This is a genomic window from Ensifer sp. CCNWLY38 (genome assembly GCF_037120565.1).
GTDB classification, from domain to species: domain Bacteria; phylum Pseudomonadota; class Alphaproteobacteria; order Rhizobiales; family Rhizobiaceae; genus Ensifer; species Ensifer adhaerens_H.
The window spans coordinates 402,292-516,153 of sequence record NZ_JBBBBO010000003.1 but is presented as its reverse complement, the minus strand read 5'-3'; the positions used below and the strand labels follow the sequence as shown (position 1 = coordinate 516,153).

Annotated in this window: 105 protein-coding genes and 1 pseudogene (1 of these 106 only partly in view); 39 read left to right on the top strand and 67 right to left on the bottom strand. The window is 62.9% G+C overall.

Annotation, left to right across the window (positions count from 1 at the left end; genetic code table 11):
• Positions 1-35: 35 nt before the first annotated feature.
• From V7S54_RS09460 to V7S54_RS09435, 6 genes are all read right to left on the bottom strand, one after another.
• Positions 36-1,754 carry a dihydroxyacetone kinase family protein gene (locus tag V7S54_RS09460; RefSeq protein ID WP_065376868.1) on the bottom strand — a complete coding sequence of 573 codons (1,719 nt, stop codon included), beginning with the start codon at positions 1,752-1,754 and terminating at the stop codon, positions 36-38.
• 13 nt (positions 1,755-1,767) lie between these two features.
• Positions 1,768-2,706: a sugar phosphate isomerase/epimerase family protein gene (locus tag V7S54_RS09455; protein WP_065376867.1), complete on the bottom strand. Its 939-nt coding sequence runs from the start codon at positions 2,704-2,706 to the stop codon at positions 1,768-1,770.
• A gap of 43 nt (positions 2,707-2,749) precedes the next feature.
• Positions 2,750-4,288 carry a tripartite tricarboxylate transporter permease gene (locus V7S54_RS09450; RefSeq protein WP_065376866.1) on the bottom strand — a complete coding sequence of 513 codons (1,539 nt, stop codon included), beginning with the start codon at positions 4,286-4,288 and terminating at the stop codon, positions 2,750-2,752.
• A gap of 135 nt (positions 4,289-4,423) precedes the next feature.
• A complete protein-coding gene (locus V7S54_RS09445) occupies positions 4,424-4,924 on the bottom strand; it encodes a tripartite tricarboxylate transporter TctB family protein (protein ID WP_065376865.1) in 501 nt (166 codons plus the stop codon).
• 61 nt (positions 4,925-4,985) lie between these two features.
• Positions 4,986-5,972 (bottom strand): Bug family tripartite tricarboxylate transporter substrate binding protein, encoded by a 987-nt coding sequence (locus tag V7S54_RS09440; RefSeq protein ID WP_336408317.1) that lies wholly within the window; start codon positions 5,970-5,972, stop codon positions 4,986-4,988.
• A 75-nt stretch (positions 5,973-6,047) separates the two neighbouring features.
• On the bottom strand, positions 6,048-7,091 hold the full coding sequence (locus V7S54_RS09435) for a 4-hydroxythreonine-4-phosphate dehydrogenase PdxA (protein WP_336408316.1): 1,044 nt from the start codon (positions 7,089-7,091) through the stop codon (positions 6,048-6,050).
• 204 nt (positions 7,092-7,295) lie between these two features.
• Between V7S54_RS09435 and V7S54_RS09430 the strand changes: the two genes are divergently transcribed.
• Positions 7,296-7,982 (top strand): GntR family transcriptional regulator, encoded by a 687-nt coding sequence (locus V7S54_RS09430; protein ID WP_065376862.1) that lies wholly within the window; start codon positions 7,296-7,298, stop codon positions 7,980-7,982.
• Between the two features lie 51 nt (positions 7,983-8,033).
• On the opposite strand, the gene V7S54_RS09425 is transcribed toward V7S54_RS09430, so the two are convergent.
• The 7 genes from V7S54_RS09425 to V7S54_RS09395 form a co-directional block, all read right to left on the bottom strand.
• On the bottom strand, positions 8,034-8,327 hold the full coding sequence (locus V7S54_RS09425) for a hypothetical protein (RefSeq protein ID WP_336408315.1): 294 nt from the start codon (positions 8,325-8,327) through the stop codon (positions 8,034-8,036).
• 202 nt (positions 8,328-8,529) lie between these two features.
• A complete protein-coding gene (locus V7S54_RS09420; RefSeq protein WP_336408314.1) occupies positions 8,530-9,246 on the bottom strand; it encodes an ABC transporter ATP-binding protein in 717 nt (238 codons plus the stop codon).
• Positions 9,227-9,991, bottom strand: coding sequence for an ABC transporter ATP-binding protein (locus V7S54_RS09415; protein ID WP_336408313.1), 765 nt, complete (start codon positions 9,989-9,991; stop codon positions 9,227-9,229). Before V7S54_RS09415 ends, V7S54_RS09420 begins: the two co-directional genes overlap by 20 nt.
• Positions 9,991-10,995 (bottom strand): branched-chain amino acid ABC transporter permease, encoded by a 1,005-nt coding sequence (locus V7S54_RS09410; RefSeq protein WP_442892547.1) that lies wholly within the window; start codon positions 10,993-10,995, stop codon positions 9,991-9,993. The genes V7S54_RS09415 and V7S54_RS09410 overlap by 1 nt, the downstream gene beginning before the upstream one ends.
• On the bottom strand, positions 10,992-11,858 hold the full coding sequence (locus V7S54_RS09405; protein ID WP_065376858.1) for a branched-chain amino acid ABC transporter permease: 867 nt from the start codon (positions 11,856-11,858) through the stop codon (positions 10,992-10,994). The genes V7S54_RS09410 and V7S54_RS09405 overlap by 4 nt, the downstream gene beginning before the upstream one ends.
• Positions 11,859-12,049: 191 nt before the next feature.
• Entirely contained in the window at positions 12,050-13,222 is a 1,173-nt protein-coding gene (locus V7S54_RS09400; RefSeq protein WP_065376857.1) for an ABC transporter substrate-binding protein, read from the bottom strand.
• 364 nt (positions 13,223-13,586) lie between these two features.
• Positions 13,587-14,897 carry an aspartate aminotransferase family protein gene (locus V7S54_RS09395; RefSeq protein WP_336408312.1) on the bottom strand — a complete coding sequence of 437 codons (1,311 nt, stop codon included), beginning with the start codon at positions 14,895-14,897 and terminating at the stop codon, positions 13,587-13,589.
• 97 nt (positions 14,898-14,994) lie between these two features.
• Between V7S54_RS09395 and V7S54_RS09390 the strand changes: the two genes are divergently transcribed.
• Positions 14,995-15,843: a LysR family transcriptional regulator gene (locus tag V7S54_RS09390; protein ID WP_065376896.1), complete on the top strand. Its 849-nt coding sequence runs from the start codon at positions 14,995-14,997 to the stop codon at positions 15,841-15,843.
• A gap of 18 nt (positions 15,844-15,861) precedes the next feature.
• Here the strand turns inward: V7S54_RS09390 and pdxR are convergent, their stop codons facing one another.
• On the bottom strand, positions 15,862-17,295 hold the full coding sequence (gene pdxR / locus V7S54_RS09385) for a MocR-like pyridoxine biosynthesis transcription factor PdxR (RefSeq protein WP_065376855.1): 1,434 nt from the start codon (positions 17,293-17,295) through the stop codon (positions 15,862-15,864).
• A 79-nt stretch (positions 17,296-17,374) separates the two neighbouring features.
• Here pdxR and V7S54_RS09380 point away from each other — a divergent pair, with 79 nt between their 5' ends.
• Entirely contained in the window at positions 17,375-18,106 is a 732-nt protein-coding gene (locus V7S54_RS09380; protein ID WP_065376854.1) for a pyridoxamine 5'-phosphate oxidase family protein, read from the top strand.
• Between the two features lie 38 nt (positions 18,107-18,144).
• Here V7S54_RS09380 and V7S54_RS09375 read toward each other — a convergent pair whose 3' ends face one another.
• The gene (locus tag V7S54_RS09375) at positions 18,145-18,585 is read right to left on the bottom strand and encodes a substrate-binding domain-containing protein (protein WP_327078090.1); all 441 of its coding nucleotides are present in this window, start codon (positions 18,583-18,585) and stop codon (positions 18,145-18,147) included.
• On the opposite strand from V7S54_RS09375, the pseudogene V7S54_RS09370 reads away from it, so the two are divergent.
• Together V7S54_RS09370 and V7S54_RS09365 are read left to right on the top strand one after the other, a co-directional pair.
• Positions 18,493-19,089: pseudogene (locus V7S54_RS09370) on the top strand (ABC transporter permease); the annotation flags it as partial. The gene V7S54_RS09375 and the pseudogene V7S54_RS09370 sit on opposite strands and share 93 nt — an antisense overlap.
• A 197-nt stretch (positions 19,090-19,286) precedes the next feature.
• Positions 19,287-20,771, top strand: coding sequence for an MDR family MFS transporter (locus V7S54_RS09365; RefSeq protein WP_065376853.1), 1,485 nt, complete (start codon positions 19,287-19,289; stop codon positions 20,769-20,771).
• Positions 20,772-20,952: 181 nt separating this feature from the next.
• Here the strand turns inward: V7S54_RS09365 and V7S54_RS09360 are convergent, their stop codons facing one another.
• Positions 20,953-21,939 carry a cyclase family protein gene (locus V7S54_RS09360; protein WP_336408311.1) on the bottom strand — a complete coding sequence of 329 codons (987 nt, stop codon included), beginning with the start codon at positions 21,937-21,939 and terminating at the stop codon, positions 20,953-20,955.
• A gap of 114 nt (positions 21,940-22,053) precedes the next feature.
• On the opposite strand from V7S54_RS09360, the gene V7S54_RS09355 reads away from it, so the two are divergent.
• The 7 genes from V7S54_RS09355 to V7S54_RS09325 all read left to right on the top strand — a co-directional run bounded on the left by V7S54_RS09355 (position 22,054) and on the right by V7S54_RS09325 (position 28,260).
• Complete coding sequence (locus tag V7S54_RS09355; RefSeq protein WP_065376852.1) at positions 22,054-22,950, top strand: LysR family transcriptional regulator; 897 nt, start codon at positions 22,054-22,056, stop codon at positions 22,948-22,950.
• A gap of 182 nt (positions 22,951-23,132) precedes the next feature.
• Complete coding sequence (locus V7S54_RS09350; RefSeq protein ID WP_336408310.1) at positions 23,133-23,921, top strand: DUF899 domain-containing protein; 789 nt, start codon at positions 23,133-23,135, stop codon at positions 23,919-23,921.
• Entirely contained in the window at positions 23,918-24,187 is a 270-nt protein-coding gene (locus tag V7S54_RS09345) for a hypothetical protein (protein ID WP_065376850.1), read from the top strand. Before V7S54_RS09350 ends, V7S54_RS09345 begins: the two co-directional genes overlap by 4 nt.
• 302 nt (positions 24,188-24,489) lie before the next feature.
• The gene (locus V7S54_RS09340) at positions 24,490-24,846 is read left to right on the top strand and encodes a hypothetical protein (RefSeq protein ID WP_065376849.1); all 357 of its coding nucleotides are present in this window, start codon (positions 24,490-24,492) and stop codon (positions 24,844-24,846) included.
• Positions 24,847-25,001: 155 nt separating this feature from the next.
• Entirely contained in the window at positions 25,002-25,322 is a 321-nt protein-coding gene (locus V7S54_RS09335) for a FliM/FliN family flagellar motor switch protein (protein WP_057251683.1), read from the top strand.
• Positions 25,323-25,590: 268 nt separating this feature from the next.
• Positions 25,591-27,357: a peptidoglycan D,D-transpeptidase FtsI family protein gene (locus tag V7S54_RS09330; protein ID WP_065376894.1), complete on the top strand. Its 1,767-nt coding sequence runs from the start codon at positions 25,591-25,593 to the stop codon at positions 27,355-27,357.
• A 135-nt stretch (positions 27,358-27,492) separates the two neighbouring features.
• Positions 27,493-28,260 (top strand): 3-hydroxyacyl-CoA dehydrogenase, encoded by a 768-nt coding sequence (locus V7S54_RS09325; protein ID WP_065376848.1) that lies wholly within the window; start codon positions 27,493-27,495, stop codon positions 28,258-28,260.
• 66 nt (positions 28,261-28,326) lie between these two features.
• Here V7S54_RS09325 and V7S54_RS09320 read toward each other — a convergent pair whose 3' ends face one another.
• Positions 28,327-28,938 carry a helix-turn-helix transcriptional regulator gene (locus tag V7S54_RS09320; RefSeq protein WP_065376847.1) on the bottom strand — a complete coding sequence of 204 codons (612 nt, stop codon included), beginning with the start codon at positions 28,936-28,938 and terminating at the stop codon, positions 28,327-28,329.
• A gap of 167 nt (positions 28,939-29,105) precedes the next feature.
• Here V7S54_RS09320 and V7S54_RS09315 point away from each other — a divergent pair, with 167 nt between their 5' ends.
• From V7S54_RS09315 to V7S54_RS09305, 3 genes are all read left to right on the top strand, one after another.
• On the top strand, positions 29,106-29,714 hold the full coding sequence (locus V7S54_RS09315; protein ID WP_065376846.1) for a superoxide dismutase: 609 nt from the start codon (positions 29,106-29,108) through the stop codon (positions 29,712-29,714).
• Positions 29,715-29,867: 153 nt separating this feature from the next.
• A complete protein-coding gene (locus V7S54_RS09310) occupies positions 29,868-30,464 on the top strand; it encodes a flavin reductase family protein (protein WP_065376845.1) in 597 nt (198 codons plus the stop codon).
• Between the two features lie 30 nt (positions 30,465-30,494).
• Positions 30,495-30,827 (top strand): tetratricopeptide repeat protein, encoded by a 333-nt coding sequence (locus V7S54_RS09305; RefSeq protein WP_336408309.1) that lies wholly within the window; start codon positions 30,495-30,497, stop codon positions 30,825-30,827.
• A gap of 69 nt (positions 30,828-30,896) precedes the next feature.
• Here V7S54_RS09305 and V7S54_RS09300 read toward each other — a convergent pair whose 3' ends face one another.
• From V7S54_RS09300 to kdgD, 6 genes are all read right to left on the bottom strand, one after another.
• Positions 30,897-32,177, bottom strand: coding sequence for a TRAP transporter large permease (locus V7S54_RS09300; protein ID WP_065376843.1), 1,281 nt, complete (start codon positions 32,175-32,177; stop codon positions 30,897-30,899).
• Positions 32,178-32,699, bottom strand: a complete 522-nt coding sequence (locus tag V7S54_RS09295; RefSeq protein WP_065376842.1) for a TRAP transporter small permease — start codon at positions 32,697-32,699, stop codon at positions 32,178-32,180.
• Positions 32,700-32,781: 82 nt separating this feature from the next.
• On the bottom strand, positions 32,782-33,759 hold the full coding sequence (locus V7S54_RS09290) for a TRAP transporter substrate-binding protein (protein WP_065376841.1): 978 nt from the start codon (positions 33,757-33,759) through the stop codon (positions 32,782-32,784).
• A gap of 129 nt (positions 33,760-33,888) precedes the next feature.
• Positions 33,889-34,761 carry an amidohydrolase family protein gene (locus tag V7S54_RS09285; protein ID WP_176707619.1) on the bottom strand — a complete coding sequence of 291 codons (873 nt, stop codon included), beginning with the start codon at positions 34,759-34,761 and terminating at the stop codon, positions 33,889-33,891.
• A 1-nt stretch (position 34,762) separates the two neighbouring features.
• Positions 34,763-35,899: a mandelate racemase/muconate lactonizing enzyme family protein gene (locus tag V7S54_RS09280; protein WP_336408308.1), complete on the bottom strand. Its 1,137-nt coding sequence runs from the start codon at positions 35,897-35,899 to the stop codon at positions 34,763-34,765.
• 20 nt (positions 35,900-35,919) lie between these two features.
• Complete coding sequence (kdgD, locus tag V7S54_RS09275; RefSeq protein ID WP_336408307.1) at positions 35,920-36,831, bottom strand: 5-dehydro-4-deoxyglucarate dehydratase; 912 nt, start codon at positions 36,829-36,831, stop codon at positions 35,920-35,922.
• 298 nt (positions 36,832-37,129) lie between these two features.
• Here kdgD and V7S54_RS09270 point away from each other — a divergent pair, with 298 nt between their 5' ends.
• Together V7S54_RS09270 and V7S54_RS09265 are read left to right on the top strand one after the other, a co-directional pair.
• Positions 37,130-37,924, top strand: coding sequence for an NAD-dependent epimerase/dehydratase family protein (locus V7S54_RS09270; protein WP_065373181.1), 795 nt, complete (start codon positions 37,130-37,132; stop codon positions 37,922-37,924).
• A gap of 86 nt (positions 37,925-38,010) precedes the next feature.
• Positions 38,011-38,748 (top strand): FadR/GntR family transcriptional regulator, encoded by a 738-nt coding sequence (locus V7S54_RS09265; RefSeq protein WP_065373444.1) that lies wholly within the window; start codon positions 38,011-38,013, stop codon positions 38,746-38,748.
• A gap of 121 nt (positions 38,749-38,869) precedes the next feature.
• Here V7S54_RS09265 and V7S54_RS09260 read toward each other — a convergent pair whose 3' ends face one another.
• From V7S54_RS09260 to pcaD, 5 genes are all read right to left on the bottom strand, one after another.
• Positions 38,870-39,925, bottom strand: a complete 1,056-nt coding sequence (locus V7S54_RS09260) for a 3-carboxy-cis,cis-muconate cycloisomerase (protein ID WP_065373182.1) — start codon at positions 39,923-39,925, stop codon at positions 38,870-38,872.
• 89 nt (positions 39,926-40,014) lie between these two features.
• Positions 40,015-40,629 carry a protocatechuate 3,4-dioxygenase subunit alpha gene (gene pcaG / locus V7S54_RS09255; protein ID WP_065373183.1) on the bottom strand — a complete coding sequence of 205 codons (615 nt, stop codon included), beginning with the start codon at positions 40,627-40,629 and terminating at the stop codon, positions 40,015-40,017.
• Positions 40,629-41,378 (bottom strand): protocatechuate 3,4-dioxygenase subunit beta, encoded by a 750-nt coding sequence (pcaH, locus tag V7S54_RS09250; protein WP_065373184.1) that lies wholly within the window; start codon positions 41,376-41,378, stop codon positions 40,629-40,631. The genes pcaG and pcaH overlap by 1 nt, the downstream gene beginning before the upstream one ends.
• Before the next feature lie 12 nt (positions 41,379-41,390).
• A complete protein-coding gene (gene pcaC, locus V7S54_RS09245; protein ID WP_065373185.1) occupies positions 41,391-41,795 on the bottom strand; it encodes a 4-carboxymuconolactone decarboxylase in 405 nt (134 codons plus the stop codon).
• Positions 41,788-42,600: a 3-oxoadipate enol-lactonase gene (gene pcaD / locus V7S54_RS09240; RefSeq protein ID WP_065373186.1), complete on the bottom strand. Its 813-nt coding sequence runs from the start codon at positions 42,598-42,600 to the stop codon at positions 41,788-41,790. The genes pcaC and pcaD overlap by 8 nt, the downstream gene beginning before the upstream one ends.
• A gap of 93 nt (positions 42,601-42,693) precedes the next feature.
• On the opposite strand from pcaD, the gene pcaQ reads away from it, so the two are divergent.
• Positions 42,694-43,620 carry a pca operon transcription factor PcaQ gene (gene pcaQ / locus V7S54_RS09235; RefSeq protein ID WP_336408306.1) on the top strand — a complete coding sequence of 309 codons (927 nt, stop codon included), beginning with the start codon at positions 42,694-42,696 and terminating at the stop codon, positions 43,618-43,620.
• Between the two features lie 79 nt (positions 43,621-43,699).
• A complete protein-coding gene (locus tag V7S54_RS09230; RefSeq protein ID WP_065373187.1) occupies positions 43,700-44,221 on the top strand; it encodes a GNAT family N-acetyltransferase in 522 nt (173 codons plus the stop codon).
• A 13-nt stretch (positions 44,222-44,234) separates the two neighbouring features.
• Here the strand turns inward: V7S54_RS09230 and pobA are convergent, their stop codons facing one another.
• Positions 44,235-45,407, bottom strand: a complete 1,173-nt coding sequence (pobA, locus tag V7S54_RS09225) for a 4-hydroxybenzoate 3-monooxygenase (protein WP_065373188.1) — start codon at positions 45,405-45,407, stop codon at positions 44,235-44,237.
• A 112-nt stretch (positions 45,408-45,519) separates the two neighbouring features.
• Here pobA and V7S54_RS09220 point away from each other — a divergent pair, with 112 nt between their 5' ends.
• Together V7S54_RS09220 and V7S54_RS09215 are read left to right on the top strand one after the other, a co-directional pair.
• Positions 45,520-46,407, top strand: a complete 888-nt coding sequence (locus V7S54_RS09220; RefSeq protein ID WP_065373189.1) for a helix-turn-helix domain-containing protein — start codon at positions 45,520-45,522, stop codon at positions 46,405-46,407.
• A gap of 154 nt (positions 46,408-46,561) precedes the next feature.
• On the top strand, positions 46,562-48,010 hold the full coding sequence (locus V7S54_RS09215; protein WP_065373190.1) for an NCS1 family nucleobase:cation symporter-1: 1,449 nt from the start codon (positions 46,562-46,564) through the stop codon (positions 48,008-48,010).
• 153 nt (positions 48,011-48,163) lie between these two features.
• On the opposite strand, the gene V7S54_RS09210 is transcribed toward V7S54_RS09215, so the two are convergent.
• Positions 48,164-49,105, bottom strand: a complete 942-nt coding sequence (locus V7S54_RS09210; protein ID WP_065373191.1) for a sterol desaturase family protein — start codon at positions 49,103-49,105, stop codon at positions 48,164-48,166.
• Positions 49,105-49,416 carry a hypothetical protein gene (locus V7S54_RS09205; RefSeq protein WP_065373192.1) on the bottom strand — a complete coding sequence of 104 codons (312 nt, stop codon included), beginning with the start codon at positions 49,414-49,416 and terminating at the stop codon, positions 49,105-49,107. Before V7S54_RS09205 ends, V7S54_RS09210 begins: the two co-directional genes overlap by 1 nt.
• Before the next feature lie 326 nt (positions 49,417-49,742).
• Between V7S54_RS09205 and V7S54_RS09200 the strand changes: the two genes are divergently transcribed.
• A complete protein-coding gene (locus V7S54_RS09200; RefSeq protein ID WP_336556960.1) occupies positions 49,743-49,892 on the top strand; it encodes a hypothetical protein in 150 nt (49 codons plus the stop codon).
• Between the two features lie 20 nt (positions 49,893-49,912).
• On the opposite strand, the gene V7S54_RS09195 is transcribed toward V7S54_RS09200, so the two are convergent.
• Positions 49,913-50,575, bottom strand: a complete 663-nt coding sequence (locus tag V7S54_RS09195; RefSeq protein ID WP_065373194.1) for a sulfite oxidase-like oxidoreductase — start codon at positions 50,573-50,575, stop codon at positions 49,913-49,915.
• Between the two features lie 89 nt (positions 50,576-50,664).
• Positions 50,665-51,420, bottom strand: coding sequence for an IclR family transcriptional regulator (locus V7S54_RS09190; RefSeq protein ID WP_336408305.1), 756 nt, complete (start codon positions 51,418-51,420; stop codon positions 50,665-50,667).
• Positions 51,421-51,596: 176 nt separating this feature from the next.
• On the opposite strand from V7S54_RS09190, the gene V7S54_RS09185 reads away from it, so the two are divergent.
• Genes V7S54_RS09185 through pcaF form a run of 3 tightly spaced genes read left to right on the top strand, consistent with a single transcriptional unit; the run spans position 51,597 to position 54,455 of the window.
• Positions 51,597-52,457, top strand: coding sequence for a CoA transferase subunit A (locus V7S54_RS09185; RefSeq protein WP_065373196.1), 861 nt, complete (start codon positions 51,597-51,599; stop codon positions 52,455-52,457).
• A gap of 10 nt (positions 52,458-52,467) precedes the next feature.
• Positions 52,468-53,250: a CoA-transferase subunit beta gene (locus V7S54_RS09180; RefSeq protein WP_065373197.1), complete on the top strand. Its 783-nt coding sequence runs from the start codon at positions 52,468-52,470 to the stop codon at positions 53,248-53,250.
• On the top strand, positions 53,250-54,455 hold the full coding sequence (pcaF, locus tag V7S54_RS09175; RefSeq protein ID WP_065373198.1) for a 3-oxoadipyl-CoA thiolase: 1,206 nt from the start codon (positions 53,250-53,252) through the stop codon (positions 54,453-54,455). The genes V7S54_RS09180 and pcaF overlap by 1 nt, the downstream gene beginning before the upstream one ends.
• Before the next feature lie 106 nt (positions 54,456-54,561).
• Here the strand turns inward: pcaF and V7S54_RS09170 are convergent, their stop codons facing one another.
• From V7S54_RS09170 to V7S54_RS09110, 13 genes are all read right to left on the bottom strand, one after another.
• A complete protein-coding gene (locus V7S54_RS09170; protein WP_336556959.1) occupies positions 54,562-56,574 on the bottom strand; it encodes a beta-galactosidase in 2,013 nt (670 codons plus the stop codon).
• A gap of 126 nt (positions 56,575-56,700) precedes the next feature.
• Positions 56,701-57,735, bottom strand: a complete 1,035-nt coding sequence (locus V7S54_RS09165) for a LacI family DNA-binding transcriptional regulator (protein ID WP_336408303.1) — start codon at positions 57,733-57,735, stop codon at positions 56,701-56,703.
• A 29-nt stretch (positions 57,736-57,764) separates the two neighbouring features.
• On the bottom strand, positions 57,765-59,471 hold the full coding sequence (locus V7S54_RS09160) for an amylo-alpha-1,6-glucosidase (RefSeq protein ID WP_336408302.1): 1,707 nt from the start codon (positions 59,469-59,471) through the stop codon (positions 57,765-57,767).
• A 4-nt stretch (positions 59,472-59,475) separates the two neighbouring features.
• Positions 59,476-60,288: a carbohydrate ABC transporter permease gene (locus V7S54_RS09155; RefSeq protein ID WP_043625687.1), complete on the bottom strand. Its 813-nt coding sequence runs from the start codon at positions 60,286-60,288 to the stop codon at positions 59,476-59,478.
• Entirely contained in the window at positions 60,281-61,237 is a 957-nt protein-coding gene (locus tag V7S54_RS09150) for a carbohydrate ABC transporter permease (protein ID WP_336408301.1), read from the bottom strand. The genes V7S54_RS09155 and V7S54_RS09150 overlap by 8 nt, the downstream gene beginning before the upstream one ends.
• 19 nt (positions 61,238-61,256) lie before the next feature.
• Positions 61,257-62,486, bottom strand: coding sequence for an ABC transporter substrate-binding protein (locus V7S54_RS09145; protein ID WP_065373203.1), 1,230 nt, complete (start codon positions 62,484-62,486; stop codon positions 61,257-61,259).
• 20 nt (positions 62,487-62,506) lie between these two features.
• A complete protein-coding gene (locus tag V7S54_RS09140) occupies positions 62,507-63,655 on the bottom strand; it encodes an ABC transporter ATP-binding protein (protein ID WP_065373204.1) in 1,149 nt (382 codons plus the stop codon).
• Between the two features lie 197 nt (positions 63,656-63,852).
• On the bottom strand, positions 63,853-66,885 hold the full coding sequence (locus V7S54_RS09135) for an aminotransferase class III-fold pyridoxal phosphate-dependent enzyme (RefSeq protein WP_336408300.1): 3,033 nt from the start codon (positions 66,883-66,885) through the stop codon (positions 63,853-63,855).
• A 17-nt stretch (positions 66,886-66,902) separates the two neighbouring features.
• Positions 66,903-67,565: an SDR family oxidoreductase gene (locus tag V7S54_RS09130; protein ID WP_336408342.1), complete on the bottom strand. Its 663-nt coding sequence runs from the start codon at positions 67,563-67,565 to the stop codon at positions 66,903-66,905.
• A 10-nt stretch (positions 67,566-67,575) separates the two neighbouring features.
• Complete coding sequence (locus V7S54_RS09125) at positions 67,576-69,231, bottom strand: amino acid ABC transporter permease (protein ID WP_065373207.1); 1,656 nt, start codon at positions 69,229-69,231, stop codon at positions 67,576-67,578.
• 79 nt (positions 69,232-69,310) lie between these two features.
• Complete coding sequence (locus V7S54_RS09120; protein ID WP_057251726.1) at positions 69,311-70,057, bottom strand: transporter substrate-binding domain-containing protein; 747 nt, start codon at positions 70,055-70,057, stop codon at positions 69,311-69,313.
• 19 nt (positions 70,058-70,076) lie between these two features.
• The gene (locus V7S54_RS09115; RefSeq protein WP_065373208.1) at positions 70,077-71,150 is read right to left on the bottom strand and encodes a LacI family DNA-binding transcriptional regulator; all 1,074 of its coding nucleotides are present in this window, start codon (positions 71,148-71,150) and stop codon (positions 70,077-70,079) included.
• A 186-nt stretch (positions 71,151-71,336) separates the two neighbouring features.
• The gene (locus V7S54_RS09110; protein ID WP_058322621.1) at positions 71,337-72,092 is read right to left on the bottom strand and encodes an SDR family NAD(P)-dependent oxidoreductase; all 756 of its coding nucleotides are present in this window, start codon (positions 72,090-72,092) and stop codon (positions 71,337-71,339) included.
• Positions 72,093-72,423: 331 nt separating this feature from the next.
• Here V7S54_RS09110 and V7S54_RS09105 point away from each other — a divergent pair, with 331 nt between their 5' ends.
• From V7S54_RS09105 to V7S54_RS09080, 6 genes are all read left to right on the top strand, one after another.
• Positions 72,424-73,011 carry a L,D-transpeptidase gene (locus tag V7S54_RS09105; protein ID WP_058322622.1) on the top strand — a complete coding sequence of 196 codons (588 nt, stop codon included), beginning with the start codon at positions 72,424-72,426 and terminating at the stop codon, positions 73,009-73,011.
• A 186-nt stretch (positions 73,012-73,197) separates the two neighbouring features.
• Complete coding sequence (locus V7S54_RS09100) at positions 73,198-73,329, top strand: ABC transporter (RefSeq protein ID WP_082640836.1); 132 nt, start codon at positions 73,198-73,200, stop codon at positions 73,327-73,329.
• A 147-nt stretch (positions 73,330-73,476) separates the two neighbouring features.
• Entirely contained in the window at positions 73,477-74,049 is a 573-nt protein-coding gene (locus V7S54_RS09095; RefSeq protein ID WP_058322623.1) for a hypothetical protein, read from the top strand.
• Positions 74,050-74,265: 216 nt separating this feature from the next.
• A complete protein-coding gene (locus V7S54_RS09090) occupies positions 74,266-74,853 on the top strand; it encodes a protein-S-isoprenylcysteine O-methyltransferase (RefSeq protein ID WP_065373209.1) in 588 nt (195 codons plus the stop codon).
• Between the two features lie 10 nt (positions 74,854-74,863).
• On the top strand, positions 74,864-75,646 hold the full coding sequence (locus V7S54_RS09085) for a hypothetical protein (RefSeq protein WP_065373446.1): 783 nt from the start codon (positions 74,864-74,866) through the stop codon (positions 75,644-75,646).
• Positions 75,643-76,521 carry an SDR family NAD(P)-dependent oxidoreductase gene (locus tag V7S54_RS09080; RefSeq protein ID WP_336408299.1) on the top strand — a complete coding sequence of 293 codons (879 nt, stop codon included), beginning with the start codon at positions 75,643-75,645 and terminating at the stop codon, positions 76,519-76,521. Before V7S54_RS09085 ends, V7S54_RS09080 begins: the two co-directional genes overlap by 4 nt.
• A 76-nt stretch (positions 76,522-76,597) precedes the next feature.
• Here V7S54_RS09080 and V7S54_RS09075 read toward each other — a convergent pair whose 3' ends face one another.
• The 12 genes from V7S54_RS09075 to V7S54_RS09020 all read right to left on the bottom strand — a co-directional run bounded on the left by V7S54_RS09075 (position 76,598) and on the right by V7S54_RS09020 (position 92,297).
• Positions 76,598-77,167, bottom strand: coding sequence for a DUF930 domain-containing protein (locus V7S54_RS09075; protein WP_141679315.1), 570 nt, complete (start codon positions 77,165-77,167; stop codon positions 76,598-76,600).
• Positions 77,168-77,467: 300 nt separating this feature from the next.
• Positions 77,468-80,326 carry a DNA translocase FtsK gene (locus V7S54_RS09070; protein ID WP_065373212.1) on the bottom strand — a complete coding sequence of 953 codons (2,859 nt, stop codon included), beginning with the start codon at positions 80,324-80,326 and terminating at the stop codon, positions 77,468-77,470.
• A 334-nt stretch (positions 80,327-80,660) separates the two neighbouring features.
• Positions 80,661-81,728 (bottom strand): plasmid partitioning protein RepB, encoded by a 1,068-nt coding sequence (repB, locus tag V7S54_RS09065; protein ID WP_065373213.1) that lies wholly within the window; start codon positions 81,726-81,728, stop codon positions 80,661-80,663.
• Between the two features lie 4 nt (positions 81,729-81,732).
• Positions 81,733-82,992, bottom strand: coding sequence for a plasmid partitioning protein RepA (repA, locus tag V7S54_RS09060; RefSeq protein ID WP_065373214.1), 1,260 nt, complete (start codon positions 82,990-82,992; stop codon positions 81,733-81,735).
• Between the two features lie 251 nt (positions 82,993-83,243).
• On the bottom strand, positions 83,244-84,683 hold the full coding sequence (locus V7S54_RS09055) for a M20 family metallopeptidase (protein ID WP_336408298.1): 1,440 nt from the start codon (positions 84,681-84,683) through the stop codon (positions 83,244-83,246).
• Between the two features lie 114 nt (positions 84,684-84,797).
• Complete coding sequence (locus V7S54_RS09050) at positions 84,798-86,342, bottom strand: ABC transporter substrate-binding protein (protein ID WP_336408297.1); 1,545 nt, start codon at positions 86,340-86,342, stop codon at positions 84,798-84,800.
• A 31-nt stretch (positions 86,343-86,373) separates the two neighbouring features.
• On the bottom strand, positions 86,374-87,231 hold the full coding sequence (locus V7S54_RS09045; protein WP_336408296.1) for a serine hydrolase: 858 nt from the start codon (positions 87,229-87,231) through the stop codon (positions 86,374-86,376).
• Between the two features lies 1 nt (position 87,232).
• Positions 87,233-88,861, bottom strand: a complete 1,629-nt coding sequence (locus V7S54_RS09040; protein ID WP_336408295.1) for an ABC transporter ATP-binding protein — start codon at positions 88,859-88,861, stop codon at positions 87,233-87,235.
• Complete coding sequence (locus tag V7S54_RS09035) at positions 88,858-89,676, bottom strand: ABC transporter permease (RefSeq protein ID WP_336408294.1); 819 nt, start codon at positions 89,674-89,676, stop codon at positions 88,858-88,860. The genes V7S54_RS09040 and V7S54_RS09035 overlap by 4 nt, the downstream gene beginning before the upstream one ends.
• The gene (locus V7S54_RS09030; RefSeq protein WP_336408293.1) at positions 89,673-90,617 is read right to left on the bottom strand and encodes an ABC transporter permease; all 945 of its coding nucleotides are present in this window, start codon (positions 90,615-90,617) and stop codon (positions 89,673-89,675) included. The genes V7S54_RS09035 and V7S54_RS09030 overlap by 4 nt, the downstream gene beginning before the upstream one ends.
• Before the next feature lie 234 nt (positions 90,618-90,851).
• Positions 90,852-91,754: a LysR family transcriptional regulator gene (locus V7S54_RS09025; RefSeq protein ID WP_065373447.1), complete on the bottom strand. Its 903-nt coding sequence runs from the start codon at positions 91,752-91,754 to the stop codon at positions 90,852-90,854.
• Positions 91,755-91,910: 156 nt separating this feature from the next.
• Positions 91,911-92,297 carry a hypothetical protein gene (locus tag V7S54_RS09020; RefSeq protein WP_065373221.1) on the bottom strand — a complete coding sequence of 129 codons (387 nt, stop codon included), beginning with the start codon at positions 92,295-92,297 and terminating at the stop codon, positions 91,911-91,913.
• Positions 92,298-92,692: 395 nt separating this feature from the next.
• On the opposite strand from V7S54_RS09020, the gene V7S54_RS09015 reads away from it, so the two are divergent.
• On the top strand, positions 92,693-93,910 hold the full coding sequence (locus V7S54_RS09015; RefSeq protein WP_065373222.1) for an SfnB family sulfur acquisition oxidoreductase: 1,218 nt from the start codon (positions 92,693-92,695) through the stop codon (positions 93,908-93,910).
• Between the two features lie 79 nt (positions 93,911-93,989).
• A complete protein-coding gene (locus V7S54_RS09010) occupies positions 93,990-95,387 on the top strand; it encodes an LLM class flavin-dependent oxidoreductase (RefSeq protein ID WP_065373223.1) in 1,398 nt (465 codons plus the stop codon).
• 87 nt (positions 95,388-95,474) lie between these two features.
• Here V7S54_RS09010 and V7S54_RS09005 read toward each other — a convergent pair whose 3' ends face one another.
• The 7 genes from V7S54_RS09005 to urtA form a co-directional block, all read right to left on the bottom strand.
• Positions 95,475-96,704: an acyl-CoA dehydrogenase family protein gene (locus tag V7S54_RS09005; protein ID WP_083203519.1), complete on the bottom strand. Its 1,230-nt coding sequence runs from the start codon at positions 96,702-96,704 to the stop codon at positions 95,475-95,477.
• Positions 96,705-96,816: 112 nt separating this feature from the next.
• Positions 96,817-97,275 (bottom strand): RrF2 family transcriptional regulator, encoded by a 459-nt coding sequence (locus V7S54_RS09000; RefSeq protein WP_336408292.1) that lies wholly within the window; start codon positions 97,273-97,275, stop codon positions 96,817-96,819.
• A 312-nt stretch (positions 97,276-97,587) separates the two neighbouring features.
• Positions 97,588-98,283 carry an urea ABC transporter ATP-binding subunit UrtE gene (gene urtE, locus V7S54_RS08995; RefSeq protein ID WP_336408291.1) on the bottom strand — a complete coding sequence of 232 codons (696 nt, stop codon included), beginning with the start codon at positions 98,281-98,283 and terminating at the stop codon, positions 97,588-97,590.
• Between the two features lie 35 nt (positions 98,284-98,318).
• Positions 98,319-99,083 carry an urea ABC transporter ATP-binding protein UrtD gene (gene urtD, locus V7S54_RS08990; protein ID WP_065373225.1) on the bottom strand — a complete coding sequence of 255 codons (765 nt, stop codon included), beginning with the start codon at positions 99,081-99,083 and terminating at the stop codon, positions 98,319-98,321.
• A 5-nt stretch (positions 99,084-99,088) separates the two neighbouring features.
• Positions 99,089-100,249 (bottom strand): urea ABC transporter permease subunit UrtC, encoded by a 1,161-nt coding sequence (gene urtC / locus V7S54_RS08985; RefSeq protein WP_065373226.1) that lies wholly within the window; start codon positions 100,247-100,249, stop codon positions 99,089-99,091.
• On the bottom strand, positions 100,246-101,862 hold the full coding sequence (gene urtB / locus V7S54_RS08980) for an urea ABC transporter permease subunit UrtB (protein ID WP_336408290.1): 1,617 nt from the start codon (positions 101,860-101,862) through the stop codon (positions 100,246-100,248). Before urtB ends, urtC begins: the two co-directional genes overlap by 4 nt.
• 179 nt (positions 101,863-102,041) lie before the next feature.
• Complete coding sequence (urtA, locus tag V7S54_RS08975; protein ID WP_336408289.1) at positions 102,042-103,334, bottom strand: urea ABC transporter substrate-binding protein; 1,293 nt, start codon at positions 103,332-103,334, stop codon at positions 102,042-102,044.
• 341 nt (positions 103,335-103,675) lie between these two features.
• On the opposite strand from urtA, the gene V7S54_RS08970 reads away from it, so the two are divergent.
• On the top strand, positions 103,676-105,025 hold the full coding sequence (locus tag V7S54_RS08970; RefSeq protein WP_336408288.1) for an adenylate/guanylate cyclase domain-containing protein: 1,350 nt from the start codon (positions 103,676-103,678) through the stop codon (positions 105,023-105,025).
• Between the two features lie 71 nt (positions 105,026-105,096).
• Here the strand turns inward: V7S54_RS08970 and V7S54_RS08965 are convergent, their stop codons facing one another.
• Positions 105,097-107,031 carry a DUF5054 domain-containing protein gene (locus tag V7S54_RS08965; RefSeq protein ID WP_336408287.1) on the bottom strand — a complete coding sequence of 645 codons (1,935 nt, stop codon included), beginning with the start codon at positions 107,029-107,031 and terminating at the stop codon, positions 105,097-105,099.
• A gap of 11 nt (positions 107,032-107,042) precedes the next feature.
• A complete protein-coding gene (locus V7S54_RS08960) occupies positions 107,043-108,083 on the bottom strand; it encodes a LacI family DNA-binding transcriptional regulator (protein ID WP_065373230.1) in 1,041 nt (346 codons plus the stop codon).
• Positions 108,084-108,315: 232 nt separating this feature from the next.
• On the opposite strand from V7S54_RS08960, the gene V7S54_RS08955 reads away from it, so the two are divergent.
• The 5 genes from V7S54_RS08955 to V7S54_RS08935 form a co-directional block, all read left to right on the top strand.
• Entirely contained in the window at positions 108,316-109,677 is a 1,362-nt protein-coding gene (locus tag V7S54_RS08955) for an extracellular solute-binding protein (protein WP_065373231.1), read from the top strand.
• A 109-nt stretch (positions 109,678-109,786) separates the two neighbouring features.
• The gene (locus V7S54_RS08950; protein ID WP_065373232.1) at positions 109,787-110,695 is read left to right on the top strand and encodes a carbohydrate ABC transporter permease; all 909 of its coding nucleotides are present in this window, start codon (positions 109,787-109,789) and stop codon (positions 110,693-110,695) included.
• Positions 110,695-111,525: a carbohydrate ABC transporter permease gene (locus tag V7S54_RS08945; protein WP_065373233.1), complete on the top strand. Its 831-nt coding sequence runs from the start codon at positions 110,695-110,697 to the stop codon at positions 111,523-111,525. The genes V7S54_RS08950 and V7S54_RS08945 overlap by 1 nt, the downstream gene beginning before the upstream one ends.
• 13 nt (positions 111,526-111,538) lie before the next feature.
• A complete protein-coding gene (locus V7S54_RS08940; protein WP_336408286.1) occupies positions 111,539-112,642 on the top strand; it encodes an ABC transporter ATP-binding protein in 1,104 nt (367 codons plus the stop codon).
• Positions 112,643-112,649: 7 nt separating this feature from the next.
• Positions 112,650-113,862, top strand: partial view of a CehA/McbA family metallohydrolase gene (locus V7S54_RS08935; RefSeq protein WP_065373235.1) — the 5' portion only. The gene runs 191 nt beyond the window's last position; 1,213 of the gene's 1,404 nt are visible here — the first part of the coding sequence; its start codon is at positions 112,650-112,652; the stop codon falls past the right edge of the window.

Below are 113,862 nucleotides of genomic sequence, written 5' to 3'. Positions count from 1 at the left end.
GGCACTGCGGCCACCCGATCGAAAGGTTGAGCGCCTCAGGCCTTCGCCGATTGCAGCAGGAATCCGCCGGCAACACGGGCCGTCAACGCCAGCGACACTGCGCCGGCGTCCGGATGGCCGATGCTCTTTTCGGCGAGCGGGCGCGCGCGGCCGAGCTTCGGCGTCAGGCCGGACGTTGCTTCGGCCGCTTCGGTAGCGGCCCTGGCACCAGCCTGCCACGCCTCGATCAGACGCTTGCCGGCGGCAAACTCACGCTCCAGGGTTTCGACAAAGGGCACCAGCGCATCGACGAGCGTCTTGTCGCCGACGCGCGCACGGCCGAGGCGCGTAACGCCGTCCAGTGCACGGCGTGCGCCATCGACGATCGCTGCGTCCGGGGGCGCAGACTCGTCGTCGAAGGCATTGCTCCACGAGCGCAGCAGTAAGCCCCAGATCGCACCCGACGTGCCGCCAGCGCGATCCGCCCAGGCATCGCCGGCAGCCGCCAGGACGCTTTCAGCGCCGGCGCCGGCAGCAACCGCCGTCTTTGCCGCCTCCTCGGCCGCCGCCGAACCACGGCGCATGCCTTGACCGTGGTCGCCATCACCGGCGAAGGCGTCGATACGGCCGAGTTCGTCTTCAGCCTGCCTCAACGCTTCGGCGATCTCGCCGATCAGTCGGGCAATGCACTTGCCGCTTTCCTTCGAAGCATCGGATGCGGGAGCGAACACGAGCACGCCGTCTTCATCCTTCAGGTCATCGGCGGCGGGCTCGGTCGCGATGATCGGGCCCTTGCGCAGGACCGGCGCATCGCACGGCGCGCGCCAGTAGGTTTCGAGCTCATCGTTCAGCCACATCAGCGTCAGCGAGCAGCCCTGCATGTCCAGGCTGGTGACGAATTCGCCGCATTCGGGATCGACGATCTCGAGGCCGGCCGCCTTCAGTTCCTTCTCGACCGCGACCCAAAGGACGAAGAGTTCCTCGTACTTCGTCGAACCGAGACCGTTCAGGACAGGCGCAACCTTGCGGACATCCGCCGGCCGTTCGGCCAGCAGCTTGCCGACCAGAAGCTTGGCGAACTCGCTCGCCGAGATCATCTTCTCCTCGCGGATGCCCGGCTCGCCGTGAATGCCGAGACCAAGCGCCATCTCGCCCTTAGGCACGGCAAAAAGCGGTGCCTTGGCACCCGGAAGCGTACAGCCGCCAAAGGCGACGCCGAAAGAAACGGTGCGGTCGTTGGCAAGGCGGGTGACGCGTTCGACCTCATCAAGCGCCAGGCCTGCTTCCGCGGCAGCGCCCGCGATCTTGAAGACCACGAGGTCGCCGGCAATGCCGCGGCGCTTGGCCGGCGTTTCAGTCGGAGCGCTCGCGACGTCATCAGTGACCGGAACGATACGCACATCGATGCCTTCAGCGCGCAGGCGCTCTGCGGCAACGCCGAAGTTTAGGACGTCGCCGGCATAGTTGCCGAAGCCGAGCAGCACGCCGCCGCCCTGATCGGCCTGGCGGCAGACGCGGGCAACGGCCGCGGTCGAGGGCGAGGCGAAGACATCGCCGGCAACGGCTGCATCCGCCAGGCCCGGACCGACATAACCTGCGAAGGCCGGATAGTGGCCGGAGCCGCCGCCGATAACCACGGCAACCTTGCCCTTCGGCACCTTGGTCGAGCGGACGACGCCGCCCTTCACGAGACGGACGTTGCGCGCGTAAATCGAACTGAAGCCGGCAAGCGCGGTCGTGGCGAACTCTTCCGGTGCGTCAAAGATTGTGGTCATCGCGTCTCTTCCCTTATTCGCGAGGCAGGATGCGCCTCAGATAGTCCCGGTTGGCAGCGCTGACGGCGAGGCCGTCGCCGCCGTAATGTTCGCAGAGGAACGGGCTGTCGAAGCCGTGGGCAAGCGCCATTCGGATCGCGGCGCGGTAGTTGATCACACCGAACTCCAGCGGCGCCGGATGGGTGACCACCAGGCCCGACGTCTCGTCCTCGGTGCGGTAGTAGTTCTTGACGTGCCAATACTTCGCGAAGGGAGCAACCTTGGCCATCATCTGCTGCCAGTGCTCGACCGGACGGTGCAGGCGAACAAGATTTCCGAGATCGGCATTGATGCCGACATTCGCCAAGCCGACATCGGTAACGAGGCGCACGGCACTGTCGGCCGAGCCGATATAGGTATCCTCGTACATTTCGAGCGCCAGCTCGATGCCGAGTTCCTCGGCATGGCGGCCGAGCTCGCGGATACGCTGAACCGCCTTCTGCCTAACCGCCGGGTCGTCGGGGTTCTTGACGCCATCGACCGTCCAGAACCACAGCGCCTTCTTCTGCGCGTCAGTCAGCGGGCCAAAGAAGCCGAAAGAAACGGAGCCCGCACCGATTGCCGCCGCGGTTTCGATCACCCGGTGGCCGTATTCCAGGTATTCGTCGCCATGCTCCGGGTCGATCACACTGCGTCGCGCAGTCGAGATCGCCGGCATGGTGAGGCCAAGGTCGCGCGTGAGCTTGACGAAGCTGTCGAGCCGATCCGGCGCGAGATCGGCGAGCCGGATCCAGCTGTCGGTGGGATCGAGTTCGGTGAAGCCTGCGTCGACGACGTCGGCCAACGTTTCGGCCCATTGTTCGACCGACTGATCCTGCACCGAACTGCCGTCCGCCAGCACGTTCGGATACTGGATCATGGCGGCCGCGATCGGCCAGGTTTCACGGGTCCATTTGCGCGATGTGTTCGCCATGACCTTCCTCGTCGTTTCTGGATGTTGGGGTGCGGCGGCTCCGTCAAGCCGCCGCGCTGCCGTCACCATGCGGGGCATCCGCATCGTGCTTGCGCTTGCGGACCAGGCCAATCAGTCCGAAGACAAGCGGCGACAGCAGGAGGGCAAGAGCGAGCGCCATCAGGGAAGAAACCAGCGGGTTCGACCAGAAGATATTGAGGCTGCCGCCTGAAAGCAGCATCGACTGGCGGAAGGCGTCCTCGGCCTTGTCGCCGAGCACCATGGCGAGAACCAGCGGCGCCAGCGGGTACTCGAGCTTCTTGAAGACATAACCGAGCACACCGAAGCCGATGACCAGGAAGATGTCGGAGACCGAGTTGGCCACCTGGTAGGCGCCGGAGAAGATGACGGCGACGATGATCGGGCCGATGATCGCAAAGGGCACGCGCAGGATCGAGGCGTAGAGCGGCACGGTGGCGATCACCAGGAACACGGCGACGACGTTGCCGAGATACATCGAGGCAATCAGGCCCCAGACGAAATCCGGACGCTCGGTAAAGAGCATCGGGCCGGGCGTCAGACCCCAGATCATCAGGCCGCCCATCATGACGGCGGCCGTCGCCGAGCCGGGGACGCCGAGCGCCAGCATCGGCAGCAGCGCCGAGGTACCGGCGGAGTGGTCGGCGGTTTCGGGTGCCACGACGCCACGCGGATCGCCCTTGCCGAACTTCGACTTGTCGCGCGCCGAGCGACGGGCAACGCCGTAGCTCATGAAAGAGGCCGCCGTCGGGCCGGCGGGCGTGATGCCCATCCAGATGCCGATGATCGTCGAGCGCAGGATCGTGAACCAGTAGCGCGGGATCTCGATCAGCGTGCGGCCGATCTCGACGAGCTTGACGCGCGCCTTGATACCCTCGAAGCGCAAGCCCTCCTCCGTGGTCAACAAAAGTTCGCCGATGCCGAAGAGGCCCATGACGGCGATCAGGAAGCTGACGCCCTTGATGAGGGTCGGGATATCGAAGGTAAGCCGCAGGTCACCAGAGATCGTGTCCATGCCGATCGAGGCGAGCGCAAAGCCGAGCATCATCGAGACGAGCGTCTTGAACGGCGATTGCGCCCCCATGGAGATGAAGCTGGCGAAGGCCAGGAAATAGACCGCGAAATATTCGGGCGAAGAGAAACGCAACGCGAAGTTCGCAACCCAGCCGGAGAGCAGCGTGATCATGACGACGCCGGCGAGCGCACCGATGCCGGCAGAGACGAAGGCAAGCGTCAGTGCGCGGCTTGCCTGGCCGGCTTTCGCCATCGGATAGCCGTCGAAGGTCGTCGCGACCGACGAGGGCTCGCCGGGAATGTTGAAGAGGATCGATGTGGTCGACCCGCCGAAGAGTGCGCCCCAATACATGCAGGAGAGCAGGATGATGGCGGAGATCGGGTCCATCGAGAAGGTCAGCGGCAACAGCAGCGACACGCCGTTCGGCGCGCCAAGGCCCGGCAGCACGCCGACGAGAATGCCGAGCGTGACGCCGACCATCATCAGCAGGATATGGTTCCAGCTGAGGATGTGGCCGAAGCCATCGATCAGAAGACCGATATTTTCCATGTCATTCCTCCCGGGGCTCAAAGCGCGTCGCGATCTTTCAGATTCGCTCTTTGCGCTTTAAGTCTTTGATTTTCTGCATGTCGTTATCGCAAAACCGCCGTACACTTTTGCGCGACATGCCCTAGGCGGTCGGGATCAGTAGATCCCGAACCAGGCCTCGACCGGTCCCTTCAGCAGGGGGACCTTGAAGCCGATCTCGAATACGATGAAGAAGAACAGCGAAACGGCGACGCCGGACGGCAACGCGATCCACCATTTGTAACGCCCCTGGAAGAGCATCGTGCCGGCGATATAGAGCGCCGTGCCGACATAGAGGCCGAGCCAGGCGGAAACGCCGGCAAAGGCGACCAGCGGCAACAGGAACGACGAGACCACCTTGGCGCGGTGACCGTCGATGAAGATCTCACCCGTGCCGCGATGCTTGACGAAAGCGTGGATCGCGTTGGCGACGCTTCCAAGAAGGATCAGCAGGCCGACATAGAAGGGAAAGTAACCGGCCTCCGGCCCGAATTCGGTCCATCCCGCACCGATATCGAGGGATCCGTAGCAGACCGCAGCGCCAAAGGCGCCGGTCAGCGCAGCAACGCCAAGCTCAACCGCGAAGCGGGAGACCCCATTCGCACCGTTCTCGCTCATGATCGTGACCTTTCAAAGCGGATGACGGGTGCCTGAAGGCACCCGCCTCAATGTCCCGCCCTTAGTTGGCGAGCCAGCCTTCGCGCTTCAGCACTTCGCCGACAGCAGCACCATCCATTTCGATGGCGGCCTTGAAGTCGTCGCCGGCGATGTAGGACGGAGACTGCGAGGTGTCGGCGAGGTACTTCGCCCATTCCGGCGTTTCCGAAACCTTGCGCATCAGGTCCGCATAGAACTTGACCACATCCTGGTCAACGCCGGCCGGCAGCCAGACGGTGCGCGGCATCGAGTAGTTGTCGATGGCGATGCCGGATTCCTTGCAGGTCGGAATATCGCTCCAGCCCTTGTCACCGGCGACCTTGGCGTCGTTTGCAAGCTTGACGCTCTTGAAGACGCAGAGCGGCTTGACCATGCCGGCCTGCCACTGGCCGAGGTTTTCGCTCGGGTTGTTGACGTTGGCGTCGAGGTGTTCGCCGGCGAGCTGGACGGCTGCTTCACCGCCGCTCTTGAACGGGATGTACTTGATCGTAGCACCAGTCGCCTCGTTGATCATCGAGGTGAGGATCTGGTCGACGTCCTTCGACTGGCTGCCACCGATCTTCAGGCCGCCTTCCTTCGCCTTGGCCGCAAAGTCGGCCGCCGTGTTGTAGGTGGCCTTGCCGTTCACCCAGAGAACGAATTCGTCGGAAGCGAGTGCTGCAACCGGCGTCAGGTCTTCAGCCTTGTAGGGAACCTTGGCGCGGACCGGCAGCAGGTAGGCGTTGTTGGTGCCGAAAGCGAGCTTGTAGGCGTCGCCCTTGTTCGTTGCCGTGTAGACGAAACCTTCGGCACCGCCGGCGCTGCCCTTGTTGGTGACGACAACAGGCGCCTTCATCAGCTCATACTTGCCGATGATCGCCTGGATCGTGCGGGCGAAGATGTCGGTGCCGCCGCCAGGACCTGCAGTGACGACGAATTCAACCGGGCGATCGGGTTCGAAGGCTGCGGCCGGAGCAGCAACGCCGAAGACGGCTGCCATGATGCATGCGATGGAGACGGTATTCTTCAAGTCGGGTCCTCCCGTTTTGTGGTTCCGCGGCGCAAGACCTCCTCCTGCGCCGTTATTGCGTGAAAGCGTGCGAAATCAGGCGGCGGCCTTGAGCGCGGCCTTTTTCTTTGCCATGCGCACGGCGAGCAGCAGCGCTTCGCGGCTGGCGCCGACGTCGGCAATGCCCTTGCCGGCGATGTCATAGGCCGTGCCATGGGCCGGCGTGCAGAGCGCGAAAGGCAAGCCGCCCATCATCGTCACGCCCTTGTCGAAGCCCATCAGCTTCATCGCGATCTGGCCCTGGTCGTGATACATGGTGAGGACGGCGTTGTAGCCTTCCTTGAGAGCCCGACCGAAGACGGTATCCGCCGGGAACGGCCCCTCGACGTTGAAGCCTAGCGACTTCGCCTTTTCAACGGCCGGCTCGATGATGTCGATCTCTTCCATGCCGAAGCTGCCACCATCGCCGGCGTGCGGATTGAGGCCGGCAACCGCGATCTTCGCCTCTTCGTAGCCCGCCTCCCTGAGGCAAGCCTGGGTCAGCTCCAGTTCGGCGATGATGCCGTCGACCGACAGGTTGTCGGCGACTTCCTTGAGCGGAATGTGCGAGGTGACGCGCGCGTTCCAGACCTTCTCGAGGACGTTGAACTCGCGAACCTTGCCGGTAAAGCCGAGGACATCCGCAACGAAGCGGATTTCGTCGTCGTAGCCCGGATAGGCAAAACGCATGGCCTTCTTGTTGAAGGGCGTGAAGCAGACGGCGTCGGCCTTGCCAGCATGCGCCAGTTCGAGCGCGGTGCGGAAGTTGCGCGTCGCAAAGGTTCCGCCCGCAAGCGTCGCTTCGCCACGCACGACGTCTGCCGGGTCGAGGTGGGCGAGATCGACGAAAACGTGACGCGACGTGCCGGCCTTTTCCAGATCCTCAAGCGTCGACGGCTCGAGATCGAGCGTCACGCCCGCAGCCTCGGCGCCTTCATCCAGGATACGGCGATCACCGATCGTGATGATGTGTGCGGCTTCGCGGATATCGGAAAGCGCCAGCAGCTTTGCCGTGAGCTCCGGGCTGATACCCGCCGGATCGCCCATCGCGAGCGCGATGACAGGACGCGCGCCGTTACCGGCAGCACCGTTGGTCGTCATGTGAGATGTCCTCCGCTTCATACTCTCGATCGCCGTCATACGTTATTCAACATTCTGCATCAAGTCTTTTGTATTCTGTATGCAGCATTTTCTATTGACGATGGAAGAGCCGGTCTCCATGCTTTAATGAGACAGCGCTGATTCAATCGGCGCGAACGGGAACAGACGGTCGACACCCAGTCGCCAGGTGCAGAAGCAAAAACGATGAATGAAATCACATCCTTGGAAAGACGGCCGGATGGCGGCCCGGGTCCGATCAGACGCACGGCGTTGCACGACACTCTGGTCAGCCACCTGCGCGACATGATCATCGAGGGCGACCTGTCGCCCGGCACCCGCCTGCACGAGGGCCAGCTCGGCGAGCAGCTCGGCGTGTCGCGCACGCCGCTACGCGAGGCCATCAAGTATCTGGCAAGCGAAGGGCTGGTGGAGCTCGTTCCGAGCCGCGGTGCCGTCGTCAAGCGCTTCAGCGCAAAGGACGTGCACGACATGCTGACGGTCCTGCAGACGCTGGAGGAACTGGCCGGCAAGCTCGCCTGCGAGGCAGCGAGTGACCAAGGTATTGCCGAGGTGCGCGCGCTGCACGACGAGATGGTGCGCCGCTACAAGGCGGGCGATCGGCTGCAATATTACAAACTCAACCAGCAGATCCACTCGGCGATCGTTCAGCTCGCAGCAAATGCTGCGCTGGCCGATATGCATTCCGTTCTGCAGACGCGGCTGAAGCGCATCCGCTTCATCGGCCACGAGGGACCGGAAAAATGGGCCGCGGCCGTCTCAGAGCATGAGGAGATGGTGGTGGCGCTCGAAGCCCGTGACAAGGCGAAGCTTTCCGAGGTGCTCGGCCGCCATCTGATGAACGCTTGGGAAAGGGTGCGCGACGCCGTGTAGCAGGCAACGCCGCCGATGCAAGAGAGCCCCGTCGGCGCTGCCTCGCGCCGGTCAGAATTTCGAGTATGCGCTGGCAACGGCCTTTGCGTTTCCGGTCCCTGCCTGCTTCTGCAGGGCCAGAAGAGCGTCTCGCAGCGCAGGGTTCGCCGTAATGTTCTTGTTTGCCAACAAATCCGCACTTGAGAACGTGGAGAGGAGACCACCCAATCCCGGCAGTCCGCTCCGGCCGGTGAGGGCGCTCGGCAGATTCTTCACGGCGTTCAACTGCGCCATGCTGATGCTCTGCAACGGGATCTTCTTCGTCACTGCGATCGAGCTGATCGCCTTACCTATGCCACCAAACATACTTCCCTCCTTGTAAAGTCCAGCCCGGCGTAGCGCATTTGGGCAATTCGCAACCATTGCGCGCACAACCTTTACAAGATGAGTCGTTGCTAAATTCACCTTTCCGGAACTGGTACTTTAGTTAAGTTTTCGACATCGCTTTTGCCTGCCCGCACCACCGCGGCGTGGACAAGCTCCGCCAGGAAAGAATCGCGTCGGACGGTCAGTGAAGGCCGCCGACCCCCAATAGCCGCTCAACCGCGCCATGATCCTTCGCCAGCGCATCCGGCGTTCCGCTCCAGGCGATGCGGCCGCGTTCGAGCACTATGACCCGGTCGGCGAAATCGAGCGCACTCTGGATGCGCTGCTCGACGAGCAGGATGGTCATGTCGCCGGTCTTTGCCAGTTCGGCGAAGGCCTTCATCAGTTCCTCGCAGATGACGGGTGCCAGCCCCTCCAGCGGTTCGTCGAGAAGCAGGATCGAAGGCCGGCCGAGGATCGAGCGCGCCGTCGACAGCATCTGTTGCTCGCCACCGGAAAGCTGGCTGCCGAGATTTCGTCGCCTTTCATGGAGACGCGGAAACATGTCGTAGGCTTCCTGGATGGCGCTCTTCGGACGGTTCTTGAGGCCGACGAAAAGGTTCTCCTCGACGGTAAGCGTCGGGAAGACGCAACGCGCCTGCGGCACAAAGCCGAGACCCTGCATGGCGCGCGAGGCGCTCGGCAGCCCGGTCACATCCGTGCCGCCCATGCGGATGCGTCCGTCATAGCGCCGCGTCTGGCCGGCAAGGGTCGCAAGCAGGGTCGTCTTGCCCATGCCGTTGCGGCCGAGCACCGCGAGGCGGGCACCCGCCGGAACGGCAAAGGACACGCCCTCTAGCACGCGCGTCGGGCCGTAGCCCGCGGACAGGTTTTCCACCTCAAGCGGCGTGGCTGGCATTCGCATAGCTCCCCAGATAGGCTTCCCGCACCCGTGCGTCCTTCGTCACGTCCGCTGGCGAGCCGTCGAAGATGATTGCACCCGCAGCCAGCACGATCACGCGCTTGGCGAAGCGGAAGACGAGATCCATGTCGTGCTCGATCATCAGCACGGCGAGATCGTCAGGCAGATCAGCCAGCGCCTGTTCGATGCGGCCAGTATCACTCTGCGGCACGCCGGCGGCGGGCTCATCGAGCAGCAACACCCTCGGCTTCAACGCCAGGGCGACGGCGATCTCCAGCAGTCGCTGCTGGCCATAGGCGATCTCGCTTACCTTGCGGTGCATCAGTTCCTTGAGGCCAAGCTTGCCGAGAAGTTCCTGTACCTCTCCCATGACATCGGACATGCCGAGAAAGTTGCCAAAGAGGCGACCTGCGCGGCCGCTCCGCTGAAGCACGGCAAGCGCAACGTGCTCAGCAGGCGTCATGTCGGCGAAAAGCCGCGTCACCTGGAACGAGCGCACAAGCCCGCGCCGAACGCGGCCAATCGCGTCGACGCCGGTCACGGGCGCGCCGGCGATGCGCACTTCGCCTGAGTCAGGCCGAAGGTTGCCGGTAACGAGATTGACGAACGTCGTCTTGCCGGCACCGTTCGGGCCGATCAGCGCCACCCGGTCTCCCGGCGCCATACTGAGGCTGACATCGTTGGTGACCGCAAGGCCACCGAAGGCGCGCTTCAAATTGCGGACTTCGAAGATCGGCTGCATCACTTGGCCTCCCGGCGGCGGGCAACGAAGGCGGCCGCGGTGCCGTAGAGGCCCTTCGGCGCGAACAAGACGACGGCGATCAACAGCGCACCGACCATGGTCAGCCAATGGAAGGGATTGGCGGCTGAGACCACGTCCTCGAAAAACATGAAGACCACCGTGCCCGTCAGCGCGCCGAACAGCGATCCCGTGCCGCCAAGCACAAGCATGACAAGACTCTCGGCAGACATCGTAAAGGAGAGGCTGTCGAGGCCGACGACCTGGGTGGAGATCGCGTTCAGCGCCCCGCCGACGCCGGCAACGGCGCCGGATATCACGTACATCTTCGTCAGCGCGATCTTCGGCGACGCGCCCATGGAGCGGATGCGGACCGGATCTTCCTTGATACCGCGGCACAGCATACCGAAGGGGGAACGCACGATCAGCCGCAACAGCACGAAGACGACGGCGAGCAGCACGACGCCGAAGACGTAGGCGGTGCGCCCCCAGAGGTCGAACTCGTAGAGCCCGAGAAGCGCCGTCGGAGCGATTCCCGAGAGGCCATCGCTGCCGCCGGTCCAGGAGGACGCCTTGTTGGCGAACTCATGGAAGAGATGGATGAGCGCGATCGACAGGACCAGTTGCGGCAGACCATGGGCGCGCAGGATGACGACGCCGCAGACGAGCCCGGCCACCGCACCGGCCACGATACCGAAGGCCAGCATGGCAAGCGGATCGCTGATGCCGTAATGCGCCGACGCGATACCCGCTGCATAGGCTCCGGCGCCGAAGAGGGCAGCGTGCCCGAGCGTCGCGACACCGCAATAGCCGGTGACGAGATCCAGCGACAGCACCAGAAGTGCGGCGGCGATGATCCGGGTCAAAAGTGCCAGATTGTTGGGAAACAGGAAATAGCCGATCACCGCGACCAGCAGGATGATCGCCAAACCGATGAGGTCTCCACCGCCGAACCGCCGGCGCACGGGTGATGCCGCAATCATGTCGTTCGTCGTCGTCATGGTCATCCCTTGGCCCTCCCGGCAAGCCCTCGAGGAAAGACGCAGATGATCGCGATCACGGCCAGATAGAAGAAGAACTCGCCGAATTCCGGCATGAGGTAGCGGCCGGTCGTATCGATCGCGCCCAGCAGCAGACAGGCGATCAGCGCGCCTGGGATCGAACCGGCACCGCCGACGGAGACCACGACGAGGAAGGTCACCATGTAGCGTAGCGCATAGTACGGCTCGACCGGAAGCAACTCCGCGCCGACGACGCCACCGAAAGCGGCGAGCCCGACGGCGACAGCAAAGCTCACGGCATAGACGATCTCCGTGCGCACCCCGAGGGCGGCGGCCATTGCCGCATTGTCGACCGAGGCGCGCAGCTTCACGCCAAAGGCGGTCTTTTCGATCGCGTACCAGAGGCCGCCGGAAACCGCGAGGCCGCAGAGGATTGCGAAGATGCGGTGCGTGGCGATCGCCCGGAAGCCAAGGTCGACCGACCCCTGCAATTCGCTCGGCAGCGGCACGGTCTTCAGGGTCGGACCGAAGACATAGTTGGCGATGCCGATGATGCAGAAGGTGATGCCGATGGTCATCAGCACCTGGGTCAGTTCCGGCGCGCCATAGATCCGCCGGTAGAGCAGCCGTTCGATCGGCACGGCAATGACGATGGTGCCGAAGATCGCAAGCAGCACGGCAAAGCCATAGGCAAGACCGAGATCCCGCGCCGCATAGGAGGCGATATAGCCGCCGATCATCGCGAAGGCGCCATGCGCCAGATTGACCACGCGCATCAGGCCCATGGTGACCGAAAGGCCGATGGAGATGACGAAGAGCACCATGCCATAGGCAAGGGCATCGATCGCAATGCTGAGGACGGTTTGCATGGGGCTATCCGTTGCCCTTTCTTCCAGTTTTTGCTGCGCCGGATTCGGGGCGACATTATATGCTCAGAGCGGCGCGCTGGCGCCATCGACTGCCGCAAGGTGCTCGGGCACATTGCGCTGCTCAGGCACGTGTTCGGCCGATCTACATACGGATCGGCACCAGGCGGGCGCATTGCGCCCGCCAAGGTTGCCTACTTCAGCGCAGCGAGACCGGGGTCGCCCTGCTTTTCGAAGGTCTGGATTTCCTTGTTGTAGTAGGTGCCGTCATCGGCCTTGGCGACTTCGCGCAGGTAGATGTTTTGCGTGATGTGGCGCGATTCCGGATCGATGGTGACCGGACCGCGCGGGCTTGTCCAGGCGAGGCCCTTCACGGCCTCCACTGCCTTGGCCGCATCCTGTTCGCCACCGGTCGCCTCGATCATCTTGTAGATGACATGCATGCCGTCATAGGCGCCGACCGACGGGAACGAGAGTTCGGCCGGGTTGCCGATCGCCTTGCCGGCGGCTTCGACGAAGGCCTTGTTCTCCGGCGAGTCGTGCGAGACCGCGTAGTGGAAGGTCGTCTGGATGCCGAGTGCCGCTTCGCCGAGCGCCGGCAGGTCGGATTCCTGCGTCAGGTCGCCGGGCGCAAAGAATTTGATGCCGCCGTCCTTCAGACCGTTCTCCTTGAAGGCCTTGACGAAACCGAGCGTCGTTGGGCCGGATGGCAGGAAGGCGAAGACGCCCTCGGCGCCGGAATCCTTGATGCGCTGCATGATCGGCGAGAAATCATTGGTGGCAAGCGGCATGCGGATCGCCTCGACCACTTGCCCGCCGGCCGCCTCGAAACCCGCCTTGAAGGCGTTCTCGGCATCAACGCCCGGGCCGTAATCGCTGACGACCGAAATGACCTTGGAAACGCCGGCGTCCTTGGCAACCTTGGCGATCGGCGTCGAGGTCTGCCAGGTGGTGAACGAGGTGCGCACGACGAGCGGGCTCTTCGTGACGATCGCCGAGGTTGCCGCATTCATGATGACGAGCGGCACGTTCGCCTGGGTAAGCAGCGGCGTTACCGCCATGGCATCCGGCGTGAAGTAGAAGCCGGCGAGATATTGCACGCCTTCCTTGACCACCAGTTCCTGTGCCAGCGCCTTCGCCTGGGCCGGATCGGCCTGCGGCACGTCGCGATAGATGATCTCGATATCGTCGTCGCCGACCTTGCTGCCGTTCAGCGCCATATAGGCATCGATCCCGGCCTTGAAGTTCTTGCCCTGAAGCGCGAACGGACCGGAGAATGGCCCGACAACACCGATCTTGATCGTGTCGGCATAGGCCGCGCCGCTCATTGCCAAAGCCGCGACCGCAGCCAGGATCATCCGTTTCATGTTTCCTCCCTGCGACGCCGATCGCTCCCGAACCCGCATCGTCCTCACAAACCCCGTTGATTTGATAGGCATCAACTTGCCATGCCAAACGGTGATGTAAAAATGAAATATGGGGCCAAAATCATAATCGAGGAGTTATGTTTCCTGCGAGATCAGCTCCAGCCGCCGGCAGCGTATTTAGCGGCGATGCGCTCCGCGTCAACGAGAACAAAATGACGGGGCGGCTCCCATCCGCCGGAGGGTCGTGTCCATGATGGTTTCGGCGCCATGCTTCAACCCGCAAGCGGGACAGGCCAACCCGCATCAGGTTTCCGATGCGGGTTGGCGGTATCCTGGGATGAAACAAAAGTCTGCGCGAGCGCGTTCAGCCGGCACGCATGGCCGCGTCGATGGAAGCCGACAGGATCTCCAGCCCAAGATCGATCTCACCGTCCGAAACGGTCAGCGGCGGAGCGATGCGAAAGACGCCGCCCATCCCAGGGAGCTTGACGATGTTCATGCTGAGACCGCGCCGCATCGCCTCCTCCATGACCCTCGCACCCAGCTCGAAACCCGGAGCCTTCGTCTGCCGGTCAGCGACAACTTCGAGCCCAAGGAGAAGGCCGCGCCCCCGGATATCGCCGACGCATTCGAACCTTTGCGGAAGCGACAGAAGACCTTTGCGCAGCCGCTCGCCGCGCGCAATCGCCTGTTCGACCAGGCCATCACGTTCGACCACGTCGAGCACCGTTACACCGACCGCCGCCGGCAGCGGATCCGAGACATGGGTGGTGTAGAAGAGGAAGCCTCTCTCATGGGCTTTTTGCTCGATTTCCGCCGTCGTCATGACGGCCGCAAGCGGCAGTCCGGCGCCCAAAGTTTTTGACAGGGTGAGAATGTCGGGCGTCACCCCGTCGCGCTGGAAGGCGAACATATGACCGGTCCGACCGATCCCCGTCTGGGCCTCATCGAGGATGAGCAGCATGCCCCGTTCCTCGCACTTGCGCTTGAGTGCTGCGAGATACCCCGGCGGAAGTTCGAGGATGCCTCCGCTCGAAAGAATCGGTTCGGCGATGAACGCCGCGAGGCTGCCGGTCGACTGTCGATCGATCAACGAGAACGCATCGTCGAGTTCCGTCTGCCAATCATTGCTGCCATCCGGGTGGGTGAACCGCGGCCGGTAGGCGTTCGGCGCCGGTATCACGAACGAGCCGGCGGCGGCAGGACCGTATCCCTTTCGGCCGGCGCTATAGGTTGCCGAGGCGGCGGCTCCCGTCATCCCGTGCCAGCTCTGCGCGAAGGCGACGACCTCATGGCCGCCGGTCACCAGCTTCGCCATACGAATGGCCGCCTCGTTCGATTCGGCGCCCGTTGTCAGCAACTGAACCCGGTCGAGCCCCGGCGCAAGCGCGGCAAGGCGCGTGGCGAGCTCGACGACGGGCCTCGATAGCATACCGCTGAAGAGATGGGCGACGGTCCGCATTTGCCGGTCGACGGTCGCAACGATGTCAGGGTGAGTATGGCCGAGAACACCGCTCATCTGTCCGGAGGTGAAATCCAGGACGGCGCGACCGTCCGCATCATAGACGAAGCTTCCTTCCGCCCGCTCCACGATGATCGCCTCGAAACCGGCCCCGTAGCGCGTGAGGTGTTTGTTGGCGGAGGCCCAGAAAGCAGGATCGGAATTCAGCGACATCAGATTGCTCCTCATTGGCGGTTCTCAATGGCTAATGGGAGCTATGGCCTCAGGCAAATTGATAGTATTCCACTCCGGTATCGAATATCTTGATATCATGAGAAATCTCGATCTTGCCTTGCTTCGAAACTTCGCCGTCATCGCGCGGACTGGGTCGATCAGCCTTGCTTCCCAGCAGGTCGGGCGAACGCAATCGACGCTTAGCATGCAAATGCAGCGGCTGGAGGACTTTCTCGAACAGGCGCTCTTCCATCGCACCGGATCGGGCGTGCGGCTGACCGCAGCCGGTGAAAAGCTGCTGGCCCATGCCGAACATCTTCTCGCCGGGCACGATGAGATCCTGGCGGAGATGGAAGGCAAGGGCCTCAAAGGTTCCGTCTCCCTCGGCTGTCCAGAGGATTATTCCATCGCTTTTCTCCCAGGGATCATCGAGCGTTTTCTCGATCAGCACCCGGAGGTCGAATTGCGCATGGTCTGCGCACCGACCACGGAATTGCGCCCAATGTTATTGCGGCGGCAAATCGACCTTGCACTCGCTTCCATCGCCGATGTTTCAAACGGCGAGGTCATTCGAACCGAAGACTTCGTTTGGGTCGGCAAGGCTGCGGAACCGGAGATCCTCGACCGTGCCGCCCTGCCCCTGGCCTTGTCAGCCCCGACGACACTCGACTACCGGGCAGCCTGCGACGCGATGGAGGCGGTCAATCGCCGGTACCGCGTCGCCTTTGCAAGCAACAGCCTCGCCGGCCTCATCGCATTTGCCCGCTCCGGCCATGCAATCAGCGTCCTGACAAGAACCGCCGTTCCCTCCGATCTGCACATCATTTCGGCCGGATTGCCCAAGCTCCCGACGATCGGCATCGCGCTCGAATTTTCCGAACCCCGCCCGTCATCCACGGTAAAGGCGCTCGCGGACCACGTACGGGCAGTGTTGCCCACCATTTGAAGGTGTCGCGTGGGTTGGTCACCGCCGAGAGCCGTCGACCAGTTTGAGCGCGGCCGTTCCCAGGCGCATGGCTGCCGCCCGCAGGGCACCGGCTTCATATCCTGAGAACCCGAGGATGAGGCCTTCGGCGTCGCTTCGCTCCATAAAGGTTTCGGACAGAAGCACCGCGTCGATTTTCGCTTCCGCCCGGATCAATTGCGACAGGCCCGGCGCGAGCCCGTCGCGCGGCCGGACGATCATGTGAAGGCCCTGTTCCGGGACATCCGGGCACAGCATCCCGCAGGACGTGGCGCTGACAATTTCAGCAAGTTCGTCGCGGGCGACACGATAGCGCGTCTGGCTCCTGCGCAGATACGACGCAACCGTTCCATCCGTCAGAAGATCGGCCACGGCGTTCTGCAGGAAAACCGGCATGAACCGGTCGAAGGCGGCGCGCCGCTTGAGGACCCGCTCCAATGCTCCCGGGGGTACCACTAGGTAACCCAGCCGCAATCCCGGAAACAGCGTCTTGGCGAAGGTCCCTAGATAGACGACGCGGTCCGGCGCAAGCCCTGCCAGCGCCGTCAGCGGGGGACCTGAATAGCGGAACTCGCTGTCATAGTCGTCCTCGAAGATCCAGGCGCCGGTCGCGTCAGCCCATTCGATCAGCGCCGCGCGTCGGTCCATCGCCATTTTCACGCCGGTTGGAAACTGGTGCGAAGGAGTGACATAGGCAGCCCTGGCGCGAGCGTTTCGCGCAAGACCCGCCGCAACATCGATCCCCGCTCCGTCGACCGGCACAGGCACAAGCTGCACACCTGCCGCCATGAGGGTTGCGCGCGACACGCCATAGCCGGGCTCCTCGACCCAAGCCCAATCTCCCGGATCAAGCAGTGCGTCGACGCAGAGCCTCAGCCCGTGCTGGGTGCCGCTGACGATCACCACACAGCCTGGATCGCAGCGGATGCCTCGGTTGACGGCCAGGAAATCTGCGATCTGTCGCCGCAAATGCAAGCTGCCACGCGGGTCACCATAGGCAAGGTCGTTGACGCTCGCCTCGGCGATATGGCGCCGGGTGGCCGCAGCCAGCCGCGCAAGAAAAGCCGGCTCCACATGCGTCTGCCCGAGCGCGAAGGGTTTCCGGCTGCCGAAGGCCAGCGGGATATCCGGCGCCGCCACAATGGACGGCGGTGTTGGCAAACTGGACGAGACATAGGTACCCGAACCGTGGCGGGCCTCGATGAGCCCGTCGCTCACCAGGTGCTCATAGGCCGCAACGATCATATTGCGGCCTATGCCAAGCTGGGCGGAAAGTTCGCGGCTCGACGGCAGACGGGATCCGGGCGCCAGCAGTCCGTCGACGATGGCGCTGCGTAATCCGCTATGCACCCGAAGCGCCTGGTTGCGGATCGAGCGATCGAGTTCGATCGGCGGGAAGGCCGATCCCTGTCTTGGAAGAGAAGTGGTTGGCATACGGCTAGCAAAAGTGGACCTATTTCAAACCAATCTGCTCATGCAAACCTTCAGGACGCAAGCCTGAAAGGAACCAGCCGTGACCGAACATTCCACGCCCGCCTACCCCGTCGATACGGTCAACCGCGTCAAGCGTCGCCATGATCGCGGCTTCTACGACCACGAGACCGTGCACAAGTTACTCGACGCGGCGGCACTCGCCCACGTCGCCTATGTCATCGACGGCCAGCCCTTCTGCACACCGACGCTCTTCTGGCGTGAAGGGCGGCGCCTCTACTGGCACGGCAGCAGCGCCAGCCGGATGCTGCGCAACCTGTCGGCGGGCGAGCCGGCCTGCCTGACCGTCACACACCTCGACAGCCTCGTGCTTGCCCGCTCCGGCTTCAACCATTCGGCCGATTACCGCTCGGTCATGGCTTTCGGAACCGCCCGCCTGGTCGAGGACCAGGAGGAGAAACTGCACGCCTTGACGATGATGGTGGATCGGTTCTTTCCGGACCGCACCGCGACGCTGCGCCCGAGCACCGCTCAGGAGATCAAGGCGACCGCTGTCATCGTCATGGAAATCGAACGCGCCTCGGCAAAGATCAGGGCCAAGGGTATCGCCGACGATGAGGAAGACTACGACCTGCCTGTTTATGCGGAGCGCCTGCCCGTGCACACGGTTCTTGGCGCGCCTGAACGCTGCCCGCGCCTGGACGTCGACTTAGTGCGGCCGGCTTCGCTTTCTCCGTATCGATCGGGTCGCCCGTTGGAAGAGGCGCTAACGGAAGCCTATCTCGCCGCCTATGCCAACGAAGCGGACGGCTAACGACGCTCTATCCTGTTTCCCGGAAGCGTTGCGCCGCTCTATCGCTTCGCCTGCGCGGCCCGGGCGGGCCAGCCGGAGGTGGTTTCGCGAACCACCAGCGGTCCGTCGACCTTTATGGTCATCGGACGCATGTGTTTTCCGTGGATCGCCATGTCAATCAGGATTTCGGCGGCCCGCTGCCCCATCTCGTAGTTCGGCAGCACGAGCGTCGAGCGCGGCGGATGGGTGTAGCGCGCCAGTTCCTGGTCGTCGTAGCCCATGACCGAAAGATCGGCGGGCACGCGCAGGCCCTTTTCTTGCGCCGCTTCCATGACACCGATCGCCATAAGATCGTTGCCGCAGAAGATGGCGGTCGGCGGATTTGGCATGGAGAGCAATTCCAGCCCGGCCTCGTAACCGCGCAATCGCAGCCAGTCGCCATCCCGCACAAGCCTCTCGTCGAAGGCGATATCGGCGGAGGCGAGCGCCTGATCGGCCAGGACGACTTCCTCGGCTTCCCGATCCCCGCCTGGATCGCGCTTGCGGCCTACGTCATCGGTTGGCTCGTGCTCGAAAAGCTCCCGATTGGCCGGCATATCCTGGCAATCGGCGACGGTGAGGCGACGGCCGGTCTGATGGGCCTGAAAGTCGAACGCGCGCTCACCGGCGTCTATCTCGCCTCGGGCACACTCGCCGGTCTTGCCGGCGTCATCCTCGCCTCGCAATTCGGCGCGGGCCAACCGACCGAAGGCGTGGGCTGGGAGCTCTTCGCCATCGCCTCCGTCGTCGTCGGCGGCACGCTGCTGTCAGGCGGTTCGGGCTCGATCGGAGCAACGCTGGCCGGCGCTCTGCTGCTCGCCATGGTGTTCAACATCCTGAACTTCGAAAACGGTCTCGGCTGGATTTCGCTCTCCGCCTACTGGCAATCGGTCATCCGCGGCGCCTTCCTGCTCGTCGTGGTCGTGCTTCAGGCCAAGCTGATGGCGCGGCACCGAAGCACCTAGCCCGGGCGCGCCGCAGAGCGCGGCGCCGACCAGAACCTGTTCGACAACGCCGCTCGGCGACCGCCGCCCCGCTTGCCCCGGCCCACGAAGGATCGACGGGTTTGGACGTCCTGATCGCCGGGACGGTTGACTATCGCGCGCCCAAGCATTCTGAATGCCTCTCGTCAAAGTGGAAATGACTGCATCGGACCGCCTGCATGAATGAGATACGTCACCCGAATGAAACGACCGCGACGGCGCCCTCTCTCTCGGAGCCGGAAAAGAACGTCATCATCGGGGGTGTCCTTCTCGCCATGCTTCTGGCCGCACTCGACCAGACGATCGTGGCCCCCGCCATGCCTACGATCGGCAAGGCGCTCGGACACAGCGACTATCTGCCCTGGGTCGTGACGGCCTATCTCCTGACCGCGACGGCCATGGCTCCCCTTTATGGCAAGATCTCCGATATTCACGGCCGGCGTCCGACGATCTTCGCTGCCGTGATCATCTTCCTTGCGGGATCCCTGATAAGCGCGCTGGCGCCGAACATGCTGACGCTGATCATCGGCCGCGCGGTCCAGGGGCTGGGCGGCGGCGGTCTCTTCGCCCTCTCGCAAACGGTGATCGGCGACCTCGTCCCGCCGCGCGAGCGCGCACGCTATGCCGCCTGGATTTCCGGAACATGGGCCGTGGCAAGCATCGCCGGACCGTTGCTGGGCGGCACTTTCGCCGAGCATCTCCACTGGTCGCTGATCTTCTGGATCAACATCCCGCTCGGGCTTGCGGCCCTGGCGATCATCAGCAATCCGTTGAAGAAACTGCCTGTCATAACCAGGGCGCACCGGATCGATGCAGCGGGCGCCACATTGCTCGTCGCTGCAACTGCGCTTCTGCTGCTGGCGCTGAATTGGGGCGGCAGCCGCTATGCATGGCTTTCGCCGGCGATCGCCGGTTTGCTCGGCTGTTCGGTGCTTCTTTGGGGCGCGTTCGCCTTGCGCCTTCGGCGCGTGACCGAACCCCTGATTTCGCTCGAAGTGCTCAGCAATCCGATCGTTCGTTTCGGAACCCTGGCGATGTTTCTGGCGCAGGGCGCCAATGTCGGCCTCTCGGTCTATCTCCCGGTCTACGCGCAGTCGTTCCACGGCCTCTCCGCCGGTGGCTCGGGGCTGATCATGCTCGGCCTGTTGCTCGGCACCGTGTTCGGAGCAACGACCAGCGCGCGGACGATACCGCGCCTCGTCCACTACAAGCGAATGGCACTCGTCGGCAGCCTCCTCAGCTTCCTCTGCCTGGCGGCGCTCGCGGCTCTCGCCGGGCGAACAACCCTATCGGTGCTGGTGCTGCTGACCTCGGGCGCGGGCTTCGGCTCCGGTATGACCTTTCCGGTCGCGACCATTTCCGTGCAAAACGCCGTCGACCAGGCACATCTCGGCGTTGCAACCGGCGTTCTGACCTTCCTGCGATCGCTCGGCGGCGCCCTTGGTGTCGCGATCCTCGGCGCGATCGCGCTCGGCAATGGCCTGCCGCTCGGTGGTGAAGCCATCCAGACGATCCGTGCCACGACCGCCTCGGCACTGCCATTCGCCTATATTTTCGCCGCCTGCACCGCGGCGATGGTGCTGTCGCTCGCGATGTTCCATCTGATGCCGGAGAAGCCGCTGCGCGGCCGCGCCGAAACGGAGATGCCCGCCGCCATCGATTAGAGGCGCCGCAGAAAGCGGCGCGGACGTTTGCCAATCGGTGAGACAGGGCCCGTTTTCAGATCGCCCAATTACAGAGCGAAGGCGCCGCGGAGTTGCCGCGGCGCCTTCGTCGTTTGATCGTTTGGGGGCTCTGCGTTAGCCTGCGCCATTCTGGCAAAGGCCGCTAACGCTCTCCCGGAGACTAGCGCAGCGGGAAGGCGACGGGACGGATCGGTGCGGCATCGGCCCCGCGGAACTTGAGCGACGCGCCAACGAAGGCGAATTCATAAATCCGGTCCTTCGACAACTCTTCGAGATTGATGAGCTCGATGATCGGCGCCCCCTGCTGGGCCAGCAGATAGGTGTGAACCGGGATGTAGTTGTTTTCAGTTTCTGCCGGAAATGCTTCGAAGCTCAGGTTGTCGGCACCGACGACCATTGCGCCGCCGTCTTCGACCAGGAACTTCGCCGCATCGATGCTCAGCCCGGGCGGGTTGCTCATGTAGGCAGACTTGTCTTCGTAGTGCTGCATGCGCCCCGTGCGGATCAGCGCCACGTCGCCTTGCTGGAGCTTGACGCCCTGGCTGTCGAGCGCCTCCTGCAGGTCCTTGCGGGTAATGCGGTAGTTCTCCGGCAGCATCTGCATGCCCTTCGCCGCCGCGACATCGATCAGGACGCCGCGCGCAACGATCGGCGGCAATTTCTCCGCGCCGGTGACGGTCCAGCCCTGGTCTCCGAGGTGATCGGCTGCCGCAAAGCCGTTCCATATCTCGCCGTTCAGGCCGAAGTGGTTCAGCGCATCGATATGCGTGCCCATATGGGCGTACATCGAAACCGCCGAGCCGGAGTAACTGACGTGCTGGTTCATCTCCTTGCCGACCTTCATCGGGTCAGAGACCATTGTGCCGTGCGGCGTGTGGGTCATCCACATCTGGTATGGCGGGTCGCCGGCCGCCTCCCAGCTTGGCATGCCGATGAAATACTCCACGGCGAGATCGTAGGACTTGGCACCCTCGATGCGCGACAGGATCGCAGCGCGCGAGGCGGGCGTAATCAGGTTGAGGCGCCCGATCTCGTCCTTCGGCCCCCAGGGGCTCTTGCCGACGTCCTGCGCGAAGGCCGCGCTCCCCAGCAATCCGGCCACGAGAGTAACCGCCACTGTGCGGCTGAGCGTTGCAGTGTTGAACATTGTGAACTCCTTTTCTGCATTGCCTGAACATCAGGAAACTGAGCTCACCTTATTGCTGGCGGCATTGCGAATAATCAGCGATATGGAGAATAGATATTTTACTCTGGAGAAATTATGGACCTGTTGGCCGCCATGCGCGCGTTTCGGCGCGTCGTCGAGCTTCAAAGCTTCAACAAGGCGGCCGAGGAGCTCAGACAATCGAACGCGTCGATCAGCAAGCAGATCCGGCAACTCGAGGAACGCCTCGGCACCGTGCTCATTCTGCGCACCACCCGGCGCATGAGCCTCTCGGAGACGGGGCGTGGTTACTTCGCCGAGTGCTGCAGGCTCCTCGACGAACTCGACCAGCTGGAGCGTTCGACATCAGGCGAGGCCGGCGAGATCAAAGGCCGGCTGCGGATCAACGCCCCCCTCTCCTTCGGGTTGACGGTGCTCGCGCCGATGCTTGCCCGCTTCATGGCGCTGCATCCGCAGTTGAAGGTCGACATGACGCTCGACGATCACGTGCTCGACGTCGTCTCGGAGGGGTTCGATGTCTCGATCCGCGTGCGCGCAGCACTTGCGGATTCATCGTTGATTGCCAAGCGGCTCGGCGAGGTCGAACAAATCATCTGCGCCGCGCCCGCCTATCTGTCGGCCAGGGGTATGCCGGCAAGCGTGAGCGAGCTCAAGAACCACGATTGCCTCAGCTACCGGCTCGCCGACCAGCCGGGAAGCTGGATCGTGGAAGGTCCCAACGGCACGGCGAGCATCGAACTGCCGGCACGCTTCGTCGTCGACAACAGCCTGATGTTGAGCGAGATGGTCCAGGCCGGCATCGGTATCGGCGCCTTGCCATCCTTCATCGCCAACCCGCTCCTGGCCCAAGGCAAGCTCGTACGGATCCTGCCGCAACACAAACTCGCTGAGCGCGGCGTCTATATCGTTTATCCAACCAATCGATTGCTGCTGCCGAAGGTAAAGGCCTTTGCCGATTTCTTCGCCGGCGAGATCCGGCTGGCCGGGCTCTAGGATTGAACGGTCGCCGGCCCACACGCCCCCATCGCGCCGCCCGAATTAATACCGTCACAGTTGTTACTCCCGCCATTTGATCCGCGGTGCCAAACTACCCTCGATGACGGCGCGATGACCTGCATCCCGGCGCTCTCGCCCGTGCGACGCAGGCATCGTCTAAAACGAGGAGATTGAAAGCCATGACCAAGACAGTCGAGAATGCAACCGACCAGCCCGCCATGCAGAAGCCGCAGGTGGTCTCGCAACAGGCCTGGGAAGAGGCACGCCAGAACCTGCTCGTCAGGGAAAAAGCACACACGCATGCTCGCGATGCGCTTGCTGCCGAACGCCGGCGCATGCCGTGGATGGCGGTCACGAAGGAATATGTCTTCGAGGGACCCGAGGGCAAGGAAAGCCTCCTCGACCTCTTCGCCGGCCGGCATCAGCTGATCGTCTACCGTGCCTTCTACGAGCCGGGTGTCTATGGCTGGCCCGAGCACGCCTGCCGCGGCTGCTCCATGGTCGCCGACCAGGTCGCGCATCTCTCCCACCTCAACGCCCGCGATACCACCTTGGTCTTCGCCTCGCGCGCGCCGCAGGCCGATATCGCCAGTCTGAAGGCGCGCATGGGCTGGACGATGCCCTGGTACACCATCACCGACAGCTTCGACCTCGATTTCGGCGTCGACGAGTGGCACGGCCACAACGTGTTCTTCCGCGACGGCGACCGGCTGTTCCGTACCTACTTCATCAACAACCGCGGCGACGAGCAGATGGGCGGCACCTGGAATTATCTCGACATCACCCCGCTCGGCCGACAGGAGGTCTGGGAAGACTCTCCCGAAGGCTATCCCCAGACCCCGACCTACAAGTGGTGGAACTGGAACGACAGCTATGTCGAAGGCGCCGCGCCCGATCGGCGCTGGGTCGAGATCTCGGACGCCGGCGAGGCAGCGATGCGAAACCAGGACGCGAGCTCGGTGCGATGAGCGCGAGCCTCTCTGCGGGCGCGCGGGAGGTCCACCGGACGGCAGCACGGAGGGCGGCCGATGGGCTCGCCCTCGCAGCGTCGCCGACCTTCGCGCTCATGGCGATTTCGACCAGCGCATGGGGCGCCGATGTCGGACAGATGTTATGTGCCGGCGAGCAGGGACTGCAGTTCGGCGGGATGACCGTGATGTACATCTTCATGAGCGTCTTCCACCTGACCCCATGGCTGCGGCTTCTCCAAACCGGCAAGCGCAAAGCAGCCTAGAGGCGGCCGGTCGACTTATCCTCCGGGCAAGGTATCTCATCGGCCCTACTTGAAGGCGAAGTGGGGCCGATGTTGCAGACACTCAAAAGGTGTGGAAACGACCAGGACCATATGTCCCTGATATCGACGAATGGGCATGCTGTTGATTCTGAGAGGTCGTGACCTCTTTGGATTGAAGCAGGGAACGGCTTCCGCAACGCAAACCCGGCCGTCCGCCAACAGCATCGTCTGTAACGGCTGCCGGGTAATGCCGCGCGAGAACGGTTCCGATAGCAGTATTTGATCGAATCGGGAAAACGAACTTGAGTGTTGCAACACCTCAGCCGACGCCAACACGTTTCAGGCTGCGCCTGGTGCCATCGCTGGTCAGCGCCCTCCTCTGCGCCGCCGCCCTTGCGTCGTCGCTATACTATCTGGTTGGTCCCCAAGGCGTTCCCTCGGAAGTGGCGGCGATCAATCCGTCAGGGGCTCCGGCAGATGCAGGCGCTTCCCCGACTAACCCGCCCAGCTTCGAGATCCTTTACAGCAACGGTGATCAGGGTCTGATGGTTTACGAGGGCTACGTCTATGTCGTGCGACTCGGCGACAAGTTGCCGAACGGTCGTCGGATGATCGGTTTCCAAAAACGGGACGGAAACTGGAACGCGGTGACGCTTTGAGGCCTTATGCCGGCCACGCGTTGTGGATGTTAACTGTTTGTTAACGCTCGCTTGCGAGGCAGCAAGAACCCCCATTTAGCCACGGTTGCCACCCAGGGCGAACTGGCGCAACTCTTTGTTAAAGAGTCGTGAATCAGTGCTTTGGATGGTGCAGAATGATTAACAAGAAGCTACAGGATGAACTGGTCGAACTCGATGAGAGACCTGCGCTCGAGAGCCGCTCGGTGATGAGCGAACGGGCGGTCCAGGGCATCCCCCTGGCGATCGAGGCGGTCATCGGTCGCGCCAGGCTGACGGTCTCTCAGATCTCGAAACTCCACCCTGACGATACGATCCATCTCGACCGCGATTTCGGCGATCCGGTCGAACTCAAGGTCAACGGCATGGTCATCGGCCGAGGGGAAATCGTCTATGACGAATCCAGCAACGCCGTCGGCATCAGGATCATTGATATATCGCCGATCGCGCAACGCTAGATTCAACGTCGCGCATTCCGCGCCGGAGAGACGCGGAGGCCCTTTTCTTCGTACGTTGATCCGGTCTCCACGCGGTTGTCCGTCGATTGCCTGTGGATCAACAACCAGGACGCGCAAGAGTTAATAGGTTGTTAGGACATACCGAACAATTTTAGCCGCACAGGCAAAGCCTATCCTCTTTTAATTCCCGTCCGAGAGCCTTGTTCGGTGTGCCGGCTGGCAGACTGATCCCATGGCTTCGGGTGGCTTAGATCTGGATGCGTTCGGAATGACATTGATCTCTCTCGCCGTCCGGCTGAAAAGCCGGGCACATTTTTCCCTGAAACGAAACGTCAGTGGCAAAAGCGGAGCGGTCGTCGGCATCACCCTGGGCCGGAGAACGCAGGCAAAGCAACGGCTTGGCATCATCATCGCCGGGTTTGCCGTGATCTTTCTGGTGATCATGGGCCGCCTGATCCAGTACGGATTGGAAAGACCAGTCGAAACGGCGTGGATCAACTATGCCAATCACGCCGTGGCCTCCCGTCCTGACATCGTCGACCGGCACGGAGAGTTGCTGGCAACAGACGTCAACATGGTGTCGCTCTATGCCGAACCGCGAAAGATCGTCGATGCGGATGAAGTCGTCGAGAAACTGGCGACCGTCATTCCCAATCTCGATTGGCGTGATACGCACCGGAAACTTCGATCCGGCACCGCCTTCCAATGGTTGCGGCGGCAGCTCACGCCGCGCCAGCAGGCGGACATACTGGCGCTTGGCATTCCAGGCATCGGCTTCCGGCCGGAAAAGCGGCGCTTTTATCCGGGCGGATCGACGGCCTCGCATATCCTCGGGCACGTCAACGTCGACAATCAGGGCCTGCAGGGCATGGAACGCTACATCGATCAGCAAGGACTTGCCGATCTCCGGGCAGCGGGATTGACCGGCAACACCCCGCTCGAGCCGGTCAAGCTCTCGATCGACCTTCGCGTTCAGAGCATCGTTCGGGAAGCGGTTGCGCGCGCCATGATCGACTACCAGGCGGAAGCCGCCGGCGCCGTGGTCCTGGATGTGGAGACCGGAGAAGTCATCGCGATGGCTTCAGTGCCCGACTACGATCCGAACCAGCCTTCGCGCACGCTGCCGGATGGCAATATCGACAAGGAATATGAAAAGGGCTGGTTCAACCGGATGAGCAACGCGACGTTCGAGATGGGCTCGACGTTCAAGAGCTTCACCCTGGCGATGGGCCTGGACGCCGGCAAGATCAGCCTCAACTCCGTGGTCGATGCATCGCGCCCCATCCGCATGGGCGGCTTCACCATCAAGGATTTTCGCGGAAAATATCGACCCCTCACCATTCCTGAGGTCTTTCAGTATTCATCCAATATCGGAACCGCCGCGGTCGCCGACATGGTCGGCATCGAGGGACATCAGGCCTTTCTCACCAAGCTTGGGCTTCTTTCCAAGATGGAGACCGAGCTGCCGGGTGTGGCAACGCCCACGCAGCCGCGGAGCTGGAAGAAGATCAACTCGGTAACGATCTCCTTCGGTCACGGCGTTGCGACCACACCGCTGCAAACCGCCGTCGCCGCTGCCGCTCTGCTGAATGGCGGCACCCTGATCTCTCCGACTTTCCTTCCGAGATCCCCCGAGACGGCGAAGGCACAGGCTCAGCAAGTCCTGCAGCCGACGACGAGCGCCGACATGCGCTACCTTTACAACCGCAACGGCCAGCTGGGCTCCGGCCGCCATGCCCAGGTGCCCGGTTTCCATGTCGGAGGAAAGACCGGCACCGCCGACAAGGTCATCAATGGCCGATACGCCACAAACCTCAATTTCAACGCCTTTCTCGCCGGCTTTCCCATGGATAGCCCGCGCTACATCGTCCTTTCGATCGTCGATGCGCCGCTGACGGGCGAGCGAGGCGGCCGTCAGGCGGCCCACACAGCGGCGCCCGTCGTCCGGGAGATCATCAGTCGCGCCGGTTCCTTCCTTGGCGTCCAACCCCGCTTTGGGCCTGAGCGCGAGCCGCACCTGGTGGCGGACTTCTAAAGCGGTTTGCGGAAAGGAGGCGGTGACGCGGACCGGGAACGGACGCATCGCCGCACCCGCCACCCTTGGCTTCATGCCTCGGCAAGGCTATGTCCATGTCCTATTCGATACGATCCGGTACGGGAGGAGCCTCAGATGCTGATCGATGGAAAAGTCTTTATCGTGACCGGTGGCGGTTCGGGCCTCGGCGCAGCCGTCGCGCGGCGGCTCCATGGCGAGGGTGCCCGTGTGGTTCTTGCCGACGTCAACGCCGAGGCCGGCCAGAAGATGGCCGGGGAACTCGGCATCAACGCCCTCTTCCAGAAAACGGATGTCACCAACGAAGCGGATGGCGCCGCCGCCGTTGCAGCAGCTCTGGATCGCTTCGGCCATCTCCACGGACTGGTGAACTGCGCCGGTATCGCGCCGGGCGAAAAGGTGCTCGGCCGCGACGGCCCGCATCGCCTCGAAAGCTTTTCGCGCGCCGTCGGCATCAACCTCATCGGCACCTTCAACATGCTGCGGCTCGCCTCCGAGGCGATCCAGCGGGAAGAGCCGGGCGAGGACGGCGAACGGGGCGTGATCGTCAACACCGCATCGGTTGCCGCCTTTGACGGTCAGATCGGCCAGGCGGCCTATGCCGCATCCAAGGGTGGCGTGGTCTCGATGACGTTGCCGATCGCCCGTGAACTCGCACGCTACGGCATTCGCGTCGTCGCCATCGCCCCCGGTATATTCGAGACTCCAATGATGGCGGGCATGCCGCAGGAGGTGCAGGACTCGCTCGGCAAGAGCGTGCCCTTCCCGCAGCGCCTCGGCAAACCGGAAGAGTTCGCCGCCCTCGTGCAGCACATCTGCGAGAACCGCATGCTGAACGGCGAAGTCATCCGCCTTGACGGCGCGCTGCGCATGGGCGCGCGCTGATAGGATCAGCACCGGCGCCTCGCCCGTACTCAACCGGGCGCGGCGCCACGCCCTTACCAAGGCAGTTCAGGCGGCTTGATCGGCCATCCTGACGACATAGGCGCAGCGGCGTGCGCCGGCAAGGATGTGCTCGGCGCGCTCGACCTCGACCCCGGGGCCGAGCACTGCGCGGAATACGCTCAACTCCGCCCGGCAGAAGCCCTGGCAGCTCGTCGCAGCGGCGCAGATCGGACAATGGTTCTCGACAAACAGAAGCGTTCCGTCGCCGGGATCCTCGTAGGCCGCCATATAGCCCTCCTGCGACCGAAGTCGTACGAGCACGTCCACCCGTTCACGAAGGCTCTCCATGCCTGTCATGGCGGCGCGATAGTTCTCCCGCGTCTCGTTCTCCCGTGCCGCGATCAGCCGATCGATCGCCGCCTCGCCGAGCGTCTGCCGGATCGTCCTCAACAGCTGGACGGTCAGCTCCGCATGCGTGTCGGGAAACTCAGCGTGTCCAAGTGCGGTCAGCCCCCAGAATTGCGAGGGACGACCGACGCCTTTTGCCTCCGACCAGGACAGAACGAGACCATCTTCGGCAAGGCGAACCAGCTGTTGCCGGACGGCCTCGCCGGTAATCGTCAGACGCTTGCCCAGTGCCGCCGCCGTTTGCGGGCCATGCAGCTTCAGCGCCAGCATGATGCGCTCTCCCGGCGTGCGGCCGCTGCTTTGCTCCGGATTTAACAAGTGATCGCTTGACATATTCCTGCGCGCAGATTTACAAAGAATTGTCTTGCTAAATACACTCTCATCCATTCGCAGACAAGTGATCCGTCGAGAGTGTCCCGCCCGCAAAGGAATTGATCATGGCCTTCGAACTTCCCGCCCTTCCCTATGCACCCGCAGCACTCGCTGAAAACGGCATGAGCGCCGAGACGATCGAATTCCACCACGGCAAGCACCACCAGGCCTATGTCACGGCGCTGAACGGCTTCGTCGAGAAGGACGCATCGCTTGCCGGCCTGTCGCTCGAGGAGATCATTCGTCTCAGCCACGGCAAGGCGGAACTGGCGCCGGTCTTCAACAATGCCGGCCAGCATTGGAACCACATCCTGTTCTGGAAGAACCTTTCGCCCAAGGGCGGCCAGATCCCCGGCGCGCTCGAAAAGAAGATCACCGAAGACTTCGGCAGCGTTCAAGGCTTCAAGGATGCCTTCAAGGCGGCCGCCACCGGCCAGTTCGGCTCCGGCTGGGCCTGGCTCGTACTCGGTACCGACGGCAAGCTCAAGGTGACGAAGACGGCCAACGGCTCCAACCCGGTCGCGACCGACGAAGGCAAGGCCCTGCTCGGCCTCGATGTCTGGGAACATGCCTACTACATCGACTACCGCAATCGCCGGCCGGACTACACCTCGAATTTCCTCGACAGGCTCGCCAACTACGAGTTCGCCGAAGCGGAACTGAAGTCCGCCTGACCGGCTGAAGACCGCCGCGGCGCCGGAACCAGCGCACAGGGCGGTTGATCAGAGAATTTGCGGCAGCCCCTCGCCCCCCGCCTGAGCCTGGGCTTCCGCAAACCCCGTGGCGTCTCCCCGCCGCCACGGGCTATCTCAGTTGGAACAAGACCCATGCGCCAGACATCTCCGCTCTCCGTCGATATCGACGCCCACGCCGATCTGGCCGTGTCGAAACCGGAGTTCGCCGACACCCTGTCGCATCTTGCCGCCACCGTCTGCGTGGCGAGCGCCGGCAAAGGCAGAGACAGTCTCGGCCGAACCGTGACCGCCACCTTCTCGCTCTCCGCCAACCCGCCATCAATCGTCATTTCGATCAAGGCGGACAGTCCACTCGCCACATTGATCGCCACTGAAGAGGGTTTCTCGCTCGCCCTGCTGGCTGAGGGACAGGAGCTGATCGCGGATGCCTTCGCCGGCAAGATCGAAGCGTCCAAGCGTTACCTCGTCGGCATCTGGGCCGACTGGCCAAGCGGACGGCCAAGGCTCCTCGGGGCCGCCGCTGCGCTCGACTGCGTGCTCAGCGCTTCGATGCAGGTCGGGGATCACATGCTGTTCGTCGGAACAATTGTCGCAACCGAGACTTCCATCCATGCCGACCCCTTGATCTGGAGCCGCCGGCGATATCAGTCTCTCGACAGGACTAGATCGTTGCCGGCGCCGCCGGGCAACGGACATGCGACCCTCGCCCCAACCAAGCCTGCGGCCTGAACCAGCGATCGTGTAGGAGGAACGCCAGCAATGCGGCAAGTGCTCGAAAAGCTCTTACAGGACGGCAAGGACGACGCCCTGCTGCGCTTCACGCTCGGCAGCATCTGCCTTCAGGAGGCGGATCTCGAAACTGCCCTTGCCCATGTCGAGCGGGCGATCGCCTTCGACCCGGACTATTCCGCCGCGTGGAAGCTGCGCGGCGCCATCCTGCACAAGCTGGGCCGGTTCGAAGAGGCGATCCAGGTCTGGCGCGAAGGTCGCGTCGTCGCCGAACGGAGGGGCGACCTGCAGGCGGCAAAGGAGATCGGCGTTTTCCTCAAGCGCCTGGAACGCCAGTGCATCGCCGCCAACAGGAACGAATAGCCAGCCCATCACGAGGGTGGAGCGGGGCCGGCAGCGATGCCGAGCCCCATAAGACCACGAATGGTCAACTCACTTGAAGACCGACGGTAGCCAGAGCGACAGGGCCGGGATGTAGGTGACCGCCATCAGCACCGCGATGCTGGCGCCGAAGAACGGCCAGATGGTGCGCATCGCCTCGCGAATGGTTATCCCGCCGACGGCGCATCCGACGAACAGCACCGTGCCGACCGGTGGCGTGTTGAGGCCGATGCCGGCGTTGAGGATCATCACCACGCCGAAATGCACCGGATCGATGCCGAAGGCCTTCACCACCGGCAGGAGCACGGGCGTACAGATGATCACCATCGGCGCCATGTCCATGAAGGTGCCGAGGAACAGCAGGATGATGTTGATGACAAGCAGCACGATGATCGGGTTTTCCGAGATCGCGCTGATCGCGCTGATCATCAGCGCCTGCACCTGCAGGAACGCCATCAGCCAGCCGAAGGACGCCGCCATGCCGATGACCAGAAGCACCATGGCGGTGGTGCGCACCGCCCCCATCACCGCCTCGACGAAACCCGTCCAATCCAGCTCGCGGTAAACCAGCATGGCGACGAGGAAAGCATAGAGCACGGCGATGCAGGAGCTTTCGGTGGCGGTGAAGACGCCGGAGCGCACGCCGCCGAAGATGATGCCGATCAGCACGATGCCGGGGAACGAGGCGAGCAGGTAGTAGAAGACCTTTGCAAAGCCCGGAAACGGCTCGGCCGGATAGCCTCTGCGTCTTGCAACGATATAGGCCGTCACCATCAGCGAAAGCGCAAGCAGCAGGCCGGGAATGATGCCGGCGGTAAAGAGATCGGCAACGGAGACATTGCCGCCCGCCGCGATCGAATAAAGGATCATGTTGTGCGACGGCGGCACCATCAGCGCGATGATCGCCGCATTGACCGTGACGTTGACGGCATAGTCGCGATCGTAGCCGCGCTTTGCCATTTGCGGGATCATCAGGCCGCCGACCGCCGAGGCATCCGCCACCGCCGAGCCGGAGATACCGCCGAAGAGTGTCGAGGCGACGATGTTGACCTGGCCGAGACCGCCGCGAAGGTGCCCGACGAGGCCGGCGGCAAACTGGATCAGCCGGTTGGCAATGCCGCCGCGCACCATCAGGTCGCCGGCAAAGATGAAGAACGGGATCGCCATCATGGCGAAGATATTCATGCCGGAATTCAATTGCTGGAACACCACCACCGGCGGCAGGCCGAGATAGAGCACGGTGGCGAACGAGGCGATGCCGAGGCAAAACGCGATTGGCGTGCCAATGAACATCAAGAGGGTGAAGACCCCGAAGAGGATAGTGTAAGCCATTCAGGCCATCTCCTGCACGACGACATCTGCGGCGACATCGACACCCAGAACCAGATCGATCAAACGCTCGGCGGCAAACAGGGCAATCATCACACCACCGACGATGAGCGGAAAAAAGTCGACCCCTCCCGGCCAGCCGAGAACGGGAATGGTGGCCGTCCAAGTGCCGACGCAAAGAAGCAGGCCGTAGTAGGCCATGGAAGCGCCGAAGATGACGATCAGGCCAAGGCTCGTCAGGTCCATGGCCATTTGCACCGAAGGCTTCATCACATGACGGATGACATCGAGGCCGAGATGCACGCTCTCGCGCACGCCCACCGCAGCACCGAGCATGATGAACCAGGCCATGAGATGGAGGGCCAAGGGTTCAGACCAGCTTGGCGAGTCGTTCAAGACGTAGCGGGCAAAGACCTGCCAGCCGACGATCAACGTCATGGCGACCATGCCAGTGCCGGCGATATAAAGCGACGCGCGGCTTAGCGCCCCGAGAACCGGGCGCATCGCCCGCATGAAACGACGCATGTCTCTTCCTCCTCCGCAAAAGCGATCCAATGGACAGTTGCGACGACCGGCTCCACTCTCGGAGCCGGCCCGCCGTCTGCTGTCACTTGACCGCCTTCACCCGCTCGAGAAGGTCCTTGAGTTTCGGGTCGCTGACGAACTGGTCGTAGACCGGCCCCATGGCGGCGGCGAACTCTTCCTTGTCGACCTTGATGACGTTTGCGCCGGCGGCGCGAACCTTCTCTTCCGAGACTTTTTCGCGCGCGCTCCACAATTCGCGCATCTTGCCGACGGAGTCTTTCGCCGCCTGGCGGATCAGCCCCTGGTCGTCAGAAGAGAGTTTGTCCCAGCTCACCTTGGAGATCACCAGGATCTCCGGGTTGAGGGAATGTTCGGTGAGCGAATAGTTCTTGGCCACCTCGAAATGACGAGCGGACTCGTAGGACGGCCAGTTGTTTTCGGCACCGTCGACAACGCCTGTTTCAAGCGAGGAATAGACCTCACCCATCGGCATCGGCGTCGGGTTGGCACCGAAGGCCTGCATCATCGCGATCCAGAGGTCGGACTGCTGCACCCGGATCTTCAGCCCCTTGAGATCTGCCAGTTTCTCGATCGGTTTTTTGGTGGTGTAGAAGGAACGGGCGCCGGAATCGTAGAAGGCGAGACCGATCAGACCGTGCGGCTCGAAAGCGGCGAGAACCTCCTCGCCGATCGGGCCGTCGACCGTCTTGTGCATGTGCTCGGTCGAGCGGAACAGGAACGGCATGCCGAGAACCATCGTCTCCTTGACGAGATTGTTGAACGGCGCGGCGTTGACGCGGTTCATGTCGATGACGCCGAAGCGGGTCTGCTCAATCGTGTCCTTCTCGCCACCGAGGACGCCGTTGTTCATGACCTCGATCTTGATGCGGCCGTCGGTGCGCTCGGAGAGCAGTTGCCCCATGTATTTGACAGCATCGACGGTCGGGTAGCCGTCCGGGTGGATGTCCGCCGAACGCAGGGTGATTTCCTGCGCCTGCGCCGCTGTGCCGGCAAACGCCAGCCCCATTGCGACGCAAAGCATGCCTGCAATTTTCTTCATGTTTTCCTCCTCCACTAATTGTGCTTTGGCCTCTCCCAAGGCCGCGTTGCTGCCCGTCCGGGCCGGCATGCGAAATCTCATGTCCTTGGGCCCGACAGGGAGCCTCCCGGCTCCCACCGCGGGTCGAAGTCACGCCGCCGCGAAGGGCGGCAGCTTGAACAGGTGTTCCGGGTTCTCGACGAGGGCGAGATGCCTTGCCCGGTCGTCGCCAAGCCAGCCGAGCACGAGGTCGGCGAGCCGCGCGTCATCGGGATAGTCTGCCGTTTTCCGGATCATGTTGTGCGGCCAGTTCGAGCCCCAGATGATGCGTTCCGGGGCATGGTCCGCGATCCGGCGCGAAAGAGCGGCCACGTCCTCGTAGGGCCATCCCGCTCGCGAACTCTCGTAGACGCCCGCGAACTTGAACCAGACATTGCCCCGGTCGATCAGTTTCAGAAGTGCTGCAATCTCCGGCCCGTCCGGGTCGACGCCGGCGAAGAACTTGCCGTGGTGATCGAGCACCCAGCGCGAACGGATGCGCTCCAGCCGCGGCAAGTGGTCGAGCATCCTGTTGCCATCGAACTGCACGGCGATCATCCAATCCGCCGCATGTGCTCTTGCATCGATCGCTTCCAGCGCGTCGAGCCCCACCGCGCCACCCGGCAGGTCCATGATGCGTGCGCCGACGGCACCGGATGCGCTCAGCGCGCGCATGTCCACATCGGACGTGGTTTCGTCGATGACGACGACGGCCCGCGCGGCGGTGCCCATTGCAGCGACACAGGCAAGCGTATTGGCGTTGTCCCGCTGGTGGGCATTGCCCTGGGTGATGATCACCCTGTCGATACCGAGCCAATCCATGACCCGACGATAGGCCGCAGCATCCGGCAACGGCTCGGCCGGCAAGGGCGGACCGCCGGGAAGCGACGGGAAGCCCGGCAGATATATGTGCATCTGTGCATCGACCGTACCCTTCGGCAGACGGGGTTCAGGCGGACGACCGGAGAGGGTGCGCTCGATCATCTCAAGCCTCGGGCATCTTGAACTGGGCGAGCGCATCGCGATCGATCTCGATGCCGAGACCGGGCGCGTCCGGGATCGCAACGACACCATTCACGGCCTCGATCGGCGTCGTCAGCACCGCCTGGCGAAAGGGATTCTCCGTCCGGTCGAACTCCATGATCGGCTCGATCGGGTTCACCCGCACCGGGTCCGGCGTCATCGCCGCCATGAACTGTAGCGCCGCGGCAAGATGTACGCCGGTACCCCAGACATGCGGCACGATGCGAACGCCGTGCAAGGTCGCAAGACTTGCGATCTTCGCCATCTCGGAGAACCCGCCGCAGCCGCAGAGATCCGGCTGCAGGATGTCGACGGCGCGGCTCTCGATCGCGGGCCACATTCCGTAACGGGCGTGCCACGTCTCGCCGCCTGCGACCGGGATGGGCTGCCCGGTCCTGACCTCGCGATAGGCTGAAAGCTGCTCCGGCACCACGGGCTCCTCGAACCAGTCGATATCGTAGTCCGCCGCCGCCTTGCCGAGGCGGATCGCCTCGGTGACGGTGTAGCCATGGTTGGCGTCGATCATCAGCCGCATTTCGTCGCCGATCGCCTCGCGCACCGCGCGGATGACGCGCAGGTCTTCGTCGATGCCGAAGCCGATCTTGATCTTGCAGGCGTGAAACCCTTGCGCCCGCCGCTCAGCCATCTCCATGGCATTGTCGGAGACGCGGTCGACGCCGTCGCGCTTGAAGCTGCCGGTCGCATAGGCGCGCACGCTCTCGCGCCAGCGGCCACCAAGCAGCATCGAGACCGAGGCACCGTAATGTTTGCCCTTGATATCCCAGAGCGCGATGTCGATGCCGGAGAGAGCCGTAACCGCCAGACCGCGCTGCCCCTGATCACGAAGCGCATTGTAGAGGATCGCCCAGAGCTTTTCGGTCTGGCGCGGGTCCTGGCCGATCAGCCAGGGGGAATAGGCCGCGACCACCGCCGCATTGGGCCGCGCCGGCCCAAGGCATTCGCCCCAGCCGATCGTCCCGTCGTCGCATTCGATCTCGACCAGCACATGCGCGCGCCGATCGAAGCGCATCGAGGCGCTTTCGAACGGCACGGCCAGCCGGTGCTCCAGGAGATGGGTGCGGACGGCGGTGATTTTCATGGCACTCCTCCCTCCCCCGGTCAGGACTTGCGCTTGTGGCTGCCGATAAGCGCGTCGAGCATCTCGACTTCGGCCCCCGTCAGGTCCGTGAGCGGGCTGCGCACCGGTCCGGCATTGAACCCCTGCAGCCGCACGCCGGCCTTCACCGCCGCGACAGCATAGCCCTTGGCCCGGTTGCGGATGGCCATGAACGGATAGAAGAAGTCGTTAAGGATGCGCTCGCAGGTGGCACGGTCGCCGCTGCGAAGCGCCGCGTAGAATTCGTTGGCGAGCCCCGGCACGAAGTTGAAGACGGCCGAGGAATAGGTGGTGAAGCCAGCGCCGAGATAGGCTTCGGCGAACAGTTCCGCCGTCGGCATGCCGCCGAGATACATCAGCCGGTCGCCCATCTTGGCGGTGATCTGGCGCACGAGGCCGATATCGCCGGTGCCATCCTTGAAGCCGATCAGGTTTGGGCATTCGTCACAGAGCCGCGCCAGCGTGTCGGGCTGCAGCACCGAGTTATCGCGGTTATAGACCATGACACCGATGCCGACCGACTGGCAGATCTTCTTCACATGGGCGTAAAGGCCCTCCTGCGGCGCATCGATCAGGTAGTGCGGCAGAAGCAGGATGCCATCGGCACCGACCCGCTCGACCGACCGGGCGATATCGACCGCCATCTCCGTACCGTAACCACAGCCGGATACGATCGCCGTTTCGCCGGCAACATCCTTGGCGGCAGCGACGATGCCGGGGATCTCATCCGGCTTCAGCGAGAAGAACTCGCCGGTTCCGCCGGCGGCAAACAGCACCGGCGCCTTGTAGCCGGCCAGCCACTCGACATGCGCCTGGTAACTTTCCGGCGCGAAACGGCCCTCCGCATCGAAGTGCGTCACCGGGAAGGAAAGCAGGCCCGATCCAAGCGCGGCCTTGATCTGTTCTGGGGTCATTTCGCGCGGGCCCTCCCTAATACTCGACGCGCCCTACTAAGCAAGTCATCACACACATGTCAATATGTCATAGTACAAGTTATCATACGACCTTCGAAATTCAATGCCCCCGCGCCTTCGGACCGAATCTCGTTTCATCTTGCCACTCGGCACAAACCCGAGCGAGCTGGGCATTCAAACGCGCCAAGTTCTCCATTCGTGTTGCAGAGAACATGTATTATATGTTAGCCGGTATTGTATGATGTGACTGGACTGATGATCGACGGGACCCTACCCGCCGATATGAAGGAGACAGGCGATGGAACGACTTCTGATCACCGGCGCAGCAGGCCAGTTGGGCCGCGTCATGCGCAAAAAGCTCGCCCCGATGGCCAAGGTGATCCGACTTTCCGACCGTTCGCCGCTCGATCCACCCGGCGAGAATGAAGAATGCGTTCAGTGCGATCTCGCCGATGCCGGCGCTGTCCATGACCTTGTTGCCGGCTGCGATGCAATCCTGCATCTCGGAGGCATATCCGTCGAACGGCCCTTTTCCGAAATCCTCGACGGCAACATTCTCGGCCTCTACAACCTCTACGAAGCTGCACGCGCCAACGACAAGCCGCGCATCCTGTTCGCCAGCACCAACCACACGATCGGCTACTATCCGCAAAACGAGCGGCTCGGCCCGAATGCTCCCTATCGGCCGGACGGGCTCTACGGTGTGTCGAAGTGCTTCGGCGAAGCACTTGCCCGCATGTACTTCGAGAAATTCGGCCAGGAGACGGCGCTGGTCCGCATAGGCTCGTGCCTTCCGGAACCCATCAACTACCGCATGCTGTCCACCTGGCTTTCGCATGACGACTTCGTTTCCCTGATCGAAGCTGTATTCCGCGTCCCGGTCCTCGGCTGCCCCGTCATCTGGGGTGCGTCTGCCAACGACGCCGGCTGGTGGGACAATTCGCACATTGGATGGCTCGGCTGGCGACCGAAGGAAAATGCCGAAGTCTTCCGCGATAAGATTGCCGCCAGCAGCCCGAAGCCGGACCCGGGCGACTCGCTCGTGCGGTATCAGGGCGGCGCCTTCGTCGATGATCCGATCTTCGAGGAGTAGGCCCTAGGCCTTGCCAATGGATTGCGCCCTTGATCGGCAATGGCGTATCCAGAAACTCACACCAAGTCCCAGAAACGGCCATGCCCATGAGCAACGTCACCGCCCCCGACAACACAACCCCACAAGGCAAGACGCTGGTGGCCAAGATGACGGACGCGCTCAGCGGCCAGATCGCCGGCGGACACTATAAGCCGGGCGATCGCCTGCCATCGGAGGCGCAGCTTACCCAGGAGTTCGGCGTCAGCCGCACGGTCGTGCGCGAAGCGATCGCAGCACTACGCTCCGGCGGGCTGGTCGAAGCGAGACACGGTATCGGCGTTTTCGTGCTGGAACCCGCGCCGGTGGCCCCGCTGCCTTTCCACGGCGTCGATCTCGCGCGCGTCTCGTCGCTGATCGAAATGCTGGAACTGAGGACCGCCGTCGAAGGCGATGCCGCTGCCCTTGCCGCCCTTCGCCGCTCGCCGGCACAGGAAGAAAAGATCGTCGAGGCCTTCGACAGCTTCTGCGCGAGTGCTGCCGAGGGCCGCCCCACGGCGGAAGCCGATTTCAACTTCCACCTGGCGATTTCCCAGGCGACGAACAATCCGCGGTTCAGCGAGTTCCTGCAGATGCTGGGCACCGCGCTTATTCCCCGCCGCGCGGTTTCCGAAAGCGGCGAGGAGACCGTGCTGGCGGCGGCGGAACTGTCGCGCTTGATCTCGGAACACGAGGCCATTCTCATCGCGATCCAGGATGGCGACGAGGAACGGGCGCGCAGCGCCATGCGCCAGCACCTCAAGAACAGCCAGGTGCGCTATCGCTCGATGTTGCGCGCGGCCCGCTAGAGCCGTGCGTTCAGATGAACGCACAAATAAGGCTCTAGCACTTTGATTCTAAAGCATCTTTCCGCATTCAAGTGATTCCACTTGAATGCGGGATGCTCCAGGCAGCGGACGACCATCCTGCTCAGGCGCGGCCAAGCCGGCGTATGTTGCTTGCAAGCTCAGCCGCCAGGCGAAGTGCGGCCGCCGTCGCACCGGCCATCTGCGGCATGATCAGCCATTCGAGTGTCCAGGCGGCACCGGAGCGTTCCTGCTCGTGTATCAGCGCATGGTGCATGCCGGAGAGCTGGGTCGCGTTGAACCGCGCCAAGGACACCAGAACCTCCGCCGCTACGGGGTTCTGCTTGTGCGCCATCGCCGAGGAACCACCGCCGCCGGCAAGCTCGATCTCATCGCCTTGCTGCGCCATCAGCGCGACATCCTGGCCGAACTTGCCGAGGCTGCCGGTCACCAGCGACAGTGCGCTGGCAAAATCCGCGACCTCCGAGCGCTGGCTGTGCCATTGCGGAAAATCGGCAAGGCCGAGCTCTTCGGCAAGCGTGGCGCGCACTTCGTCGGCTCGATCATCAAGTTTATCGAGCGTGCCCGCGGCGCCACCGAACTGGACGGCGAAGAGATCACGGTCCATCGCCTCCAGCCGATCCATATGATCGAGCAGCGGCTCGATCCAGCTGCGCAACCGGTCGGAGACGGTGATCGGGATTGCCGCCTGCATGCGGGTACGCCCCATCAGCGAGCGATCCCCCCATTCGCTGTCGCATTCTTCGAGCACCGAGACGACATTGCCGAGGCGCACGGCGAAAAGCTCAGCGACCGCCTTCATCCGCAACATCAGGCTGGTGTCGATCACATCCTGGCTGGTGGCGCCGTAGTGTACGTATTCCGCCGCCTCGCCACCGACGGCGGCGCGCAATTGCCGGACGAGGTCCGGCACGACTACACCATCCACGCCCATGGCGCGCTTCAGTGCGATGACATCGGGCGAGAAGGCGCGGCAGGCCTCGGTGATGCGGTCGGCAGCGCTCGGCGGGATGATGCCGTGCACGGCTTCCGCCCGCGCAAGCGCCGCCTCGAAGGCGAGCATCGCATGGATATCGGCGGAGGCCGAAAACTCGGCGGCAACCGCCTCATCACCCAGAAGCCCGGAGAGATAAGGATGGTCGAAGGCGGAATAGGTCATGGTTTCCCCGTTTCTGCTTCCCGAACGAAATGCCACCTGCTGCATGGGGGCATCAATCATCGCCCCATGTCCAGGCGTGACATTCCTGTTCAGATGTCGAGGAAGACCGTTTCCTTCTCACCCTGCAGGTGAATGTCGAAAACATAATTAGGCGCGTCTCCCGTCGCGACAAGCGTCGCGACGCGATGACGATGTTCAATCCGCGCAAGCAGCGGATCGACGGCATTCGCTTCCGTCTCTTCGGGGAAATACATGCGCGTGTGCAAGCCGATATTGATGCCGCGGGCGACGATCCAGAAGGTGATATGCGGCGCCATCTTCCGGTCACGGCTGTAAGGCACGACCCCGGGCTTCACCGTTTCGAACCTGAAGACACCGTCCTCGGCACCGGTCGCACAACGCCCCCAACCGGAGAAATTCGGGTCGGCGGAGCCACGAATTTCGGTCGGCGAATTGTAGAGGCCGGCAGCATCCGCCTGCCAGATCTCGACGAGCGCGTCCCTGAGCGGCGCGCCGGCGCCGTCGATCACGCGGCCAGTAATGGTAATGCGCTGCCCCTTCGTCTGCTCATTCACCATGCGCGATCCGAGGTCGGCTTGGTAAACGCCACCGATCCCGGAAAAGTTTGGCGTCAGTCCGATGTGCACGTAGGGGCCGGCCGTCTGCGACGGCGTTTCCTTGAGGTAGTTCAGCTGCTGCACCATCAGTTGCCCTCCAGCCGGTTCTCGAAAAGGGTCGAGCGGCGACCGCGCAGCACGATGTCGAATTTGTAGGCGCGCGCATCAAATGGGATCGTGTTTGCCCAGTCGAGCGGCGCGATCAGTTGCTCGATCGCCTGGCGGTCGGGGATCGTATTGACGATCGGACACTTCCAGATCATCGGGTCGCCCTCGAAATACATCTGGGTGATCAGGCGCTGCGCGAAGCCATGGCCGAAGACCGAGAAATGGATGTGGGCTGGGCGCCAGTCATTGACGCCGTTCGGCCAGGGATAAGGACCTGGTTTGATCGTGCGGAAGGCATAGAAGCCCTCGTCGTCGGTGATCGTGCGGCCGCAACCGCCGAAATTCGGGTCGAGTGGCGCGAGATAGCTTTCCTTCTTGTGGCGGTAACGGCCACCGGCATTCGCCTGCCAGAATTCGAGCAGCGCGCCCGGCACGGCGCGGCCGCGCTCGTCGAGCACCCGCCCATGCACGATGATGCGCTCGCCGATGGCGCTTTCGCCTGCCCGAGCGAAATTGTGGATCAGGTCATTGTCGAGCTCGCCTATGACAGAATGGCCGAAGACAGGGCCGGTGATTTCCGAGATCGTGCCGTCAAGTGACAACAACGCCTTCTGCGGCGAGCGCAGCACCGAGGTCTTGTAGCCCGGCGTCAGCGCCGGCGCATGCCATTGCCGGTCGCGGGAAAAAAAGGCACCCGTCTCCGGCTTCCTATTCGTTCTGTCGGTCATCATCTTCCCCCGTCAGGCCGCCTTGCCGGCATCGATCTCGACAAAGACCTGCTTGGCGATCTTGATCGCGTGATTGGCCGCCGGCACGCCGGCATAGATCGCCACATGCAGCAGCGCCTCGCAGATATCGTCGCGGCTGGCGCCCGTGTTGACGGTCGCGCGCACATGCATGGCCACCTCGTCATCCTGACCAAGGGCTGCGAGCAGCGCGATCGTCACAATCGAGCGCTCCCGCTTCGTCCAGGTCGGCCGCGACCAGACGTGGCCCCAAGCGGCCTCAGTGATCAACTCCTGAAACGGGCGATCGAAATCGGTGGAAGCCGACTGAGTCCGGTCCACATGATCGTCGCCCAGAACGGCCCGGCGCGTGGCCATGCCCTGTCGATAACGGTCCGAGGGCGTGAAGGCGTCACTCATGCGGCTTGTCTCCATGCATTGCTATTTCGAAGAAGGCGCGAAGCACCGCGGTCAAAGCCTCCGGGTTTTCGACGCAAGGGATGTGGCCAGCGTCGCGGATGACTTCGTAGCGCGCGCCGGGAATGAGACGAGCGGTCGCAAGCACCACATCGGGCGGCGTCGAACCGTCCTGGTCGCCAACGACGCAGAGTGCGGGCACCGCAATACGGGCCGCCGCCTCGGTATAGTCGGCATCGCGGATGGCGGCGCAGGTGGCGATGTATCCGGTCACCGGCTGGCGCACCAGCATGTTGCGATAGCCGGCATAGGCGGTGTTTTCCGGCCGGCGGAAGGCCGGCGTGAACCAGCGCTCGAGCACGCCATCGGCGATCCCCTCGATACCATGTTCCTCGATGGCAGCGATGCGTGCCGCCCACATCTCGGCAGTGCCGATCTTGTGCGCCGTGTCGCAAAGAACCAGCGCACGTACGAGATCGGGCCGCCGCTGGTAGAGCGACTGCGCAATCAACCCGCCGACCGACAGACCGCAGATGATCGCCTGCTTGACGGAGAGCATGTCGAGCAGACCGGCCAGGTCGTTGGCGTGATCCTCGATCGCGTAAGGGATCGGCCCGATATCGGAGAGGCCATGGCCGCGCTTGTCATAGAGGACGATGGCATAGTCGCCGGCGAGCCGGACGACGACGTCACGCCAGATGCGAAAATCCGTACCGAGCGAATTGGCAAAAACCAGCACCGGCCGGTCGCCGGTCGCGCCGATCACTTGATAGTGGACCGTAATGTCGTTGATGCGGGCAAACTGCACGGGCTCTCTCCTCCGTCACCAAATTGGATATTTAATCTGGTTAGGTAAAATGATATTTCATGGCATTTCATTAACTTGAGGGTTATGAATTCCGTGATCGACGCCCGAGTTAAGTTTCGCCATCTGCAGACTTTTGTCGAGGTCTCCCGGCAGAAGAGCGTGATGAAGGCGGCGGAGCTGCTGCATGTCAGCCAGCCGGCCGTGACCAAGACGATCCGCGAGCTGGAAGAGGTGCTTGGCGTCGCGGTTTTCGAGCGCGACGGGCGCGGCATCAAGATAACACGTTACGGCGAGGTATTCCTGCGCCACGCCGGCGCGGCGCTGACGGCGCTGCGGCAAGGGCTCGATTCCGTGTCGCAGGAACGCGCCGGCGACGGTGTGCCGGTCAGGGTCGGAGCGCTGCCGACGGTGTCGACACGGATCATGCCGCACGCCATGACGCTCTTCCTAAAGGAGGATACCGGCGCGCGCATCAAGATCGTCACCGGCGAAAACGCCGTGCTCCTCGAACAACTGCGCGTCGGCGATCTCGATCTGGTCGTCGGGCGGCTTGCGGCACCGGAGAAGATGGCCGGCTTCTCCTTCGAGCACCTCTATTCCGAACAGGTTGTCTTTGCCGTCCGGGCCGGGCATCCGCTGCTTGCGGGCTCGCATTCCACGTTTGCACGGCTCGCGGATTTCCCGGTACTGATGCCGACGCGTGCCTCGATCATCCGCCCCTTCGTCGAGCGCTTCCTGATCACCAACGGCATTGCCAACCTACCGAACCAGATCGAAACCGTGTCCGATGCCTTCGGTCGCGCCTTCGTCCGGGCGAGCGACGCGATCTGGATCATCTCCGCCGGCGTCGTCGCCAGCGACGTCGACGATGGAACGATCGCGATCCTGCCGATCGACACCAGCGAGACGAAGGGCCCCGTCGGCCTTACCATGCGCGCCGACGCGGCACCATCAGCGGCTCTCTCGATCCTGATGCAGACCATTCGCGAGGCAGCGACCATCGTCGCCACCAAACTCTGAGGCGGCATGCCGGGAATTCGCGGCTTTACAAGCCCCGGCCAGCGACCGAGATTGCGGGTTCCGACAGACTGGTGATCCCATGCCGACCGCTCCCCTCCTCGTTGAAGCCTTTTCCCAAAAGCACATTCCCGAAATGCTCGACTGGTTTTCGAACCTCGAAGCGCTGGTGCAATGGGGCGGCCCCGGCCTCTCGTTTCCACTGGGGGCCGCGCAGCTCGAGGCGATGCTCGCAGAGACAACGGCTGCCGAGCCCGCGCGATGGATATTCGCCGGCCTGGTCGACGGCAAGCTCGCCGGTCATGCGCAGGTGGCACTCGATTGGCAGAACGGCGTCGGCCGCCTCAGCCGGGTTGCCATCAGTCCGCGCATGCGCGGCCGCGGCCTCGCCCGGCCATTCCTTCGCGAGGTGACCAGCCGCTTCTTCGCCGATCCCGCCTTCGAGCGGCTGGAGCTGAACGTCTACACCTTCAACGAGGCGGCGATCCGCACGTACCGCAGCCTCGGTTTTCGCGAGGAAGGCGTGCGCCGGTCCTCGGCCAAGGTCGGCGACGTCAGATGGGACACGGCGATCTATGGCCTGCTCCGGAACGAATGGAGCTGATCGCGGTGAAGCGTCAGAACGGCAGCCCGACATAGTTCTCGGCCAGCGCCGTCTCGGCGGCAACCGAATGGGTGAGGTAGTCGAGTTCGGCCTCCTGGATGCGCTGGTCGAAATCACCGGTGTCCGGAAAGCGATGCAGCATCATGGTCATCCACCAGGAGAAACGCACCGCCTTCCAGACACGCGCCAGCGCCCGTGCCGAATAGGCATCGACGCCCGCGTTCGAACGGTCCTGATAGTGTTCAAGCAGTCCCTCGAAGAGATAGTGCACATCGCTGGCAGCGAGGTTCAGCCCCTTCGCCCCCGTCGGTGGCACGATGTGGGCGGCGTCACCGACAAGGAAAAGGCGGCCGAAGCGCATCGGTTCGGCGACGAAGGAGCGAAGCGGCGCGATCGACTTCTCGAAGGACGGTCCGGTCACCATCGCCTCGGCATGATGTTGCGGCAGCCGCCGGCGCAGCTCGTCCCAGAAGCGCTCGTCGGACCAGTCCTCGATCCTTTCGCTCACCGAGCATTGAATGTAGTAGCGGCTGCGGGTCTGAGAGCGCATCGAGCAAAGTGCGAAGCCACGCGGATGGTTGGCGTAGATGAGTTCGTGATCGACCGGCGGCACGTCGGCGAGAATTCCGAGCCAACCAAAAGGATAGACCTTCTCGAAGGTGCGCAACGCCTTTTCGGGGACTGATTTGCGGCTGATGCCGTGAAAGCCGTCACAGCCGGCAACGAAGTCGCAATCGATACGCCGGGTCGCACCATCCTTCTCAAAGGTCACATAGGGCTGATGGCTGTCGAAATCATGCGGTTCGACATTGGCAGCCTCATAGATCGTCGTCGCGCCGGAGCGCTCGCGATGCTCCATCAGATCGCGCGTCAGTTCCGTCTGGCCATAGACCATGACGCGCTTGCCGCCGGTCAGATGCAACAGATCGATGCGGTGGTCGCGGCCGTCGAAGGCAAGCGAGAAACCGTCATGTGGCAGCCCCTCCTTGTGCATCCGCGCGCCGGCCCTGGCGCGATCCATCAATCCGACCGTGCCTTCCTCGAGCACGCCGGCGCGCACGCGGCCAAGGATGTAATCCTTGCTCACACGGTCGAGAATGACGTTGTCGATGCCGGCTTCCGTCAGCAATTGCCCAAGCAAGAGCCCTGATGGGCCTGACCCGATGATGACGACCTTGGTGCGCATGCTCTCCTCCAGAATTGTCTTTTGACAAAATCTGCGCCGAGCGGGCTTCGCTCTCAATGGACAAATCCGCCATGAAATTGCACAAATCGAACATGGCTTCAGGGAACGTGGTATGAAGAAGACGGTTCCGACCTATGAGCTTTACGGCGAACGGACCGGAGAACGGCCGGATTTTTGGCTGCATTGCGAGACTATTCCGTCACGAAGCAGCCTCTACCACTGGGAGATCGGACTGCACCGCCACGAAAGCTTCTTTCAGATCTTGTACATTGCCGGCGGTTCGGGCGATGCCGTCTTTGGCGACAAGGTGCATGCGATAGAGCCGCCGGCCGTCATCATGGTTCCACCGGCCCTCAGCCACGGCTTCCGCTTCTCCCGCGACATCGACGGCTTCGTCTTCACCATCCTGGCGTCGCATTTGAAGACATCTCCCGGCGAGCGCAGTCGTCTCGGTGCGTGGCTGGCCAGCCCGCATTTGACCAGGCTCGACGACGGTGAGGATGCGGCCTATGTCGCAGCAACCCTCACGCGTCTGGCCAGGGAATGGGAAACCAGCCGCAGCAATCGCACGGACCTGCTGGATGCCTACCTTACCTCCGTGCTGACGCTGGCGGCACGTCTCGACGAGACAAGCGACAGCCGAGACGATACAGCCGATAGCGAAAACGAACAGCGGGTCCAGCGCTTCCAGACTCTTTTGCAGCAGCACCACCGCTCGCATTGGTCGGCCGCAGCCTATGCCCGCGAACTAGGCCTGTCGCTGACGCATCTGAACCGGATAACGCGTGTTATCATGGGGCTCAGCGCCCACGAGATGATCTCGCGAAAGCTCATCGGCGAAGCGAGGCGCGAGCTCGTTTTCACCCGGGCCAGTGTGCAGGAAATCAGCTTCCGCCTCGGCTTTGCCGATCCCGCCTACTTCTCCCGCTTCTTCCTGCGCCAGACGGGCATGACGCCGCGCGCCTGGCGTTTGGCTGAGCGGGACAGGCTCGGCGCGTAAGGCAAACGCGTTCCGGCGCAGCTCGGCGGAGGCCAGGCCGGCACCGTCGGCGTGAAATTGTATACAATCCAAAAAGACTTTTGCAACGACTCAAAACGGGAGCAGAATCAAGGCTCGGGTCCGAGGGGGACCCGGAGAATATACGGAGGAAGACATGGCAGTACGCGATCCGTCGCCCTCGTTGTACAACGAGGATCTGGCACCGGCCGAGGAACGCCGGTGGGGCGCTTTCAGCATCTTCAATGTGTGGACATCCGACGTGCATAGCCTGTGGGGCTATTACCTCGCCGCAAGCCTTTTCCTGCTCTGCGGCAGCTTCGTGAACTTCGTCATCGCGATTGGCATCGGATCGCTGGTGATCTTCTTCCTGATGAGCCTCGTCGGCAATGCGGGCGTGCGCACCGGCGTGCCCTTCCCCGTACTCGCGCGCGCCTCATTCGGCACCTTTGGCGCCAACGTCCCTGCCCTCGTGCGCGCGGTCGTCGCCTGCTTCTGGTATGGCGCACAGACGGCCGCCGCCTCGGGCGCGATCGTCGCCCTTCTGATCCGCAACGAAGGCATGCTGGCCTTCCACCAGAATAGCCACATGCTCGGCCATTCGACGCTTGAGGTCATCTGCTATGTCGTCGTCTGGTCGCTGCAGCTGCTCATCATCCAGCGCGGCATGGAGACCGTTCGCAAATTCCAGGACTGGGCAGGCCCTGCGGTCTGGGTCATGATGCTGATCCTTGCCGTCTATCTCGTCGTCAAATCGGGAACCTTCTCCTTCGGCTCGGAAATCCCGCGCGACGTCCTCATCGAGAAGACCAAGGACGCGGGCGTTCCCTGGGAACCCGGCACCTTCCCGGCACTCGCGGCGGTCGCCGCCACCTGGATCACCTATTTCGCCGCGCTCTACCTGAACTTCTGCGACTTCTCGCGTTATGCGACGGATGTAAAGACCCTGCGCAAGGGCAACCTCTGGGGCCTGCCGATCAACCTGCTCGCCTTCTGCCTGGTCGCCGGTGTGACGACGACGGCGGCCTTTGCCGTCTATGGCGAAGTGCTGCTGCATCCGGACCAGATTTCGGCAAAGTTCGACAGCTGGTTCCTGGCTCTGCTTGCAGCGCTCACCTTTGCGGTCGCGACCCTCGGCATCAACGTCGTGGCAAACTTCGTGTCCCCCGCCTTCGACTTCGCCAATGTCTTCCCGCGGCAGATCAACTTCAAACGCGGCGGCTACATCGCCGCCCTGATTGCCCTCATCCTCTATCCCTTCGCGCCGTGGGAAACGGGTGCGGCACATTTCGTCAACTTCATCGGCTCGACGATGGGGCCGATCTTCGGGGTGATGATGGTTGATTATTATCTCATCCGCAGAGGCCAGCTCGACGTCGAGGCGCTTTACCACGAGGATGGCGAATTCCGCTTCCAGGGCGGCTGGCACGGCAGCGCCTTCATCGCCTTTGCGGTGGGCGCGCTGTTTTCGTCGATCCTGCCGACGTTCACGAACATCCTGCCGGCCTGGTGGGGAACTTACGGCTGGTTCTTCGGCGTCGCGATCGGCGGGGCGATCTACTACGTCTTAAGGATCGGCGCACGTAAGCCGGCCTTTGCCTCTTAAAGCGCGCCGCGATCTTTCAGATTCGCTCCCTGCGCTTTATGTTTTTGATATTTCGCATGTCGTTATCGCAAAACCGCTGCGCACTTTTGCGCGACAGGCTTTAGTCGTTCAATGCCGTACCCGGTCGGACGATCGGGTACGGCATCCACGCCATCACGGGCCTCGACTTGGGCGGCCGAGAATTTGGCGGACACCTTCCTTGGTGAAGGGCTGGGCCAGTTGCTTTAGAAATCCCGGTGCTATCCGTCCCTTGATGCCGATATCGGTGGAGGATGGACGGTTGGGGTTGTAGTAGGTCCTGAAGATCAAATCCCAGATCACGACGTTCTCGCCGTAGTTCATGTTGCCTTCGCGAAGGTCTTTCGAATGATGCCAGCGGTGAAGGCGCGGCGTGCTGAAGACGAAATCGAAAATGCCGGTGCGCATATCGATGTTGCAATGGGTAAGGATGCCCATGAAGGCCGTAACCGCCCCAAGCCACCAGAAAACGTGGAGCGGCGCACCGAGGCAATAGAGCGGGATCTGGCTCATCGCGAGCTTGAAGAGCGAATCGGCAACATGGAAGCGGCCGGTATTGATGACCCAGAGCCGGACGACACTGTGGTGCAGCGCGTGGAACCGCCAGAAGAACAGTTTTTCATGGGCAATGCGGTGCGCCCAGTAGAGTCCCAGTTCGGCAATCACCACCGCCAACGCCACCTGAACCACCATCGGCCAATCCGAGGGCCACAATCCGAACTTCAGCGCGGCGAGCGGCTGCAGGATGTTGGCCGCGTACATGGGGAAGACGGCGGCGATCAGCCCGGCCAGTTGCAGCAACCCCTTCGTCGCCAGCGTATGCCCGATGTCGTTTACCGTCTCGCCATCCGACAGCAGCCAGCGACGCTCGTAGGGGATGTAGCGTTCGAGAAGGAACAGGACAAAGACCGCGGCGGCATAGACCGTCGCGAAGGCGATCATCGGGTGGGTGCTTGCGAAGGCAAAATAAGGACCCAACAGTCCGGAGAAGAACACCAAAGGCCAGGACAGATATCGCAGTATTCGCTTTAGCAGATGCCCGGCCTTCGAAAGGGCGCGGCTGCGCTCTGAAATCATCAATGACGCTCCATCCATTCCAGCAACTCGCGGCATGTGCGCGGGCGGCCATCGCTGACGCGCCCATCCGAACATGCATCCAGGCTAAGGTCCGGCTCGGACCAATCGCCCCACCTCTTGCCGCCATACATGCGCCCGATCTCGGCACAGGTGCGTGGCTTTCCGTCACTTAGCCGACCATCACGACAGGGATCGTACAGGTGCTGTGTTGTGCGTTGCGGATCGTCCGCAATCCACAGCCCTTTGTCGTCGGCATGCCCCGACCCCGCGCCGAACAGCATCATCCACATCGGCAAGACGACCAACCGCATCGACAACCGTCCTTGTTTGAAAACGTTATTGCCGACTTTGGGGGGAGCGGATTACACGAGCATTGCGGGAAGCCGAAGGATGCAACCAGACACGTCCCGAAACAACCTTTCGTTGTCTGACGGCAGATGCCCGGGGCTCGGAGCACGCGCGCGCTGCTGGCGTTCTGGATCGAACAGCGGCTCGTCGTCCTCACCTTCTTTCGCGGGTCCGAAGGCGCGCGCTATGCCCACGTCAGAGACTTGACAGCCCGCAAGATGACCCGGCTTGCGCGGCGATACACGATCGAACACAGGGCGAGGCAGCGCTATCGCCGCTGATGCCCTTCGTGCTGGAGCGCACCTTTACTCGAACCATCGACACTATTGCCGACGCGCTCGGCCAGTATGAGGACGGGCCGTCCATTCAGGCGGCGATCGACTTCTTCTGGCGCTACCAGTTGGCAGGGCTGCAGTCGATCTTGGCTCCGAAGCATTGAGGTCAGGGTGGGCCACGCTCTCAATCGTCCGAATAGCGTTCCTCGCGCCACGGGTCGCCACGCATGTGATAGCCGTTCTTCTCCCAGAACCCGGCGGCATCACCGGCGCGAAAATCAATCCGCGTGAGCCATTTGGCGCTCTTCCACAGATAGAGATGCGGAACGACGAGCCGCATCGGTCCGCCATGGGTGCGGCTGATCGGCTGCCCCTCCCAATCCGTCGCGAGGATCGCATCCTCGGAGGCGAAGTCTTCAAGCGGCAGGTTGGTAGTGTAGCCGTCATAGCTCGTCAGCATGACGTGGCTCGCCTCGGGCTTCGGCATCACATGATCCAGCAGGTCGCGGGTCGCGACACCCTGCCAGCGGTTGTCATAGCGCGACCAGGTGGTGACGCAATGCATATCCGAGAGCCTTTCGCTTTGCGGCAGCGCCTTGAAGGCAGCCCATCCGAGTGACAAAGGATGCTCGACCAGCCCGGTAACATCGAGCCGCCAGCTTTCCGTCCGAATGATCGGCTGCTGGCCGAGGTCGAGCACCGGCCAATCCTTGACCAGGTGCTGGCCGGGCGGCAGCCGTTCGTCTTCCGGCCGGGCGATCCGTCCGGTCAGGAACTTGCCGTCTGCGGCCCAGCGTCTCTTCGTCGTAGTGAGTTTGGTTTCCGGCGGATGCGTGTCGTCGGTCATGAATCTTTACTCCCCGGCCCGAATTCACTCGCCAAGCGGAAATAAGAAGGGCGCTGCTGCAGAACGTCAAGCGCAGGAGCGCGAAGTTGCTATCTCAGGACCAAGCGCAAGGCGGCTTGCGTTTCCTTGAGCAGCGGCAGGTAACGCTCCACCATCTCCGCTGCGGCTATGTGCGCAGCCGGCGCACCGATGTTCAGCGCCGCAACGATCCGGCCGCGGTCGTTCTCGAGCGGGACGGCGATGGAGCAGAGACCAAGTTCCAATTCCTGATCGATGAGGGCATAGCCCTGATCGCGCACCCGACGAAGCTCGGCGATTAAATCGTCCGGATCCGTTTTCGTATGGGGCGTGTTCGCCTTCAGGTTCGAGCGCGCCAGGATCTCGCGCGCCTCGTGCTCCGGCAGTGCCGCCAGCCACACGCGCCCCATCGACGCGCAATAGGCCGGCAGCCGCGAACCGGTCGTCAGGTTGATCGACATCACCCGCTTTTGCGAGGCCCGGGCAATATAGACGATTTCGGTACCATCGAGCACCGAGGCCGAAGCGCTCTGCCCGGCGCGGTCCGAAAGCTGGTCGAGATAGGGTTGTATGATCGTGGGCAGCGGCGTCGCCGAAAGGTACGCATGGCCCAATCGCAGGATCTTTGGCGTCAGCGCGAAGAACTTGCCGTCGTAGTCGGCATAGCCAAGCTCGGAGAGCGTCAAAAGCGACCGTCGCACCGTCGCCCGGTCGAGCCCGGTGATCTTCGACGCCTCGGCGATCGACAGCTTCGGACGGGTCTCGTCGAAGGCTTCGATCACCGTCAGCCCCCGTGCAAAGCCGCTGACGAAATCCGTCTCTCGCATCTGTCATCCCTCGATCTATCTGCCTGCATTTTGTGCGATATATGAACAAAAGTCAAATAACGCACAAAATGTTTGACGGTTTGGTTCGATCGGCGCTTATTGCATGCGGAAGAGAGCAAGCTGCCCCGCGGCCCGACAGGCCGCAGGCGCAACAAACAGCAGCGAAGAGAGGAAACATGGCGAAGATCGTTTCGCTCGCCGAGGCCGTCGGCGACAATGTCAGGGATGGCGACACCGTCGCCATGGAAGGCTTCACCCATCTGATCCCCTATGCCGCGGGCCATGAGGTGATCCGCCAGGGCCGCAAGGATCTCTATCTGGTGCGCATGACGCCCGACATTCTCTACGATCAGCTGATCGGCGTCGGTGCGGCGCGTGGCATGAAGTTTTCCTGGGGCGGCAATCCGGGCGTCGGCTCGCTGCACCGCTTCCGCGACGCCGTCGAAAACCAGTGGCCGCGTCCGCTCGAAATCGAAGAGCATTCGCATGCAGCCATGGCCAATGCCTATGAGGCGGGTGCCGCCAACCTGCCCTTCGCGACGCTGCGCGGCTACATCGGCGCCGACCTGCCGAAAGTGAACCCCAACATCAAGTCGGTCACCTGCCCCTTCACCGGCGAGGTGCTCGCCGCCGTGCCGGCGATCCGCCCTGATGTGACGATCATTCACGCCCAGCGCGCCGACAGGAAGGGCAACGTGCTGATCGAAGGCATCGTCGGCGTGCAGAAGGAAGCCGTTCTCGCGGCCAAGCGCTCGATCGTCACGGTCGAGGAGATCGTCGACGAACTCAACCCGCCATCCCCCAACTCCCTCGTGCTCCCGGGCTGGGCGGTTACATCAGTTGCCCAAGTTCCGGGCGGCGCCTTCCCATCCTATGCGCACGGCTACTACTCGCGCTCCAACGCCTTCTACATCGGCTGGGACGAGATCGCTCGCGACCGCGACAGCTTCACCGCATGGATCAAGGAAAACGTCCTCGACGCCAAGCCTGATGATTTCGCCAAACACGCCGGCAACAAATCGGCAAAAGCGGCCTGAGGAGGATAGGATGAGCGACTTCACCCCCACCGAGATGATGACGATCGCCGCCGCCCGGGCGCTCTCCAACGACGACGTCTGCTTCGTCGGCATCGGCGCGCCATCGGCTGCCTGCAACGTCGCGCGGTTGACCCATGCGCCGGATATCACGCTGATCTACGAGAGCGGCACGGTCGGAACCAAGCCGGACGTGCTGCCGCTTTCGATCGGCGACGGCGAGCTCTGCGACACGGCCCTTTTCACAGTCTCGGTGCCTGAGATGTTCCGTTACTGGCTGCAGGGCGGGCGCATTACCACCGGGTTCCTCGGCGGTGCCCAGATCGACAAGTTCGCCAATCTCAACACCACGGTCGTCGGTCCCTATGACCACCCGAAGGTCCGCCTTCCCGGCGGCGGCGGCGCGCCGGAGATCGCCTCCAATTGCGGCCGCATCTTCATCACCATGGCGTTGTCGAAGCGCGGCTTCGTCGAGAAGCTGCCCTTCATCACCTCGATGGGTCACGGCGAAGGCGGAAATCACCGCGAACGGTTGGGCATGAAGACCAAGGGGCCGACGCGCGTCATCACAGACCTTTGCATCCTTGAACCCGATCCCGAGACCAAGGAACTGACGGTCGTTTCGATCCATTCGGGCGTGGCCCGCGAGCAGATCATCGAGAACTGCGGCTGGGCGATCAAGTTCGCCGGGCAAGTGATCGAGACACCGGTGCCGACCGAGCTGGAGCTTGCGACCCTGCGCGACATCAACGCCCGCACCAAGAAGGCGCATCAGGGCAACAAGGAGGCTGCGTAATGGCCGAGGCTTTCATCTGCGACTACATCCGCACCCCGATCGGCCGCTTCGGCGGCTCGCTTTCCTCAGTGCGCGCCGACGATCTCGGCGCAGTTCCGCTGAAAGCGTTGATCGAGCGTAATGCCGATGTCGACTGGGACGCGGTCGATGACGTGATCTTCGGCTGCGCCAACCAGGCGGGCGAGGACAACCGTAACGTTGCGCGCATGTCGCTGCTGCTCGCCGGCCTGCCGGTCGGGGTATCAGGCACGACGATCAACCGTCTCTGCGGCTCCGGGATGGATGCCGTCATCGCCGCGGCGCGGGCCATCAAGTCCGGCGAGGCCGAGCTGATGATCGCAGGCGGCGTCGAGAGCATGTCGCGCGCGCCCTTCGTGATGCCGAAGGCCGATACCGCGTTTTCGCGCAACGCGGAGATCTACGACACGACCATCGGCTGGCGCTTCGTCAATCCGCTGATGAAGAAGCAGTACGGCGTCGACTCCATGCCCGAGACCGGCGAGAACGTCGCAGCGGACTTCCGTGTCAGCCGCGAGGACCAGGATGCCTTCGCCGTCCGCAGCCAGGCGAAAGCCGCCGCAGCGCAAGGCAACGGTCGCCTTGCGAGGGAGATCGTCTCGGTAACGATCCCGCAGCGCAAAGGCGAGCCTGTGGTCGTCGAGCGCGACGAGCACCCGCGCGCAACGACGATGGAAGCGCTCGCCAAGCTCGGCACGCCCTTCAGACAAGAAGGCGGCACGGTGACCGCCGGCAACGCCTCCGGCGTCAACGACGGCGCGACCGCGCTGATCATCGCCTCGGAAGCGGCGGTGAAGAAATATGGGCTGCGGCCGATCGCGCGCATTCTCGGCGGCGCCACAGCCGGTGTTCCACCACGTATCATGGGCATGGGACCGGCGCCGGCATCGAAGAAGCTGATGGCGCGGCTGGGTCTCAAGCCGTCGCAGTTCGACGTCATCGAACTCAACGAGGCCTTCGCCTCTCAAGGCCTCGCCGTTCTGCGCGACCTCGGCATTGCCGACGACGACGCGCGCGTCAACCGCAACGGCGGCGCGATCGCGCTCGGTCATCCGCTCGGAATGTCCGGAGCGCGCATCACTGGCACGGCTGCCCTCGAACTACAGGAGACCGGCGGGCGCTACTCGCTCTCGACCATGTGCATCGGCGTCGGCCAGGGTATCGCAGTGGCGCTGGAACGGGTCTAGTCCGCCTCAAAGCCCTCAAATGCAAAAGAGCCCGGCCTCGCAGAGGCCGGGCTCTTTTGTTTATCTCAATCGGGCTACCCTGCGGGTGCCGTAACCTTGCGCCCAGTCACTCCGACCAGATCGCGACATCGACAGGGCCGAGCTTGCGGCCGCCGACATGGAAGGTCGCGCCTGCCGGCGCCGGGACGTCGACGGCAGCCTTGCCGTAGTTGAAGGCGAAGGTGAGCCTGCCGCGGCGGGTGATGCGCAGATCGCCGAGATCCGAGAGCGCCTCGACCGAGGCCCAGCCAAGCGCATCGCCGATCACCTTGCCGAGGAAGCCACCGCGCGCGCCCGTCGCCAGGTAACGCGCCTTGTCGTTGCCGACGAGTGCCGGAGCGCCATTGCGGTAGTCGCCCTCGAAGGTCGCAAGCACGGTTTCGCTGGTCCTGATGGTCTCGCGCCAGACGCCGGCCGGATAGGTTTCGTTGCCATAGAGCACGCTTTCGGCATGGAATTCTGGCAGAGATTCGACACGGGCGACGCTGAGATCGATCAGCGATGCAAGCGGTCCCGGCGGCAAGCCTTCGGGAATATGCATGTCCTCGGTCTTGCTGCCGCTGCGCGGTCCGAACAGAACCTTGGCGCCGGAAGCCGCAAGCTTTTCGACAAGGGCCTGATCCGGGATGACGAGGTCGGGCGCCAGCACCAGCTGGTAGCCATCGAGATCCGAGTGCTGGCCGATGATGTCGACGTCGACGCCGAAGCGGGCGACGGTCGAATACCAGTCGAGCGCGATCTGCGAGGCCAGATAGGTGCGGCCCTGCGGCAGGGCACGCGTTGCCCAGCGCGAAGTGTAGTCGAGCAGGAGCGCAACCTTGGCCTTCTCGCGGCGCTCGCCCTTCGGCAGCCGCTTCATCTCCTCGGCGACCTGCGCAACTTCGAGATAGCCCTGGTCGACCTCGCTGTTCGGCAGCAACAGGCCCGCATGAAACTGCTCCTGCGCGAACGGCACCTGGCGCCAGCGGAAATAGGAAACCATGTCGACGCCATGGGCATAGGCGAGCCAGGTCCAGAGCCGCACCATGCCGTCGGCCGGCGACTGGTTGTGCGAAGCCCAGTTCACCGGGCCCGGCTGCTGCTCCATCACCCAGACGCGGCCGTTGCCGACGGCGCGGTAGAGATCGTGGTTGAAGGCCGGCTGGTCCGGATCGCCGACACGCAGATAACGGCCCTTGTCTTCCGAGCAGAGGCGGCCGTTGAGGAGCCCACCCATCGGATAGACGTCCCAGGAGGCGATATCGATATCCTCGCCCACCTTGTAGTGATCGAAGTCGGTGTTCTGCGACATGAAATTGTGCGTCACCGGACGGCCCGGCGAGTGCTTGCGGATGATGTCGACCTGCGCCTTGTTGAAGCTCTTCACCTGATCGGAGGAGAAGCGGATGTAATCGACGATATGGGTCGGGCTCGGCTCTTCCACGAGGTTGTTCGGAAGCTCGACTTCGTCGAACGCCAGATAGTTCATCGCCCAGAAGGCCGTGCCCCAGGCGCGGTTCAGCTCCTCGACCGTGCCGTAGCGGTTCTCAAGCCATTCGCGGAAGGCGCGCAGCGCCTCGTCGGAATAGCTGTAGATCGTGTCATGGTCGCCGTATTCGTTGTCGGTCTGCCAGGCATGCACGAAGGTGTTCTTGCCGTAGCGCTCGGCCATGGCTTCCGAGATGCGCGCCGCCTCGATGCGATAGCGGCGACTGGAGAAGCAATAGTGGCGCCGGGCGCCGAACTTGCGCACCACGCCCTTGACGTCGACGGGAAGGATATCCGGGTAGCGGTCGATCAGCCATTTCGGCGGTGCGGCGGTCGGCGTGCCCAGAATGACCTTGAGGCCGGCATTGCCGAGCACCTCGATCGCCTCGTCCAGCCATTCCCAATGGAATTCGCCCGGCCGCGGCTCGATCTTCGCCCAGGCGAACTCACCGATGCGCACCCAGGCAAGGCCAAGTTCGACCATGCGGCGCGCATCCTCTTCCCACTTCGCGCGCGGCCACTGCTCCGGATAGTAGCAGACGCCGAGCTCCAGCATGTCGGTCTGCTGTTCTTTGGCGTTGAAGCGGTTCGTTCTGGTCATGGGCATGTGCACGGGTCCGGTCCTTCGTCATTTCATTCGGCCGGTTGGTTCCAGCCTCGGGTTTTGTCTGTCTCGTCTTGAATATAAACGTTTATATTCAAGAACATGAAAGGGCGCCCTAATCGGGCGAAAAGTTCGTCAACGGTTCGGGTTCAAGCGATCGTCGCAGCGTTCGATGAGGTTTGGCATCAGGAGCGTCTGCAGCGCCTCCGGCGGCTCGCCCTCCATGCGCCTCAGGATATAGGCACCGAGCAGGCTGCTCGGCTCGCTGATCGGCAGGTAATAGGTGGTGATCGGCGGCGCGAAATACTGGCTGACATTGAGGTCGTCGGTGGCATTAATCACCGCATCACGCCCATGCACCAGCCCGCGCTCATGGAAGCCCGAGAAGGCGCCGAGCGCCGAAGCTTCGTTGGCGCAGATATAGGCGGTCGGCGCATTGCTGAGTTCCGACATCGTCAGCACGTTCTCTCGGCCGAAGGCGGGCGTCAGCCGGCCATGGGCCACGAGCGCCGGATCATAGGGCAGGCCAGCGACTTCAAGGGAACGCCTGTAAGCTTCGAGCCGGGTGATGCCATAGCTCAGGTCCGAGAGCGGGTTGAGCAGCGCGATGCGGCGATGGCCGCGCTCGACCAGGCGTGCCATCGCCACCCGGATCATCTGCTCGTTGTCCGCGTCGACATAGGCGTGCGGCGCATTGTGGATGCTGGTGCCGTAGGTGACGAAAGGAAAGTCCGCCGCCTGCATGGTGCGGATGCGCGGATCGTCGGCGCGGGTGCCAGAGATGATGATGCCGTCGGCCTTCTTCAGCGACACGATCTGCTTGATGACCGCCTGGCTCTCCTCGAAATTGCGGACGGCGTAGAGCGAGACGCGATAGGGGCTGTCTTCCAGCGCCCAGGAAATACCGCTCAAGAGTTGGGCGTATTCGACGCCTTCCCATTCGTTCTGCTTCGGGCCCGGCGCCGTCATGATGGCGGCGACCTGGTAGGTCTTGCCGGTGCGCAGCTGCACGCCATGCATGTTGAGCTCGTAGCCGACGCGTGTCGCCGCCTCGATCACGATCGCGCGCGTTTCCGGGCGGACCTGAGGCGAATGCTTCAGGGCCTTGGACACGGTGGCGATGGAAAGCCCCGTCTCCTGCGCGATGGTCTTGATCGTCGGTCTCTGCATGGCGTCTCTGTTCGTCACGGGTTGCTAGATCACGATGATTTGGGTCGGCTGAGCGTTGCCGCCAGCTGAAGATAGACTGCGGATGTCCAGGCGAATGCCCGATCGCGAAGGCCCCTCCCCGAGCGCGCATCGAAGTTTTCGGCCATACCGCTTTTGCTCGCAAGTGAACAGAACTTTTCCGCGACTTCATGCGCAAGTTCAATCTGCCCTTGCCGGCGAAGACCGTCCCAGAGCAGAAGCGTGGTCGGCGCCCAGATCGGCCCGCGCCAATAGCCGTCGTCCTCGTAGAACGAACTCTGCGGGCTCTCGGTCGCCGGTCCCCATTCGGTGATAAAGCCGCCGGCGACAAGACGTGCCACGAGCTTCTCGCGCATTTGAAGTGTCAGGCGTGCACCCAGGAGCAGCGGCATGAACTGGATCAGGTTGTCTCCCGGCAGTATCCGCTCCGGATCCGCCGCGAGCCTGGCGCCAAAGGTCTCACCGGTCCACAGGCGCTCGAACAACAGAACCTGCAGTTCGTCAGCTTTCTGCCGCCACATCGCCTGGCGATCCGCCTCGTCTTCGAGACGTTCCGCCAGTGCCTCGCAGGCAAGGATCAGGAAAACCGGCAGATCCGGCGAAATCACCGGCCCGCCCTCGGCAAAGAAGGTGGCGTTATCCCAGCCGCTGTCATTGCCGTGGAAATAGGACGGCAAGCTCGCCGCATCCTTGCGCCCATAGGTCAACCAATAGTCCACCTGCTTGCCAATCGCGTCGCGCAGGTAATGCTTGCGCTCCACTGTGAGGAAGGACGGGTCGGCAGCAGCAATCAGCGACACGGCCCAGCCATGCACCGGCGGTTTGGTGAAGGCGAAGAGCACGTCGCGGTCGTTGATGTAATCCGGCAGCAGGCCGGAGGCGTCCTGATGATCGAAGATCGCCGCGAACTGGTCGAAGGCGAGGTCATGATCGAAGGCGGCGACGCCGAGCGCGGAAAAGGCGTTGTCCCAGCTCCAGATGTTGATCATGTGGTTCTTGGACATATAGATCGCCGGCCGCGTCAGCGCGCCGCCGGCGGGCACACCGTTCGCCCAGAGCAGATAGCTCGCCAGACGATGCGCCTCGTCCTGACCGGCAACGCCATTCGGAACGCGTGCGTGCCATTCGACAAATTCGGCCGCAGCACCTGAAAGCGCCTCGGCGAAACGGCCGGGCCGATCGACCGGCGGCACGGTGCGGAAAAAATCGACATTGCCCTCGAAGGTATCCCCGCCCGAAAAGGCGAATGACACGTCTTCGGAGTGATCGCGCTGCCAGGCACCGGTGACCTTCAATTCCCCAACGATCGCGCGCGGAATAAACTTGACGTTTTCGACCGCAGCAACGAGGCAGTCCTCGCCCTTCGGCGTGCGGTAGACATAGTCGTAACGCGATCCTTCGAGATGGAAGCGGACGCCGGCCTTTTTGCCGGATATGTGCAGCCTTTCCCCTTCGCCGATGACGAAGGTGACTTCGCCCTCACCGACGCGGGCGTCGAGGCGTTCCGGCGAAAGCACGAGCACAGGCGTCACGGTCTCGCCGGCCGCACCGAGGAACTCGACGCGGCAGAGGCGGCCGAGCGAGGGCCGCTCGTCGCCGCCGCCGACATGACGAAGATAGAGCGCGCGCTCACCGTCGCGGCGCGGCACACGCATCATCGAGAGCGTCAGGAACCGGCCCCTGCGGCTGAAGGGGACGTAATCGATATCGAACAGCATGCCGTTATCCCTTCACCGATGAGCCGACCGCGCCATCCATGATGTAGCGCTGGGCGACGAAGAAGAGGGCGAGCGGCGGCAGGCAGAGGATGACTGTGATCGCGGCGATCGAGGTCACGTCCACCTCGTGCAGGCCCTTGAACATCGAGAGGCCGAGCGTCAGCGTGTACTTCGACTGGTCGTTGAGGAAGATCAACGGGCCAAGATAGTCGTTCCAGGCATTCATGAAGTGGAAGGTGCCGACCAGCACCAGCGCCGGCATCATCAGCGGCAGATGGATGCGCCAGTAGATGTCGAAGGCGTTGGCACCATCCATGCGGGCGGCCTCGTCGATCTCCATCGGCACGGTCATGATGTACTGACGAAGCAGGAAGACGAAGAAGGCGTCGGCGAAATAGGCGGGCACGATCAACGGCTTCAGCGTGTTGATCCAGCCGAGCAGGTTGAACTCCATGTAGAGCGGGATCATCTTCACGTCCCACGGGATCATCATGGTGGCGAGCAGCAGGATGAACAGCGGGTCGCGACCGGGAAAGCGGAAGCGCGCAAAGCCATAGGCAACCAGCGACGAGGAGATCAGCTGGCCGATGGTCGACAGCACCACCACGATCAGCGAGTTGGTGAGATAGGTGCCGAAGGGCTGCTTGTTCCAGGCGGCGGCAAAATTCTCCCAGTGCCATTCGGAGGGCCAGAAGACCGGCGGGAACTGGTAGAGCTCGGCCGAGCTTTTGATCGCCGTCATGAAGGTCCAGTAGAACGGCGCGATGAACAGCGCCGACAGCAGGATCAGCGCGGAATAGAGCAGCGTCTTACGCATTGCGATCTCCATCATTCTCGCGGACTTCGCCTTCGTAATAGACCCAGGCGGCCGACCAGCGCATGACGCCGAGACTGAGCAGAAGCACGATGATGAACATCACCCAGGAGCCGGCGGCGGCATAGCCCATGTCGAAATACTTGAAGGCGTTGTCGTAGATGTACATGGCGAAGAAATAGGTGGAGCCGAGCGGTCCGCCCTTGGTCAGAAGCAGTGCGATGGTCAGCTGCTGGAAGGCGGAGATGATCGAGGTGATGAAGGTGAACAGCAGCATCGGCCCGAGCATCGGCAGGGTGATGAACACCATCTGTGCCCAGCCCGGAACGCCCGAAACGGTCGCCGCCTCGTAGAGTTCCTTCGGGATCGCCTTGAGGCCGGTCAAGAGGATCAGCATGGTGCCGCCGAGGCCCCAGAGGCTGGCGATGATGATGGCGACGATCGCAAGGTTCGGATCGCCGAGCCAGTTCGGTCCGTCGATGCCGACGAAGGAGAGCATGAAATTCAGAAGGCCGTACTCCCTGCTGTAGATCCAGCTCCAGATCGTCACCAGCGCCACGCCGGAAATGACGCTCGGCAGGTAGAAGGCGGTGCGGAAAAAGCCGCTGGCAAAGGTGATGTGATGCAGCATCAGCGCCAAAAGGAACGACATGACGATGTTGAACGGCACGTAGATCGCCGCGAACTTCACCGTGATCCAGAGACTCTCCCAGAACTGCGGGTCCTCGAACAGCATCGAACGATAGTTTTCGAGACCGACGAAGCTGCGCTCGCCGACAACGGGCCAGTCGTAGAAGCTCATCGTCAGCGAGAAGACGAGCGGGCCGAGCGTGAAGAACAGGAACCCGAGGATCCACGGGGAGATGAACAGATAGGGTGCCGCATAGCGCGCGATGGCGGAGCGCTTGCGCCTTGCCACCTTTGGCTCTGCACCGGCATAGGTCATGTCCATCTCCCCGTACTCCCTCTTCTTACTTGACCAGACGCTTGGAGCGGTTGACCGCATCGTCGAGATGCTGCTTGGCATTGCCCTGGTCGATCATCGTCGCCTCGATCGCGCGGGCGAGATTGTCCTGGACCTTGCCCCAGTTGGCGTTCTTCAGGAACGCGTGGGTCTCGGTGTTCGAGGTCGCCAGAATGTCGAAGAAGGGCTTGTAGACCGGGTCCTTGGTCATGCCCTTTTCTTCCGCGACGCTGGTGCGCACCGGCAGGTCGTTGACGCGCATGGCGACGGCTTCCGGCGAGGAGAAGAACTTGACGAATTCCCAGGCGAGATCCGGATGCGCCGCGTCCTTGGCGATCGAGATCGCCGAGACACCAAGGGCCGAATGGGCGGTCTTGTCGCCGAACTTCGGCAGCGGTGCCACGCCATACTTGACGCCGGAGGCGTCGATGCCGGACTTCGACCACATGGCGCTCTGGAACATCGCGATCTTGCCGCCCTTGAAGAGCGTGCTGCCGGTCGTGTCGTCGCCGAGGTTCAGCGTGATCGCTTCCTGCTTCTTGGCCATGTCCGCGAACATGTCGAGCACCTGAGCGGCCGCATCGCTGTTCATGTAGCCGTCGATCTGCTTACCGTCGTCGGAGATGTATTTGGTGCCGTTCGACCAGAGGAACTGCTCGAAGTCATAGGGATCGGGCTTGGCGTCGACGGCAAAGCCGTAGACCTTGTTCGGCTCGTCGCGGAACTTGGCGGCCTTGGCACGCAGGTCGTCCCAGGTCCAGCCGTCCTTCGGCTCCTCCATGCCGGCCTTGGCGAACATGTCCTTGTTGTAGAAGACAACTTGCGTGGTGAAGCCCGACGGCATGCCGTAGGTCTTGCCTTCAACACGAACGGTGTTCATCAGGCCCTTGGGGAAGTCGTCCGGCTTGAGCTCGGCCGCATCCTTGGCGATCAGGTCGTCGAGCAGCTTCAGCGACGTGTAGTACTGCGGGAAGTTCCACATGTACATGACGTCGGGCGGGTTGCCGGCGCCGAAAGCGGCGATCAGCTTCTGATCATAGCCGTCTGCGTAAGGTTCGACCTGGACCTTCACGCCCGGGTGCTTTTCCTCGAACTTCTTGGCGATTTCCTGCTGGATAGCCAGGCTTTCGTCCGTGTCCCAGGTCGCAAAGCGCAGCACTTCTTCCGCGCGGGCCGTGGCGGTTCCGGCCATTGCCAGAACCATCAGCGAGCCGATGATCGACTTCCTGTTGAGCATGCCTCTCCTCCTCATTCGGGTTACGCGACCCGCTTTGCCTTTTCCTGATTGATGAGCGCCTGCGTCTCCGCATCGAGCCGCCGCGCGACCGCCTGGCCATCGCCATCGAACAGATGGCAATGTTCGGCCGGCAGGCGCAGGTGCACGCGTTCGCGGGCGGACACCGGATGCGTGCCACGCACGACGGCGGTCATGTCGCTGCCGTTCTCAAGGCTGATATGGACGTGGCTTTCCGTGCCGAGCCGCTCGACGAGGCGCACGTCGCCGACGAGGTGACCCTCCTCGGCCGAAACCAGCTCGATCTTGTCCGGGCGAATGCCGAGCGTCACCGACTTGGGCTTGGCGACCGGTGCGGCCGAGAGCATTTCGAGCGTGAGCGGATGGGCGAGACCACCGCCGTTGAGCGTCACCGCCGTATCGACCTGCGACGTCACTTCGGTCGTCACGAAGTTCATGCGCGGCGAGCCGATGAAGCCGGCGACGAACAGGTTGGCCGGCTGATAGAAGAGTTCGAGCGGCGTACCGAACTGGCTGACCTTGCCCTTGTCGAGCACGACGACACGATCGGAAAGCGTCATCGCTTCCACCTGGTCGTGGGTCACATAGATCATCGTCACGCCGAGACGTTCATGCAGCGCCGCAAGTTCGACGCGCATGGTGACGCGCAGGCCGGCATCGAGGTTCGACAGCGGCTCGTCGAGCAAGAAGAGTTTCGGCTCGCGCACGATCGCACGGCCGATTGCCACCCGCTGGCGCTGGCCGCCGGAAAGCTGGCGCGGCTTGCGGGCCAGCAGTTCCTTGATGCGCAGGATGTCGGCAGCGCTCTCGACGCGGCGATCGATCTCGTCGCGCTTCATGCCGTTCAGCGCCAGGCCAAAGGACAGGTTCTTGCGCACGTTCATGTGCGGGTAGAGCGCGTAGTTCTGGAAAACCATGGCGATGTCGCGCTTGGCCGAGGAAACGTCGGTGATGTCGCGCTCGCCGAGACGGATCGAGCCGCCATCCAGCTCCTCAAGCCCGGCGATCGAGCGCAGCAGCGTGCTCTTGCCGCAGCCGGACGGGCCGAGGAAGCAGACGAACTCGCCGTCGGCGATGTCGAGGTTGATACCCTTCAAGACTTCAAGCGAACCAAAGCCTTTGCGCAAATTGTCGATGCGGATCGCTGCCAACGGGCCCTCCCTGCCGGCGGAGCGCTGTAACGGCGACCAAGGGTCGGAGTTCAGCAACTAGTTAAACGTTTATATGCACGATAAAAACGTTTAACTTTCTTGTAAAGCGGAAAATCGCATCAATCCGATTTTGCTGTTGAAGGCCGCCGGCGACAGCAAATCGGCCGCCCGGAGGCGGCAGTTTTTGGCTTTTTATCTCAGACGCTTAGACGTTCGAGCGTCTCGTCGAGCGCATTGAGGAAGTAGTCACAATCCTCGGTGCTGAAGGGCGCGGGCGGCTTGACCTTCAGCACATTGTGGTGCGGCCCCTCGCTGCTGAGCAGAATGCGGTGCTTGCGCTTCATCTCGGCGATGACGAAATCGAGTTCACGCGCCGCCGGCTCCAGCGTCTCGCGGTTGCGCACCAGTTCGATGCCGTTGAAGAGGCCATGGCCCCTGACGTCGCCGATCATCGCATGCTTTCCGGCAAGCACCCGCGCCCCGCCCATCAGCCGGTCGCCGACGACCCGGCAATGATGCATCAGCCGCTCGTCGCGGATGACATCGAGCACGGCAAGGCCGATTTCGGCAGAAACCGGATTGCCGCCGAAGGTGTTGAAGTACTCCATGCCGTTGGCAAAGGAGGCGGCGATCGCCTCTGTCGTGACGACAGCTGCCATCGGGTGGCCGTTGCCGATCGGCTTGCCCATGGTGACGATGTCGGGTGTAACACCCTGCAGCTCGTGCGCCCACATGTGGCTTCCGACGCGGCCGAAGCCCACCTGCACCTCGTCGGCAAGGCAGAGGCCGCCGGCTGCGCGCACATGGGCATAGGCTTCGCGAAGATAACCTTCCGGCAGCGACAGTTGTCCGCCGGTTCCGAGGATCCCCTCGCTGAAGAACAGCGCCGGACGGCGGCCATCGGCGGCAAGCTCTGCGACCTGGCTGCGCACGTCCTCGGCATATTTGCGGCCCGCATGCTCGTCACCGTAGCGATAACGCCCGCGATAGAGATCCGGCATCTCCGCGACCTTCACATGCGCCTGCTTCCCTTCCCCGCCCTTGCCGGCGAACTTGTAGGGGCTGACGTCGATCAGGCTCGACAGATGGCCGTGATAGGCATGATCGACCGTGATGATGTCGCGATTGCCGGTATAGGCACGCGCAAGCCGGATGGCGAGATCGTTCGCCTCGCTGCCGGAGTTGACGAAGAAGCAGACGCTCAACGGATCAGGGAACTGCGCGGCAAGCCGACGGGAATATTCGACCAGCGAATCGTGCAGGTAGCGCGAATTGGTGTTGAGTTTCTGCATCTGCGTCTGCGCCGCCTTGACGACGCGCGGATGGCAATGGCCGACGTGGCAGACATTGTTGACCATGTCGAGCCAGCGGGTACCGTCCTCGTCGATGAGATGCGCACCCTCGCCGCCGACGATCTTCAGGGGGGCGGCGCTATAGGCGATGCTCAGCGACCTACCTATGCGGCGATGGCGCTCGCGCACCAGGAATTCCTTGTCGCGCTGCACGATCACCGAGACCGGCACTGAGAGGCCAAGCACCACGCTCGGGTCCGGGCTCACTTCGCGCCACACCTGCCACTGGTCTCGCACGCCGACGCCGTGCATCTGGCCGCCGAGGCCGAGATGATCGGTGACGATCTGAAAATGCAGATGCGGCGCCCAGTTGCCGTTTTCCTCAGCCGCGCCGAAGGTGGTGAAGACCTCGCCCTTGGCGATCGGTTGCCCCATAGAGAGGCTTGCGACGCTTTCGCGCGAAAGATGCCCGTAGAGCGTCCAGAACCGTACGCCACCATCGATCTCATGCTCGAGCAGCACGGTCGGGCCGAAACCGTAGGGGACGGCGTCGTCGTGAATGAAGGCGACCTTGCCGGCAAAGGGCGCCGAAACCGGCTCTCCTGCCGGCGCGAAGATATCGACACCGAGATGCACCGAGCGACGCGCACCTTGCACGGATGTTTCGTAGGCGTCGCCCTGGTAGATGCTGCGGTCCTCGCCATAAAGCCCGATGCCGAAGGCGGCGTGTTCGCTGCCGATCTGCGCCGCGATGCGCGCTTCGGCCCCCGCCGGATCGAGGCCCGCCCATTGCGCCGCCTCCGGTCCGGAGGCGGAGAAATCGAAGACAGCGACCTTCGGCCTGGCGACGCCGGGCCGAACGATCGGCGCGAAATCATGCGCATTCTTTTCGAGCCAGCGCACGACCGCGGCCGCATGCGGGATCGGCGCCAGACCGCAGGCATCGCGGATGCGCGCGATGGCGACCGCCCGGTTCTCGCTCTGGAGCCTCTTCAATTCGCGCCAGACATCCTCCTGGCTGACGAGCAGATAGGTATTTTCAGGATTGTCGCGGATCTGTTTTGCCGCCATGCACATGCTGACGGCGTAGCGGGTCAGCACCAGATCGAAGACCAGCTCGACTTCGGTTTCGCTCAAGCGATTGACCTGGTGATAGGCGCGGGCCAATGCTGCAATGGTCCCGACCGGATCCGCTGCTCCGATCAGCGCATAGGCCGAAGCGACGGCGATCTCGATAACGCGCCAGGTCTCGACCATGTCGCCGAAGTCGAGCAGGCCACTGACCTGGCCTTGGCCGTCGAGCAGCACATTGTAGTCGTTGGCGTCGTTGTGAATGACCTGCATCGGGCAGGTCGCAAGGCGAGGCAGGACAGCCAAAGCGAAATGATCAAGGATCGCGTCGACCGCCGCGCGCTTGTCCGGGCCGTCGATCAGTTCCAAGTGTTTGCGATGCATGTCGGCCCGGCCGATGTCCCAAGCATAGAGCCGCTTGGTGCCAGCGTGCGTGAAGCCTTCGAGGCTGCGATCAAGACCAGCCAGCAACCGTCCGAGGCTCTCGGCACTGGCGGCGTTGCGCACCGGCGCCTTCGCCCAGATATCGCCCGGCAGCCAGGAGAGGAGCCGTGCCGTGCGCGGGCCGCGAAGCTCGATCTTGCTGGTGACGGCGCCGGAGCGATCGCGAAACGCGCGCGAGACCGACAGATCGGATGCCTTGGCGGCAAGATGTTCCAGCACCGCCACCTGCATGTCGAGCTCGTCGGCGTCGCCGGTCGCGTGCAGCTTCAGCAGGAACTCCTGGCCATCGGCGGCCGAGACCCGGTAGTTGAGATCGTGCTCGCCCGGCAGCGGCGAGAGGCTCGCCTCGATGCCGTAGGTGTCGCTGAGCCAGGCGCGGATCGTCGCCAATTCCTGCTCGGTTCTCAAATCTCTCTCTGCCATTGTCTCTGCCCGTCCTGTCACCACGAAACCCGCCGCCCGTCATAGGCGCGGAAACTGCCGCTATCGGCCATATCTGCCCTGTCGATGATCGCCTTCAGCCCGGCAGCGCTCGCTGCCACCGAAACGACGGCATCGCTGCCACCCATATCCGTCTGCACCCAGCCGGGATGAAGCGATAGCACCGAGATCCCGTCGCCCTTCAGATCCTGCGCGAGCTTGACCGTCGCCATGTTCAGCGCCGCCTTCGAGCAGCGATAGGCGTAGTCGCCGTCGTCGTCGTCGAGCGTGCCCTCGGCGAGTGATCCGGCGCGGCTGCTGATGTTGGCGACGACCCGCCTTTCGCCGGCCCGCAGGTTCGCAAGGAGCGCACGCGTCACCAGCAGCGGCGCCAGGGCATTCACTCGCATCACGTCGAGAAAACCGTCCGGCTCCAGCGTATCCAGCCCGCCGGTATCGCCGCGCACCGCGGCATTGTTGATCAGCAGGTCGATCGCCACGCCCTGGAGCGCTTGCCCCAGAGCATCGATCGAGGCGGGATCGGCGACATCGAGCGGTAGCCGGTCGACCACGCCTTCGGCCGGAACGGCACCACGCTGGCAGGCGATAACGCGCCAGCCATCCTCGGCGTAGATCCGCGCCAGTTCTGCCCCGAGCCCGCGGGAAGTGCCTGTAATCAGCACGGTGCGATGTCTAGCGGTGCTTGATGTCATATTTCCGCTCGATCATGTTGACGAGGCTGGCGGCAGCCAGCGTCAGGAAGATGTAGAAGATCGCCGCCGAGTTATAGGGCGCGAACGGCAGGAAGCTTGCCGACTGGAACTCGCGCATGCGCTGAGTGATGTCGCGGATCGACAGGATCGACAGCAGCGACGTGTCCTTGAGGATCGCGATCAGTTCATTGCCGAGCGGCGGAATGATGATGCGGAAGGCCTGCGGCAGAACGACGAGGCGTGCCGTCTGCCAGCGGTTGAGGCCGATGCTGCGCGCCGCCTCGACCTGGCCGACCGGAATGGCGTTGATGCCCGAGCGGAAGATTTCGGCGAGATAGGCCGAGTAGGCAAGCGCCATCGCGACGATGCCGCGCATCAGGTTCGGCGGGTCGAGCACACCTTGGGTCGCATCCTTGAGCGCGCCGCTCAAGGGCAGGCCGACATAGAGCACGATCACAAGCATGGGGATGCCGCGGATCGTATCGACGATGAATTCCGAACCGATCGCCAGCGGGTGGCGCTGATGCAGGTAGCCGCCGAAGGTCAGCAGGCCAAGAATGATGGAAAGCACGGCAACGGTGACACCCGCTGCCCGATCGCGGTCGTTCAGTGCTTCGGTCTTCCAGAGCACGGGCATGTCGGCTGGCGCGGAGGCTGCCGGCAGCAGTGCTGCCGAAACGCCCTCGCCCTTGGTGATCGAGGCCAGCGCCTCGGTTGGGCCGACAAAGGTGCGCACCGGGGTCTCCGCTTGCGGCGCGCCGTCATACTGGCCGAAACGCACGGCGCTGATCAGGCCCGCCGGTGTGTTGGTGACGATGCCGACCTTGCCCTCAAGCGTGCCGGCGAGCACGTAGGTATCGCGCGGCTGCAGCAGGAACCAGCCGGCGGCCAGCGCCAGCACCAGCGTAGCAATGGCGAAGTAGAGGCTGGTCCTAACCGTCGATCTGAGTTGCAGCAACCCGACCCAGACAAGGCCCATCAGCGCTGCCAGGATGTAGGCCGCTATCGCCGCACGGATGGTGGTCGCAACGCCCGCGGCAAATGCGATGTGGGCGAAGAAGAAGACGAAGACCAGACCCGCACCGTTGACAATACCGAGGATCCAGCGGGCAAGGCGCCGCACCCGGTCGTCAGGCGCTGAGCCTGAACGTTTGCTCAGGAAGAAAAGGCCGAGGCCGATCACGGTAACCGCGAAATAAAGTGGGAACAGCCACGCTTCGACGCCACGCACCATCAGATCGGCCGCCTCGGTCAATTGCCGTGGCGTCACGCCCTTGGCGATCAGTGTCGACTTGAACGGATCGACACCGTTGGCAACGACGGATGCGACGAAGGGATGGATGTTGTGGCCGATGACGAGGACGGCCGCCGCGGCAAGATTGAGCACGGCTGCGACATTGGCCAGTCGCGGACGCGGCGCCTTGGCGCGCGAGAAAACGAGCAAAGTGATCCCTGACGCAAACGCGATCGCCAGCGCCAGAAAGCCCGGCACGAAGGCCGACGAGCCGTTTTCGACACCGAGGATCGCTCTCAGCGAGCGTTGGTAGTCGCCGGAGGAAATGAAGAGATAGATGATGAAGGGCAGCGCGGTCAGGATGATGAGATTGCTCGGACGCACGCTTCTCAGGAACGACATTCATTCCTCCGGGGCATAGTAGACAGACGGAAGACCCGGAGTGCGAGCACGCGCTCCGGGTCCGATCGGCATTGTGAGCTTACTTGAGGCCCCAGTATTTGTTGACGAGCTGGTCGAGCGTGCCGTCGTCCTTGATCATCTTCAGGCCCTCGTTGAAGGCCGCAACGTTTTCGTCGCCCTTGCGGAAGACGAGACCGAGCGGATCGGATTCAAGGTCCTTGATCGCAACGACGAGCTCCCCGGCGAATTCGCGTTCGTAGGCGGCGGCATTGGCGCCGTTGATGACGACGCCGTCGACGTCCTTGTTCTTGAGCGCGATGATCGCGGCGCTGAAGGTATCGTAGGCGGCGACGTTCTCCTTGCCGACGACACCCTCGGCAACCTGGGCATCTGTCGTGTTCGCCTGGGCGGAAAGCTTTCTGCCGGCGTCCTTGAAGCGGTCGAGCGTGATGCCCTGGTCTTCAACGCGCATCAGCACCGCCTGGCTGTTGACGATGTAGGGATCCGAGAAATCCATCGCCTTCTTGCGCTCCTCGGTGATCGAGACGCCCGACGCGACGAGGTCGAAGCTGCCCTGGTCGAGGGCTGCGAAGATGCCGTCCCAGCCAGTCGTGACGAATTCGGCCTGGCAGTTGATCTTGGCGCAGACGGCGTTGACCACATCGACATCGAAGCCGACGACCTGTCCGGTCGCCGGATCGATGCTCTCCATCGGTGGCGAGGTCGTGTCGGAGCCGACCTTCAGCAGTTTGCCGCCGAGATCGGCGGCGTGAGACACGCTCGAAGCAAGGGCTGCTACAGCCAGGGCAATCATCAGTTTTTTCATGGTTCTCCTCCTTGGATAATTAACTTTGGCTCAGGCGGCCGCCGAGATTGTCGGGCTGCCGCGCGATCAGCGTCGGCCTGAAAACCTGCCGCAACGCCCCAGGGTCCTCCCCCTCTATGCGGCGCAGCAGGAACTGACCGAGCGTGCGGCCGAGCACCTCGATCGGCTGGTAGAAGGTGGTGATCGGCGGGGTGAAGTAGGCGCTGACATTGATATCGTCATAGGCGATGACATCGACATCGACGCCGACCTCGCGGCCGAGACTGCCAAGCCCCGAGAGCACGCCGAGCGTGGTGGATTCGTTGATGCAGACGAAGGCGGTCGGGGCATCGTCGAGCTGCAGGAAGTCGATCACCGTCTTCCGGCCGAAATGGGTCGAGAGGTCGCCCTCGGCGATCAGTTCCATCGGCGCATCGAGACCCGCCTCGCGGAACGCCCGGACGAAACCGTCAATCCTGTCGAGCGCATAGGAAAGCCGCCGCTCCGGATTGACGAGCGCGATCCGCCTGTGACCGCCGGCAATCAGGCGGACCGTTGCCGCATGCGCTGCCCATTCGTTGTCGATATCGACATGGGCGTAAGAGAGATCCTTGCGGCAGCGCCCCATCGAGACGAAGGGGAAATGCTCGGCAACGAGCAGATCGATGCGCGGGTCTTCGGCGAGAATGCCAGAGAAGATCAGGCCATCGGCCAGTCCCTGATCGACGATCCGGCGCGCGGCTTCGGCTCCATCGGCCGCGTCGCGGATGACATGCACCGACATCCGATAGTCCGTGCCTTCGAGCGCCTGGCTGATGCCGCTCAGGGTCTGGGTGTACTCGACGCCGTCCCATTCGTAGTCACGCGCTGCGGTGACCGGCATCAGCACGGCGGCTTGAAAACTCTTGCCGGTGCGAAGCGCCATGCCGCGCGCGTTGGCCTGGTAACCGACTTCGCGTGCAGCCTTGTAGATGATGTCTCTTGTCGCCGGGGCGACCACGGGAGATTCGCGCAGCGCCTTCGAGATCGTGGCGATGGAATAGCCCGTCATCTCGGCCAAGGTCTTGATTGTCGGCGTCGGTGTGCGCCGCGCCCTGTGGATCTCAGTCGCCATGCACCCTCCCAGGCCCCGGCCTTCTCCTGGAGATTAGAGGTAGCAGCCAATAAAAACGTTTTCAAGAAAAATAAAAACGTTTTTATTTCGAATGATACGCACACAGATAGAACGCGGTGGCGGCACCGGCGATACAGGCCTCGACCAGTGGGCATTGATTTTCAACGATTGAGTGGTGCAGCTTGCTCAGTGAGCAGTATAGGCGCCGTCTACGAGGTGAACGCTTCCAGTGATGAAACTCGCCTGCTCCGACAACAGGAAACAGATTAGAGCCGCTACCTCGTCTGGCGTACCGCGACGCCCCATAGGTTGCAGCGACATCATGCGTCTACTGGTTGCCACCTCCGAATTCTCGGCGGACAGCGGCGTGTCGATCCAGCCCGGCGCCACAGCATTGATGCGAATACCCGTGCGGGCATACTCGATCGCGGCCGCCTTCGTCAGCCCAACCACTGCGTGCTTGGCGGCCGTATAGGCGGCGGCGGTAGGCAGCGCGACTGAGCCCAGAATGGAAGACGTGTTGACGATGGCGCCCCCACCCTGCGCCACCATGGCCGCGATCTCGTACTTCATACAGTAGAAAACGCCATGCAGGTTTACGTTCATCAATGCATGCCAGCCATCGAGCGGATAGTCGGCCGTCGCCTTGCGGATGCCTTCGATGCCGGCATTGTTGACCGCCAGATGCAGGCCGCCACAGGTCTGCACGGCGAACGTCACCAGCTTTTCCACAGCCTGGGCATCGGCGACGTCGGCCGCGACATCATGGGCCTTGCCCCCGTTCGAGCGAATCTCCTCGGCAACCAGGTGCACGGCGACAGCGTCAACATCCGCAGCAACCACTTCCGCTCCCTCAGCAGCGAGTTGCCGGCACACGGCTGCGCCAATTCCGGAACCCGCGCCGGTCACAAGCGCAACCTTCCCAGCGAAGCCTAGATTCATACTGTCATTCCTAACGTTTAGCTTTCGACTAATCGAGCGCGCGCGACATCGCAAGTCATTCCATGAAATGCACTCGAAGCCCCGATCTTCCAATCAAACAGCAGCAGCAACACACAAGAATCGCGATATTTTTTTACCCGATTCATGCACTGCACCCAGGCCCTCTTTCCAGATATACAGTCCTTTCTGTCCATTTCACCCGGAGCGCGGGCGAAAAATCTGGAGTGTCATTATCTATCCTGTCGCTGGGCGTAGTTCATTGGAACTGGACAGAGAATATTGTAATGCTAAAAAACGAATCGGGGCGCACCATTTTTCTCAGCAGGTAAAGATGGACAATCACCGCATTACACGGAGATTCCTGGTCATCGGCAGCCTTGGCCTGTTGGCCGGGTGCGGCTCAAGTTGGCGGGGTGTTTCCTTCCCATCCCTGTATGGCGGAACGCCCGGCGTCGATCGCCGCTACCGAAAACAACACGTCCGATACGACGGCAACGAGCCAGCCGGAACGATTGTTGTGGACACCACGCAACGCTACCTCTACTCGATCGAAGATGGTGGATGGGCGATGCGCTACGGAATAGGCGTCGGAGAGGAGGGCCTTACCCTCAAAGGCCAGGCCGTTGTCGGCCGAAAGGCCGAATGGCCGTCATGGACGCCGACCGCAAGCATGATCAGACGCAAGCCCGAGCTGGCGCAATACGCCGGTGGAGTTTCCGGCGGTCCCCACAACCCGTTGGGGGCGTCGGCCCTATACCTTTATCGCAACGGTCAGGATACCAAGTTCCGCCTCCACGGCACGAACGCACCTTGGACCATAGGGCAGGCGGTTTCCAACGGCTGCATCCGACTTACGAACGACGATATCGTTGATCTCTACGCGCGGACGCCAGTTGGAACTCCGGTATTGATCATTTGATGATGTACTCTATCTGAGTGCGGTATTGGGGTAAGGCCGACATGCATTTAAATCTTCAAAGTTTGGTAACGATAATCCGACTGACGAGTGTGCCCTTTCCGCACTAGGCCGAATCTCGAAATGCCACTAATACTATGAATGTTGCCTTCGAATAACCATTCCGATCACAGAGGGAAGGAAATATTGATGAGCAGAATTCTAATCGTAACAGTTGCGTTGCTTTCCGTTGCCAGCCTCTCCGCTTGCGGAACAATCGGCAAAGGCAAAGGCAAGGCCCCGCCACCGGTGGCCGAAGAACCGGCGCCCGTCTACAAATAGTGACTGACGCTAATTCGGGGAGGATCTCACGGTCCTCCCCGCCCTGAATGATCGTGGCCGCCTTGGCCATGCGTCGTGGCGCGTGGATCGATAAGCCCAGGCGGCAAGTTCAAGTGCCCATTGGAATTCGGGAGATTTGGCGCAGTAATGACGCGTGTACTAGGTCGTATTCCGTTCGTCGTCTTAGCCGCCATGGCGGTTACGGCGTGCCAATCGCAAGACAAGGGCCCGCAGCCACGCTATGTCTCAAGCGTTGCGGGCAGCCCATCGCAACAGCGCGATCAGGGCTACTTCATCGAATTCCGCTCGCGTTATGCGCTCAGTTACGGCCATTCCTATGTGGTTTTTGGCCGCCTGACCAAGTCGGGAGCGATGGTCAATCCGGAAGTGGCGGGACTTGCTCCTGCAACAAACGATACCGCTCCCTACGTGCTGGGCCATGTTCTCCCCGTCCCGGCCGAGACGGGCGTGAGCGACGGTGACCTTGAGGACCAATACAGGTCTGCAAGCTGGCGCGTCATGTTGACCGAACCGGAGTACAGAGACGTCGTCGCCAAAATCCGAAAACTCAAGGCCGAAGCCAAGTTCTGGCATGCGTCGCTCTATAACTGCAACGCGTTTGTGGCCGATATCGCGCGTTCCATGGGATACAAGACACCCGGCATCTGGCTCAGGCCCCAGGAATTCATCACAAGACTACGCGAGATGAACGGCGGGTAGGCTGACGGGGCACAGGCTCCCGGCGATCAGGCAACCAAGGGTCAGATGCGCCATCTGACCACCACCAGCGCCCCTCATGGTCGAGCCGCCATCAGCTTTGGCGCGCTCTCCTCAACTTTAGCACCTTGTCAGGTCGAAGCGGCGCATGGCAGTCTCGTCCTATCCCGTTGCGGCGATCAGAAGCCGCAACAAAAGCTTAGGTGATTCAACGTGAACATGTCTGTCGCTTCCATTGGCGAAATCGTGTGGGTCATGGGCATCGTTGCCTGGTATGTGATTCGCTACCCATTCGAGCGCCGGGCAAAGCGTGTGCGGGTGACGACCAGCCGCCGCTCGGTGAGCGATACGATTGGCTTGGCTGCCGCTTTGCTAGGCCTTGCGATTTTGCCTGGGTTCTACGTTGCAACAGGAATTCCCGCATTTGCCGACTATCCCGCGCATGCATGGATGGTGGGGCTTGGGGGCCTCATCTTTGCCGCGGCTCTGTGGACGTTCCGTCGCACCCACAAGGAACTCGGCCGAAACTGGTCGATCTCGCTGGAAATCCGCGAGAAACATCAACTGATCAGCAAGGGGCCGTATGCCGTCGTGCGCCATCCGATGTATACAAGCTTCCTGCTCATGGCGATCGGCCAGATGTTTCTGCTGTCGAACTGGGTGGCGGGCCTCGTGGGCGTCGCTGGTTTCGCCGTGCTTTTTTTCCTGCGCGTGGACAAGGAGGAGCGCCTGATGCTGGAATTTTTCGGCCCTGAGTATCGCGCCTACATGGACAGGACCAAGCGCATTATACCCTATCTTTACTAGAGGTGGCATGATGCGGGGCCGAGCGGTCAAGCTTTCTGCGGCACGACGCCTTGTCGGGGACCTGATGAGGTTTTCGATAGCCGTGCCCCGGGTGACGGTGCAACGGCAGATGAACATCAGCGCGTTGCAGCGCGCCAGGACGAGCCATTCAGAACGGCCGTCGTGGACGGTTCTTTTTCTCAAGGGTTATGGGCTTCTGTCGATGGAGACCCCGGAGTTTCGTCGGGCCTATGTCAAGTTGCCGAGACCGCAGCTCTATGAGTATCCGGGAAGCGTGGCGTCCGTTGCTCACGAACGCGAACACGAGGGTGAACGGGTTGTGCTTCTCAGTACCATCAAAACACCCGAACGGCGGTCCATTCCTCAGTTGAGCGCATTGCTCCAGGAGGCTCGATCACGTCCCGTGCTGGAGATCCGGGAGTTCCGGCGTGCGCTGAAGATTGCGCGTTTGCCGGCGCCGCTGCGGCGGCTGATGATGTGGCTCAGCCTGAACATGGGACGCCAAAGGGGCCACCGGTTCGGCACATTCCAGTTGTCGGTCTATTCCGGCCTGGGCGCCGAATCGCTCAACCCGCTGACCCCTCTCACGACGCTCTTCAACTACGGACCGATCGGCGAGGACGGGTCGGTCACCGTGCGCATCCACTACGACCACCGCGTCATGGACGGCGCCAATGTGGCGCGCGCCCTGGTGCGCTTCGAGGAAATTTTGAACGGCGAGATCGCTGACGAAGTGGCGGGCCTGTCCGCGGTCCTAAACCCGGAGATCGCCGCATCGGAGCCATCGGCATGACACCGCATCAGCTACCACGACCCGCAATTGTTGTCGTCGGAGCATCCCGGGGCATAGGCAGAGCAATCGCCGAGCTTACGGCACGAGACGGCGCACCTGTCGTTCTGGTCGCGCGATCCATCGAGGGCCTGCACGCCGTCGAGTCCACAATCAAACAGGGGGGCGGCGAGGCATTCTCCCTACCTGTCGATCTTACCGCCGACGATGCGAAGACGGTTCTCGAAGAGTTCCTCGCGCGGGAAAGCCTCGTCTGCGATGTCCTCGTCAACAGCGCCGGCTATGGCCTGCGTGGCGCGGCAACCGCTTTGCCGATTGCCGACCAGGTTGGAATGATCGACGTCAACATCCGTGCCCTCGCTGACCTGACATTGCACCTGTTGCCGGGCATGATCGAGCGAGGCCGTGGCGGCGTTATCAACCTCGCCTCTGTGGCCAGCTTCACCCCCGGCCCGTACATGGCCATGTATTACGCGAGCAAGGCGTTCGTGCGTTCCTTTTCCGAGGCGTTGTACCAGGAGACGCGCAGGACGGGCGTAACGGTGACCTGCGTCGCGCCGGGGCCGGTGTCGACCGAATTCCTCGAAAAATCCGGCGCCAACAGGGCTGCACTGTTCAAGGTTTTGCCGAAAGCCACTCCGGAATACGTGGCAAGACGCGCCTGGAGCGGCTTCAAGGCCGGCCGGCGGCTAGTCATTCCCGGCATGTCCGCCAGATTGGCAATCCTGATTTCAGGGATCCTCCCCTCCGCGGCGCTATTGCCGCTGATTGGCCGCCTGCAACTGCGCGGCAACGACCCTTGCCCCTGCGGATCTGGGAAGCAGCTCAAGCACTGCTGTCGCGCAGGTCACCCAAAAGGCGGGGCAGCCTCGGCTTGATCCGTCCCTCAGCCAGCTTCCCGTGGAATAAGGCCAAAGCACGCACCGAGAGGTCGGACGTCGACCATTGCCGCGATCAGTGGGCTTTGGCGCCAGCGGAGAGGAAGTGCGCCTCCCATTCACTCTCAGGAATCTCATCGCCAACCTGAAATTCGAACGCGACGACGCTTTTGATATCCGGGGCAGCTTCGCAGTTGAACTTAATTTCGTACCAGCGGTCGTTGCTGCGAAAGGCGGCACCATCGGCGCGAAGACGCTGGCCAACCAGCCTGGTGTCCGCCATCGCATAAGCGACGAGGAAATCCGGCGCGAAGTCACTGCGCCAGCGATGGACCTGCTCCATCGCTTCGAGATTGCAGAGCTGCACGATCCGTTCGTCGTAGGCAAGTTGCGAGAGTCCTTCCAGCGCTTGCCTGCTGCGTGGATCCGCCAGGATCGCCGCCGAAAACAACTGCTTCGCCTGAACCGTTGCCGGCACCTCCGGCTGTGCCGCCGCGGCGACACTTGGCGCGGGAGGCACCTTTGCCCGGACCGGCTGCTTGGCCTTCACATCATAGGGCTCTACGGGCGTCGGCTGCGTCGCCTCGCTGTTCAGCGGCCGCAATTCCAGTATCTGAACGGAGATGCCCTCATCCGGGGCCGGCATCCTTCGCTCAGGCGGCGGAACGAGAAAAAGCACCAGCACGGCGACAGCATACAAGATGAGAGCAAGCGCAAGGCTTGGCCAGATTGCTGCCTCGCCGCGGCGATGTGTTGCTGCTTGCACCGTTCAGGTCATCCCATGGGCGGCATCCAAGTCGAGAGCGCCATAACGCGCTCGGCAGACGTTGCGACACTACCACCGATAGCAGCACAGAAAAGCCGCCGACGACAACTTGTCGACGGCGGCTCTGGTTTTTAATGCGATAGTGCCGAAGTAACCCGCCGGCATACCAACCGACCGATATCAATCCATGTCGTCGTTGTCGGGGGCGCTCATGTGGTCGCGGTTGCCGTAGATGATCTCGCGCTTGCCGACATGGTTCGCCGGGCCGACGAGGCCCTCCTTCTCCATGCGTTCGACCAGCGAAGCGGCGCGGTTGTAACCGACGCCAAGGCGGCGCTGGATGTAGGAGGTCGAGCACTTCTTGTCGCGCAAGACCACCTTGACCGCCTGGTCGTAGAGTTCGTTGCCGTCCTCGGACGCAAGCGCGCTCTTGTCGAAGACCGGCGTTTCTTCCTCGGGCTCCTCTTCCTCCTCGTCGGCCGTGACGGTCTCGAGATATTCCGGACGCCCTTGGGTCTTGAGATGCGCGACCACGTGTTCGACCTCCAGATCGGAGACGAAGGGGCCGTGTACACGGGCAATGCGCCCGCCGCCCTGCATGTGCAGCATGTCGCCCTGGCCGAGCAGCTGTTCGGCGCCCTGTTCGCCAAGGATCGTGCGGCTGTCGATCTTCGACGTGACCTGGAACGAGATGCGGGTCGGGAAGTTGGCCTTGATCGTGCCGGTGATGACGTCGACCGAGGGACGCTGCGTCGCCATGATCAGGTGGATACCGGCGGCACGCGCCATCTGCGCCAGCCGCTGGATCGCACCTTCGATCTCCTTGCCGGCGACCATCATCAGGTCGGCCATCTCGTCGACGATGACGACGATGTAGGGCATCGGCGCCAGATCCATTTCCTGCTGCTCGAACAGCGGCTCGCCGGTGCCCTTCTCGAAGCCGGCCTGGACCGTGCACATCACGGGCTCGCCCTTCTCGCGGGCGGCAGCTGCACGCTGGTTGTAGCCGTCGATGTTGCGGACACCGAGCCGCGACATCTTGCGGTAACGGTCTTCCATCTCGCGCACGGCCCATTTCAGCGCCATCACCGCCTTCTTCGGGTCGGTGACGACCGGCGTCAGCAGGTGCGGGATGCCGTCATAGACGGAAAGTTCGAGCATCTTCGGATCGACCATGATCAGGCGGCATTCTTCCGGCTTCAGCCGGTAGAGCAGCGACAGGATCATGGTGTTGATCGCCACCGACTTGCCCGAGCCGGTGGTGCCGGCCACGAGCAGATGCGGCATCTTCGCCAGTTCAGCAATCACCGGCTCGCCACCGATCGTCTTGCCGAGGCAAAGCGCCAGCTTGTAGCCGGTCTTGCGGAAATCGACGGACTCGATCAGCTCGCGGAAATAGACGGTCTCGCGCGTCGCGTTCGGCAGTTCGATACCGATGACGTTACGACCGGGAACGACGGCAACGCGGGCCGAAAGCGCCGACATGGAGCGGGCGATATCGTCTGCGAGGTTGATGACGCGCGACGATTTCACGCCGGGTGCCGGCTCGAATTCATAGAGCGTGACGACCGGGCCTGGGCGGACATGGATGATCTCGCCCTTGACGCCGAAGTCTTCGAGCACGCTTTCAAGCAGGCCGGCGTTCTGCTCGAGCTGCTCCTGCGTCATGAAGAAGCCCTGACCTTGGGGCGCCTCCTGCAGGAGTTCCTCGGACGGAAACTCGTAGGCGTCCCCGGCAAATGTGCGTTCAACCACCCCGATCGCCGGCATGGTGTTCGGCGCGCGCGTGACCTGTGCCGGCATGGTGATCGCGGCTTTCGACGCTACCGGGGCGGGCTGCTCCACCGCCACCGGCACCGGGCTTGCGGTTTCCGGTTCAGCGGCAGCAACAGGCGACGAAACCTCAGAGATCATCGCGGGCGCTACAGCCGCCTCGACGGCAACGGCGGCCTGCGGCGATGCCGCACCATCGTCGGCCTTTGCACCACGGACATCGACGACGCGGAACAGCGAGGTGATCCCGGTCGGCGGCATGCGGCGGATTTCCACCGGACGCACGGCTGCCGGTGGCGCGACGGCAACGGGCGTGACGACCGGGACCATTGGCAAAGGAGCAGGCGTCTCGACAAAAGGCTTCGGGTGGGCGATTTCTCCGCCGGCTGCCTCGGTGTCTTCGGCCGGACCGAATTCGAAGAAGGCAAAATCGGAGAGGAAACTCGATTGTGCCGCGCCGCGATCGGCGGCAGCCGCTTCTGGAGCGGTCTCGGACTGCGCCTCCACGACAGGCTCGGAAACGGCGAGAGGCGCCGTGAGAACCGGCGCAAACGCCACGCCGTCATCGACCGAAGCCTCGACACGATCGAGCATTGGCGGCTCGATCGTGTTCTGCGCCGCGGTCCATGTCGGCAGCTGGTTGGTCAGCATGCGCAAAAGTTCGGACGGGCTGTAGGATGGCAGGGTCACGTCAGACTGCGGCGCGTCGTCTACCGCAGCATCCATGGGTGTCTCGTCAGCCGAGACCGGCACGGCAGGCACTACGGCGTCGGCAGAAACCGGCGCAGGCTCCATCGTCGCGTCGACGGTTGCCACGTCTGTCTCGACGAGCACCGGCGTCTCCTCGGGGGCCGCTTCGCTTTCGTCCACCTGCGGCGCGCGCCGCTTCATGAACTCGCGCTCGGGCGTACGGGTGAAGCGCACGTTCGGTGCCAGGAAGAAATGGCTCTCCCAAGTGGAGTCGCCGTAGTGGCCGGCGATCTCGGAAAGGGTCGGCAAGGGTTCGTTCGTCGTCGCCGTCACCTGTGCCGGCGCATAGGCGGAGCCCTGCCCGTAGAGCCGCGTCGCGCGGCTCATGGTTTCGGTCTGCTGGTTGGCCGGCTTGCGGGGCGCCGCGGGCGCCTCGTACAACTGATAGGGGTCGGCGGTCGCCGCCTCATGGGTGGGCATACCGCTCAACGCATCATCCTGCGGACCATCGAAATAATCCGCCTGGTTTGCATCATGCAAAGCAGCCTGTGAGAAGTTTGTCCTGGGAATACGCATGGGTCCTGGAAGAGCTAGAGACATCGCCGAGGGGCCTTCTAAGCGATAGGAAATGAAGGTTAACAAGTCCCTTCCAACGCCCCATTTCGGACCGTCGCCGGAGGTCGATTGAAGCGTTGCTGTGGACCAAATGCAACGGCAATGCCCGGATCACCAAGGCCGGCGCGACGTCCTGTCGCCGGCCCCGCTCGGCCGAAAATATTTCTTGGAGACCGGCATCTTTGGCACCTTGGACCTGCGCCTGCGGTGGCCGGCTACCGGGATTGGCGTAAAAACGAATCGGGCCGGCGCGAGAAGCTCGCACCGGCCCTAAATGACCTGGAAAAGTCGCCTGTCAGGCGTCGCGGCCGGCAGTGAAAGCCGCATGGCGCTTGGCAAGCAACTCGGCTACCTCGTCGATGAAGGCAGGATCGACGTCGGCGGCAAACTCGATGCGGGCGTTCTTGCCGTCGCGTTTCAGTTTGGCAAAGGCCCGTCCGCCGGCGTCGACCAGCGTTTCCGGCTTCATCGTTTCCACCTTCGGCTTGCGCGACAGGCGGGTGAAGAGAATCTGGAACCGGTGGTCGCTTTCAGCTTCGAGGAAGCGCCGTGAGCGGCACTCCTCCTGTGCAGCCTGGACCGCGGCCTCGTCTTCAAGCAAGGCGCCAAACGCCATCCAGCGTTCGCGGCCGACCTTGGGCGCCGGGCCGATGGCACGGGCGATAACCGGCGGCACGCCTTCGGCAACCTGGATCAGACGCGACAGCTCGCTCTTCTGCACGGCGAGCGCCTCGCCGATCACCTTGCGGTCGAAGCCGCGGTCGACAAGCGCTGCGGCGAACATCGCGCGCTCGATAAAGGAGAGATTCCGCCGCTCGGCATTTTCCTTGCCTTGTGCGAGCACCAGCTCGTCGTCGGTCAGCGGCCGGACGATCGCCTTGACCTTGATGCCAAGGCTGCGCACGGCGTTGAGGCGCCGGTGGCCATAGGCCGTCTGGTAGCGGCTCTGCTTCTCCGGATGCGGACGGACCAGGATCGGCGACTGCTGGCCGCTGTCGCGAATGCTGTCGGCCAGCGCCAGGAAATCCGGATCGTCGGTTTCACCGTCGGTCAGGCGATCCTCGATGAAGGACGCATCGATCAGGTCCGGATCGAGTTCGACGACACGCTCGCCCTGCGTCAGGGCTTCGCGCAGCGCGCGCGCCTCTTCCGCCTCGCGGGTGATGCTGCCGAGCGAAAGGCCCATGGCCTTGATCGCGCCGGAAGCGGCGCGGGGAACTTCGGCAAGCGGTGCCTTGGCGGCCAAGGGCCTGGCGGGCTGAGCGCTCGTTGCAGTGGCAGGCTGCACTTCGTCAGCCGGCGCGGCCGGCGGAACGTTGCCGGAGAAAAGGGCGCGCAGTTCGTTCTTGCGATTGCCAGCCATTCGATCAGCGCCCCCATGCCGCATGAATGAGTGCTTCGATCTCGCCGTTGACGGCGTTCAGCGATTCGACCGCGCGATCGTAGGTGGCGCGCGTAAAATTCTCGCGCCCGACCTCGTAAAGTGTCTGCTTCGTCAACCCGGCGTCCGAGACCGCTGTCGATTTCACCATGGCCGAAGTCAGAACCCGCTCACCAAAGAGCGAACGCATGAAGCCGACGATCTGCGCCTGCGGTCCGTCGTTCGGCTCGAAGCGCGTGACGAGATAGCGCAGGAAATCGAAGTTCAGCTCGCCGCCGGCCTCGCGCACAACACTCAAGAGATCCGACGTCATGTAGAGGAACTGGTTCATCGAGGCGACGTCGAGCATCTGCGGATGCACGGTGACGATGACGGAGGTCGACGCGCAAAGGGCCGAGAGCGTCAGATAACCGAGCTGCGGCGGGCAATCGATGATGACGACATCATAGTCATCGGCGACACTGGCGAGTGCTGTCTGCACGCGGGCGAAGAACAGCGGGCCGGCGTCGCTGCCATTGTGGCGGGCGCTCAGCGCCTGCGGCGTCGTATGCTCGAATTCCTGAAGCTCGAGGTTGCCGGGCACGAGATCGAGGCCGTCGAAATAGGTCTTGCGGATGATGTCCTTCAGCGGTCGCGCTTCGGCGTCGTAGCGGATCGCGCCATAAAGCGTGTCGTTGCCGGTGAGGTCGAGCTCCGGCTGATAGCCGAAAAGGGCGGAAAGCGAGGCCTGCGGGTCGAGGTCGACGGCCAGTACGCGATGGCCTGTCATGGCGAGATATTGCGCGATGTGCACCGACGAGGTCGTCTTGCCGGAGCCGCCCTTGAAGTTGGTGACAGAGATCACCTGCAGGTGCTCGCCTGCTTCCCGGTCACGCCACTTGAGGTAGCTACGCGCCTTGACGGCATTGCCCTTGGCCAGCGCCTGTTCGGCGAGATGACGGCGAAGCGCGTTGATGTCGGAGAGCGAATAGGACCGGCGGCCGCCGAGCCCCGTATCCGGTTGCGGGCCCTCGCCGGCAAGCGAAAGCTGGCGCAGATAGCCGTCGGAGACACCGATCAGCTTGGCCGCCTCGCCGGAGGTGAAGCTTCGAAGCGTCTTCATCGCCGTCGGCGGGAAGAGCCGCTCGCGCATGGCCTTCAACTGGTCGGAAAGCGCGCGCGCATCGGCCGCGATCGCTTCGTCGGCCGGACGGCGAGCCCCGGAGTGATCCGCGTCCTGCCTTGCCTGGGTTGCCGTCATCGTCATTTCGCCCTACTCCTTGCATGCATCGCGGCACAACGCTGCGGCGATGCACTAACAGAGATTTAATCCAAATACGGCCAATCAGCACTTATTCGAAAAACTCCGTAACAGAGATGCCGGAGCTTCTGATTCGCGTCAAGGCTTCGACCGCGAGCGGAGGCAAGGGCGCGCGGCACGCTAAAGGCACCAATTTCACAAAGAGAAACGCCCGCGACGGCGGCGCGGGCGTTCGATAAAAATCGTTAAATCGGCAATCAGAGCTTGGGGCCGATGTGATCCGGGATCGGGCACTGATAGGGTTTATCCTCTGTTTTTTCGCGCCACTCTGCCTTTGCGCGTGCCAGCAGATCGGCATCGAGGATCAGATCGAGACCCGTTGCCGCCAATGATTTCGCCGCATGGGCGAAAGCCTTGTGCGCGGCCGGGCTCTTGCCCTGTGCGACGACCTGCCAGGTATGCGGCGCGGTGCCGATCGCCCAGGCAGGTGCCCAGCACTGCGCGGTCGGGGTGATCCAGCTGACATCGCCGACATCGGTCGAACCGGCGCGGAAATGCGACTGCCCCTCGAAATCGCGAAGGCCGAGATGCAGGCCCGTCGAACCGTCGAGACGGCTGTTGGCGAAGACATCGCCCTTGATCTGGTAGAGCCGGATGCTGCTCGATATCGCCTCCGGCGTCAACGTCTTCTGGATGTCCTTGGCAAAGGCGATGTCGGCCTCGTCGAAGGGAACCGGGCCGAGCGCCACCATGTTCTGATGGATCGCCGTTTCGAGCGCGATGTTGGGCAGGAGGTTGGTCGCCGCGCGATCGAAGACGATCTCGACTTCGGTCTCGGTCATCATCGCCGCGCCCTTGGCGATCTTGTCGATCCGCGCAGCCAGCGCCAGCGCTTCCGGCATCTGCGGCGCCCGCACCAGATAGAGCGCCTCGGCACGCGCCTGGACGACGTTCGCCGCCTTGCCGCCGGCATCCGTGATCGCATAGTGCACACGGCAATCCTGCGGCATGTGCTCGCGCAGGAAGTTGACGCCGACATTCATCAGCTCCAGCGCATCGAGCGCACTGCGGCCGAGATGCGCGCCGTTCGACGCATGCGCCGCCACACCCTTGAAGCGGTAGTAGATTTCGAGCACGGCGAGATTGTTGGTCGAGCGAACGCCGTTGAAGGGCGCGGGATGCCAGGTCAGCGCCGTATCGACATCGGCAAAGACGCCGGCGCGCGCCATGAAGGTCATGCCGGAACCACCCTCCTCGCCGGGGCAGCCGTAGTAGCGAACGATGCCCGAAAGCTTGTTTTCCTTGAGGTAGCGGGCAAGCGCTACGGCAGCGAGCAACGAACCGGTGCCGAGCAGATTGTGGCCGCAACCGTGGCCGGTAGCGCCCTCGACCTCTGCCCGTGCTTCGGCGATGCCGGCCACCTGGCTCAAACCGGCCAGCGCATCGAACTCACCAAGGAAGGCGATCACCGGGCCGCCCGCGCCAGTCTCGCCGACAAAGGCGGTCGCGATTTCTGCAAGACCACGTGTCACCCGGAACCCGTGCTTTTCCAGCATGGCGATCTGTGCGGCCGCCGACTGCTCCTCGTGAAAGCTCAGCTCTGCGTGCTCCCAGATCGCGTCGCTCATCGCGGCGAACTCGGGCTTCAGCGCCTCGACGGTTTCGACAAGGGCGGTTAGTGCGGATGACTTTGGCATGAATCTTCCTTTTGCAACGGCGCGGAGCGCGGTCGCATCAGTATTGCTATCGGTGGATTGAAGATGGCGGCAGAGCGGCCGCCACCTCTTTGCTCAGATCAGGCCAGCGCCGGATCAGTCATCAAGCGTCACTTCCCAGAGGCGGGTATTGGACTGCCAGACAGGCTCGCCATGCAGTTTCTTGGTGGCGCCCCAGATGTCGACCATGTCGTACATGAAGATGCCGGGGACCTCATCGAGCATCAGCTGATGGAACTCGTCGAAGATCGCCTGGCGCTTGGTCTGATCGGCCTCGATGTAAGCCGCCTTCATCAGTTCGACCGCCTTCGGATTGTCCCACATCAGCGAAGCGTTCTTGTCCTTGTTGCCGACATAGAAGCCGTACATCAGCGCGGGATCGAGGCGCGGCGAGACCGACTGCGAGATCACCTGGTAATTGCCGGAACGGCGGCGATCGACCTGGGTCGCGTAGTCAAGCACCTCGATCTGCACGTTGAGGCCGACCTGCTGCATCATCGCCTGGGCGACGACGGCCGCCGGGAAGCTCGGCACGTTGCCGCGCTTGTTGGCGATGATCGTGATCTGCTCGCCCTTGTAGCCGGCGTCGGCGAGATTCTTCTTCGCCTTTTCCAGATCCATCGGGATCTTCTTCTTCTGGACGCCGGAATAGAAGACCGAGTCGGCCGAGACCATTGACGAATTGGCTTCGCCGGTGCCGTTGGAAACGGCGGCGACGAGCTGATCGAGGTCGAGCGCCTCGGCCATGGCGCGGCGCACCGCCACATTGCTCAGCACCTTGTCGCGGGTCTGGAAGTAGAGCAGGTTCTTGCCGTTGTTGCGCTTGACGATGAGCTGCATCGTGTCGCTGTCCTTGAACTCGGCGATGAGATCGGCCGAGACTTCGGTGGTATCGAGCGCGCCCGAAAGCAGGCCGGTTTTCACCGTCGAGGCATCCGGGATCACCATGAACTTGATGCCGTCGACGAGCGGCCGCTTCGAGCCGACCATGCCATCGGGCATTCCATCATTGGCGGGCGAGACGTAGTCGGCGTTCTTCTCGAGCCGGACATACTCGCCCTTCTTCCATTCGGCCCATTTGAACGGACCGGTGCCGATAGGCGCGACGAAGGCGCCGTCAGCGCCGACGGAATCCTTGGAGACGATGCCGGTGTAGCCGCATTCCGGCCGGGCCATGAGGCCGAGGAAGACCGCGGACGGTTTCTCGATGCTCATGGTGACGGTGGAAGCATCGGCTGCGGCAACGTTCGTCACCTTGATCGACTTGCCGCCGTCGAAATCGCCGGCACAGGTCCACTTGGTCTCCGGCTTCATGTAGCGGTTCCAGTTCCAGACCACGTCCTCGGCGGTGAGCGCCTTGCCGTTATGGAACTTCAAATCGTCGCGTAGCTTGAACGTATAGGTCAGGCCATCGGCGGAAACCTCGAAACTCTCGGCGAGCAGCGGCTTCACTTCGCCGTTCTCGGCGTAGCCGACCAGGCCCTCGACGATGTGGAAGATCACCGAGTCGGTGTTGCCGTCGCGGTTGACGCCGGGCTCGTTGCTGCGGATGTCGGAGCTTTGCGCCACCGTCAGGTCGCGCGCGTGGCCGAGCGTGATCGCGCTCATCAGCATGGTGCCGGCAAGAAGTATGGTTTTCATGGGTTCCTCTCTCTTGTTGTTGGTTGTCGGTTCAAAAGGCGCGCCAGCAGGCCTGTGACAGCTTGCCGATCGTTTCGAGCGCGATGGTGTAGCCGGGCGTGCCGTCAGGCATCAGCGCCGGCACGCCGTCGGTGAAGGCGGCGATGGCATAGAGCGGCTTGCCGTCGCGGTAGACGACGCCGGCATCCATGCGGCCGCGTTTTCCCCGACCGCCCTTGCAGGCTGCCACCGTATCGAAGGGAAGCCGCGAACGGATGCCGTAGCGCAGCACCTGGTTCTTGAGCGTCTGCACGGCAAAACCGGCGAGCTTGAAGGAAATGCCGAGCTTGGCTGCTGCGGCGGCATCATGCTCAGCCGCCAGGATCAATTCCAGCAGCATCACCTGGTCGGCAGCCGTCGTCGTCGTGACGTCGGCGAGCGAGTGATCGGGTTTCAGCGCCAGCGGCGGAATGAGGAAACGGTGGTGCGTGCCCACCATGCCGAGCGCCTTGCAATAGCGATCGACCTCTTCGAGCGTCAGGCGCTCGAACACCATCTTGGTGCAGACATTGTCGCTCAGCACCATCATGCCGACGATCGCGTCGCGGAGCGAAATGACGATGCCGGGCGTCAGGTAGCGGAACATGCCGCTCGCCACTTCCTGGGCGAGGCGCGCTTCGTAGGTGATCCGCTCGTCGAGATCGAGCCGCCCCTCGGCCACGGCCTTCAGCGCCGCCAGCATGATCGAAGTCTTGCGGGTGCTGGCCGACGGCGTTTCTTCACGCTCACCACGACCGATCGTTTCGCCGGTTTGCAGATTGCGCACGAGGAAGCGGGTAACAAAGGGCTGGGCATCGGCGATGGCGTTGAGTTCGGCCGCGATCGCGCCGAGCTTGAGTTCGTTGCTCATCTCAGGCCTCCAGCCGCCATTTGAGGGTGACGCCACCGGTCTGGTTGAGATCGAGCGCCGGGATCGCTGACAGGAGCCTGCGGGTATAGGCCTCCTGCGGCGCGTCGAAGATCCGGTCGCGGTCGCCTTCTTCGATGATGCGCCCGTCCTGCATGACGACGACCCGGTCGGCGACCTGCTCGACGACGCCGAGGTCGTGGCTGATGAACAGGCAAGAAAAGCCGTAGCGCTTCTGCAGGCTGGAAAAGAGCTCCAGCACCTGCGCCCGAACCGTGACGTCGAGCGCGGAGACCGGCTCGTCGGCGATCAGGAACTTCGGCCGCCGAGCGATCGCCCGGGCGATCGCCACGCGCTGGCGCTGGCCGCCGGAAAGCTCGTGCGGATAGCGGTTGGCGAAATCGGCGCTAAGCCCGACCTCTTCCAGCGTTTCAAGCGCGCGGCGGCGTTTCGCGGGACCGTCGAGATCCGGCACCAGCCGCAATGCCTCTTCGACGAGCGCCTGAATGGTCATACGCGGGTCAAGCGAGGAATAGGGATCCTGAAACACCATCTGGCAGTTCAGGCGATAGTCGCGCCAGTCGGCACTGCGCTCGCGCCCCTGGAACAGGATCTCCCCTTCCGTCTGCGCAACGAGGCCGGCGATAGTGCGGCCGAGCGTCGTCTTGCCGGAACCGGAACCGCCGACAAGGGCCACGACTTCGCCGACATGGATGTCGACGCTGACACCGTGCAGCGCCCGCTTCGGCTCATGCCTGCGGAAAAGCCCCTTGCGACCGGGGTATTCGACCACGATGTTGCGCGCCGAGACCATCGGCGTGCGCGTCAAGTCGAGCTTGCGCGGCGCGCTTCGGAACGGCAGCGAGGAAAGCAGCTTGCGGGTGTAGGGATGCTGTGGCGCCTGCAGGATCTCTTCAGTCAGTCCCTGCTCGACGACGACGCCCTTTTCCATGACGACGAAACGGTTGGTGTAGCGGGCGACCATCGGCAGGTCATGGCTGATCAGAAGCACCGCCGTGCCCTCGGCCTGGGTGAGCTCGACCATCAGTTCCATGACGTCGCGCTGGACGACAGCATCGAGCGCCGTCGTCGGCTCGTCGGCGATCAGCAAGGCTGGCTTCAGCAGCATTACCGAGGCCAGCATGATGCGCTGGCGCATGCCGCCGGAAAACTCATGCGGATAGGCGGTCAGCGCCCGCTCGGGCTCGCGGATTCCGACCCGCTTCAGCATCGAAAGGATCGCCGTGCGGCGCTCTTCGACCGACATCTTGGTGTGGAGGATCAGGCCCTCTTCGAGCTGCCGGCCAATGGTCATCGACGGGTTCAGCGATGTCATCGGTTCCTGAAAGACGACGCCGACCTCGCCGCCACGAAGCTCGCGTAGATCGCGATCCTTCATGCCGAGCACGTCGCGGCCCCGGTAGAGGATCGTGCCACCGACATGGCGGACAGCCGGCGGTATCAGGCCGATGATCGCCCGTGTCGCGAGCGTCTTTCCGGAGCCGCTTTCGCCGACGATGCCAACGATCTCGCCCGGCGCGACGTCGAAACTTACATTCCTGACCACCTGGTTGCCGGAATGGGTGACGGCAAGGGAGAGCCCGTCAACACTGAGAAGAGTTTTTCCGGTCATTTCAGGCCTCGCATGCGGGGGTCGACCCGGTCGCGCAGCGCATCGCCCAGAAGGTTGATGCCGAGCAAAGTGAGCGCGATGCAAAGACCGGGGAAGAAACCGAGCCAGACGGCCTGTTCGATGAAGGGGCGGCCGGCGGCGAGCATGTTGCCCCAGGTGGGTGCCGGTGGCGGCACGCCGAGGCCGAGGAAAGAGAGCGCGCTTTCCGACAGGATTGCCCAGCCGAACATCGAGGTTGCCAGCACCGTGATCGGCGCCACGCAATTCGGCAGAATATGGCGGAGCATCGTATAGATCTCGCCATTGCCCATGACCCGCGAGGCCTCGATGAACTCGCGTTCGCGTAGCGACAGCACCGCGCCACGCACCACGCGCGCCATCGACGGCGTGTAGGCGATGCCGAGCGCGAAGATGATGCCGTACTGGTTGGCTCCGAAGACGGCGAGCAGGCCGAGCGCGAGCAGAATGCCGGGGAAGGCGAGCAGCGCGTTGTTGATCGCCATGATCACGCCATCGACCCAACCGCGGGCATAACCGCTGACGATGCCGATGAAGGTACCGCAGACTACGGCGAAGGTGACGGTCAGGAGGCCGATCCAGACGCTGGCGCGGGCGCCGACCATCAGCCGGCTCGCGACATCGCGGCCGAACTCGTCGGTACCGAGCCAGTGCGCCGCACCAGGTGCAGCGAGGCGCGCGGTGAAGCCGAGTGCCATCGGATCATAGGGCGTCCAGATGAGACCGATGAGCGCGATGATGACGAGCAATCCGATCAGGCCGCCGCCGATGACGCCGTTGAAAGTGAACTTTCTCATTCTGCCACCACCCGCGGATCGAAGAGAGGATAGAGAAGGTCGACCACCAGGTTGACGACAACATAGGAGAAGGCGACGAGCAGCAGGCAGCCCTGGATCACCGGATAATCGCGCTGGAAGATGCCGTCGACCATCAATCGACCGAGGCCGGGGATGGTGAAGACCGTCTCGATGACGGCGATGCCACCGAGCAGGTTGCCGAGGATCAGGCCGATCATCGTCCAGGTGGGACCGAAGGCATTCTTGAAGGCATGCCGCCAGAGCACCGCACTTTCCGAAAGCCCCTTGGCACGGGCATGAGTGATATAGTCGAGCCTGAGCACTTCGAGCGTGGAGGCACGCGCCATGCGGATGATCACGCCCATCTCGTGAATGACGAGGGTCATGACCGGCAGCACCAGATAGAGAAGGCCGGCCTTCCAGTTCTCCGAAATCGGCACGTAGCCCAGTACCGGCAGCCAGCCGAGCTTGAGGCCGAAGGCGAGCAGCAGAAGCAGACCGAGCCAGAAGGTCGGGATCGGCAGAAGCACGGTCGCCGTGCCGACAAGCGCAAGGTCGGTCAGGCTGTTCTGCCGCCAGGCGGCGATGACGCCGGCCGGCACCGCAATCAGGCTTGCGAGAAACACGGCGATGACGACAATCTCGGCACTGACGAAGAAACGGCTGACGACCAGATGCAGCACCGGCTCGCCGGTGACGATCGACGTGCCGAAATCGCCGACGAGGATGTTCCCGGCCCAGATGGCGAATTGCGCGGGAATGCTGCGGTCGAGACCGAGCTCCGTGCGCATCGCGGCAATCTGCTGCGGTTCGGCCATGTCGCCGAGCATCAGCGCTGCCGGATCGCCGGGAATGAGGCGGATGAGCGTGAAGACGGCCACCGAGACGATAACGATCGTCGGTATCGCCATCACGAGGCGATTGAGAATGAACTTGATCATGGGTTCCCCGTACTGAGGCAGGCCGCACGCGTTACCGCGATTCTCCCGCCCGTCGGCTCTTGTTGCCGGAACTATGATCGATTGGAAAAAATCGCGCAATATTATGAGTAAACGTCATACGTCTATGACGACGGCATGACACGCCAGGCGAGCATCAGCGGACCATTCGGCGCACCAATACCATAGCCAAAACAAAGGAATACAGACCGTGGACGGACCGATCCGCCCAGCGGCTCACAGGTCGTGGACGGCGGCGACCTGACGCTTCAGGCAATCGATCATCGCCTGGGCCGCGAGCGACAGCGGAACGCCGGCCGCCGTTGCAACGCCGAAATCCTGGGTGAGGTGCGGCGAGAATCGCCGGATCTCGATCGGCATGTGGCGGTTAAGGTTGGCAAAGAAGCTGCTGATGATGGCGACCCCGAGACCATAGGCGGCGTAGGCGCAGGCAGAGCTGTTGCTGTGGGTCTCGATCTTGACCTTCTGCGGCACGCCCGCCTTGCGGAAGATCTCGTCGAGCATGACGCGCGTCGGCCGGCGCCGGCCGATCAGGATCAGCGGCACGCCGCGCAATTCCTTGGGCGTAATGGTTTCGAGCGCAGAGAGCGGATGTCCCTTCTCCATCACGCAGACGCTGACGCCTGTTGCGACCGGCTGCATTTCGATGCCGGCGCTGAGTTGCCCCTCGTAGCGTAGGAAACCGAAATCGATGATGCGTTGTTCGACAAGACGAGTGATGGCGACCGTCGTATCGAAGAAAGTCTCAATGCGCACGCCCGGAAAGTCCTTGGCGTAGTCGGCCAGCATCGCCGGAGCGAAGGTCTCGGACATGCTGTTCGGCAGGCCGATGCGCACGACTTCGGGGCCGACGGCGCCGCTGCGCAGATCCTGCGCCAGATTTGTGAAGCGGTCGATGCCCAACAGAATGTGCTCGGCATCCTCGGCGAGTTTCATCGCCTCCGGCGTCGGGATCAGCCGGCCCTTGTCGCGGGCAAAGAGCGTCAGCGACAGGTCTTCCTCGAGCTGCTGCAACAACCGGCTGACACCGGACTGGCTGAGGCCCATGGTCTTGGCGGCAGCTATTGTCGATCCGGTCGCAAGTAGCGTGCGCAGCACTTCCAATTGTCGAAAATTCACGCCGCCCCCGGTTCGTTCGAACATCCGCCAGCTCCCGTGTTTACGGGAAGGCGATCCGGCAAGAAAGGGGTGCGACACCGAGCGTAGCGAAATCGATTACCGAGCGGCTCGCTATTGGTGAGGAGCGCGCGAACGCGCTCCTCAGGGATTCACCGATCAGGCGTTGGCCCGCACCGGATGGTTGAAGCGCTCGGCAAAGACCTCGATCGAGCCACTACCGAAGCTGCGCAGCTGTCGCCGCGTCAGAACAGCCATCACGCGTGCCGCCGTCGAGACCGTCATCGCGTCGAGCGGACCTTCACCGCTCCAAGGCTTGTTCAGCCGGTCGGTGACGATGCCGATGAGGTTTGCCGGCATGATGTCGGTACAAGGTTTCATCCAGTCGAAGACTTCGCTGATCGGAAGCAGCTTACCTTCGAACGCAACGAACGGCTCGGGCATGTTTGCGCCCCAGTCGTCATATGCCTCCAGAGCATCGCGAAACAGGTTCTGCAGCGTGATGGAGGCGTGCCCTTCATGTAGAGCAGGCAGGAAATTCGTCATTTGTGTCTCCTTCAGTGGTTAAGGCCGGGAAACGCGAATGGCCAATTCTGTCAGCATGTGTTTGTGTTCGTGCCGGGTGGCCGATACTCTGTGGCCACGCGACTGGTTAAACTGCAGGCGATGACGCAATGCGCAAATCGGGTGATAGTTCCCAGAGCCGCAGTCAATTTTGGCGGGAAATCGGCACGCATACACGTCGCGCGCCGCGGCCAAGGATTTCCCCCGCGGCCTCCCCCCGACTCGATATTAACGATCCCGCCCCAAAGGTAAACACCGGGCCGCCATCGCGGCAGAAACGAAAATCTCAAATCGATAATTTCTATAGAATATACTATCTTACCCGGCTCTGCCAGATAATTCACTGATATGCACCTCAATCGACAGGGAGCAGTCACATGGGAACGATCTCGCGGCTTTCCGAGAAAACACGAGCCCCGGCGCACCGGATCGAGAGCGAGGAGGAAGCGCTGTCGATCGCCCGCGAACTGGCGGAGGAATTTGCAAAGAGCGCCAATGAGCGGGATACGGATCGCATCCTGCCCTTCGACGAACTCGACGCGCTGGCCCAATCCGGCCTGCTCGCGATCACCGTGCCGCCGGAATATGACGGCATCGACGTCTCCAACGCGGTTCTGGCGGAGATCACCGCCATCCTCTCGGAAGCAGACAGCTCGATCGGCCAGATCCCGCAGAACCACTTCTACATTCTGGAAGCGCTGCGCACCGATGGCACCGAAGAGCAGAAGGCGTTCTTCTTCGGCCGTGCGCTTGCCGGCGACCGTTTCGGCAACGCCCTTTCCGAGCGCGGCACGAAGACTGTCGGCGACTACGCGACGCGGTTGACGTCCGATGGTCCCGGTTTCCGGCTGAACGGGCGCAAGTATTATTCGACCGGCGTGCTGTTTGCCGAATGGATCGTGGTCTTCGCCCTCGATCCAAACGACAAGCTGACCATGTCCTTCTTGCCGCGCGGCGCCGACGGATTGCAGATCATCGACGACTGGGACGGCTTCGGCCAGCGGACGACCGGCAGCGGCACGACTGTGCTGCAAAATGTCTATGTCACCGCCGATGCGGTGGTGCGCCATCACCGCGGCTTCGAGCGCCCGACCACGATAGGCTCCGTCGGCCAGATCATCCATGCCGGCATCGACCTCGGCATCGCTCGGGCGGCATTTGCCGAAACCCTCAATTTCGTACGTGATCATGCGCGGCCCTGGATGGACAGCGGCGTCGAGCGCGCTGCCGATGATCCCCTGACCATCGCCCGCATCGGCCAGCTCGCCATCCGCCTGGAAGCGGCGACCGCCACCGTCGAACGCGCCGGCAAAAAGGTCGATGTCGCCCAGATCAACGGCACCGAGGAAAGCGTCGTCGAGGCAACGCTTGCCGTTGCCGCGGCGAAGGTGCTGACAACCGAGATCGCCCTGGAAACGAGCAACACGCTCTTCGAACTCGCCGGAACCGCTTCGACGAAGATCGGCCTCAACCTCGACCGGCACTGGCGCAACGCCCGCACCCACACGCTGCACGACCCGGTGCGCTGGAAGCATCACGTCGTCGGCAACTACCACCTGAACGGCGTCAAGCCGCCGAAGAACGGCGCGCTTTGATCCCATTGACCGCGCACAAGCGGCCTGAGGCGTGACCAACGCTTCGGGCAACGCCCAACCTTGCCCGAAGGAGAACTCCATGAGTCGCGAAATCCGGCTGAATGCCTTTGACATGAATTGCGTCGGCCATCAGTCGCCGGGGCTCTGGACCCATCCGCGCGACCAGTCCTGGCGCTACAAGGATCTCGACTATTGGGTGCATCTGGCAAAGACGCTCGAGCGCGGAAAGTTCGATGGCCTGTTCATCGCCGACGTGCTCGGCGTCTACGATGTGCTGAACGGCAATGCAGACGCGGCACTTCGGCATTCAGCCCAGGTTCCGGTCAACGACCCCTTACAACTGGTGCCGACGATGGCCTATGAAACGGAACATCTCGGTTTCGGCCTGACGGCATCGCTTTCCTTCGAGCATCCCTACACCTTCGCCCGCCGCATCTCGACACTCGACCACCTGACCAAAGGGCGGATCGGCTGGAACATCGTGACTTCCTATCTGAACAGTGGCGCCCTCAATGTCGGCCAGGCGCAGCAGACGCGCCACGACGACCGGTATGATCTCGCAGAAGAATATCTCGAGGTCTGCTACAAGCTCTGGGAAGGCAGCTGGGAGGACGGTGCCGTCGTCCGCGACCGGGCAACCGGCATCTTCACGCATCCGGACAAGGTGCACCCGATCAACCACCTCGGCCGTCATTTCACGGTTCCCGGCATCCACCTGAGCGAGCCGTCGCCGCAGCGTACGCCTGTGCTCTACCAGGCTGGCTCTTCGAGCCGAGGCAAAGACTTCGCCGGCCAACACGCCGAGTGCATCTTCGTCGCCGCGCCCTCAAAGACCGTATTGAAGCGCTATGTCGCCAATGTGCGGGAAGCGGCAGAGCGCGCCGGCCGCAACCCGCGCGAAATCCTCGCCTTCAATCTGCAGACGGTGATCCTCGGCGAAACCGATGCCGAGGCGAAGAAGAAGTTCGACGAATACCGCAAGCACGTCTCCCACGAGGGCGCATTGGCGCTGATCTCCGGCTGGACGGGCATCGACTTCGGCCAGTTTGCTCCGGACGAGCCGCTGCGCCACCGCTACACCAATGCGGTGCAATCGGCCGTCGAGACCTTCACGACCATCGATCCGGACCGGATCTGGACCGTACGCGAGATAGCCGACTGGGTGGGCATCGGCGGCTTCGGACCGGTCTTCGTCGGCTCGCCCTCGACGGTCGCCGACCTCATGCAGGAATGGGTCGAGGAGACCGATGTCGACGGCTTCAACCTCGCCTATGCCGTCACGCCCGAGACCTTCGAAGACGCCGTCGACCTGTTGGTGCCGGAACTGCAGAAGCGCGGCGTCTACAGGACCGATTATCGCGAGGGCACGCTCAGGGAAAAGCTGTTCGGCGTCGGGCCAAGGCTCGTAGCGCCCCATCCGGGCGCCGGCTATCGGGATCTCGGCGGACAACGGCAGACGATCGCAGCTTCCGCTTAAGGCGGGCCATCCAAGAAACGCCGCCGGGACCTGGTCCAGGCGGCGTTTTTCTTTCAGGCCGAGGCAATCGCGCCTGCGGGGCAGGGCTCAGCTATAAAGGCTTACCGGCGGGATCCGGCCGTTAAGCGCGAAATCGCCGACCTCGCGCGCCTTGTAGGCGACCGGATCGTGCAGCGTGTGAGTGCGGACATTGCGCCAGTAGCGGTCGAAGCGATAGTGCCCTGCCGTGGCGCGGGCGCCCATCAGCTCGAAGACCTTCGTCGTCACGTCGAGCGAGACATGGGTCGAGTGCACCTTGGCCGCATAGGCCTCGATCGCCGCCTCGCCGCGCGCCTCGGCCGTCACCGAGCTTCCTTGCGACAGTGCCGCCTCGACGGTTGCCGCCGCCGTATCGGCCAAGGCGACCGACGCCTTCAGGCTTGCCTGCAACTCGCCGATCCGTTCGAGGATGTAGGGATCATCGCCGGCGCGCTCGACGCCAGATGTGATCCAGGGGCGCGTCGTGCTGCTGACGTAGTCGAGGGCCGATGCAAGCGCACCTTCCGCCGTGCCGAGGTAGAAATTGACGAAGACGAGCTGGATCAGCGGCGTGTTGAACGTCGCCTGCACCGCAGGCGGATCGGAGGGGTCGGCAAGCGGCAGGATGAAATCACGCTCGTAGACCGGGAAATCACGGAACTCGACGCTGCCGCTGTCCGACAGGCGCTGACCGATATTGTCCCAGTCATCGTTGGTAATGTAACCCGGCCGGTCCGTCGGCACGACGAAATTGGCGATCTTGCCGCCGATCGCAGCGTTGACGTTGATGCGGTCGGAGACATGCGCACCGGTCGAAAACGTCTTGCGGCCGTTCAGCACATAGTGGCCACCACGCCGTTCCAACGTCAGGCCCGGATCGCGCGGGTTGACCGCGGCACCCCAATAGAGCTGCCGCTCGACGGTCTCCGCTCCAAGCACCCAGGCCTGTTTGGGATCGGCAGCGGCCCAGTAGACATATTGGCTGTTGACGTAGTGATAGCCAAGCAATTGGCCGATCGAGCTTTCGCCGCGCGCGATGATGCGCACGAGCCGAAGCCCGTCGACCCAGCTCAAGCCCGCACCGCCAACCTCCGGCGAATGCAGTGCGGTCAGAAGACCGGCCTGGCGGAGTGCCTCGATCTCTTCCCGCGGCGGCGCTCCGACGCGGTCGAGTTCGGCGCCACGGCGGGCAAGATCCCTAGACAGCGTCTCGGCACGGGCAAACAGCTCCCGCCGTTTTTGATCATGTTCGCTGTTGTCGGCCGCCACCGGCTCTTTGAGGAAATGTACGTTGCTCATCCGCCTCTCCATGGTTGAGGCGAAATAATGCACATATTATATAGACAATGACAGGAATCCAGTTCCACGGCGACACGGCCGTTGGAAATGTCCTACTCGCTTCCGCGCCGCCTCAGCCCGCCTCGGCATCGCGCAACGCCACGATCTCGGAGGCGTTGTCATTGGCGGCGAACTGCTCCAGCGTCATATTGTCGAGGATCGAGGCGATCGCGTCGCGGACATTGCTCATCGACTTGCGCACATGACAGTTGACCGGATCGGCGCAGTCGTTGCAGGCCTCGAAGGCGGTGCGGCTGGCACAGCGGATCGGCGCCAAGGGACCATCCAACGTCCGGATGACCTGGCCGATGCGGATGTCGGAGGCTGGTCGAGACAGAGAATAGCCGCCGCCCGGGCCCTTCTTCGAGCGCAGGATGCCGGCATTGCGCAGTTCGAGAAGGATCGCATCCAGGAACTTCTTCGGAATATTGTTCCGCGTGGCGATCTCGGTGATGAAGGCGGTCTCTCCTGGCTCCAGTTGAGCCAGGTCGACAAGGGCCTTGAGCCCGTATTTTCCTTTTTTGGTCAACATGTCACTTCGCTTTCGTGAACAAGAAGGCCGCCACAAATCCGCGCCTCGGGCAATTGCCGGAGGCAACGGGTTGTGACGGCCGCACTCTTTCGCTTAGGATGTCCTACACCCAAACCGCACCATTCTCAAGAAATTACGTAAGTTACTGCATAGATTTAGTGCGCTTTCTTGGCGCTTTCATGGCAGAAATGGCGATTTCTCATGAATAGGCCTTCGATGGAGAGAGGTTCGGTCCGCGGCGCCAGCACCTGCGCACACGAACAGTGGCGCCGCTTGCAGGACACCTGACACCAGAGATGCGGTAGCGGGTGATCAAACCGTGAGATGTCGTCGGGCCTCGGCCGTATCCAACGTCTCCGGCAGCCCCTCGTGCACCACGGCGCCGCGGTCCATGATGTAGACGTGGTCGGCGAGTTCCCGGCAAAAGTCGAGATATTGCTCGACCAGCAGGATCGCCATGCCGGTCGAGTCCCGAAGATAGCGGATCGCCCGGCCGATGTCCTTGATGATCGAAGGCTGGATGCCTTCGGTCGGCTCGTCGAGCACCAGTATCTTCGGCCGTGTCACCAGCGCCCGGCCGATCGCCAGTTGCTGCTGCTGCCCGCCGGAGAGGTCGCCTCCGCGGCGCCCGAGCATCGAGCGAAGAACCGGGAAGAGATTGAAGACATCCTCCGGTATCGAGCGATCGCCCCGCTTCAACGGGGCGTAGCCGGTTTCGAGATTTTCCTTCACCGTTAGCAGCGGAAAAATCTCACGGCCCTGCGGCACATAGCCGATGCCTTCCTTGGCGCGGCGGTAGGGCGCCATACCCGCGAGTGCCACCCCGTTGAAGCCGATCGCTCCGGCGCTCACCGGATGCTGACCGGTGACCGCCCGAAGCAGGCTCGACTTGCCGACACCGTTGCGGCCAAGCACACAAGTGATCCTGCCCACCTCGGCGGTGATCGACACATTGCGCAGCGCCTGCGCGGCACCGTAGTGAAGATTGACGTTTTCGACGCTCAGCATGGCGCGCCCTCCTATGAGGTTTGCTGATTGGGACATCACCGACCAAGATAGTTCTCGATTACCTTCGGATCATTGCTGACGAAGTCGATCGAACCTTCCGCAAGCACTGCACCTTCGGCAAGACAGGTGACCTTGACGCCGAGTTCGCGGATGAAGCCCATGTCGTGCTCGACGACCACAACGGATCGGGTCTTTGCGATCTCCTTGAGCAGAACCGCGGTCTCGGCCGTTTCCGCATCGGTCATGCCGGCGACGGGCTCGTCGACGAGCAGCAGTTCCGGCTCCTGGGCAAGCAGCATGCCGATCTCCAGCCACTGCTTCTGGCCGTGCGAGAGGTTGGCGGCGAGATCGTCGCGACGCGCAGAAAGCCGGACGGTCGCAAGGATTTCCTCGATCCGGGCCTTGTCCGCGGCCGTCAGCTGATAGAACAGCGTCGCGAAGACGCCTCGTCTTCGGTTCAAGGCGAGTTCAATATTGTCCCACACCGTATGGCTCTCGAAGACCGTTGGCTTCTGGAACTTGCGGCCGATGCCGAGCGAGGCGATCTCGGCCTCGTCCTTCTTCGTCAGGTCGATCCCGCCCTTGAAGAAGACCTGCCCCTCGTCGGGTCGGGTCTTGCCGGTGATGATGTCCATCATCGTCGTCTTGCCGGCCCCGTTTGGGCCGATGATCGCCCGCAGTTCGCCGGGTTCGATGACGAAGGAGAGCGCGTTGAGCGCCTTGAAGCCGTCGAAGGAGACGGAGACGCCATCGAGATAGAGAAGGCTGGTCGGTTTGGTCTGGCCGATGGTCTGGTTCATGTCGTCTACTCCGCCGCCATGGGTTCAACCGCCAGATTGTCCGGCGTTTCGTCCGCCCGCGCCCTACGCTCAGCGCGCCGGCGGGCGAAATAGGCTCCGGCCGTTCCGACGACGCCCTTCGGCAGGAACAACGTCACCAGCACGAACAGTCCGCCGAGCGCAAACAGCCAGAACTCCGGGAAGGCTGCCGTGAAGATGCTCTTCCCCCCGTTGACGAGAATGGCTCCGACGATCGGCCCGATCAGCGTGCCGCGCCCGCCAACCGCCGTCCAGATCACCACCTCGATCGAATTGCCTGGCTCGAACTCGCCGGGATTGATGATGCCGACCTGTGGCACGTAGAGCGCGCCGGCGATGCCTGCCATCATTGCCGAGACGGTGAAGGCGAAGAGCTTGATGTGCTCCACCCGATAACCGAGGAAGCGGGTCCTGCTCTCCGCATCGCGCACCGCCACGAGCACCTTGCCGTATTTGGAACGCACGATCGCCGAGGTGAGAATGAGGCAGAGCGCCAGCGTCAGCGCCGAGGCAGCAAAGAGTGCCGCACGCGTAGCGTCGGCCTGGATACTGAAGCCGAGAATGTCCTTGAAATCGGTGAGGCCGTTGTTGCCGCCGAAGCCCATGTCGTTGCGGAAGAAGGCGAGCAGCAGCGCATAGGTCATCGCCTGGGTGATGATCGACAGATAGACGCCGTTGACGCGCGAGCGGAATGCGAACCAGCCGAAGACGAAGGCAAGCAGCCCCGGAACCAGCACCACCATCAGTGCGGCGAACCAGAACATGTCGGAGCCGTACCAGAACCAAGGCAGCTCCTTCCAGTTGAGGAACACCATGAAATCCGGCAGCAGCGGGTTGCCATAGGACCCGCGCGCGCCGATCTGGCGCATGAGATACATGCCCATGGCATAGCCTCCGAGCGCGAAAAAAGCAGCATGCCCAAGCGAAAGAATGCCGCAGAAGCCCCAGACAAGATCGAGCGCCAGCGCCAGCAGCGCATAGGTGAGATACTTGCCGAACAGCGAGACCAGATAGGTCGGCACGTGCAGCGGATGATCGGGTGCGGTCAGAAGGTTAAGCGCCGGAACGAGGATGGCGAGGCCAGCAAGGATCGCCACGACCGCGAGGATGCTGCGATCCATCGATTTCATGAGAAACGAGGTGATCATGCTTCGACAGCCCTTCCCTTGAGTGCGAAGAGCCCACGCGGTTTCTTCTGGATGAACAGGATGATCAGCACGAGCACGAGGATCTTGCCGAGCACGGCGCCGGCATAGGGCTCGAGGAACTTGTTGAGGATGCCGAGCGAGAAGGCGCCGACGAGCGTGCCCCAGAGATTGCCGACGCCACCGAAGACGACGACCATGAAGCTGTCGATGATGTAGCCCTGGCCGAGATTGGGCGAGACATTGTCGATCTGGGAGAGCGCCACGCCCGCCATGCCGGCGATGCCGGACCCGAGCGCGAAGGTCAGTGCGTCGACCCAGGGTGTGCGGATGCCCATGGAGGAAGCCATGCGGCGGTTCTGGGTCACGGCCCGCATCCGCAGGCCCATCGATGTCCGTTTCAACAGGAAGAGCAGAGCGGCAAAGACGGCCAGCGCAAAGACGATGATCCACAGGCGGTTCCAGGTGATCGTCAGCCCGCCGAGATCGAAGGCACCGGCCATCCAGGAGGGGTTGCCGACTTCGCGGTTGGTCGGCCCGAAGATCGAGCGCACCGCCTGTTGCAGGATCAGCGATATGCCCCAGGTGGCAAGCAGGGTTTCCAGCGGGCGGCCATAGAGGAAACGAATGACGCCGCGCTCGATCGCAAGACCGACAGCCCCGGTGACGAGGAAGGCGAGTGGCAGGGCAATCGCCAGCGACCAGTCGAAGAGTTCAGGATAGGAATTGCGCACGACCTCCTGCACCATGAAGGTCGTGTAGGCGCCGAGCATGACCATCTCGCCATGGGCCATATTGATGATGCCCATGACGCCGAAGGTGATGGCGAGCCCAATCGCCGCCAGCAGCAGAACGGAGCCGAGCGACAGGCCGTACCAGACATTCTGGCCGGCGCTCCAAAGCGCCTGGGTCTGTTCGATGCGGGCGATCGCCGCCTCGATGTCGGGTTTGAGGGAAGCATCGGCGCTTGCGAGCGCGGATGTCAGAACGGCAAGCCCGTTGCGCCCATTGCCCTCGGCGAGGAGCGTTATCGCCTGGCGCTTTTCATTGTCGCCTCGCTCCGACAGGAGGAGCGTCACGGCTCTCGCCTCGTCGAGAACCCCGCGAACAGTTGCATCCTTTTCCGCCGCAATCGCGGTCTCGATCGCCTCGAGCGCATCGGCGTTCGGCGTCTGCAGCATGGACTGCGCCGCCTTCAGCCGCGCGCTCGGGTCTTCGCTGAAAAGGGTCAAGCCGCCGAGCGCGCTGCGCACGGCGCGGCGCACCGCATTGTTGACCTTCACCTTCTGCATCGCCGCCTTCGGCGCTTGCCCAGCTTCCATTCCCGTCAAGGGATCGACGAGCAGCAGGTCCGCGCCTTGCGCCTTGACGAGGAAGACCTTGCCGTCGGACTTGCGCTGGTAGAGTTCCCCCTCGCCCAGTGCCTCCAAAACGGGAATGACTTTGGCGTCACCGGTCTTGGCGAGCGCCGAGATCCGCTCGTCCATGTCCGAAAGTTTCGCGGCGCCGAGCTGGTCGACCAGCGCGCCAAGGTCATCCGCCGCACGCAGACCGATCACGTGGGTCGATATCAACAGGCACAGCGCAACAAACAGGATCTGCAGAATTCGGTACATTACCCTCTCGCTCGGGTCTTGCCGTGTCGCGTGGGCGACGGGCGTTTCGGTCGAGGTTTTCACGTTAGGATCCCTCCGCCCGGCCGCATCATCGGACGGAGGGATGCTTGCCCCCGGATTTCGTCATGCAAGGATTGGCCGGGCGGACTGCCCGCCCGGTCTATGACTCGGTGATGAAATCAGGAGCCTTTACCGCCGCATTTGCCGGTAGCGACGTTGAAGTTGCCGCAGGACATCGGCGCGCGCCAATCGGAGATCAGGTCCTTGGAGTCCGGCAGATAGTCCGACCATTCGTCGCCGACGACGAGGCCGGGCGTTTCCCAGACGGTCTCGAACTGGCCGTCGTCCTGGATCTCGCCGATCAGCACCGGCTTGGTGATGTGGTGGTTCGGCATCATCGTCGAATAGCCGCCCGAGAGGTTCGGCACGGAGACGCCGATCATTGCGTCGAGAACCGCATCCGTGTCGGTCGTCCCTGCCTTTTCGACCGCCTTCAGCCACATGTTGAAGCCGATGTAATGCGCTTCCATCGGGTCGTTCGTCACGCGCTTGTCGTTCTTGGTATAGGCCTTCCAGGTCTTGATGAACTCGGCATTGGTGGGCGTGTCGACCGACTGGAAGTAGTTCCAGGCGGCGAGATGTCCGACGAGCGGGCCGGTATCGAGACCGGCGAGCTCCTCTTCGCCAACCGAGAAGGCGACGACCGGGATATCCTCGGCCTTGACGCCCTGGTTCGCCAGTTCCTTGTAGAAGGGCACGTTGGCGTCGCCGTTGATGGTCGAGACGACGGCGGTCTTCTTGCCGGCCGAACCGAACTTCTTGATGTCGGAAACGATCGTCTGCCAATCGGAGTGACCGAAGGGCGTGTAGTTGATCATGATGTCCTCGGGCTTCACGCCCTTGGAGATCAGATAGGCCTCGAGGATCTTGTTGGTCGTGCGCGGATAGACATAGTCGGTGCCGGCGAGCACCCAGCGCTCGACGCTTTCGTTCGCCATCAGATAATCGACGGCCGGGATCGCCTGCTGGTTCGGCGCGGCACCGGTATAGAAGACGTTGCGCTGGCTTTCCTCGCCCTCGTACTGGACCGGATAGAAGAGGATCGAATTCAGTTCTTCAAACACCGGCAGCACCGACTTGCGCGATACCGAGGTCCAGCAGCCAAAGACCGCCGAAACCTTGTCGACCGAGACCAGCTCGCGCGCCTTTTCGGCAAAGAGCGGCCAGTCGGACGCCGGGTCGACGACGACGGCTTCAAGTTTTTTGCCGAGCAGGCCGCCCTTCTTGTTCTGCTCGTCGATCAGCATCAGCATGGCATCTTTCAGCGTCGTCTCGGAGATCGCCATGGTGCCGGAAAGCGAATGCAGGATGCCGACCTTGATCGTGTCATCGGCGGCGAAGGCGCCGTTGAACGCCGTCGTCGACAGGACGGCAGCCAGGAATGCGCCGGTGACGCTTGCCTTGATATTCATCTGATGGAACCCCTCTCGTTCAAGAGCAACTGGGCTTTCGGTGTTTTTTAGCCGTTGCTTGAGGGGATCATCGGACAGCCACGCTGCACTGCACATACGTCATTCTACGTAGGCGCCGGGGGCAAAGAGGAACGGCCGACGACGAGAATGCCGAAGCTCACGCGCAATTGCGCCGTCCATGCTTGACCTTGCCACCGTTGGAAGCTCTAGAAACGGACACCCTCAACGGCATCGGACCGAGCGACGCGTCACAGAATCGACTGTCAGCAAAGGCTGGCAAACGACGGCAACGGTCGTGCGTGCACGGGGGCAGGATATTTCGAATCTCGGGACCGACAGGCATGACGTCTTCACTGCACCCCCACTGGGACTTCGCCCGCGAAATGCGCTCGATCCTGCTTCGCTTCGTCGCCTTCGCGATCCTGCTTGCCAACCTCCTGCTTGGCGGCAACGAGGGCGCCGAGCACATGCACTGGATCGTCGTCGTCAGCTACCTGGCGATCAGCATCGCCTCCGTGGCGACGGCCCGCCACCTGCACACTCGCTCGTGGCTGAAGACCTTTTTCGTGGTCCTCGACGCCCTGCTGGTCGCGCTGCTGCTCTATGCACACATCCTCGCCGGGCCGGTGACAGAAAGCCACAACCTGACGACCACGAGCCTGGTCGTCGCCTTCATCCTGCTCGTCCATGTCGGTCTGAAGCTCGAACGCCGGCTCGTGCTCATCTTTTCAAGCATCGTGCTCGTCGCCTGGGTGGCGATGCTCGCGACGACCGCTGCGAGGCATCAGACGGCCGGCACCCTTTCCCTGCTCGGATCGTTCTTCAACCAGGATCTCGGCCTGACTGTCAGCTTCGGTTTCACGGCCTTTGCCATCTATCTTCTGGCGCGCGATCACGACCGCACCCGCAAGGAAGCGCTGAAAGCGGATCGACGACGCCAGAACCTCTCCCGGTTTTTCTCGCCGCTGGTGGTCTCGGCGCTGCAGGAAAAAGGCGATGCCCTTGGCCTCGAACGCCGCGACGCTGCGATCATGTTCGTCGACCTGCGCGATTTCACCCTGTTTTCCGAGACAGCCCCTGCTCCTGAACTCGCCTTCGTCCTGGCGGAATATCGTCAGCTCGTCTCCCAGACGATCTTCGAGCATGGCGGCACGGTGGACAAATTCATTGGTGACGGTGTGATGGCCGTCTTCGGCCAGCCGAGGCCCATGGACGACGACGCGCATCGGGCGATGGCCTGCGCGCTTGATCTCGTCGATGCCCTGAACGACTGGAAGAACCACAACGCGCCGCACGGCCATCCCGCCCTTGATGCCGGCATCGGCCTGCACTACGGCAAGGTCGTCGGCGGCGTTCTGGACAGCGGTTGCCACAGCGAATTCACGGTCATCGGCGATGCAGTCAATGTCGCCCAGCGTCTGGAAAGCCTGTCCAAAGCGCTCGACGCGCCACTGGTGGTGTCGGCCGCGCTGATGGCGCGCCTCAGAGGCCCTGTTCCGCCCGCCAACTGGCTGGCGCAGAACGACGTCTCGCTTCCCGGACGCAGGTTGCCCGTCGATATCTGGTATCTGCCCCGCCACGCCGGCGGCATGTCCGCCGCCAGGACGTCCCCTTACGAGAGCGACACCGCGCAAACCGCTCTCCAGAGATCGGCCCTCCAATCAGCCGAGACTGACGCGCACACTGGATAATCGACGCACGAACGGAGACATGCGCCGGTCGCTGCGCCTCACCCGCGGTGCTTGCCCGGATGCCGAGCTCGTCAGTTGCTGCCGAGACGGAGCTTGAAGCGCGTGGTGAAATCGCCACCCCACCACATGGGGAAGTTGGTGCCCCACTTGTTGTTGTGGATGTTGAAGCGGACGCCGGCGGAGTAATCGGGCAGGCCCTTGCAAAACGCCATGAACGGCCATGCCTGCGGTGCGACCAGCGGCGTATCGACGTTTTCGACCAGCAGTTCTGCGCCCTCTTCCGTTCGCCCCCGGGCGGCCGTAACCGCCTGGAGCTGGGCGCCGCCGGCAGGGGCGAATTTGTCGGTCGCGTGCCATAGCCCCATCTTGCGCACGCTCCACTCAGACCGCCCGTCCGGCGTGAACGACAGGAAGCTTGCCTCCGGCATACGGTTGGCATTCTTGCCGTAGAGCGTCAGCCGAATATCGAGGCCGTCCTTCCCGCCGGAGAATTCAATGGCGATTTCAGCCGGTGCGCCGCATTGCTCGACCGCCTCGATCGGCATTGCCGCGACGATCGACGTCGCCGTCGTGCCCCGAAGCCTAGGGGAATAGACCTCGGACCGCGCCTCCGCGACCTTGGCAAGCCCCGGTTTGTCATGGTCGAGTACCGCCCAATCCATCCATTGGGTCAGATAGGTGTCCATGTGGCGACGGACGTCGTCGGTATCATAGCTTTCGTAGCGGTAGGCGATTAGCGAGCCGTTGGCGCCGCGGATCGTCCGGCCGTCTGGCGCTGTCAGTGCGGCGACATCGCCGGTTGCCGGATCAAGCTCGATGATCCATCCGTCGACCTCTAACCGCGTGCCGTCATGGGAGGGTTCAGGACGCGCCGGCACGGCAAGATCGGCAAGCGCCGCTTCAGCCCGCGCGCGATCTTCCCCATCCAGCTCCGCAACGGCCCGGTCGAGATAGGCGCGTTGCTCCGCCCAGGATGCCTCCGTGTAGTGGAAGCGTGGGTCCGTCTTTCGTGCCGCTTCGAAGGCGGGCCGCGCCCAGGCCTTCTCGTCGCGCAGGAAAGATTTGATATCGACGCCGCAGGTATGTTCGGCGACCAGCGTCAGCTTGCGACCGAAGGCCTGCCGGCTCGCCGTCATCCGCTCTTCGGCGAAACGATCATAGAGCCGCTGCAGCGCCAGATAGCGGGCGATCTTTTCCGGATCGGTGCCGCTGCCGTGGATCCAGCTATCGCCAAGTTCCATCTCCACGATCGGGAAGCGCTCGCGCGCCTCCCACATCAGCGCGCCGTAGTCCTCAAGCGTCGCTGCACGCACCGCCGCACCCGGCTCATGTTTCAGGATCTCGCGGTAGGCCTCGGCCGTCTGCGACACGCTCTGCGGGCCGATATTGTCGCTGGTGTGGGCAAAGCTCAGCCCGTCGGAGATCCCCTCCGGGAAATAGGTTTCGCCGTAGGAGCGCTGGTACATGACGATGATTTCCTCGCCGCCAGGCGCCCGCCAGCGGAAAACGTCGGGAATTTCCGGCGGCGGCGAGGCCGAGTTTACGCCGATATGCAGGAAGCGAATGCCGGCTTCAGCCAGCAGCGGCACCATGCCAAGCGTATGGCCCGGCACGTCCGTCATCTTGGCGGCGATCGTCTTCAGGCCGAAGCGGCGGTCGAGTTCCTGCGCATAGGAAAGCCCAGCGCGGAAGAGGTCCGGCGACATCAGCTCCGTATGGGTGGTGAAGGGAAGCGCGTGCCAGCGGATCAGGCCGCGCTCGATTGCCTGCTCCAGGCGCGCGACCTCTTGCTTCGAACGCGAATGAAGGTGGTCCCAGATCAGCCAGGCGCCGGTCGTCCAGATGAACATGGGCTCGTCCGGGTTCTCGTTGTGGAAATGCGCTCCGGTCTCGATCGCCTGCGGGATGAAACGCTCATGATACTGCTTTCGGATCTTCTCGGCGTGATCGGTAAAGCCGATATCCAGATGGGTCTTGAAGACGACGTGGATGCGTTTTTCGGTCATGTTCATTACCTTCAGCCGACGGTGCCCCGCACGATCAGGCGGGTGTTGATTGTCTCGGTAAGCGGTTGAGCATCGGGTGCACGGAGCCGCATGAGGATCAGGCGGACGAGCGCGCGCACGCGCTCTTCGAGGTCGATGCGCACGGTGGTGAGGTTGTAGCTTTTCCAATGCGCCTGCGGGATGTCGTCGAAGCCGACGACCTTGACGTCGTCGGGCACCGAGAGGCCGAGTTCGTGGCGCAGCGCATCGATCGCGCCAAAGGCGCCGACGTCATTGGCCGCAAAGATCGCGTCCGCACCATCGCCGATCCGGAAGAGATCCAGCGTCGCCCGGTAGGCCGTGTCGTAGGTGTAGTCACCCGGAAGCACGATCGGCGCATCCATCCCGCGCTCCGCGAGCGTCTCCTTCAGCGTGCGCTCGCGCTCGGCATTGGCGAGTGACTGCGCCTTGCCGCCGAGGTAGGCGATGCGGCGCGCGCCGTAACCCTGAAGCAATGCAACGGCCTGCTCGATGCCGTTCTTCTGTCGGACGAGCAGCCGATCATAGAGTGTGCCGGACGCGGCTCCCGCGAACTGCTCGACGTCGTCGTAGATGACGTAGATCGGCACGGCGCGATCGAGAAAACCACAGAGCACATCAGGCAGGATGTTCTCGGTAAAGGCGATCACCGAGTCCGGATTGAAGCCGCGCATATAGGTGAGCAGCCGCGGATCCATGCTGAAATCGGCCTTCACCTTGAAGAGCAGCGTGGCGAAGCCTTCTGCCTGAAGCGCGGTCGTCAGCGCGTCGATCTCCTGGCTCTCCCAGGGGCTGCAGACATCCGGCACGATCATGCCGACGAGATGCGAGCGGCCGGTCACCAGAGAACGCGCCGCCATGTCGGGCGTGTAGTTCAGCTCGCGCGCCACCTTGAGAATGCGGTCCCGTTTTTCCGGCTTCAGCGAGGCGTTCGGGTTGAAGGCCCGGGACACCGCGACACGGGAGACATTGGCCTCGCGCGCCACCTGGTCTGCGGTGGCTCGGGCAGCTTTCTTGTCGGCGCGATCGTTCATCTATCCGTCACAAAATGAAAACGTGTTCACTCACAAAAGAGGACAACTCGCCGATTTCGTCAAGTGGAATAGAAATTCTCCCGACAATCGCAGAAAGAGCGCCTGGTCCATGTTGACAAAGATGAAAGCGTGTTCATTCTTGACCATCGTCGGGACGCCGGACCTGGAGGAGGGACGGACTGTCGCAGCCAGACACTTAGGTCCTTGAGAGGATCGACCGGGAGGAGAAAACATGCGTACCAGGTTTCATTCCCTATTGCTCAGCGCAGCTGCGGCCATCGCCTTTGCCGCGCCGGTGAGCGCCACCGAACTCAACATCACCTGCCGCTGCATCATCGGCGGCGTAAACAGCGGCATGGCCGAGTGGATCGAACAGAAGGTCATTCCGGCCTTTACCGAGAAGATGAAGGCCGAAGGCAAGGACGTCACCGTCAAGCTCACCCAGTTCGGCGGCGAGGACGAGCAGCTGACGCAGCAGCTCGCGCTCGATTTCTCCACCGGCGCCGGCCCTGATGTCTCCGGCTTCGACGGCTTCCTGATCCCGAGCTTCGTCCAGGGCAATCTCCTGAAGTCGCTCGAGGAAGTGGCCGGCCCAGACGTTCCGAAATGGGAGGGTTGGCAGCATATCTCCGACGGCACGAAGGCGCTGATGAGCTACCAGGGCAAGCCCTATGGCATCGCGCTCGGCACCGACGCCCGCATGATCTTCGTGCGCAAGGACCTCTTCAAATCGGCCGGCCTCGATGCCGACAGCTGGCAGCCGAAGTCCTGGGATGAGTTGCTCGACGCTGCCCGCAAGATCAAGGCGGCAGCGCCTGAGAGCTTCCCGTTGCAGCTCAACGCCGGCGTCTCCATGGGCGAGGCGACCACGATGCAGGGCTACTGGATGGCGCTGCTCGGCACCGGCGAACAGGTCACCGACGACAGCGGCAAATATATCGTGTCGAGCCAGGGCATCCTCGACACGCTGAAGCTCTACAAGACCATCTATGTCGACGACAAGCTCGGCGACCAGCGCGCGCAGCTGCTTGCCGACGGCCGCAACCGCACCTTCGCCAATTTCCGCGATGGCAAGACTGCGATGCTCGTCGAGGGCGACTGGTTCTATCGCTCGGTCACAGCACCCGGCGCCGAATTCGCCGTCGCCGATCGCGACAACACCATGACCTGGAAGAAGATGCCCGCCGCAGCACCCGGAAAGGGCTTACGCGGCCAGGATTTCGTCACGATGTCCGGCGGCACCGGCTTCGTCATCAATCCGCATACGGACGCGCCTGCCGAATCCTGGGCGCTGCTCTCGTTCATGAACAGCAAGGAGCAGCTCGACGCGTTCCAGGAAATCCAGCCGGCCATCCGTATCCGCGACGACGTGGCGATCCCGAACTCGCCGTTCCTGACGGAAACGGCAACGACATTGCTGCCGATCACCACGGCCCGTCCGAACGACGCCAATTACAACAAGGTCTCGACCGAGATCCAGCGCATGACCGAAAGCGTTGTCTCCGGCGAACTCTCGCCTGAGGATGCGATGGCCCAGTACAAGGCGGCGGTCATCGCCATCGTTGGCGAGGAAAACACCGTCAGCACGCTCTGAAAGCCGAGCGCGGGATGAAGGTGGAAACCGCTCCTTATCCCGCTCCGATCCAGTGACCAGAGTGCCCGGGCGCCCATAAGCGGCCGGGCAACCGATCCGGGAAAAGGGCATGAAGAAATTCTCACTGCTTTCGACGCGCGCCGGCGCACTCTTCCTTGCGCCAGCAACGGCTCTCGTCGGGGTCTTCGTCATCATTCCCTTCTTCTGGGTGATCTTCGTCTCCTTCACCAACCGGACGCTACTCGGGCGAACCGCAGTCGACCCGGATTTCGTCGGCCTGCAGAACTATTTCGCCCTCTTCAATCCCGCGACCTTCTTCACCCGCGGCCAGTTCGGCTTCTCGCTGATCCTGACGATCCAGTTCGTGCTGCTCTCGGCCCTGATCGGCCAGGCGCTTTTGGGCCTGCTGCTCGCCTGGCTCAGCCAGACGGTGACGCCCACACTCAAGTCCTTCCTGCAGACCGCCGTCATTGCCGCCTGGATCCTGCCGGAAGTGGTGATCGGCTTCGCCTGGTTTGCCTTTCTCGACTACGACAACGGCACGCTCAACATGATCCTGCGCGGCCTCGGCCTGCCGCCCGGCGACTGGCTGCTGCAGCAGCCCTTCTGGGTGATCGTATTCTTCAACACCTGGCGGGGTGCCGCCTTCTCTATGATGCTGTTCAACTCGGCCTTCCAGTCGATCCCGCCGAGCTACTTCCAAGCCGCCGACGTCGCCGGCGCCACCTCCTGGCAGAAGCTGCGCGATATCGCGCTGCCGCTGATCCGCGGTCATGTCGTGACGGATCTCATCCTTATCACCATGTGGACCTTCAACGTCTTCACGCCATTCCTGCTCACCCACGGCGGTCCGTCCTACCGCACCGAGATTCTCTCGATCTACACCTACCGCATCGCCTTCAAGGATTTCGAGTTCGGCAAGGGTGCTGCCGTCGGCGTCGTCATCATGCTGATCAACCTGGCATTCGCGCTCGTCTATCTCCGCCTTGCCCACAGGAAGCCGGTGGAGGCGGAATGATGCGCAAAGCTCCCAACATCTTCGTAAGGCGCACGGTCTTCTCCGCTGCCGCCACCTTTCTCGGCACCGTCTTTGCGCTGCCGCTCGTCTGGTTCGTCTTTGCGCCGTTCAATGCGCGCGCCGAACTCGGGCTTGCCATCCCCTCGCCCTTCACATTGTCGAACTTCACCACCGTCTTCCAGAACACCTTCGCGATGCAGGCTTTGCTCAACAGCCTCATCCAGGCAGCGGGCGGCGTTGTGCTGGTCGGTGGGGCGGCAACGCTTGCGGCCTATGCGCTGTCGCGCTCGCCGATCCCGGGCAAGGGCGCCGTCACCTATATCCTGCTGCTCTTCTCGTCAGTGGTTTCAGGCTCGGCGGCGATGGTGCCGATCTTCCTGATCATCTCGGCCGCCGGCCTGATCGACACCCATCTCGCCGTCATCCTCGTCTTTGCCGGCGGCCTGCTGCCGACCGCGATGTTCATCCTCAGGGACTTCATCGACGCCATCCCGCGCTCCTACGAGGAGAGCGCCATGGTCGCCGGCGCCTCACCGCTCCAGGCCTTCTTCGATGTCGCACTGCCGGTCATCCGGCCCGGCATCGTCGTGGTCGTCGTCTGGGCCTTCGTCAACATCTGGGGCAGTTTCCTCATCCCCTTCATCCTGTTGCGCAGCGACAAGCTGATGCCGGCCTCGGTCGCCATCTACTCGTTCTATTCGGAAGCCGGCACGCCGATCGTCACGCTGCTTGCCGCCTATTCGCTGATCTATTCGCTGCCGGTCATCGCCCTCTATCTCTTCGTGAATTGGAAATTCGGTTTCCGGTTCTTCGGTGGCATCAAGTCGTAATCGGAAACCCGCCATGGCCTCTGTCGAATTCCAGAACATCTCCAAGACCTTCGGCGCTTTCGTCGCGGTTCCCGACATCAGTTTCCAGATCGCCGACGGCGAGTTCATCTGCCTGCTCGGCCCCTCCGGCTGCGGCAAGACGACCAGTCTCCGCATGATCGCCGGCCTTGAAACGCCGACCTCCGGCCGGGTGATGATCGGCGGCAGGGACGTCACCTATCTGCATCCGAAGGACCGCGGCATTTCCATGGTCTTTCAGGATTATGCGCTCTATCCGCACATGAACATCGCCGACAACATCGCCTATCCCTTGAAGGTGCGCGGCGAGCAGGAGACCAAGCGCCACGCCCGGGCCAAGGAAGTGGCCGACGTGCTGAAAATCGGCGACCTCCTGAAGCGGCTGCCGAGCCAGATTTCCGGCGGCCAGCAGCAGCGCACGTCGCTGGCGCGCGCGCTGGTCTACCCGAGCGAGGTCTACCTCTTCGACGAGCCGCTTTCGAACCTCGATGCCAAGCTGCGCCTCGAAGCCCGCGGCTTTCTCAACCATCTGCAGCGCGATATGGGCATGACCGCCGTCTACGTCACCCACGACCAGGCGGAAGCCATGGCGCTTGCGACCCGCATCGCCGTGATGGACAAGGGCCGGATCGTGCAATTCGCCCCGCCGATCGAGATCTATCGCCGGCCGGCCACCACCTTCGTCGCCAACTTCGTCGGCAATCCGCCGATGAACCTCGTTGCCGTCGAGGCATCGATCGGTGAAGGCGCGCTGCACCTGCGCGCAGCCGGACTTCAGGTTGCGCCGATCGAACTGACCGACGCCATCGCCAAAGCGGCGAAGGCGGGCAAGATGACGCTCGGGGTGCGCCCCGAACATCTACGCATCGCCGCGGCGGGCGACCAGAATGTGGTTTCCGGCGAGCTCTTCGCCAACGAGAACATGGGGCCGGAAAGCCTCGTCACGCTCGAGCGCGGCGACAATGGCCGCGTCACCGCACGGATCTTTACCGACGATGAGATCAAGGTCGGCACATCCGTGCATCTCGCCTTCGACGCCAGGCACATCACGCTGTTCGACGGCACCGGCGCGCGCATTCCCGCGGCCGACGAGCGCTGAGGCCGCCATGCAAGAATTTTCCGCGAGGATCACCCGCAAGCACCAGGCGGCCGATCCCTATTTCTACGTGCCCTTCGATGTACCCGAGGGCGTGACACGCATTGATGCGACACTCAGCTATCCGAAGTCCGAGCAGTGCATTATCGATCTTGGCGTGCTTGACCCGCGCGCAACCGACTATCCGACCGATCAGGGATTTCGCGGCTGGAGCGGCGGCGCGCGCGACCGCTTCTTCGTCGCCACCGACGACGCCACGCCCGGCTACATCCATGGCGAGATGCCATCGGGCCAATGGAAGGTCATACTTGGCCTCTACAAGATCCCTGAAGACGGCGTCGAAGCGCTGGTGACCGTCGACTATGACAGCGGCCCGCGTGCGATTGCACCGCAGCCAGAGCGACGGTTTCCGGTTCGCAAGGGGGCCGGCTGGTATCGCGGTGACCTGCACTGCCACACATTCCATTCGGATGCGGCCGGCTCTCCCGAACTGTTGCATGCCGCCGCGCGGCACGCGGGCCTCGATTTCCTCGCGGTTGCCGACCACAACACGATCACCCAGCGGCGCTACTTCCATCCACATTCGTCGGCCGATCTCATCTTCGTGCGCGCCATGGAGGTCACCACCGCCGTCGGCCATGCCAATGTCTTCGGCGTCGACGACTGGATCGATTTCCGCATGACGAGACCCGAGCACGCCCACACGCTTGCGCGGCTCGTGCACGAGCGCGGCGGCTTGCTCTCGATCAACCACGACAAGCCGACGATCCCATGGGATTACGACCTGCCGGAGATCGACTGCATGGAAGTCTGGCAATCCCATTGGCTTGCCTGGAACTGGGTGTCGCTGCAGCGCTACCAGCAGCGGCTGGCTTCGGGCCTGAAGATCTCCGCCATCGGCGGCAGCGATTTCCATCAGCCGGCGCGCCTGATGCCGGAGGGGCCGCTGGTGCTCGCCCGCCCGACGACGGTCGTTTTTCTCGGAGAGCTTTCCGAAGAAGCCGTGCTCGGCGCCATGAAGGCCGGCCACGGCTACGTCACCGAAGGCCCGGCGGGGCCGCATCTGGAGCTCACCGCCAACGGCCGGCCCATGGGATCAGGCGTCATCGGCCCCGTGACGGCGGAAGCATTGGCACGCGGAGCCAAGGGCGACAGGCTCGTCTGGCTGGACGCCTCCGGTATCATTGGCGAACAAACCATCGAAACTGACGACTGGACCGGCC

Coding starts and splice junctions, on each gene's coding strand:
- V7S54_RS09190 (WP_336408305.1), bottom strand. CDS start 51,420: ATGCGAGAGACGGATTTCGTCAGCGGCTTTGCACGGGGGCTGACGGTG.
- V7S54_RS09000 (WP_336408292.1), bottom strand. CDS start 97,275: ATGTTGACCAAAAAAGGAAAATACGGGCTCAAGGCCCTTGTCGACCTG.
- V7S54_RS09290 (WP_065376841.1), bottom strand. CDS start 33,759: ATGAAGAAAATTGCAGGCATGCTTTGCGTCGCAATGGGGCTGGCGTTT.
- V7S54_RS09350 (WP_336408310.1), top strand. CDS start 23,133: ATGACCAAGACAGTCGAGAATGCAACCGACCAGCCCGCCATGCAGAAG.
- V7S54_RS09335 (WP_057251683.1), top strand. CDS start 25,002: ATGATTAACAAGAAGCTACAGGATGAACTGGTCGAACTCGATGAGAGA.
- V7S54_RS09445 (WP_065376865.1), bottom strand. CDS start 4,924: ATGAGCGAGAACGGTGCGAATGGGGTCTCCCGCTTCGCGGTTGAGCTT.
- V7S54_RS09115 (WP_065373208.1), bottom strand. CDS start 71,150: ATGGCGACTGAGATCCACAGGGCGCGGCGCACACCGACGCCGACAATC.
- V7S54_RS09300 (WP_065376843.1), bottom strand. CDS start 32,177: ATGGCTTACACTATCCTCTTCGGGGTCTTCACCCTCTTGATGTTCATT.
- V7S54_RS09325 (WP_065376848.1), top strand. CDS start 27,493: ATGCTGATCGATGGAAAAGTCTTTATCGTGACCGGTGGCGGTTCGGGC.
- V7S54_RS09455 (WP_065376867.1), bottom strand. CDS start 2,706: ATGGCGAACACATCGCGCAAATGGACCCGTGAAACCTGGCCGATCGCG.
- urtA (WP_336408289.1), bottom strand. CDS start 103,334: ATGAATATCAAGGCAAGCGTCACCGGCGCATTCCTGGCTGCCGTCCTG.
- V7S54_RS09180 (WP_065373197.1), top strand. CDS start 52,468: ATGAGCGACTTCACCCCCACCGAGATGATGACGATCGCCGCCGCCCGG.
- V7S54_RS09155 (WP_043625687.1), bottom strand. CDS start 60,288: ATGCGTAAGACGCTGCTCTATTCCGCGCTGATCCTGCTGTCGGCGCTG.
- V7S54_RS09040 (WP_336408295.1), bottom strand. CDS start 88,861: ATGACCGGAAAAACTCTTCTCAGTGTTGACGGGCTCTCCCTTGCCGTC.
- V7S54_RS09005 (WP_083203519.1), bottom strand. CDS start 96,704: ATGAGCAACGTACATTTCCTCAAAGAGCCGGTGGCGGCCGACAACAGC.
- pcaG (WP_065373183.1), bottom strand. CDS start 40,629: ATGGTGCAGCAGCTGAACTACCTCAAGGAAACGCCGTCGCAGACGGCC.
- V7S54_RS09405 (WP_065376858.1), bottom strand. CDS start 11,858: ATGCAAACCGTCCTCAGCATTGCGATCGATGCCCTTGCCTATGGCATG.
- V7S54_RS08970 (WP_336408288.1), top strand. CDS start 103,676: ATGACGTCTTCACTGCACCCCCACTGGGACTTCGCCCGCGAAATGCGC.
- V7S54_RS09100 (WP_082640836.1), top strand. CDS start 73,198: ATGAGCAGAATTCTAATCGTAACAGTTGCGTTGCTTTCCGTTGCCAGC.
- V7S54_RS09430 (WP_065376862.1), top strand. CDS start 7,296: ATGAATGAAATCACATCCTTGGAAAGACGGCCGGATGGCGGCCCGGGT.
- V7S54_RS08960 (WP_065373230.1), bottom strand. CDS start 108,083: ATGAACGATCGCGCCGACAAGAAAGCTGCCCGAGCCACCGCAGACCAG.
- V7S54_RS08940 (WP_336408286.1), top strand. CDS start 111,539: ATGGCCTCTGTCGAATTCCAGAACATCTCCAAGACCTTCGGCGCTTTC.
- V7S54_RS09295 (WP_065376842.1), bottom strand. CDS start 32,699: ATGCGTCGTTTCATGCGGGCGATGCGCCCGGTTCTCGGGGCGCTAAGC.
- V7S54_RS09220 (WP_065373189.1), top strand. CDS start 45,520: ATGAAGAAGACGGTTCCGACCTATGAGCTTTACGGCGAACGGACCGGA.
- V7S54_RS08965 (WP_336408287.1), bottom strand. CDS start 107,031: ATGACCGAAAAACGCATCCACGTCGTCTTCAAGACCCATCTGGATATC.
- V7S54_RS09185 (WP_065373196.1), top strand. CDS start 51,597: ATGGCGAAGATCGTTTCGCTCGCCGAGGCCGTCGGCGACAATGTCAGG.
- V7S54_RS09110 (WP_058322621.1), bottom strand. CDS start 72,092: ATGAATCTAGGCTTCGCTGGGAAGGTTGCGCTTGTGACCGGCGCGGGT.
- pcaH (WP_065373184.1), bottom strand. CDS start 41,378: ATGACCGACAGAACGAATAGGAAGCCGGAGACGGGTGCCTTTTTTTCC.
- V7S54_RS09050 (WP_336408297.1), bottom strand. CDS start 86,342: ATGAAAACCATACTTCTTGCCGGCACCATGCTGATGAGCGCGATCACG.
- V7S54_RS09090 (WP_065373209.1), top strand. CDS start 74,266: ATGTCTGTCGCTTCCATTGGCGAAATCGTGTGGGTCATGGGCATCGTT.
- V7S54_RS09135 (WP_336408300.1), bottom strand. CDS start 66,885: ATGGCAGAGAGAGATTTGAGAACCGAGCAGGAATTGGCGACGATCCGC.
- V7S54_RS09035 (WP_336408294.1), bottom strand. CDS start 89,676: ATGAGAAAGTTCACTTTCAACGGCGTCATCGGCGGCGGCCTGATCGGA.
- V7S54_RS09195 (WP_065373194.1), bottom strand. CDS start 50,575: ATGACCGACGACACGCATCCGCCGGAAACCAAACTCACTACGACGAAG.
- repA (WP_065373214.1), bottom strand. CDS start 82,992: ATGACGATGACGGCAACCCAGGCAAGGCAGGACGCGGATCACTCCGGG.
- V7S54_RS09210 (WP_065373191.1), bottom strand. CDS start 49,105: ATGATTTCAGAGCGCAGCCGCGCCCTTTCGAAGGCCGGGCATCTGCTA.
- V7S54_RS09160 (WP_336408302.1), bottom strand. CDS start 59,471: ATGCTGTTCGATATCGATTACGTCCCCTTCAGCCGCAGGGGCCGGTTC.
- V7S54_RS09260 (WP_065373182.1), bottom strand. CDS start 39,925: ATGACCTATTCCGCCTTCGACCATCCTTATCTCTCCGGGCTTCTGGGT.
- V7S54_RS09315 (WP_065376846.1), top strand. CDS start 29,106: ATGGCCTTCGAACTTCCCGCCCTTCCCTATGCACCCGCAGCACTCGCT.
- V7S54_RS09435 (WP_336408316.1), bottom strand. CDS start 7,091: ATGACGACCAACGGTGCTGCCGGTAACGGCGCGCGTCCTGTCATCGCG.
- kdgD (WP_336408307.1), bottom strand. CDS start 36,831: ATGACCCCAGAACAGATCAAGGCCGCGCTTGGATCGGGCCTGCTTTCC.
- V7S54_RS09280 (WP_336408308.1), bottom strand. CDS start 35,899: ATGAAAATCACCGCCGTCCGCACCCATCTCCTGGAGCACCGGCTGGCC.
- V7S54_RS09030 (WP_336408293.1), bottom strand. CDS start 90,617: ATGATCAAGTTCATTCTCAATCGCCTCGTGATGGCGATACCGACGATC.
- V7S54_RS09230 (WP_065373187.1), top strand. CDS start 43,700: ATGCCGACCGCTCCCCTCCTCGTTGAAGCCTTTTCCCAAAAGCACATT.
- pcaC (WP_065373185.1), bottom strand. CDS start 41,795: ATGAGTGACGCCTTCACGCCCTCGGACCGTTATCGACAGGGCATGGCC.
- V7S54_RS09145 (WP_065373203.1), bottom strand. CDS start 62,486: ATGCTCAACAGGAAGTCGATCATCGGCTCGCTGATGGTTCTGGCAATG.
- V7S54_RS09105 (WP_058322622.1), top strand. CDS start 72,424: ATGGACAATCACCGCATTACACGGAGATTCCTGGTCATCGGCAGCCTT.
- V7S54_RS09080 (WP_336408299.1), top strand. CDS start 75,643: ATGACACCGCATCAGCTACCACGACCCGCAATTGTTGTCGTCGGAGCA.
- V7S54_RS08945 (WP_065373233.1), top strand. CDS start 110,695: ATGCGCAAAGCTCCCAACATCTTCGTAAGGCGCACGGTCTTCTCCGCT.
- V7S54_RS09215 (WP_065373190.1), top strand. CDS start 46,562: ATGGCAGTACGCGATCCGTCGCCCTCGTTGTACAACGAGGATCTGGCA.
- V7S54_RS09205 (WP_065373192.1), bottom strand. CDS start 49,416: ATGCGGTTGGTCGTCTTGCCGATGTGGATGATGCTGTTCGGCGCGGGG.
- repB (WP_065373213.1), bottom strand. CDS start 81,728: ATGGCTGGCAATCGCAAGAACGAACTGCGCGCCCTTTTCTCCGGCAAC.
- V7S54_RS09265 (WP_065373444.1), top strand. CDS start 38,011: ATGAGCAACGTCACCGCCCCCGACAACACAACCCCACAAGGCAAGACG.
- V7S54_RS09310 (WP_065376845.1), top strand. CDS start 29,868: ATGCGCCAGACATCTCCGCTCTCCGTCGATATCGACGCCCACGCCGAT.
- V7S54_RS09095 (WP_058322623.1), top strand. CDS start 73,477: ATGACGCGTGTACTAGGTCGTATTCCGTTCGTCGTCTTAGCCGCCATG.
- V7S54_RS09085 (WP_065373446.1), top strand. CDS start 74,864: ATGCGGGGCCGAGCGGTCAAGCTTTCTGCGGCACGACGCCTTGTCGGG.
- V7S54_RS09120 (WP_057251726.1), bottom strand. CDS start 70,057: ATGAAAAAACTGATGATTGCCCTGGCTGTAGCAGCCCTTGCTTCGAGC.
- V7S54_RS08950 (WP_065373232.1), top strand. CDS start 109,787: ATGAAGAAATTCTCACTGCTTTCGACGCGCGCCGGCGCACTCTTCCTT.
- urtC (WP_065373226.1), bottom strand. CDS start 100,249: ATGATCACCTCGTTTCTCATGAAATCGATGGATCGCAGCATCCTCGCG.
- V7S54_RS09365 (WP_065376853.1), top strand. CDS start 19,287: ATGAATGAGATACGTCACCCGAATGAAACGACCGCGACGGCGCCCTCT.
- V7S54_RS09330 (WP_065376894.1), top strand. CDS start 25,591: ATGACATTGATCTCTCTCGCCGTCCGGCTGAAAAGCCGGGCACATTTT.
- V7S54_RS09285 (WP_176707619.1), bottom strand. CDS start 34,761: ATGATCGAGCGCACCCTCTCCGGTCGTCCGCCTGAACCCCGTCTGCCG.
- pobA (WP_065373188.1), bottom strand. CDS start 45,407: ATGCGCACCAAGGTCGTCATCATCGGGTCAGGCCCATCAGGGCTCTTG.
- V7S54_RS09070 (WP_065373212.1), bottom strand. CDS start 80,326: ATGCGTATTCCCAGGACAAACTTCTCACAGGCTGCTTTGCATGATGCA.
- V7S54_RS09410 (WP_442892547.1), bottom strand. CDS start 10,995: ATGACCATGACGACGACGAACGACATGATTGCGGCATCACCCGTGCGC.
- V7S54_RS09460 (WP_065376868.1), bottom strand. CDS start 1,754: ATGACCACAATCTTTGACGCACCGGAAGAGTTCGCCACGACCGCGCTT.
- pcaF (WP_065373198.1), top strand. CDS start 53,250: ATGGCCGAGGCTTTCATCTGCGACTACATCCGCACCCCGATCGGCCGC.
- V7S54_RS09305 (WP_336408309.1), top strand. CDS start 30,495: ATGCGGCAAGTGCTCGAAAAGCTCTTACAGGACGGCAAGGACGACGCC.
- V7S54_RS09125 (WP_065373207.1), bottom strand. CDS start 69,231: ATGTCGTTCCTGAGAAGCGTGCGTCCGAGCAATCTCATCATCCTGACC.
- V7S54_RS09415 (WP_336408313.1), bottom strand. CDS start 9,991: ATGCAGCCGATCTTCGAAGTCCGCAATTTGAAGCGCGCCTTCGGTGGC.
- V7S54_RS09320 (WP_065376847.1), bottom strand. CDS start 28,938: ATGCTGGCGCTGAAGCTGCATGGCCCGCAAACGGCGGCGGCACTGGGC.
- V7S54_RS09020 (WP_065373221.1), bottom strand. CDS start 92,297: ATGACGAATTTCCTGCCTGCTCTACATGAAGGGCACGCCTCCATCACG.
- V7S54_RS09395 (WP_336408312.1), bottom strand. CDS start 14,897: ATGTCGCTGAATTCCGATCCTGCTTTCTGGGCCTCCGCCAACAAACAC.
- V7S54_RS09055 (WP_336408298.1), bottom strand. CDS start 84,683: ATGCCAAAGTCATCCGCACTAACCGCCCTTGTCGAAACCGTCGAGGCG.
- urtB (WP_336408290.1), bottom strand. CDS start 101,862: ATGTACCGAATTCTGCAGATCCTGTTTGTTGCGCTGTGCCTGTTGATA.
- V7S54_RS08955 (WP_065373231.1), top strand. CDS start 108,316: ATGCGTACCAGGTTTCATTCCCTATTGCTCAGCGCAGCTGCGGCCATC.
- V7S54_RS09425 (WP_336408315.1), bottom strand. CDS start 8,327: ATGTTTGGTGGCATAGGTAAGGCGATCAGCTCGATCGCAGTGACGAAG.
- V7S54_RS09450 (WP_065376866.1), bottom strand. CDS start 4,288: ATGGAAAATATCGGTCTTCTGATCGATGGCTTCGGCCACATCCTCAGC.
- urtE (WP_336408291.1), bottom strand. CDS start 98,283: ATGCTGAGCGTCGAAAACGTCAATCTTCACTACGGTGCCGCGCAGGCG.
- V7S54_RS09045 (WP_336408296.1), bottom strand. CDS start 87,231: ATGAGCAACGAACTCAAGCTCGGCGCGATCGCGGCCGAACTCAACGCC.
- V7S54_RS09355 (WP_065376852.1), top strand. CDS start 22,054: ATGGACCTGTTGGCCGCCATGCGCGCGTTTCGGCGCGTCGTCGAGCTT.
- V7S54_RS09400 (WP_065376857.1), bottom strand. CDS start 13,222: ATGAAACGGATGATCCTGGCTGCGGTCGCGGCTTTGGCAATGAGCGGC.
- V7S54_RS09150 (WP_336408301.1), bottom strand. CDS start 61,237: ATGGACATGACCTATGCCGGTGCAGAGCCAAAGGTGGCAAGGCGCAAG.
- V7S54_RS09165 (WP_336408303.1), bottom strand. CDS start 57,735: ATGCAGAGACCGACGATCAAGACCATCGCGCAGGAGACGGGGCTTTCC.
- V7S54_RS09015 (WP_065373222.1), top strand. CDS start 92,693: ATGGGAACGATCTCGCGGCTTTCCGAGAAAACACGAGCCCCGGCGCAC.
- V7S54_RS09345 (WP_065376850.1), top strand. CDS start 23,918: ATGAGCGCGAGCCTCTCTGCGGGCGCGCGGGAGGTCCACCGGACGGCA.
- V7S54_RS09420 (WP_336408314.1), bottom strand. CDS start 9,246: ATGCCAGCCACGCCGCTTGAGGTGGAAAACCTGTCCGCGGGCTACGGC.
- V7S54_RS09270 (WP_065373181.1), top strand. CDS start 37,130: ATGGAACGACTTCTGATCACCGGCGCAGCAGGCCAGTTGGGCCGCGTC.
- V7S54_RS09075 (WP_141679315.1), bottom strand. CDS start 77,167: ATGCCGGCCCCGGATGAGGGCATCTCCGTTCAGATACTGGAATTGCGG.
- V7S54_RS09360 (WP_336408311.1), bottom strand. CDS start 21,939: ATGTTCAACACTGCAACGCTCAGCCGCACAGTGGCGGTTACTCTCGTG.
- V7S54_RS09010 (WP_065373223.1), top strand. CDS start 93,990: ATGAGTCGCGAAATCCGGCTGAATGCCTTTGACATGAATTGCGTCGGC.
- pdxR (WP_065376855.1), bottom strand. CDS start 17,295: ATGCCAACCACTTCTCTTCCAAGACAGGGATCGGCCTTCCCGCCGATC.
- V7S54_RS09390 (WP_065376896.1), top strand. CDS start 14,995: ATGAGAAATCTCGATCTTGCCTTGCTTCGAAACTTCGCCGTCATCGCG.
- urtD (WP_065373225.1), bottom strand. CDS start 99,083: ATGAACCAGACCATCGGCCAGACCAAACCGACCAGCCTTCTCTATCTC.